This is a genomic window from Micromonospora sp. NPDC047548, assembly GCF_040642975.1.
Classification (GTDB): Bacteria; Actinomycetota; Actinomycetes; order Mycobacteriales; family Micromonosporaceae; genus Micromonospora.
In genome coordinates this window covers 109,999-191,959 of the sequence record NZ_JBEYTI010000010.1, presented here as the reverse complement: position 1 = coordinate 191,959, position 81,961 = coordinate 109,999, and the positions used below count along the sequence as shown (strand labels likewise).

Here is an 81,961-nt window from a genome sequence, read left to right as displayed (position 1 = left end):
AGACGGAGATCACCTGACCGCCCAACAGGATTTCTGCTGTCCGCGAGCAGGGACTCAACTGTCCGCCAACAAGGATTTTCCAGCGTCCGCTAGCAGCAGTTGCCGGAGGAACCTGGCAGGCGGTTTCGCCGCTGGCGATGTCCTTGATCCGCTACCGCCCGGCGATTGCTGCGAAAGGTGAAAGCAGTGACCGGCTCAGGGAGGTCCGTCGCAACGAAGTCACGATGTGCTGCTGCCTGGTCTCTCAGGAGGCTGGGCAGCAGCACATGTCGTCGGTGCTTGGGTCCTCAATGGTGGCGTGCACTTGTCACGGGCGGGGCGGTTCGCCGGCTTCGGCCTGGTGTTGCGGCGCAGCAGCCGCGTGGCTCTTCCGCCAGACGCTGATGAGGATCCGTGCGGCGACGGCGCCGCCGATCACGATCGCGGCTACGAGAAGGTCGGGTACGGATTCGGTTTCTTGCCGTACCCAGTTTTCAAGCCTGGCCTGGTCGGAGGCTGCGAGGACTCCACCCAGCGACGTGGTGCCGTCGGTGGCCAGGAGCAGGATTCCGATCGTGACGGTGAGCGTACCGCTGATGATCCCGGTCCAGGTGTGGCGCCATCGCCCCACGCTGATTCCGCGCGGGCGGACGAGCTGGCGTACGAACGGCAGCCGTCCCCACAACAGGGCTAGGACGAGCAGGGGAAGGGCCATGCCGGCGGCGAAGACGAGCAAGACGATGCCGCCGTAGAAGGCGTTGCCGCCGACGGCGGCGACGGTCAGCACCGCACCCAGCAGGGGGCCAGCGCAGACGCCGGCGAGGCCGTAGATCGTGCCAAGGGCGTAGACGGATGCTGAGGAGGTTCCCTCCATCCCGCCGCGGGAAAGGACCGGAATCGGGATGTTGGCCAGCATGATCAGCCCGAGCACGATCACCACGGTTGCTGCGACGGTGACGAACATGTCGCGGTGCTGGTTGACGAACGCGCCCAATGTGCCGGCAAGCACTCCCAGGGGCACGAGGGTGGTGATCAGCCCCAGGTAGAACACACCGGTGCGGCTGACCAGCGTGGCAGGGTTGGCGAACGCATAGGAGAAGAACGCCGGTAGCAGCATCACGGAGCAGGGGCTGAGCAGGGTCAACACACCCCCGAGCAATGCGCCGAGCACTCCCAGTTCCACGGGCTACCGCGCCTTCGCGATCGCATCGTCCAGGACCTTGCGGAACACCTCGATCGGCTGCGCTCCGGCCAGCGCGCTGTCGCCGACGACGAAGAAGGGGACGCTGGTGACGCCTAACTGTTCGGCCGTGGCGTGGCTGTCCTGCGCCGCTGCGCGAAGGTCGGCGTCGGTCAGGTCCGCGGTGAAGCGTTCGATGTCGGGAACACCAGCCTTCCGCGCGTAGGCGATCAGTCGCTCACGGGGCAGATCAGGGTGTACGCCCGCGGGGACATCCTTGTGCACCGCGCTGATGTAGGCGAAGAACTTGCCCTGGTTGCCGGCGGCCCGCGCGGCGACGGCGCCATCCGTGGACTGTTCTCCGAAATACGCCACGTCATGAACCTCGATACGAACCTTGCCCGTCCGCACATACTCCTGCAGCAGCGTGGGCAGCGTCTCTCGGGTGAACACCGCGCAGTACGGGCACCGCATATCGGTCCACTGGACTAGGACCACCGGCGCGTCCACGTCGCCGACCGCCATCGAGTCGTTCGGATTGCGACGTACTAGCGTGAAATCACTTGCATTCCTCGCGCCGTTCGCGCTCTCCCCCGGTGAGGGAGCGGTGACAGGGCTTCGGCCGGGTGTGAGCTGGGCGGTCACCACCACACCGAGAAAAACGACGAACGCGGCGAGCACGACGGTGAGGCGCCGGGACCGGCGATGCTCCGCGTACCACACCCGCACCGCCTGGCTGAATCTCTTCACCAGCATAGGATACATGTTGCATCCAACAGGGTGGTCTGGGAGTCAGCAGACTTCGGTGGCCGGAACCCCGGCCAGCAACCCACAGGGACAGGGCGAAACTCGCCGCCCCGCGCACCGGACCGCCATAAAGCGGCGCGCCCACCCTCCAAGCCTGCCGCCACTCGGGGTAGCCGAGGTGGACCGTCCGCCTACCCGAACCGATCAAGCAGGCCCGGACCGACGCAATTTGCTGCGGACGGTGGGCCGCGGTCGAGGCCGTCCAACGTTGCCCCTGCCGAAACCTCATCCACGCGGGTGGGGCTTGACCCCTGATCCTCGACACGGGGGTTATGCGGCCGGGGCCAGCGTAGCCGGTGCCTGTGGGGTTTCAGAATTCCGTCACCCTCGTTGACCTGGCCGGACGTGGTGCCAGCCAACGACCGTCGGGCATGATCGAAATTCGTGTTGCTGCGACTGCTCTACCTCATGTTCTGCCGTATCGCTGGCTGGCTGGCCCTCATCGCCCGGACCAACGCGGCCAAAGACCTCGAGATCCTGGTCCTGCGTCACGAGAACGCGGTCCTGCGCCGGCAGCACCCCAGACCACGTCTGGACTGGACCGACCCCGCAGCGCTCGCGGCGCTGATCAGACTCCTGCCTCGGGCGCTGGAACGCCATCGGCTCGTCACCCCGGCCACCGTCCTTGCCTGGCATCGACGACTGGTGGCCCACCACTGGACCTACCCGGACTCCACGTGGACTGCGCGCTCACCCTGAAGCTTGGGCACCTGCGGGCTGAACCCGATACGGTGCAGCAACAACGACACCCCGCGCAGGGTGTACCGCTGCCGGAACAGCCGGACGATCAACTCCGCCACCCGTGACAGCGTCCAACGCTGGTCCTCGACCCAGCCGTGCACGGCGGGGCCCTCCTCAAGCGCGGCCGCGAGGGCATCGAGCTGGGCGTTGGACAGCCGCCAACCATTACCGGACGGACCTTTCGACGCCAACCCGCCCTCCCCGTCAGCCAGCCACCGCCGCCGCCACACGTACACCGCGTTGTGCGATACCCGAAGCCGTCCGGCGATCTCCGGAACCGGCACGTCCTGCGCGAACATCGCCGTCGCCTGCAACCGGACCGCCTCACGTCGAGCCCGGCCCTCGGCCGTCAGCCCACCACCATCGGGATAGCCCACCCCGAACCAGATACGCCGCCCATCGACCACGGTCACGTCAACACGCCGGACCGCCTCGCTCTAACCCTGACGATTCAACCTCTGTAGCGACGGACCCTTGGATCGCTCGGCAGCCGACGGTTCAATTGTCGGGGTCGAAGGCGCCGTCGAATTCGAAGACGGGGTTAGGGACGTCGCGGCCGTGGCTGTCGGTGAGCATGGCCTGGCCGATGAGCTTCGAGGGCCCGCCGCCAACGTAGGTGGCATCTGACTTCACCTGCACCTCAAACTTGCCGTCCTGTGGTTGTCCGTGGTCGTCGGTGAAGTGGATCATGCAGATCCAGTCGGGGCCGGGTCCGACATCGGGGACCTTGGGGCCGCCGCGGTCGCAGGCGGCCGAGGCGTTGATGCTCGTGACGGTCACTCCGGGCTCGCCGAGGATGTCCGCCCGCTGGGCGTAGAGGTTGGCGAAGGCCGGCCCGATGGCCTGTTCGAGGCGGTCCTTGGTGACGTCGGGCTGACCGCAGCCGGTCAGTGTCCCGACGGCCGCGGCAAGGCCGATGGCCAGTGCGATGGTGCGCGTACGGGTCATGGTCAGCCTCCGGTGATGTCGCGGCGACGCAGGTAGAGGTAGGCGAGGGTCAGGCAGACGACGAGCCATGCGGCGCTCACGATCACGCCGGTGATGATCGGAGCGTGGAACGGATGCGCGGTGAGCAGGCCGTGCCAGGTCTCGAACGGGGTGGTGAGCAGAACACGGCGGGCCTTGTTGAGCCCGCCGAGGCTGCCGACAATTTGCATGATCATCCCGAGGACGACGGGTGCGGCGACGCCGATGGTGGGGTTGCGGGTGGTCACCGACAGCAGGATCGCCAGGGCGGTGAAGCCGAGCACCGGCGCCACGGCGGTGGCCCAGCTTGCGATGACCAGCGGTAGGGCGTGGCCGGCGGGGATGAGTTGGCCGCTGAGCCCGGGCAAGCGCTGGGTGCCGACGACGAGCAGGCTGGTGGTGATGGTGCTGGCGGCGAGCAGCGCCAGCACCAGGAGGTTGAAACCGGCGGCGGTGAGGGTCTTGGCCCAGAAGACCTGGGTACGGCTGACCGAGCGGGTGAGGATGGTCTTCCAGGTGCCGTGCTGGTCCTCGTTGGCGAAGATGTCACCGGCGACCAGGGCAGCGAGCAACGGCAGCACCCACTGGTGGGCGAAGGCGAGCACGAACAGTGGCACCGCGTAGCCGCTGGTGTGGATGTTCCGGCCGTAGATGGTGTCCTTCGGCGGCAGTTGCGTGTTGAAGATCAGCACGATCGCGATCGGGACGATCACCGCGCCGATGAGCAGCGCGCGGCTGCGAGCCTGGGCGGCGAGCTTTGCGACCTCCCAGCGCAGCACCGCGGCGGTGCCGGGCCGGCGGCACGCGGTGGGCGTGCCGGCGAGTACGGCGTTCGTGGTCGTCATCGGCGGGCTCCAGTCGAGATGTCGACGCCGGCGGCCGGATCGGCGGGGGCGGATTCGGTGAGCATGAAGAACAGCGCCTCCAGCGGCGTCTCGTCCCGAGTGAGGCCGCGCAACGCGATACCCGCGTCGACGATGTCGGCGACCAGCGCGTCGACATCCTTCTGGGGCCCACGGACCGCCAGCCCGTCATCGACGACAGTGACCTCCAGCCCGCGGGCCCGGGTCAGCTCGGCGGCCCGGTCGTCATCCGTGCTGGTGATCCGGTGCGCCTGCTCAGGCGCCAGCTCCCGGAGGGCGGCGATCGAGCCGTGGTGCACCACCGACCCGGACTTCATGATCGTCACGTTGTCGCAGATCTGCTCCACCTCGCCCATATCGTGGCTGGAGAGCAGGACCGTGAGGCCGGTATCGGCGAGACGCCGGACCAGTGCCCGCATGTCGCGGATGCCGGCGGGATCGAGGCCGTTCGCCGGCTCATCCAGCACCAGCAGCCGCGGGCTGCGCAGCAGTGCGGAGGCCACCCCGAGGCGCTGCCGCATGCCGAACGAGTAGCCGCGGACCTTGTCGTGCTGTCGGTCGGTCAGCCCGACGACGTCCAGCACGTCGTCGATGCAGGCGGCGGCGTCGCCCCCGTCGAGGCCGGCGAGCAGGCGCAGGTTCTTGCGGCCGCTCAGGGCGGGATAGAACTTCGGGCTCTCGATGAACCCCGCGACCCCGGACAGGGAGTTGACGCCGTGGCGCTGCCACGAGCGCCCGAAGACCTCGAGGGTGCCGGTGTCGGGTCGGATCAGCCCGAACAACATCCGCAGGAAGGTCGTCTTGCCGGCCCCGTTGGGGCCGAGAACGCCGTACACCTCGCCTTGGGCGACCTGCACCGCGATGTCATTGACAGCGGTCAGTGACCCGTAGGTCTTGGTGAGATGGACGGCGTTGACCGCCAGCACATCGCTCATGACCCGGACGTTAAAGATCACACATGAAGCCAGCATGAAACCGGCCGCCGCGTCGGCGGCGGTTATCCGGGCCGGGCCAGTCGACGGGCCAGCCGCCATCCGGCGTAGGCGAGCGCGGCGAGGGCCGCGACGGCGACCACGTACCACTGGAAGCGGTGCAGCTCCGCCACGATGGCCCGTCTGTGCTCCCCGGCGAGGTAGCCGGCGGTCGTCCACACGCCGACCCAGGCGGCGGCACCGAGGGCGTTGTAGAGGACGAAGCGCCGCCACGGCATGCCGGTGGCGCCGGCGATGATCCCGTTGAACTGCCGCAGACCCTCCACGAAACGGGCGACCACGACGAGCTTCGGCCCGTGCCGGCTCATCACCGCCTCCAGCCGGGCGAACCGCTGCGGGGTCAGCCGGACGTAGCGGCCGTAACGCAGGATGAGTCGCCGACCGCCGGTGCGGCCGATCAGGTAACCGATGCTGTCCCCGATCACCGCGGCCAGAAACGCCGTCACCGCGACCCCGACGATGGCCAGCTCCCCGTGCGCCGCGAAGCCGGCGCCGAGGATGATCGCCGTCTCACCCGGCGCGGGAACGCCGAAGCTTTCCACCCCGATGAGCAGGGCGAGGCCCAGGTAGCCGTGGCGTGCCACCAGGCTGGTGAGGAAACCCAGTCCGCTCACACCCGCTCCCTCGCCGTCTCAGGGGCCGTCGCCGCGTCGTCCGAACGCAGCAGTGGACGCAGTGGGGTGCGGTCCAGCCAGTCCAGAGCGGCACCGACCGGCCGGCGGGCGATCCGGTAGCCGAGCAGCGTCACCGCACCGCCGACCGCGAAGCCGGCCAGCACGTCCAGCGGGTAGTGCACCCCGATGTAGATCCGGGCAAAACCCATCACCGCGGCGGCGGCCACGGCCAGCAGGCCGAGCCGCCAGCTGACCAGCAGCAGACCGGCCGCGACGGCACCGGCCATCGTGGCGTGGTCCGACGGGAACGACGGGTCCGCGCTCCGATCGGCCAGCACCAGGATGCCCGACAATGCCGTGTACGGGCGCGGCTCGTGCACGAGCGACACGATCGGCTGGTTCCCCGCCACCGCGAGCAGCATGCCGACGGGCGCCCACACCGCCGCCGGAATCCGGTCACCCGCGCGCCGGGCGATCCACCAGCCGGCCAGCAGCAGTACGGCAAAGAGCACCACTCCGTACTTCGCGTAGCCGGCGAGCGGGGCGTGCATCCACGGCGTCGCCCCGGGCCAGCTCGTTGATCTCCAAGAAAAGCCGGGTGTTCATGCTGCCCCTCCGCCGTCCAGATCAAGGTGCCGACGGTAGGCAGCCGGACATGAAGGCCAGATGAAGATCGTCGACGGTGTGCTGCACTGGTGGCGGGCGTGACGGTCGAGGGAGGCGCGGGTGCGGGTCCTGGTGGTGGAGGACGAGCGGCGGCTTGCCGACCTGCTCGCCCAGGGACTACGCGAAGCCGGACACGCCGTCGACATCCGGCACACCGGCTCCGAAGGGCTACTCGCCGCCGCCACCGGCACCTACGACGCGGTGATACTCGACATCATGCTGCCCGGCCTCGACGGCACGCAGGTCTGCCGCACCCTTCGCCAACAGGGCAACCACGTGCCCGTGCTCATGCTCACCGCCCGCAGCGAGGTCCGCGACCGCGTCACCGGCCTCGACGCCGGCGCCGACGACTACCTGACCAAACCGTTCTCCTTCGACGAACTCCTCGCCCGGCTACGCGCCCTGCACCGCCGCTCCACCGGCCCGCCCACCACCGAGGCCCGCGCCGGCGACCTGCTACTCGACCCCGCCCGCCGGCGGGTGTTCCGCGGCGACACCGAGATCGACCTGTCCGCGCGGGAGTTCGACATCCTCGCCCTGCTGCTGACCCGGGCCGGGCAGTGCCTGACCCGCTACCAGATCCTCGACGAAGTCTGGGACGGCGAGACCGACATCCGCTCCAACGTCATCGACGTCCACGTCGCCACCCTCCGCGCCAAGGTCGACAAACCGTTCGACCGACACGCCATCGAAACCCTCCGCGGCGTCGGCTACCGGCTCCGCCCCGACGGCGGCTGACATGCCGCGACGTCGCCGATGGGGTACGCGGTGGGGCCGCCTGCCGCTGCGCGTCCGACTGGTCGCCGGCTTCGCCGCGGCGATGTTGGTGGTGCTCACCGGCGCGGGGGCGTTCGTCTACCTACGGGTGCGCTACGCCCTCGACCTGCGCCTCGACCAGGACTTGACCACCCAGTCGGCGCAACTCACCGACGCCGCCCGCGCCGGCACGCCGCTGCCTACCGCCGCCCGGACCGGTCCGGGAGAGTACTGGCAGCTCCTCGACACCACCAACCACGTCCTCGCCGCCAGCCCCGGCCTTCCCGCTGGCTCCCTGCTCACCCCCGAGCAACTCCACCGTGCCCTGCGCCAGCCGGTACGAGCCGACCGGGGCACCCTGCTACCCATCAGCCCCCGCCCGTTGCGCCTGTACGCCGTCCCCGTCCAGCCCGGTGCCGCGCCGGCTGCGGGACAGCCCGCGGTCACCGTCGCGGCAGTCCGCCGCGACCAACGCGACGAGGCCCTGCGCGAACTCATCGGCCAACTCGCGCTGGCCAACCTCGCCGCCCTCGCCGTCGCCTCCCTGGTCGGCTACCGCCTCGCCCGCGCCACCCTCGCCCCCGTCGAGCGCTACCGCAGCGAGGCCGCCCGCATCGCAGCCGGCGCCACCGGCGTACGCCTCGCCGTCCCCGCCACCGACGACGAAGTCGCCCGCCTCGGCCGCACCCTCAACGACATGCTCACCGCCCAGGATGCCGCGTTAGATCGGGAACGGCAGTTCATCAACGACGCCAGCCACGAACTGCGCACCCCGCTGACCCTGCTCGCCACCGAACTCGAACTAGCGCTCCGCCGACCCCGCACCACCACCGAACTGGAACAGACCGTACGTAACGCCGCCGCCGACACCGCCGACCTCATCGCCCTCGCCGACGCCCTGCTCACCGTCGGTACCCAACCCGACCAGGACGCCACCGCCCCCACCGTCGACCTCACCGCCCTACTCACGGACCTCGTCGAGCGCTACCGGACCAGCACCGGCGCCGACACGCTGGGCTGCCGAGCCGAGCCGAGCCTGACCGTTCGCGGAGACGCCACGCGCCTCGGCCGGGCCGTCACCAACCTGATCGACAACGCCACCCGCTACGGCGCACCCCCGATCACCATCACCGCCGACCAGGTCGACGCACTGGTCCGCATCAGCGTCCACGACACCGGCACCGGGATGGACCCGGCGTTCCTGCCCCACGCCGCCGAACGCTTCCGCCGCGCCGACACCGCCCGCACCTCACCCGGCACCGGCCTCGGCCTGCCCATCGTCGACGCCATCGTCCGCGCCCACCACGGCGAACTGCGCATCTGCTCCGCCAGCGCCCACCACCGCGTCAACCCCAAGTTCGACGTGCCATGCGAACATCCCCCGCACGGCACCACCGTGACCGTGCTGCTGCCCGCCGCCCGCCCGTGAACTCGCAGTCTCCGCCCGCACGGGGCCGGTGCTCAAGCGCCGAGGGCTAGCGTGGAACGCAGACGGAGGACATGCCACGGCACGCAGGAAGGTCCGTTACCCCTGCTCCGATGCGCTCCACGAGACAGAAGTCGCAGCAGTCCGGTCAGACAGTGCCGGGCGTCCTCACCGGTGCGGGGTCATCGCCCTCTTGGTCAGGATGGTTAGAGCACCGGCTGTTCTGTCACATCACGATGAACTGGCGCGGTCAACCGTTGACCAGCCACGAGGTCATCCTGGAGAGCATCGCGTCGCTCTTGTTCTTCGCCGTTGCGGGGAGCCAGGTGGCACCGTCGTCGGCGGACGCCTCCACCTCGACCCCGGCGATGTCCGGGGTGGCGCCGCTCTGGGAGAGAAATGCCAGGTCGAAGTGGTAGGTGTTGCCTGTACCGTTCGAGAACTCGGTTTTGGCTACGCGGCTTGCTCATACTCGTTGATCAACCCGTGCAGCGTCTTCCTGCGCCGCACCCGCACCGCACCCAGATCGGCGACCGGTGCTGGAAGGGCGTCTCGGTCAGGTGGGCGCTGCCCGCAGCCCTGATGCGGCCGATGTTGGTTGCAGTGCGCAAGGTACTCGCGCAGCACGGCGAGCAGATGCCGACTGTTGTAGATCAAGATCCGGTCCAGGCATTCCCGCCGGACCGTGCGCACCCAGCGCTTTGCGAAGGCGTTCGCCCGCGGCGCCTGTGGGGGTGTGCGGAGCACCTCGACACCGTCGGCGCCGAACACGGCATCGAACATGCCGGTGTACTTGGCGTCGCGATCCCGGATCAGGAACCGGAACCGGTTGGCCCGCTCCCCCAACTCCAGCATCAGGTTGCGAGCCTGCTGGCCACCCACTGCCCGGTTGGGTTGGTTGTGGCGCCCAGCAGGTGGACCCGCCGGGTCGCCAACTCCATCACAAACATCACGTAGATGCGGGCCAGGCCGATCGTGTCCACGTGCAGGAAGTCGCAGGCCAGGATGCCCTTTGCCTGCGCGGTGAGGAACTCGGTCCAGGTCGGGCCGGCCCGTCGCAGCGCCGGCCCGACACCGACCTTGGTCAGGATGGACCAGATCGTGCTCGACGCGATCCGGTAGCCCAGGCCGGCCAGCTCACCCTGGATGCGCCGGCACCCCCAGCTCGGGTTGTCCTGGCCCAGCCGCAGCACCAATTCCCGCACCTCGGCCGTGACCGGTGGGCGGCCCGGCCGCCGCCTCGGGTAGGTCCATCGCCGTGCGATCAGGTTGCGGTGCCAGCGCAACAGGGTGGCCGGGGTGAGGAAGAACGCCGACCACCGCGCCCGTGGAAGCAGCCTTGACAACCCGGCCAACACGGCACGGTCTACCGGTTCCAGATCCATCCGGCGTACCTGCCGACGTAGCACCGCGACCTGGTGCCGCAGCACGAGCACCTCGACCGCGTTGGCGCGCCCACCGCGCGCCAACAGGATGATCGGCTGCAGTGCCTGACGAAGAATCAGGTAGCCGAACGACAGGATCATGACCGGCAGCATGCCACCAGTCATCGATCCCACGGCGGACAAAGTCGCACGTCAGCGCCTGCGGCCGAGTTTCCGAACGGTACAGGGTCCAGTGGCCGACTTCGAGCCTTCGCCGCGGAGAAGTCCACGGCCACGCTCGTCGCCGCCGCCGACATCTACGCCTGATCCGAGGTGCTGCGGTGGTCCCGCGGGTCCTGGTACTCCTGGAAGTCGCGGAAGGCGGCCTGGACGCCGGCCTGGAACCGGTTGCGCGCGCCGAGTTCGGTCATCAGGGTGGCGATCCGTCGGCCCAGCGTGCGATAGCCGACCCCGAGCTGCCGGGCGATCACCTCGTCCGTGCTGCCGGACAGGAGCAGTGCCACGAGCTGCTGCTGTGGGCGTTCGACCTCGCTGTGATCCACATCGGACGCATTGGGCGGCTGGCTGGCCGGCGGGGTGCCCTGGCCGGCATCTGCCGGGTCGAGCGGAGGCTGCGGCACCGGCGCGGCGCGCTCCCACAGTGCATCGAAGAGTTTGCCGAGTGCGACGAGAAGCCCGCTCGGGTACACCACCACCGCGCCCTGGGTGTGCTGGGCCTCGCCGGGTTCGGGCTCGACCTGCAACAGCGCCAGCCGGTCGTCAACCAGGCAGAGGCTGACGGGCAGCGCCGGCAGGGTCCGTGCCTGCGCGCCGGCGGCGGCCAGATCGGTCAGCCGGCTCCGCCCGCCGGGAAGTTCGAAGCAGTCGCGCTGGTAGACCGCGCGGCAGATCATCTGGCCGTACGGCGGCGTCGGCTCGAGCACCACGCCAGGGTCCGGATCGGACGGACCACCGAGGTCGGACGGTCGGACCAAAAATCGCAGCTCGTGCCGGGCGGTCCGGTGCAGTGTCGTGAGCCGCTGCACGACGGCTCTGCGGCCGGTCACCCTCTCGACCACCGTGGGGCGGCGGGCGGCGGCGTGCCCGCGGTAGGCCGTGGCGAGTTCGTCGACGTGCCGGCGGGCCTCGCGCATCTGCCGCTCGTGGGCGAGCAGCAGCGCCTCGATCGCGATGTCCGGCGGTACCGCGGTGTACCGGTCCGGCGGGCCGGGCACCCGGCTGGCCAGGTCCCTGGCCTCCAGCGCGGCGAGTACGTCCGCGAGCGGCTCGGGGCGTTGCCAGGCCGTGGTGAGGTCGGCGACGGTGGTGGGGAGCCGGCCCACCAGCAACTCGTAGGCCGCCTCCTCGGCCGGGGCCAGCCCGATCGCTGCCAGCGTGCCGCGTCCGTCGGCGGCTGTTCCCGCTGCCGAGTCCGGGGCTGAGTCCGGTGCCGGTCGAAGGCCGTCAGGGCTGGGCATCGTGACCCTCCCCTCCTGCGGTGAGCCAGCCGCGGGCGACCGCCCGGTAGCCGGCCTGGAACCGGGTTCGGGCGTCGAGTTCGGACATCATGTCGCTCACCCGACGACGCACGGTGCGTTCGGACCAGCCGAGGTGGTCGGCGATTCCCCGGTCGGTGAATCCGGACACCAGCAGGGACAGCAGGTCGCGGTCCACATCGGGCAGCTCACCCGGCCGGCTCACCTCGGCTTTGCCTTCGCGGATGCGCAGCGGCACCGCGCGTTCCCAGCACAGTTCGAAGAGTGCGAACAGCGCCGCCAGCAGCACCGGGTCACGCACGATCAGCACCCGGTCTGACGGCGCGGTGTCGGTGTCGAGCTGGAGCATCCCGAGTGGCCGGTCACTCAGGATCATCTTCAGCGGAGTCTCGGTGACCCGGGCCTGCTCACCGGCCTCGATGGTCTGGGAGATGGCCGCGACTCGGCCGGGCAGGTCGAGCGCGCCGTGGTCGTACAGCACCCGGCAGGACTTCCCGCCGCGCAGCAGTTCCAGCTCGGTCTGGTTGGGGTCCATCTGGTTCGCTGCGGCGTACGGCGGCGCGTCGCACACACACAGTTCGTGTCGGGCGCTGCGCAAAACGTGAGTGAGGTACCGGTCGATCTCGGCGGCGCCGTGGACGACCTCGACCGGTTCGGTCGGACCGCCGTCGGGCGTGGTGCCGTGAACCTGGTGGAACTGCGTGCTCAGCGTGAGCATGCGTTGGTGGACCTGGGTCAGCTCCTGGCTGCGTGCACCGAGGAGGGCTCCCAGTGCGGTCTGTGGCGGGATGACGGCATACCGCGGCGGGTCCGTGCTGGTCAGGGTGACCAGGTTCAGTTGTCGGAGTCGGGCGAGTGCTGGTCCGGTGTGGTCGGTCCAGGCGTGGTCGGCCGCGAGCCGGGTGAGTTCGGCGTGGGTCACCGGTGGGCGGGCAACCAAGGCTTCGTAGAGGCCCTGCTCCACCGGCGACAGACCGAGGATGCGCAGCACCCGTCCATCATCACGGACGGAGGGAGGGTGTGCCGCCGGTTTTCCTGTGACATCGGACGGGAGCACGAGTCTGGGGTGGCGGACGGTGTGTCCGCCACCCCAGAGGGTGAGTGGATGCTAGATCGCGGCTGCTCCCGTGCCGCTACTGGCCCGCGTGGTGTTCTCCGGCCTTCAGGCCGTAGGCGCGGGTGATGGTCTGGGTGACGGTGTTGCCGGCGGAGTCGACACCCTCGGCGCGGACGCTGACCGCGCCGGTGGTCTTGGACAGTGCCGGGTGGTCGAACGTCGCGGTGTACGTGCCGTCGCGGGCCGCCTGGGTGGTGACCTGCTTCCAGTGCTTGCCGTCGTCGAAGCTGAGCCACAGCTTCAGGCTCTTCAGCGTCGGCTCCGGCCCGGTCAGGTACGGGCTGTGGTACCCGGCGACCGTCACCTGGCGCCGGGTGCCGGCGGGCAGGGTGTTGTCCAGGTCCAGGTCGAAGTCGTACCCGAGGTACAGCTCGTCGGTCGCCTGGCACGGGTCGAGGATCGGATCGGCCCAGCCGTCCTCGTCGTCGACCGGGGTGTGCACGAACCAGCCGCTGCAGTGGATGCCCACCCCTGCCGGCGGGACGGTGGTGAACCCATCGTCACGCCGTTGCGAGGTGAACGTCCGCTCGGTCTGGACGTCGCGGGCGTAGACCTGCTCGGCACGCGGGGTCTGGTACCGCTCGGTCATCCGCAGGTTCGTCTGCTCGGCCGGCAGCATGGCGTAGGGGCTGAAGTACCCGAAGAGGAAGTAGAACCAGAGCCCCTCCTGCACCGGGATCTCGGTGCCGTCGTCCTTGTACAGGTGCAGCTCGGTGCTCAGCTTTCCGTCGGGGTCCCGGGCCCAGGCCAGCTGACCTCCGCCAGCGCCGTTGTTGCTCAGCGCGTGCTGGATGCTGAGCATGTTGCCGTTGCGGCAGGACATGCACATCTGCCAGAGGTAGTCGGCCGTGGCCGGGTCGACCCGGATCGAACCAGGCACCATCGGCTGCTCGCCCCAGTCGCGGACGGTCGAACCTGACCGCGCGACGGCATCGATGTAGCCCTGTGACCAGCCTCGGTAGCCGGTCTCGTAGACGAACTCGGCGTTGTCCAGCCAGACCAGGTCCTTCTGCGCCGGCCCTACGTAGGAGGTCAGGGTGCCGGGCGCCGTCACGTCGAGCCGGTTCTGTCGGAGCAGCTTCGGGCCGGCGAGGATCGGCTGGAACGACACCGCGGCAATACCGGGTGCGTCGGCGTGCAGCCGGTTGTCGATTCGGTACAGCTCCCGGTCGGTCACCGCGTGCGCCCCACCCGGCATCCGGTCGTGCCCGACGAACGTCAGCGGGTACACGTAGGGCGTCGACGCGGTGGCGTTGACGTCGAGGCTGACCGGGCCCTTCGCCAGCATGTCGGCGAGCATCCGGCCCTCGCCCGCGGCGAGGTTCATCGTCGGGATCGGATAGAGCGGCCACCACTGCTCGGTCGCGTACCGGCTGGTCGGGTTGAGGAACGGCCGGCCGAGCGGACCGTAGCCGAGCACCCCGGCCGCACCGGCCCGCTGGGCGTTCTCCACCCGGTCCAGGCCATCGGTGTCGCAGGGGAACCACTCCGAGGAGGGCTCTGCCGGGCAGATGTCGGACAGGTCGAGGAGAACCAGCTTGCCACGGGCGTCGAGGCCCTCGAAGTCGGCCGGCAGGCCGGCTCCGGCGGAGACCAACGGCAGGGTACGCCGCCCGTCCAGCTTTGGTATCTCCGCGTCGGCGATCTGGTAGTGCGGTGTCAGCCTGGTGTGGCCGGCGCCGTGGACGGTCATCGTGACCGGGTCGGCGCCCGACAGGAACTGGGTGTAGGAGGTGAAACTGCCCCGGGTGGCCTGGCCGTTCGGCAGTGTCCACAGGCGGGTCTCGCCGTAGGGCTGGTTGTAGTACTGCTCCAGCTCGAACCGGCTGTTCTCGGTGACGTCCCGGTACCCCAGCGCCATTTGGTAGGGCACGGAGGGCTTGGGAGTGTTGACCGTCACCCGCTGCGCCTTGCGCAGGTCGAAGGTGACCGAGACATCCTTGGTGGCGTCGACGGTGGGGTTGGTGACCAACGCGTGGTTGAACTCGCCGTCGGCGTCCCGCCAGGTCACGTCGGTGCCGATGCTGTACATCCCCGCCACCAGCTCGCCGGTGTGGCTCTGCACCGGGTCGGACAGACCCAGGGGGGTGAACTCGGGCTGGTCGTCGAGCCGCAGCGCGAGGAATCCGCCATAGGTGACGTCGGTGGCGCCCGGCGGGTTGATCACGTTGACCGAGAGGTTCACCGTCTTGGGTTCCTTGAACCCGCCGACTGCGGTGGTCACCTGGATGTCACCGCCGGTGGCAGGGGCGGTACCGGTGGCGTGTACCGAGCCCTGGTAGGTCGTCAACTCGCCCTTTGTGGCGTCGAGCGTGACGGTGACCTCGGCGGTGCCGTGGGCCGGGACGGTCACGGTCGACGGGGTGACGGTGAGTGCGCCGGCGGGGGCCGGGCCGGCTTTGGTGACGAGCGTGGTGGACAGGTCGAGGATGACCGGTGCATCGCCGTCGTTGGCGTAACTCAGCGTCCTGCTGGCCGGGCCGGTCTGCGGATAGGTGAGCAGCCCGAAGTCGACGTTGCCGGTCGCGTACACCTGCTGGGCGGTCGCCCGGGCGACGTCGACCCGGCCGGCGCCCTGGGAGTAGGCGCCGTGGCCGAGGTCCTTGCTGGTGCTGGTGATTACCTGCTTGATTTTCTGCCCGGTCCAGTCCGGGTGTTCCTGGGCGAGGATCGCCGCGGCGCCCGAGACGTGTGGGGTGGCCATCGAGGTGCCCGAGATGGTCGTGTACTTGTCGTCGACGATCGGGCCGAGGGCGGTGCCGTCGGCCTTCGCGGCGGTGATGTTCACACCGGGGGCGGCAATGTCGGGCTTGAGGCCGTAGTCGCCGCGCCGGGGGCCGCGGCTGGAGAAGCTCGCCATCTGGTCCTGCTTGTCGACCGCCGCGACGGTCAGCGCCGCGTCGGCGGCGCCGGGTGTGTTGATCTGCTGGAAGCCCCCGTAGTTTCCGGCGGCGATCACGAACAGGGTGCCGTACTGCGCGGACAGTTCGTTGACGGCCTGGGAAACCGGGTCGGTGCCGTCGGTGACCGCGCCACCGATGCTGATGCTGACGATCTTGGCGCCGGACTGGGCGGCCCACTGCATGCCGGCGATGGTCGCCGAGTCGGAGCCGTAGCCGTCGTTGCGGAGAACCTTGCCGACGATAAGCTCCGCGCCTGGGGCGACACCCTTGTACTTCCCGCCGGACGCCGCGCCGGAGCCGACGATCGTCGACGCCACGTGGGTGCCGTGGCCGTGACCGTCCTTGAACGCCTCGCCGTCGATGAAGCTCTTCGAGTCGAGGACCTTGCCGGTCAGGTCGGGGTGGGTGTCGTCGATGCCGGTGTCGAGCACGGCGATCGTGACGCCAGTGCCGTCGTAGCCGGCCTCCCACGCCTCCGGCGCGCCGATCTGCGGCACGCTCTGGTCGAGCAGGGCCTTGGTCTTGTGGTCCAGCCAGATCTTCGACACCCCGGCGTCCAGCATGGACGCCGCCGCCCTGCCGGCAGGGTTCGGGGAGTCGACTGACGCCCAGAACCGGGCGGCCTGCTTCTTGGTGACCTTCACCGCAGCGGAGCTCACCGCTGGCAGGGCCTTCGGTGTGGCGGTCGCCGGGAGTGCGTCGGTCTTGGTGGACAGTACCTTCGCGTCCCGGGTGGACTTCGGGTACTGCACGATCAGCGGGAGTTCTTTCGATGCGTCGTCGGCGTAGCCGTTGTTCACCAGGTACGCCACGTCGAACAGACCGCGTTCCAACCGCCCTGCGCCGATGAGCCCGCGCGCGTCGGACGGGAAGACGTAGAACGCGTCACCCTCGCGCAGGTGTGTGAACGACACCGACCGGCCGCCGGCCCGGGGTGCCGCGGCCACCTCCACCTGCGGCGCACCACCGTTGGCACCGGGCAGGTAGGACACCACGTCACCGGTGACCAGGGTGACCTTGGTCGCACCGGCGAGCGGGGTGCTAGTCGCCGGCAGCGGCGATTCGCCGGTGGACGCCGCCCCGGCCGGGCTCGCTGGCGCGGTCGAGGCTGGCACGGTCAGCGGAGGCGCCGCCGTGCCGGTCGGCCCGGTCGCGGCCACCAGCGCGAGTACTACCGCGCCGGTGACCGCTGCCCGCAGCCGCCAACGTTGAGAACGCATGAATGAAACTCCTCGGCGAACATGGGGTGAATCAGGAGGGGGCCGGCCAGCGACTGACGATGACATTCGGTACCGCTCGGTGGAAGGTCGCGGGCAGGCCGGTTGGCGCCAATGGCAAGAACCGGCCTCGGGAACCGAGCCGGTCCGGAACGTGTCAGGGGATTGAGGCCAGCGGGTAACTGGTCAGGTGCCCGTGTTGACCGAGGCGTGACTATGCGGCGCTGGGCATCCATGGGTTGCCCTCGGTGAGCATGACGAGGGCTTCGAGGGAGTGCTTGCTGTGTTTCGCTGCGGTGGGCAGGTAGCTGCGGATCGCGCAGAACTGTTGGGCGCCGAGCAGGGTGCGTAGGCATCCGGACACTTTCTGCCTCAGCTTGATCATGCGGATGTCGCGTTCGGATCCGTTGTTGTCGGCCGGGATCTGCCAGTTGCGGGTGAAGCGTAGGTAGTCGTCTTGGCGCCTGAGCAGGCGGCGGGCCAGGGCGTTGTGCTTCTTCATCAGCTTGCCCGAACGGGTTGCGGTCTGCTCGATCCCGATCAGTACGGCGGATCGGTACCGAGTGACCTGCTCGGCCAGCGCCTGCTCGTCGAGACGATCGCGGCCGGCCTCGGTGGCGTCGGCGACGAGGCGCTGCATCGCCACGAGGGCGTCGCCGGCTTGGGTGGCCCAGCACCATTGACCGGGCGAGGTGACATCCGCGACGGCCTGCGACTCCCGCTGCGCGTGGGCACAGCACAGCTGGTGCTCAGGGGCGAGGTAGGTGTCGTAGGGTGCCCACGCGTCGTGTACGGCGACCCCACGAAACCGCCCGAAAACACCAAGGTCGTCGATACCCGCTATGCCGCGCTTTCGGTGAAGGTGACCAGGGTGTACTTGTCGGTGCGGGCGCAGTGCACCCAGTGCAGCTTGCCCGCCACCCGCAGCCCGGTCTCGTCGAACCCGACCACCTCGGCCTGCACCAGCCGTCCCCGCACGACAGTGAGGAACTCCTCCAAACCCGCAGCGGCGCGGGCGGTGAGCGTGGCGACGGTGCCGGCCGACAGTGGGACACCGAACAACTCAGCCAACGCCTGCGCGGTGCGCTGTCTGGACAGGAACTGCCCGACATACAGATAGACGACAACCGCAGCGATCCGCGGCCCGTACTGCACTGGAGCGTCTACCCCCGCTGGTGCGTTGCCGCGGGTGCGGTGCCCGCACGCACACTCACGCTCGATGAGCTGATACTCGGTCACCTCAATCTTCACCGGGGGCAGATCGAAGCACTGGCGCCGTTCGACCGCGGTGACCGGCCGCCCTACCAGCGACCGCCCACAGCCACCGCATGGTCCCGGCTCGTGGAGCACCTCGTGGTCGGGCCGATCCACCTGCCGCAGCGTGGTGCCCTCATGTCCCGGCTGCCCACCCGGTTGGCGGCGGGTCTTTCCGCGTAGCGACCGGGTCTTCGGCGCGGCCTTGGCCAACCCATCCAACGACGGCGGCTTGCTGGAGTTGCTGGAATTGGCGGCCAGCCGCGCTTCCAACTCGACGATCCGTGTCCGCGCCTGCTCCAGCTCAGCACGGGTGACGGTCAGCTCCTCACGAAGCGAAACGACCAGCGCGACAAGCACCTCAACCGAGGGCGGCGGCAGATCGCCCGGCACAACCAGACACTACGACGGCAGCAGCACAATCCCTGACACCACACCAAACCCGGAGCGTCAACCACAACCCGGACCTGCACAGACGATCTCAGAGACCTGACCAGTTACCCGGGGGCTTGACCCCGCGCTGACAACATGAAGTCCAGGCACCGCCCTGGCCGGCCGTCGAACCGTCACTACTGAGGTACGCAAGCGGGTACGCCGACGTGTGCCCGCGCTCAGCCGGCTGACCGGATCTGGCGCGTCACAGCGGTTCGACGACCTCCGACTCGTTGGGGATGCCCTGCTCGACCAAGACCGGCGGCCCACCGGGTCGACGCCACACCCGATACTGGCGGAAGGACATGGGGAGGCCACGCGCGGTGAACGGATCCGCAGAATCCATGACCTGGATATGCAGGTGCGGCTGCGTAGAGTTGCCCGAGTTGCCGCAGACGGCCAACTCCCGGCCGGCCGCGACCGACTCGCCCTCACCCACTCGGATCGAACCGGCGCGCAGATGGGCCAGCACGACATACCCGCCACGATCCTCCAGCTCGAGGATCACATGGTTGCCCGCGATGGCGCCCGCGCCCCCGCGGACCCGGGCCGCCTGGGTCAGGGCGTAGGGCACCAGCGCGAGCTGCGACCGCCGCGCCACGTGGTCCGCCTCGCCGTCGTGGACCGACACCACCCTGCCGGCCGCAGGCGCGAGGATGGGCTGACCGAACGCGAAGAACCGCTCCACCGGCTCCGTCGACAACAGCGTGCGCCAGTCCCGCGTGGTCGCCGTGCGCCGACCCCTTACGGCGATGAAGTCCATGGCGTACGTCGTGGCAAACAGGTGGGTACCGTGGCTCGGCACGCGCCGCGCCGGGCTGTTCCGCGCGAGCCACGTGCCGCGAAACGGCAGCGTGAGCACGACGTGGTCGAGTGTGGACATCGCCAGCCCTCCCGTGTCACCTACTCGTGGCCAGCCACGAACTCTACCGGTGCACGCCGTGAGCTGTTCCGGTCGCAGCGTACGACCTGATCCTCACCGGGCAGATCTGACCGCGGTACTCCGGGCCTGCGGTGAGGGTCGGTTCGGTCCGGGGACCGGGAGCCGGCCGTCAGGCATGTTCTGGGACGCCTGTGCGGACATCGCACGGCGTCGGTTGCAGAGTCAAAACGTCAGGACCCGGGACGCAGCGCCGCGAGCTGGATCTGCAGCGCCAGCCGTGTTCGCGGCGACTCGAGATCGATGTGGACGACCTCAGCGAGGCGGCGCATGCGGTGCCGGAGCGTGTTGGGATGCACGTGTAGCTCCCGGGCAGCCTTCTTCGGGTCGCCCTGCTGTTCGAGCCAAGCGGCGACCGTGGCGACATAGTCAGTGCCGTGCTTCCGGTCATGGGCGACGAGGTCGGGCAGCGGTCCGCCGACCAGCAGGTCAACCTGCGGCACCGCGGCGACCACGCGGTGTACGACCACCTCGGCCCAGACGTCCTCGAACCGCAGCACTGAACCTCGCTGTCGAGCTGAGCCGTGCAGCGTGAGCAGCTCCGCTGCCTCGGCGCGTGATCGCGGCAGGTCGGTCAGATCCATGGCGACGCTGCCGGACGCGGCGCACAACCCTGGGTCGTGCGCGGCGATGTCGTGAATCAGCCCCTCCATCCAGAGCCAGGAGCCGGGCACCTCGCCCCCGTCGGCCAGGACGGCGAACAGGACGTCTCCGACGTCCGCGATCAGCGGCTGGCGCCAACCGTGACGGCGGGTGATTGACTCCCACAGGGCCAGGTTGTGCACCATCTCCCCGGTCCCGCCGTGCGCCCCGAGCGCGACAACCCGCCACGGACCCTTGGGGAGGCCCAGTTCCTCCTGGCCTATCCGGCTGGGGGCCCGCAGGGCGGCCCTCAGCCGCTCCGCCGACACCCGGCGCGCGACATCAGCCTGCACACGGAGGCGAAGCAGGTGAAGCGCCAGCCCGGACGCCACGCCCTGGAGATCGCGCAAGCGGTCGTCCGGCACCGGACCCTCTACGACGGCCCAGATCGAGCCGAGCAGCTCACCTCCGGCACGGATCGGGATCACGAGCCGGGGCAACGTCCCGTCCGGGCCCTGCGGCACGAAGATCAGCTCGCTACCCTTCGTCAGCTTGCGGAAAACGCCACGGGAACGGAAGTGCGCGATCACGTCGCCGGGGGCGCGTCGTCCGACAATCGTCGAGACGCGCGCCGGGTCGGTGCGGTCTTGACGCGACGAGTAGGCGAGTACCCGGGACTGGGCATCCTCGATCGTCACCGGTGCGTCGACGATGGCGGCGGTCGCGTCGGCCAGGGCGAACAGTTCGTCGTACACTCCGGGTTCTCCGGTCTCGGCCGAGCCGGGCGCGGCGGCCCTGTCGATCACCCCTCGGAGCAGCCAGACGAGCTGGGCCCACGACCCGTGGCTCTGCAGCTCGACCAGGGTGAGGTTGCGGTCGGCGGCGGACGACATCACGTCGGGGTGCGAGGCAAGCGGAGGCTTGAGGACGAGGCCGGCCGCCGCAGCCTTCGCGCTGCGCTCGATGACGACGACCGCCTGGTCTGGTGTGGCGATGCCCGCACCGAGGACGAGGTCCCCGCTCTGCCCGGCCGATGCTTCGTCGAGTTCGGCGAGGGTCACATCGCGGACCTCCGCCTCGTTGGCGCTGACGACGATCTTGAGCAACGCGGCGCCGACGGCGTCCACCATGCCAGCCACGGTGATCATAACTAGATTATGCCTCGGCATTGTTTGTTTCGGCCAATCGTGGGATTGAACGTTGGCCTGCCAGAACAATGACGTCCCGTCACGGTGGCGACAGGATTGGGCCCAATCTCAGTTGCTTAGAAGGAGACAACGGGTGCCTGCCATCGAGTCCTTGCCCGCCCCCCAGCGCGTCGCCGTCATCGGCGCGGGGATGGTCGGGCTGGCCACCGCCTGGTTCCTGCAGGAGCAGGGGGTACAGGTCACCGTGCTGGACCGCACGGGTGTGGCGGCGGGCGCGTCGTGGGGCAACGCGGGCTGGCTCACCCCCGGCATCACCACTCCCCTGCCGGAGCCGGCGGTGCTCCGCTACGGGCTGCGCGCCGTCCTGAGCCCGTCGTCGCCGGTCTACGTGCCGCCGCGCGCGGACGCTCGGCTTCTGCGGTTCCTGGCGGGCTTCGCGCGGCACAGCACCCCCGCAAAGTGGCGGTCCGCGATGCGCGCCTACATTCCGATGAACCAGCGCGCGTTCGAGGCGTTCGACGCCTTGGGGGCTGGCGGGGTCGAATCGATGACGAACGAGGCGAAGTCGTTCATCGCGGCGTACCGGACCGAGGCCGAACGGTCGGTCCTTCTGGATGAGCTGGGGCACATTCACTCCGCGGGTCAGGAGATCGAGTTCGACGTCCTGACCGGGGCCGAGGCGCGTGAGGTGGAACCCTCGCTGTCGGACAGCATCGGCGCCGCCATCCGCCTGCACGGTCAGCGGTTCATCGACCCTGGGCACTATGTCCACGCGCTCGCTGCCTCCGTTCGCGCGCGCGGCGCATCGCTGGTGACCGGGGCGGACGTCGTGAACGTTCACGACGAGGGGGCAGGGGTCCGAGTGGTGACCGCTGCCGGCGCGGATGAGACCTTTGACGCGGTGGTGCTGGCAACCGGCACGTGGCTCGGTGGGCTGGCCCGACGGTTCGGGGTCCGGACCGTCGTGCAGGCCGGTCGCGGGTACAGCTTCAGCATCGCGATGGAGCACGTCCCGGCCGGTCCGGTGTACTTCCCCGCACAGCGCGTCGCGTGCACGCCCCTGGGGGACCGGCTCCGTGTCGCCGGGATGATGGAGTTCCGCAGCGCCGACGCGCCGCTGGACCGTCGCCGCATCCTGGCTATCGCCGAGGCCGCACGGCCGCTGCTGCGGGGCGCCGACCTGGACACCCGCGTCGACGAGTGGGTCGGGGCGCGCCCCTGCACCCCTGACGGACTGCCGCTGATCGGCCGGACCAGGTCGCCGCGTGTCTTCGCTGCCGGCGGCCACGGCATGTGGGGCATCACCCTCGGCCCGCTCACCGGCAAGCTGCTCGCCGAGCAGATCACCACCGGCCGACAGCCCGCGGAACTCCAGCCCTTCGACCCACTGCGCTGACGCGCCACCTCGTCGTGTCGGCGGTCGCTCGCGGTCGCCGGCGCACCGTCACGCCGATTGTCGCCCCGCCGACCCGGCGGCATCCCGGCCAGCGCCGCCCGCCACCATAACGGCCGGCATTCACACGAACGGCACCAGCGGGCGGAGCGCAACAGCGCTCCGCCCGCTGGCGTATCTGAGCGGGAGGGAAACCCGACGTGTACGTCGTAAGCAGGCAGGACGAGCTGGGTGTGCTGCGGATCGTCCTGGAGGAGCAGTACGAGCGGCACAGCACCCAGCTGGCGCTGCTGGCCCGGCAGACCCGCCAAACGCCCTGTGATGCGACCGACCTTGAGGCCGCTTCCGCATTGACCGCCGCGTCGCGACGAGCCCTCGGCGACATCGCCCGGGCACTGCACTATCTTGAGCAGGGCCGCTACGGAACCTGCGAGGGATGTCACTGCGACATCCCGATCGAACAGCTGGCGCTCCGGCCGTCGGCCCAGTTCTGCCCCACTTGCGAACCCCGCCCTGCAAGGTCACCACGTAACCGTGCGTCTGCCAACCGCTTTGCCTCTGACGCGGCACCGAGAACGTGACCGCCTCGGACACCGGTGGTGCAGGTGATCTCCTCAGCCCGGCCGGAGTGGATCTTCCCGTTCACCGGCCTGGAGCCCGCGCAGTTTCGCCGGCTGCTCCGCCTGGTCGCCGAACGCGGCGGGGACGCCATCACCGATGGCCGACCGGGCCGGAAAGTGGGCCCCTGACCTGTCGGACCGCATGCCGCTGGTGGCCGTGTCGACCTCGACAGGATCATCGTCCTGCCCAGGCATGAACCCGACATGCCCGCCTCGACCAATCGGAAGCCCTGAACCAGGAATCATCAGGTGCGGGGGTCGCTGTCGGACGGCCCTGCCGGGGATCGCCGGGCGAGGTGGGTGCGGTAGATCTCGACGCCGACGACAAGATCCTGCCATGGCATGCCGGTCCCCTTGAACAGCCGCGGTCCGCCGGCGGGCAACTGCACGCGACCGGTCACCACGTCGCGCAGCGGATACAGGCTCTCCTTCCGGATGACGCCGGCGGCCAGCGGAATGACGATGTCACCCGCCTCCCGCAGGGTGCTGGCGAGCGACTCGACGACCACGTGAGAGCGAGCAACGAGGCTGTCGTCGACCTCGCGCATGCGCGGCGAATGCGAGCCGATCACGACGACGACGGCGTCGGCCTTGACCAGGGCACCGTCGAAGAGCGGCGTCGGCGCGCTGGTGCAACAGCAGATGATGTCCGCCCGCCTCACCGCGTCAGTGGACGAGCCGGGATCGACCACCCGTACCGGAACGCCCGTTCGGTCGAACCGCGCGGCGAGCCGGTCGCGCCGCAGGCTGTTCCGTCCCACGAGTGAGACTTCGCGGATCTCATGCAGCGTGAGCATCGCCTCGACGTGGGCACGCGCCTGGGTGCCGGTACCGAACACCGTGAGCCGCATCGGGTCGCCGGCCGTGCGGGGTAGGAGGTGTCGCACCGCGAGTGCGGACACCGCCGGGGTGCGCAGGTTTGTCAGGGCGGTGCCGTCGATGATGGCCGCCGGGCGTTGCCCCGGGCCCTCGAAGAGAACGAAAGTCCCCTGGATGAGCGGTAGGCCTCGGCGGGCGTTGTCGGGGGTGCTGGTGAGCAGCTTGCAGCCCGAGTGACCGCCCCGGGTGGCGGGCATGATCAGCAGCTCGCCGGCCTGCGTGGCCACCCGCGAGCGGGGCGTCTCCCGCTCCGGGTCGAGGCCCTCGCGAAGAGCGGTTTCCAGGGCGTCCACCGCGACCCGGATCGAGGTTTCCGCGACGGCATCCTCGGCGATCAGGTGCATGCCAGCGAAGGACGGAGCCGGGAGAGTCGAATCGGTCACGGTGGCCTCCTGCGACGAACGGATGAAGGGACTCCTGGCGTCCCGGCGGGCGACCGCGTCGGATCGTTCGGAGATGACGTGCCGGATGCCGCGTTGCCGCAACACCCGGCCGGCCGCGTCCGTCGACCGCGAGGTGGATCTTCATGGTCGGCCCACTGCGGGATGGGCCGACAGCCTCACCGTCCTGCCCACGCAGAAGGCCAGCATGGCCGGCCCGAGCCACCAGGCGTCGCCGCACGCGGTGACACCCGGGCCGGCAGCGGTGGTCAGCGGTGGTGGCGGATGCGTTCCCAGGCGCTCGGCGGTTCCATACCGGCACTGGTGCGCAGCGCCGTGCCGACCGGCTTGCCGCCGGCGTTGACGGTGAGCTTGCCGTGTTCGGCACCGGCCGCGATCCGCGACGGCACGGCCGGGATCTGGGCGTCGATCCGCACCTTCCGGCCCGGCCAGCCGACCACCTCGACCTTCTCGGCGGCGTTGATGGTGGTGCCGGCCCCCAGCGGGCCGCGTACGGTGGCAACCTGCTCGCCGGCCTCGACCAGCGTGTGGACGGCGAGCCCGGCCGTCGTCGACCGCAGCAGCGACCGGGTCACCGCGAACACCCGGTCCAGTTGGACCGGGGTGTTGGCGCCGGGCTGGCCCAGTACGGCACCGACGATGGTGAGCTTCCGGCCGCCGACGTTGACCACCGCCGCGAAGACGAGGCAGCCGCCGGCCTCGTCGGTGGATCCGGTCTTGATTCCCACCACGCCGTTGCGGCCGACCAGCTCGTTGTAGTTCTTCACCGTACCGGCCACCGGCAGGGTCGCCTGCTTCTGCTTGACGATCTCCGCGAACGCCGGCAACGCCATCGCCTTGCTCGCCAGGATCACCTGGTCCCGTGCAGTACTCACGGTGTCGGGGTCGAGGCCGGACGGGTCGGTGTAGTGAGTGCCGGACATGCCGAGTCGGTCCGCGGTGGCGTTCATCTTCTCGACGAACGCGGCAACGCTGCCGGCGTCCCAGGCGGCGAGGATGCGCGCCATGTTGTTCGCCGACGGCAGCAGTACCGCCTGCAGCGCCTGCCGTTCGGTGATCACCTCACCGGCCCGCACCTCGACGAGCGACTCGCCGCGCGCCTTCTCCGCCGGGTACGCGGCGGCCTGCTCGGCGCTGACTGTGAGCTCCGGCCCCTGCTCGCCGACGGCGAGGGGGTGCTCGGTCAGGATGACGTAGGCGGTCATCACCTTCGTCACGCTCGCGATCGGCAGCGGCTTCGATCCGCCGGAGGTGCCGAGCGTGCCGAGCCCATCGATCGAGATCATCGCCTGGCCCGAACGCGGCCAGGGCAGTCGCGGCGCCGCACCGGGGATGGTCATCGACGCGGGCAGGGTCAGCTCGACCGTCGGGTTGGGCAGCGGGTGCCGCAGCGGCGTGACGGCGTACAGCGCGCCGCCCAGGAGCAGCAGCGCCAGCAGACCGCTCAGCACCCACGGCACGTGCCGCCGGCCGCGCCGGCCCGGCGGCGCTGGCGGTATCCGGCTGAACTCCACGGTCGGCATTTCCGTCGGACCGTACATCGTATTTCCTCCCCCGTGACACGCTCCTGCATAAGGCGGTGAGCATAGGTAATGCCCACCGCCTTCGCTACGACGATCAGCGGGTACGGGATCGGGCCGCCCACGCTGCCCGCCGCCAACGCCGGTGGTCACCCGCCCGGGTCGCGGCCAGCTCCACGACGAACTCGCCGGTAACGCCCTCGCCGGCGTTGACCAGCCCGAGCAGGGTCGACAGTCCGGAGCCCAGGTCGTCGTCCCAGCGACCGATCAGCGCCCGGTTGCCCGCCGCGCCGTACGTCTGACCCGTCCGGCTGTTGTCCGCCAGGGCGGCCTGCATCGAACCGTCCTGGGTGAGCCCGGCGGCAAACTCCGACCCGAGTTGGTGCATGGCCGCTTCGATCTTGTCCACCTCGGGAGTCTGCCATGCGGCGGCCATGGGGTCACGGGCGCGCGTCGCGTTGTCACGGCTCCCCCCGGCCGACGCTGTCGGACAGGTGATCGACACATCGAGGTATGGAAGATCATGAGATCGTGATCCAGCCCGGAGGCAACGGATGCTGTCCGCCGGCACACCGCCGGCGGAGAAATAGACGAACGTGCAACGGCTTCGACCGAAAGCGTCGACGGCCGGCACGATGCGGGGATCCCCCCAAAGATCATGAGTGTCATGATGTGGACAGGCCCCACCCATCGAATGGTCTACATCTGTCGCATAGACGGCTGATCACGGGAGCTGGCACGGGTACCTTCCGACCTGCGGGATCAACCCGCCGGCCAGTCGTGTCACCGCATCCCGGCACCATGCCAGCGGCCGTGCTCCACCAGGCCGACCTGACCCCACGTCAACCGGCCGTCATCGACGGGTTCGAGCTACTGGACTACGAGCAACTGATGGAACGGGCCGGCGCGTTGGCGGCGCACCTCCGGCCGGTGCTGGCGCATGGGAGGCGGACGCAATGACCGACGTCCTGAGGTCCCGGCAAGCGACGCCCGTCGCGCCGCTTCGGGTCGGTTCCGAAGGCGCTGCCCCTACCGTCGGCCCGGTCGCGGCCTCTCACGCGCAACGCCAGATGTGGTATGTGAGCCGCCTCGACCCCGAGACGGCCACCTACCTGGTGCCTCTGGCGTACCGGATCCACGGGCCGCTGGACGTGGCGGCGTTGTCGGCGGCGCTCGACGGGCTGGTGGCCAGGCACGCTGCCCTGCGCACCACTTTCGCGCCGGCGGCGGACGACACGGCTGGGCCGTCAGGTGCGGACGCCGCCCCGGACGGTGCGGCGCAGCGCCTGGTCCAGGTGGTCCACGACGCGTGTCCGGGGCTGTTGCGGATGCACGACCTCAGCGGGCTGCCCAGGTGGCAACGCGACCAGGAGATGCAGGCCCGGATCCACGCCGAGGCGCGCACCCCGATCGACCTGGAACGCGGACCGGTGCTGCGCGCCACCCTGCTGCGCTGCGCGCTGGAGGAGCATGTGCTCCTGCTGACGATGCACCACGTCGGCGTCGACGAGTGGTCGCTCGGCATCCTCCACGACGAGTGGGAGCGGCTCTACACCGCACACCGCGCGGGGCGGCCGGCGGACCTCGACCCGGTCGGGGCCGACTGCCGCGACCACGCGGCGTGGCAGCACGACTGGCTCGGCGGTGCGGAGGCAGCCGACCAGTGCGCATACTGGCGCGCTCAGCTCGCGGACGCGCCCGCCGTCCTGGAGCTGCCCACCCGCGGGCCTCGGCCCACCGTACCGTCCGACGCGGGATCCACCCTGTCGTTCCCGCTGGAGGTGTCCACGCAGGCGCTGATGGCGCTGTGCCAGCGGATGGGCGTCTCCCCGTACATGGTGATGCTCGCCGCTGTGCAGGTGCTGCTGGCGCGCTGGACGGGGCAGCGCGACATCGTGGTGGGCACGCCCGTGGCCAACCGGCAGCGGGCCGAGACACAGGAACTCGTCGGGCTGCTGCTGAACACCGTCGCCATCCGTGCCCGGCTGGACGACAACCCGTCCTTCGAGACGCTGCTCGGGCGGGTGCGCACGGCCGTCCTCGAGGCCCTGAGCAACGGGGAGCTTCCCTTCGGGACGCTGCTCGAATCGCTGCGCCCGGCCCGCCAGCCCGGTTTCACCCCGCTGTTCCAGGTGATGTTCGTGTACGGCCGCGAGGCAACGCCCCTGCGCCTCGACGGCCTCGATGTCATCCCGCTCGAGGTGTCCGGCAACACCGCCAAGTTCGACCTCACCGTCTCGGTGCGGGAGAACGCCGACGGCATGCGGACCGTGCTGGAGTACCGCACCGACCTGTTCGACGACGACGCGATGGTCCGCCTCGCCGGACACTTCCAGATGCTGCTGCGGTCGCTGGTGGCCGGCCCGGGCGCGCCGGTCGGCTCAGCCGCGATGCTCTCTCCCGGCGAGTACCGGCAGCTCGTCCTGGAGTGGAACCGCACCGCCACCCCCGCCGAGCCGGACGACCTGGTCCACGTGCTGATCGAGCGGCAGGCACGCCGGACCCCCGCCGGCGTGGCGGTGACCGACGGCGACACCGCGCTGAGCTATCACGAGTTGCACACGCGGGCCGAGGCGCTGGCGGAGACGCTGCGCCAGCGGGGCGTCGGCGTGGGCGGGCTGGTGGGTGTGCTCCTGCCGCGCTCGGTCCCGTTCGCCGTGGCGGTCCTCGCCGTGCTGAAGACCGGCGCGGCCTACGTACCCATGGATCCGTCCAACCCGCCCGCCCGACTGCGGTACATGTTCGACGACACGGCCGCCCCGGTCGTCCTCACCTGCGCCGAGCTGGCGCACCTGGTGCCCGACGGCGCAGCGCTGCTGGTGCCGGGCCTGGACACGCCGGTCACGGAGGCCGAACCCGGTCGTGGTGCCGGCAGTTCGGGCGGCGGGCCGAAGCGACGGCCGCGGCGACGGCCGATGCCGTCGGCGGAGGACCTCGCGTACGTCATCTACACCTCCGGGTCCACGGGCCGTCCCAAGGGCGTCATGGTCACCCATCGCGGCGTGTGCAACTACGTGCGCTGGGCGGCCCAGGCCTACCGGCTGCAGCCCGGGGACGCCGTCCCGCTGCACTCGTCGATCGGGTTCGACCTGACCGTCACGAGCCTGCTGGTCCCGTTGTCCAGTGGGGCCACCGTCCTGATGATCGGCGAACACCTCGGCCCTGAGGCGCTGGGCGAGGCGCTGCGCCACCGGCGGACGGCGTTCGGGCTGGTCAAGATCACCCCGTCCCAGCTCGACCTCGTCAACCACCAGCTCAGCCCCGCCGAGATGGCCGACCGCACCCGGTGCTTCGTCATCGGCGGCGAGAACCTGCGCGCCGACCAGGTGGCACCCTGGCGGGCCCACTCCCCCGCCACCGCGCTGGTCAACGAGTACGGGCCGACGGAGACCGTGGTCGGCTGCGCCGCGTACGAGGTCGACCCGGCCACGCCGGCCGACGGCTCCGTCCCCGTCGGCCGGCCGATCGCCAACACCGAGCTGTACGTGCTCGACGCGTGGCTGAACCCGGTCCCGGCGGGCGTGGTCGGCGAGCTGTACGTCGGCGGGGCCGGCGTGGCGCGCGGGTATCTGCACCAGCCGAGCTTGACGGCCGAGCGGTTCGTCCCGCACCCGTTCTCGTCCGTCCCCGGCGCGCGGCTGTACCGCACCGGCGACCTCGTGCGCAGGCGACCCGACGGAAACCTCGAATACCTGGGCCGCACCGACAACCAGGTCAAGCTGCGCGGCTTCCGCGTGGAGTGCGGCGAGATCGAGGCGGCCATCCGACGGTGTCTGCCGGACAGCGACGTGACGGTGCAGCTACGCCGGGACGACCCCGACGACCCGCAGCTCGTCGCCTACGTGGCGGGCGGGGCGGAGATCGACGGTCGCGCCGCGACCCTCCGGACGGCCCTCGCCGCCGAGCTGCCGTCCTACCTGGTTCCCGCTGCGTTCGTCCTCCTCGACGCGCTGCCGCTGACCGGCAACGGGAAGGTGGACGCCGCGGCGCTGCCCGCTCCCGGTCGCGCACCGGACGTGCCACGGCGGCGATCCGCGTCCGAGCAGGATCAGCCCACGGCTCCCGGACAGCCGGTGGCCACGCCCGCCGACCCCAGCCCGGCGCAGTGGGACTCGGCGCAGTGGGACTCGGCGCAGTGGGACTCCGCACGGATTCACCTCGAGCGGCTGGTCGTGGACGTGTGGCGCGACGTGCTCGGCGTCGCCCGGGTCGGGGTGCGGGACAACTTCTTCGACCTCGGCGGCCACTCGATGCGCCTGCTGACCGTCCTCGAGCGGCTGTGCGCGCAGCTCGGCGACGTCGTCACGGCCACCGACCTGTTCCGGAACCCCACGGTCGAATCCCTGGCGGCGTTCCTGACCACCACCACCGGGGCGGCGACCGCTCCGGCCGCCCCGCGCCCCGGCGCCGCGTCGGCCCGCGTCGCACGGCCGTCCGTCGGCGCGAGCGACGACACCGGCCAGCCCGTCGGCGCGAGCGACGACACCGGCCAGCCCGGCGGCATGATCGCCGTCGTCGGCATGGCCTGCCGCTTCCCTGGTGCGCGGTCGCTCGACGAGTACTGGCACAACATCCGCACCGGGGTGGAGTCGGTACGGGAGTTCAGCGTCGAGGAGATGCTGGCCGACGGGGCGGACCCGACCCGTCTCGACGACCCGGCGTACGTCCGGGCCGGCACCTACCTGCCCGGGATCGACCAGTTCGACGCGGCCTTCTTTGGTTTCACGCCCCGTGAGGCGCAGACCCTCGACCCGCAGCACCGGCTCCTGCTCGAGTGTGCCTGGCACGCGCTGGAGCACGCCGGCTACGACCCGTCCGGCCGAACCGGGCGGATCGGCCTGTTCGCCGGGTCGGGTCGTAGCACCTACCTCCTCGACTACCTGAGCAGCCACCCGGAGCTGATGGACGCCATCGGCGAGCACCAGTTGTCGATCAGTAACGACAAGGACTTCCTGCTCAGCCGGGTCGCCTACAAGCTCGATCTCACCGGCCCCGCCGTCACCGTCGCCACGGCCTGTTCGACCTCGCTGGTCGCCGTGCACCTCGGCCGGCAGAGCCTGCTGACCGGCGAGTCCGACCTGGTCCTGGCCGGCGGCGTCAGCGTCTTCCCCGCGCAGCGACGCGGCTACCTCTACCACGACGGTGGGGTGTACTCCCCCGACGGGCACTGCCGCCCGTTCAGCGCGAACGCGCGCGGCAGCATCGCCTCCAGCGGTGTCGGAATCGTCGCGCTCAAGCGGCTGGAGGACGCCGTCGCGGACAACGACGCGATCTACGCCGTGATCCGCGGTTCCGCCGTCAACAACGACGGGGCCCGCCGCACGGGGTACACCGCGCCGGGCGTCGACGGCCAGGTCGAGGTGGTCAGCGGCGCGCTGGCCGCGGCCGGCGTGGACCCCCGTTCGGTGAGCTACGTGGAGGCCCACGGGACGGGCACGAGCCTCGGCGACCCCATCGAGGTGACCGCGCTGACGGAGGCGTTCCGGCGCGGCACCGACGACCGCGGCTTCTGCGCCCTCGGGTCCGTCAAGGCCAACATCGGACACACCGACGCCGCGGCCGGTGTCGCCGGCCTGATCAAGACGATCATGGCGCTGTGGAGCCGGACGCTGCCTCCGACCATCAACATCAGCCGGCCCAACCCGGCGATCGACTTCGAGGGCAGCCCGTTCTACCTCAACGACACCGCCCGCCCGTGGCCCGCCGACGGCCCTCGCCGGGCGGGGGTCAGCTCGTTCGGCATGGGCGGCACGAACGCCCACGTCGTGCTGGAGGAGCCGCCGGCCACGACGGCCGCGCCGCTGGCCACGACGGCTGCGGGGCCGCAGCTGCTGGTCGTATCGGCCCGAACGGTCGAGTCGCTGGAGCGTCAGACGCGCCAGCTCCGCGACCACCTCGACGCGCATCCCGAGATGGACCTCGGGGACGTCGCGGCCAACCTGGGCCGGCGCCAGTCGATGACCCACCGGCGTTTCGTCGTCGCTGCGGACCGTGCCGACGCGCTGGTCGCGCTCGACTCGCCGCAGCGGCAGTTCACCGGCACCGGCCCCGGCGGCCGGCGGGCGCTGGTGTTCGCCTTTCCCGGGCACGGCGCCCAGCACGTGGCGATGGGCGCCGGCCTGTATCGCGCGGAGCCGACCTACCGGGCCGTGGTGGACGAATGCGCCGGGCTGCTCCACGACGACCTGGGGCTCGACCTGCGCGCTCTGCTGTGCCCGGCGCCCGACGGATACGAGCGGGCCAAGCGTCTGCTCGCGCGGCCCCGGCTGGTCCAGCCCGCGCTGTTCGTCACCGAGTACGCGCTCGCCCGGTCGCTGCTCGCCCGGGGCGTGACCCCGGACCTGATGGTGGGACACAGCCTCGGCGAGTACGTCGCCGCGTGCCTCGCCGGCGTCTTCTCCCTGGCCGACGCGTTGCGCCTGGTGTGCGCCCGCGGTGAGCTGGTCGAACGGACCCCGGCCGGGGCGATGCTCGCGGTGAGCCTGCCCGAGACGGCGGTGGCCGGGCTGCTGGACGAGGGTCTGTCACTGGCGGCCGTCAACGCTTCCGAGCTGTGCGTGCTGTCCGGCGCTCCGGAGGCGATCGAGGAGCTTCGGCAGCGGCTGACCGGCGACGGGGTCGACTGCCGGCCGCTGCGGGTCACCCGCGGCTACCACTCGCCCCTGCTCGATCCGGTGCTCGACGAGTTCGCCGGCCACGCCCGCCGGGTCACCTACCGGGAACCGGAGCGCCCCTACCTGACCAACCTGACCGGCGGCCCCGTCACGCCCGGACAGGTCACGGATCCGGGGTACTGGGTGCGGCACATGCGCGAGCCGGTGCGGTTCGCCGAGTCGGCCACGCTGCTCGCCGAGCAGGACGTGGTCCTCGCGGAGCTGGGCCCCGGGCACGCCCTCGGCGGCCTGGTGCGGCTGGCCGGCCTGCGGCCCGGCCAGGTGGTGGCCGCGATGCGACATCCGCGCAACGACGGCGACGACCTCACCACGATGCTCGACGCGGTGGGCCGGATGTGGCTGTCCGGCGTACCGGTCGACTGGAAACGGTTCCACGGTGGCCCGCGCCGCCGCCTGGCGCTGCCCGGCTACCCGTTCGGGCGGCACCGGTACTGGGTGGACGCGGCGCCGCGGACGAGCGCGGCGGACCCCACACCCGCCCCGCCGGCGGCTCTCCCGGCCTCCCCGGACGCGCCTGAGCCCGTCCACGCCGGCAACCGGCCGGCCGTCAGCACGGCATACGTCGCCCCGAGCACGCCCGGGCAGGAGTGCGTGGCGGAGATCTGGACCGAGCTGCTCGGCATCCGGCCGATCGGGGCGCTCGACAACTTCTTCGAGCTCGGCGGGCACTCGCTGCTCGCCACCCAGTTCGTCGTGCGGCTCCGTGCCCGGCTCGGCGTAGCGCTGCCGCTCGAGGCGGTCTTCGCGCAGCCGACCGTCGCCGGGATCGCGGCGACGCTTCCGGCGACCGGCACCGCACCCGCCGCCGCCGCCGAGCAGTCCACCGCCGAGCCGGCCGAGCCGGCCATCCCCCGCGCCGACCTCGACGCCGGCCCGGTGCCGCTGTCCTCCGGGCAGCACCGGCTGTGGTTCCTCGACCAGGCGTACGACCAGAACGCCTACACCGTCAGCACGGCACTGCTGCTGGACGGCGCCCTCGACGTCGACGCGCTGCGCGGGGCGCTGGCCGAGCTGCTCCGGCGGCACGAGTCGCTGCGTACCGTCTTCCCGCTCGGCCCCGACGGCGACCCCGTCCAGAAGGTACTGCCGCCGGGCGCGGTCGACCTGCCGATCAGGTCCGGGCCGGCAGGCGCGGACCGCACGGACGCCCCGGCGCCGGGTCTGCGCAGCATCGTGGAGTCGACGGTCGCCGACGCGATGCCGCAGTGGGCCCACGCAGCCCTGGCCGCCGACGTCCGGCGCCCGTTCGACCTGGCCCGCGGGCCGCTGTTCCGGGCCGTGCTGCTCCGCATCGCCGACGACCGGCACGTGCTGTCGCTGACCATGCACCACAACGTCTCCGACGGCTGGTCCCTCGGCATCATCGCGGGCGAGCTGGGCGCGCTCTACGACGCCGTCCTCGGCAGCCGCCCCTCGCCGCTGCCCGAACTGGCCGTCCAGTACCGCGACTACGCGTGCTGGCAGCGCAGCCGGATGGCGGACCCCCACAGCGACGACATGCGGTACTGGCGCCGGCAGCTCGACGGTGTGGCGAGCGTCCTGGAGGTGCCCACCGACCGGCCACGGCCGCCCGTGCAGACATTCGACGGCGCGGCCAGCACCCGCGTCCTGTCCCCGCAGGCCGCCGACGAACTGCGCCGCTTCAGCCAGGCCCGGAGCGCCACCCTGGCCATGACGGTGCTGGCCGCACTGAAGGCCCTGCTCTGGCGCTACACCGGCCAGCGCGACATCTGCGTCGGCGCGCCGGTCGCCGGACGGGTCCGCGCCGAGCTCGAACCGATGGTCGGCTTCTTCGTCAACATGCTGCCGTTGCGTACCGTGATCGACGGCAACTGGACCTTCGAGGAGTTGCTCAACCAGGTACGGCGCACCGCGCTGGGGGCGTACGACCACCAGGAGGTGCCGTTCGAGCGGCTGGTGGACCTCGTCGACGCACCACGCGACCTCAGCCGAAACCCCCTGTTCCAGGTGATGTTCAACCTGCTGAACGTTCCCGAACAGCGGGACCTGCGGACGGCCGGGCTGCGGATGGTCCCGTTCGCCGTCGAGCCGGGCATCGCCCAGCAGGACCTGGCCTTGTATGCGTACGAGGTGGACGATGGGCTGCGGTTCCGGTTGGAGTACAACACCGACCTGTTCGACGCGGCGACCGCCGAGCGGATGATCGGACACCTGGAGACGCTGCTCGCCGCCGCCGTCGCTGACCCCGGCGTCCGGCTGGCGGACGTGGCCGTCCTCACTCCCGCCGAGCTGGCCAGCGTCGGCGAATGGAACGACACCACCACCTCGCTCGGCTGGGCCAAACACGTCCGGGACGGGGAGACGCCGGCGGTGGACGGCACGTCGGCCCAGCGCGTGCCGACCCTCGTCGAGCTGATCGAACGCCGGGTCGCGACCAACCCCGACTGCCCCGCCGTGACGTTCGGGGCGACCACGCTCACCTACGCCGAGCTCAACGCCCGGGCCAACCGGCTCGCCCACCGGCTCCGCCGGGCCGGCGTCGGCCCGGACGTCACGGTCGCCGTCTGCCTGAACCGCTCGCAGGAACTGCCGGTCACGCTGGTCGGCGTGCTCAAGGCGGGCGGCGCCTACGTCCCGGTGGACCCCGACTACCCGATCGAGCGACAACGGTACGTGCTGGAGCACAGCGGCGCTGCGGTCCTGGTCACCGAGGCGGATCTCGCCGACCGCTTCTCCGGGTACGCCGGCGAGGTGGTGCACAGCGGCGAGGCGTTCCTGGCCACCGAGCCGGACACCGACCCCGAGCCGCTGGCCGGGCCGGACCACCTCGCGTACGTGATCTACACGTCCGGGTCGACGGGACGCCCCAAGGGCGTACGGGTGACGCACGGCGCCGTCGTCAACCTCCTGGCCGCCATGCGCGAACGGCCGGGTCTGACCAGCGACGGCACGATGCTCGCGATGGCCAGCTTCGCGTTCGACATGTCCGTACCGGAGCTCTTCCTGCCCCTCGTGGTCGGCGCCCGGATGCTGCTGGTGGGTCGCGACGTCGCCTACGACGCGACGCGGCTGGCCGACCTGCTCGTCGCGGAAGGGGTCACCCTGGCCCAGGGCACCCCGGCGACCTGGCGGCTGCTGATCGAGTCCGGCTGGACCGGGGTGCCCGGGTTGACGGCCGTGTGCGGCGGCGAGGCGGTGTCCGCGCCGTTGGCCCGGCAGTTGGCCGAGCGGGTCGGCGTGTTGTGGAACCTCTACGGCCCGACCGAGGCCGCCGTCTGGTCCACCATGGAACGCCTTGAGCCCAACTTCACGCACCTCACCATCGGCCGACCGATCGGTAACATGCGCGTCTACGTGCTCGACCCGCAGCTGTCCCCCACCCCCGTGGGCGTACTGGGTGAGCTGTACCTCGGCGGTGCGGGACTGGCGCGCGACTACCTCGGCGACCCGGCCCTCACCGCGCAGCGGTTCGTGCCGGACCCGTTCGGCGGTGGCCGGCTGTACCGCACCGGCGACCTCGGCCGCTACCTGGCTGACGGCCGCATCGAGTTCGTCGGCCGCGGCGACTCGCAGGTGAAGGTGCGCGGATTCCGCATCGAACTCGGCGAGATCGAGGCGGTGCTGCGCCGCCACCCGTCGGTTCGCGACACCGCCGTCGTGGTCCGCGAGGACGAGGCCGAGAAGACGATCGTGGCCTACCTGACGCTGACCGGCGAAGCGGAACCCGGCGGGGACGCGGATGCGGATCAGGGGGCGACGCCGGACGTCACGGCCGACGTCGACGCTGCGCCGTGGCGGGCCTTCGCCCGCACCTACCTCCCGGACTACATGGTGCCGTCCGCCTTCGTCGTGCTCGACGGCATGCCGCTCAACGCCAACCGCAAGGTCGACCGCGCGGCCCTGCCCGCACCCCGCCGCGGCGGCACCAGCATCGGTGCCACCCCTCCGGACACCCCGCTGCGCAAGGCCCTGGCCGAGCGGTGGGCGGCGGTGCTCGGCTACGACAGCGTCGGCATCGACGACGACTTCTTCGACCTCGGCGGCGACTCCTTCAAGGCCATCAAGGCACTGGCCGGGAACGACCCGGCGATCAGCGTCCTCGACCTGTTCCGCTACCCGACGATCCGGTCGTTGACCGAGCACCTGGACGCGACCGGGGGCTCCGTCGGACGGCTGCTGCACGAGCTGACCCCCTCGCGTCCGGCGACGCCGACGCAGCTGACGCTGCTGTGCGTACCGTTCGGCGGCGGCAGCGCGATCACCTTCCAGCCGCTGGCGGACGCCCTCCCATCGGGCGTATCGCTGTACGCCCTGGAGCGGCCCGGTCACGACCTGAACCGCCCGGACGAACCGCTGCTGGGCATGGACGAGCTGGTGGACCGTTGCGTAGCCGAGGTCGTCGAGGGGATCAGCGGCCCGGTGGCCGTGTACGGGCATTGCGTGGGCGGCGCCATCGCGGTGGAGCTGGGACGCCGGCTCGAGGCGGCCGGCGTCGAGCTGACCGGCGTGGTCATCGGCGCCCACTTCCCCGCCCCGAGGCTGCCCGGCCGGCTGTTCGCCTGGCTGCGGCGGTGCTTCCCGCTGGAGCGCTGGACGTCGAAGCGGCGGGCCCTGGAAGGACTGCGCGCGCTGGGCTTCTTCACCGAGGTCTTCGACGAGCACGAGAAGGACTTCGTGATGCGCGTGGTCCTGGCCGACTCCACGATCGGCGAGGACTACTACACCGACGTCTACGCGAACGGCCTGCCCCGGAAGCTGTCGGCTCCCATCGCCTGCGTCGTCGGCAGCGGTGACCGCGCCACGGAGCTGTTCCAGGAGCGGCACCTGGAGTGGAAGTTCTTCTCCGACCGGGTGTCGCTGAAGGTCATCGAAGGCGCCGGCCACTACTTCGCCAAGCACCAGCCCGACGAGCTGGCGAGCATCATCCAGGCGACCTGCGGCCCGACGACCGCGACGGCGGTGTCCGTAGCGCGGCAGCAGCCGACTGACACCGCACATCCGAAGACTGACGCCGCCGCGCCCACGCCACCGCGTGAGCAGCCGGAGAACGGCTCGGCCGTCCCGGCCCCACCGACCGTCCACCGGCCCGCCGTGGGCCGCGCAATGCCCAGCCTGACCGTGTTCTACCTGATCGCGATCGGTCAACTCGTCTCGCTCATCGGCAGCGGACTGACCGGCTTCGGCATGAGCCTGTGGGTCTATCAGCAGACCCGGTCGGTCTCGCTGTTCGCCACCGCCACCGTCCTGGCGCTGCTGCCTGCCGTGGTCCTCTCCCCCATCGCGGGCGCGCTGGCGGACCGGTGGGACCGACGGCTGATCATGATCCTCGCAGACTCCCTGGCCGCCACCGGCACCGTGAGCCTCGCGCTCCTGCTGTGGTTCGACCAGCTCCAACTCTGGCACGTGTTCACCGCCATCACCGTCACCGCGGTGGCGACCGCCTTCCAGCAACCCGCCTACCTGGCGGCCGTCACGCAACTGGTACCGAAGCGGTACTACGGGCGCGCCAACGGCATCGTCTCCCTCGGCACGGCGACGAGCACCGTCCTGGCGCCGCTGGTCGGCGGTGCTCTGGTGATCGCGGTCGGGCTGCGCGGGATCGTCGTCATCGACCTGCTCACCTTCGCCTTCGCGGTCACCGTCACCCTGTCGGTCCGCTTCCCGGACACCCTGTTCGTCAAGCGCGAGGAGCCGTTCCGACGGGAGATCCTGGGCGGCTGGCGGTTCATCACCCGCCGGCACGGCCTGGTCGCGTTGGTCGTGCTGACCGCGTCGCTGAACTACTTCTTCGCTCTGGTGGAGGTCCTGGTCACCCCGCTGACCCTGTCGTTCGGCGATCCGGCGGTACTCGGGAGGGTGCTCGCCGCCAGCGGGGTCGGCATGCTCGTCGGCGCGGTCCTCATGAGCGTGTGGGGCGGCACGGCGCGACGTACCACCGGCATCCTGGCGAGCGTCGTGCTCCTCGGTGCGTCGCTGCTCACCGTCGGCCTGCACCCGAGCCCACTGTTCCCGGCCCTCGGTCTGTTCGGCATGGGCCTGGCCACGGCCCTGGTGAACACGCACTGGCTGGCCATCGTGCAGGCCAAGGTGGGGCTAGAACTGCAGGGACGGGTGCTGTCCATGGGCCAGATGCTGTCCTGGTTGATGGTGCCGGCCGGTTTCCTCACCGCCGGCCCGCTGGCCGAGCACGTCTTCGCCCCGATGGTGTCGTCCGATGGTGTGCTGGCCGCCGTCGTCGGCACCGGACCGGGCCGCGGCATGGCCCTCGCGGCGATCGTGGCCGGACTCTGCGCCCTCGCCCTCGCCGGCGTCGGAATCGCCTACGAACCGATCCGCAACGTCGAGGACGAACTGCCCGACAACGACCCCGGCAGGATCATCGTGGCCGACAAGGACCGGCTGCAGGAGGCGGCCGACCGCCGGCTCGCGCTGCACAGGAGCGGAGATCCACATCCGCCCGCCGCGAACGAGAGGGCCGGGTCGGTCCCGCCGAGCGTGCGCGGTGGAAGCCGGTGAGCGCCCCCACCCGATCCGCCGGCCCCACGCGCCGGGCCACCGGACGGCGCGCGACCGGTGGCACGGTTGTCGTGGACTGCCTGCACCGGATGGTGGCCGCGCAGGCCGCCCGGACCCCGGAGGCGGAGGCGGTACGGCACGCCGACGGCGCGCTGTCCTATCGCGAGCTCGACGAGGCGGCGAACCGGATGGCCCGGGTTCTGCTCCAGCGCGGGGTGACCCGGGAGGAACGCGTCGGCGTCTGCCTGCCGCGCACGCCCGAGCTGGTGGTCGCCCTGCTCGCCGTGCTCAAGGCCGGCGCCTGCTACGTCCCGCTGGACCCGGCGTACCCGGCGGCCCGGGTGGCCTTCATGACCGCCGACTCCGGCGTGCGGCTGGTGCTGACCCGCGCCGACCTCGCCGACCGGTTCCCCGGCACGGCCGTCCCGGTCGACCGGCTCGACCCGGCCGCCGGGGGCCTCACCGACCCGGCGGTGCCGGCCACGCCGGTGGACCTGGCGTACGTCATCTACACCTCCGGCTCCACGGGGCGACCCAAGGGCGTGGCCATTGAACACCGCTCGGCATCGGTGCTCGTGCACTGGGCCCGGCAGACCTTCGACGACGCCGAACTGGGCGGCATGCTCGCCGCCACCTCCGTCTGCTTCGACCTGTCGATCTTCGAGATCTTCGGCCCGCTCTGCTGGGGCGGTCGGGTGCTGCTCGTCGACGACGTGCTGGCTCTCGCCGCCCCCGGGGCGGACCGGCTGCCCGTCACCCTGGTCAACACGGTTCCCTCCGCGATGGGGGAACTGCTCACCGCGGGCGCCGTGCCGGAGAGCGTGCGCACGGTCTGCCTGGCCGGCGAGCCGCTCACCGCCGCGCTGGCCGCCCGGGTGTGGTCCCGTCCGCAGGTACGCCGGCTCTGCAACCTCTACGGCCCGTCCGAGGACACCACCTACTCCACGTGGGCGGAGGTGCCACCGGACAGCGGGGACCCGCCGATCGGCCGCCCGCTGCCGCAGACCCGGGCCTACGTCCTCGATCCCGACGGGCAGCCGGTCTCGCCGGGCGATCCGGGCGAGCTCCACCTCGCCGGGGCGGGCCTGGCCCGGGGCTATCTCGACCGGCCGGCGGAGACCCGGGCCCGGTTCCTGCCCGACCCGTTCCGGCCCGGCGAGCGGATGTACCGCACCGGTGACCGGGTCCGGCTGCGGCCGGACGGGCAACTGGCGTACCTGGGTCGGCTCGACGACCAGGTGAAGCTGCGGGGCTACCGGATCGAGCTGGGTGAGGTCTCCGCCCGCCTCGCCGCCCTGCCCGGGGTCCGCGAAGCGACCGCCGCCGTACGGGAAGGACCAAGCGGTGACCCGCTGCTGGTCGGCTACCTGGTCGGCGAGCGCCGCGACGACGTACGGGCCCGGCTGGCCGGGGTGCTGCCCGCGCCGCTGGTCCCCGCGACCGTGGTCTGGCTGGACCGGCTGCCCGCCCTGCCCAACGGCAAGGTGGACCGGTCGGCCCTGCCCGCCCCCACCCTTGGCGACGACGCCGGGCCCGACGTCGGGCCGCTCGACGGGACGGCCGGCACGGTGGCGGCGGTGTGGCGCGAGGTGCTCGGCGTACCGGTCACCGGCGCCGACAGCGACTTCCTCGCCCTCGGCGGCGATTCCCTGCTCGCGGTCCGCTCCGCCACCCGGCTGGCCGCCGCGACCGGCCGGCCGGTCCGACCGGGCGACCTGTTCGCCCATCCGACCGTCGCCGCGTTGGCCGCCCACCTCGACGGGCTGCCCGCCGGCCCGGCGCCGGTCGGGGAGCCGGCCGGCCCGGCGCCGGTCGGGGAGCCGGCCGGCCCGGCGCCGGTCGGCCCCGCCCCGCTCTGCGCCGCGCAGACCCGGCTCTGGTTCCTGCACCGGCTCGACCCGGCCGACACCTCCTACCTGCTAGCCTTCGCGGTGCGGTTCGCCGCGCCGGTGGACCGCGCCCGGCTGGCCCGGGCCCTACGCCGGGTGGTCGACCGGCATCCGGCCCTGCGCACCGTGTTCCCCTCCGGGCCGGACGGGCCGGTGCAGCGCGTCCGGCCCGCCGCCGATCCGGCGCTGGTCGTCGCGCCACCCGACCCGGGCACGCCACTCGACGAGCGGCTCGCCCGGCTCGCCGCCGAGGCCACCCGGACACCGATGGACCTGGCCACCGGCCCGCTGCTGCGCGCCCACCTGGTGCCGGACGCCACGGGCCGGGCGGTGGCGCTGCTGCTGGTCGTCCACCACATCGTCTGCGACGACTGGTCGTTCGGCGTGATCGTGCGGGACCTGGCCCGAGCGTACGACACCGAGGGGGACGGCACGGCGGACCCGGAATGCCCGGCGGTCGGCCCGGCGGCGCTCGCCCTGACCCAGCGGGACTGGCTGGCCGGGCCGGCGGGCCGGCAGGCGGTGGTCGACGTGCTGGACGAGCTGCGCGGGGCTCCCGACCTGCTCGACCTGCCCTCCGCCCCGCCCCGGCCGGGTCAGCGCCCGCCGCCCGCCGCGCGTCCGGGCCCGGACGCCCCGTCCGGTGGTGCGCTGCGGACCCAAGTGGACGCGGGCACCGGCGCGGCGGTGCGGGCCCTGGCCCGGGCCGAGCGGGTCAGCCTGCACATGGTCGGGCTGGCCGCCTTCGCCACCCTGCTCGGCACCGCCACCGGCCGGCACGACCTGCTGATCGGCGTCGCCTTCGCCGGCCGGACCAGCGTCGCCGCCGAGCAGAGCGTCGGCTGCTACGTCAACACGCTGCCGCTGCGGCTGCGGCCCGCCCCCGACCGCCACTTCGCCGACCTGCTCGACGAGGCCCGCCGGGTCACCCTCTTCGCCGCGGCCCACCAGGACGTCCCCTTCGACCTGCTGGTGGAGCGGCTCCGGCCCACCCGCCGGCCGCACCGGAACCCGTTGGTGCAGGTCGCCTTCGGCGTGCAGAACGCCCCGCCGGCCCGGCACCGCGACGCGGCCGGTGTCGAGTTCACCGGCGTGGAGCTGACCCCGGACACCGCCCGGCTCGACCTGACCCTCTGGCTCGACGAACGGCGGGACGGGCTGGAGGCGCTCTGGACGTACCGCACCGACCTGTTCGACCACGACGGGGTGGTCGCGTGGCACCGTCGGTTCACCGCGCTGCTGCGTACCGCCGCCGCCGACCCCCGGCGCAGTCTGGCCGACTGCGTCGACACCCCTGGAGTGAGAGATGACTGAGCAGCCCCGGGTCGCGCGGACCATCCCCCGTCGCGGCCGCGAACGGAACCTGGTGGACGTCCGCCCCGACTGGCCCGGCGGCCCGCCGCCGGCGCTGGTGCAGGCCAACGTCCCCGACGTCGACCTGGCCGGCTGGCTGGCCGGCCACCGCGACGAGGTCGACGAGCTGGCCCGCCGCGCCGGGGCCGTACTGTTCCGCGGCTTCGCCGTGGCCGGCGCCGCCGACTTCCGCACCGTGATGGCCACCCTCTCCGACGACGTGCTCTCCTACGGCGAACGCTCCTCACCGCGCAGCAAGGTCACCGAGGGGGTGTACACCTCCACCGAGCACCCCGCCGACCAGCCGATCGTGGCGCACAACGAGCAGTCGTACACGGTGAACTGGCCGCTGCGCATCGTGTTCCACTGCGAGGTGGCGCCGGCCGCCGGCGGGCGCACCCCGCTGGCCGACAGCCGCCGGGTGCTCGCCCGGCTCCACCCGGAGACCGTCGCCGAGTTCGAGCGGCGTGGAGTGCTCTACCGGCGCAACTACCTGCCCGGCATCAGCCTCTCCTGGCAGACCGCGTTCCAGACCGAACGGCGCGAGGACGTCGAGGCGTACTGCGCTCGGGCGCTGATCGACGTGGAATGGGTCAGCGACCGGCAGCTGCGGACCCGGCAGGTCCGTCCGGCGGTGCGCCGGCACCCGGTCACCGGGGAGCGGACCTGGTTCAACCACGCGCTGTTCTTCCACGTCACCTCCCTGCCCGACGACGTCAGCGCCGGCCTGCGGGCCGCCCTCGACGAGGAGGACCTGCCCTACCAGACCGCGTACGGGGATGGCACGCCCATCCCCGACGAGGTGCTGGCCGAGTTGCGGGCGGCGTACGCCGCGGAGACCCGCTCCTTCGACTGGCAGCGCGGCGACGTGCTGTTGGTGGAGAACATGCTCGCCGCGCACGCCCGGGAGCCGTTCACCCCGCCCCGACGGATCCTCACCGCGATGTCCGACCCGGTCGCCGCGCCCGAGCTGTCCGAGGCGCTCCGCACCGGCGGGGCGGTCGCGGGAGACCGGCCGTGAGCGGGCCGGCGCCGCGCCGGCGCGGTACCGGCACGGTCACCTCGCCGGTGTCCCGGCGGGTGCTCGTGGACGAGGAGTTCGTGCTGCTCGTCGAGGCAGGCGTCCCCGACCTCGACCTGGCCGGCTGGCTCGCCGGCCGCCGCGAGGAGCTGCGGCGGGACCTGGACCGCCACGGCGCGGTGTTCTTCCGCGGCTTCGAGGTGGGCAGCGCCGACGACTTCAGCCAGGCCGCCCGGGCGGTCAGCCCGGACCTGCTCGGCTACCTGGAGCGGGCCGCCCCGCGCCGCGAGGTCGCCGACCGGGTGTTCACCTCCACCGAGTTCAACGCCGAGCAGTGGATCCCGCTGCACCACGAGATGTCGTACTCGCACAACTGGCCCACCTACCTCTACTTCTGGTGCGCGCAGCCGGCCACCGGCAGCGGCGGGGCCACCCCGCTGGCCAGCGAGCGGGTCATCACCCCGCTGATCCCCGCCGACGTGCGGGAGCGGTTCCTGCGCTCCGGCGTCCGCTACGTGCGCAACTACGGCCCGCACCTGGACCTGCCGTGGCAGGAGGCATTCCAGACCATCGACCGGGCGGAGGTGGAGGCGTACTGCGCCGCCTCGGCGACCGAGTTCACCTGGCTGGGCGGGGACGGGCTGCGTACCCGGGCCCGGCGGCAGGCGGTGGCCACGCACCCGCATACCGGGGAGACGGTCTGGTTCAACCACGCCCACCTGTTCCACGTGTCCAACATGCCGGCGGAGGTGTCCGGCGCGCTGCTACGCGAGTACGGCCCGGAGGGGCTGCCGCGCAACGCGTACTACGGCGACGGCGAGCCGATCCCCGACGAGGTGGTCACCGGGATCTGCGAGCTGTACCGGCAGCATGCCGTCTCGGTGCCCTGGCAGCGCGGCGACGTGCTGGTCGTGGACAACTTCCTGGCCACCCACGGGCGGGAACCCTTCAGCGGCGACCGGCAGATCCTCGTCGCCATGTCCGACCTCTACGTCAACCGGAGTTCGCTGTGAACGGATACCGCCTGTCGCCGATCCAGCGCCTGGCCTGGTCAGGAAAGCAGGACCTGATCCGGGCCCGGGTCCGGCTCGCCCGGCCGCTGGACCGGGCGCGGTTGCAGGCTGCCGTCGACACGGTGGTGGCCCGGCACGAGGCGCTGCGGCTGGCTCTGGTGCACCACCCCGGCCTGCGGGTGCCGTTGCAGGACGTGGACGACAGCCGCGCCGTGGTGGTCGGCGCGCAGGGCGACCTGTCGGTCACCCTCACCGACGACGCCCTCGAGCTGACCGCCACCCCGTTGATCGCCGACCCGGCCAGCCTGCGCCTGGTCCTCGCCGACCTGGCCCGGGCCTACGCCGGCGAGGCGCTGCCGGACGACCCGGAGGCGCTGCAGTTCCTCGACGTCGCCGAGTGGCAGCTCGAGGAGCGGGAGCGGGCCCCGGCCGCCACCCCCACCGCCCCGGCCGCGCGGCTGGTCACCCCACACGGGGACGACCCGAGCGCGGTGGTCACCGTGACCGTGTCCGCCGCCGCCCTGGCCGACGCCGCCCGGCCCACGGGCGTCGAGCCCGCCACCGTGCTCCTCGCCGCCTGGGCCCTCGCGGTTGCCCGCCGGACCGAGGCGCCGGACGGGGCCGACGAGGCGGACCTGGTGCTGGCCCGGTGGAACGACGGCCGCCATGCCGCCGGCACCGCCGAGGTGGTGGGTCCGCTGGGCGGCAACGGCCCGCTCCGGCTGGCCCTGCCGTTGCCGGCCGCCCCCGCCGAGCTGCTGGCCTACGTCCGCGCCGCCGAGGTCGCCGCCGACGACACATTCCACCTGGTCGACCCGGTGGACGAGCAGTCCGGGGCGGTCGCCGGGTTCGCGGTGCCGCCCGCCGTGGACCCGGCCACCGTGGCCGGCCTCGGCGGCTCCGCGGTGGAGGTCGCCGCACCGCCGCCGCCCGCCGGTCCACAGCTCACCGCGCTGACCGATGGCGACCGCGTCACCCTGCGGGTGGTCGGCGGGCAGTGGCTGCTCGACGCGCTGCTGGCGATCTTGCGGACCCTGCCCGCCGCGCTCACCGAGGGCGTCCCGGTGGCCGTGCTCGGCGACGGGGAGGCCCACTGGCTGGCCGACGCGGCCGGGACCACGTCCGAGACGCCGGGGCGTACCCTCGTCGACCTGCTCGACGCGGGCCTCGCCGGCGCCGACCAGGACGCCGCAGCAGTGGTCGCCGCGGACGGCGCGTACACCGTCGGTGAGCTGCGCGAACGGGCCGCGCGGGTGGCCGGAGCGCTGGCCGCGCGGGGCCTGTCCGGCGCCCCGGTCGGGGTGCTGGCCGCCCGGTCCCGGGACACCGTCGTGGCGTTCCTCGGCGTGCTGCGGGCCGCGGCGGTGTTCGTCCCGCTGGACCCGGACGCCCCGGCGCAGCGCCACGCCGCCCAGGTCCGCGCGGTCGGCGCGGAGCTCGTCGTCGGCGTCGGCGGCCCGGCGACCGTGACGGTCGACGAGCTGGTCGCGGCCGGTGGCCAGCCGCCCGTCGCGGTGCCGGCCCCGACCGACCCGGCGTACGTGATCTTCACCTCCGGCTCCACCGGCAGGCCCCGCCCCGTGCAGGTGTCGCACGGCGCCGCCGCGCACCTGGCGGATGCCCTGGAGCGGACCGTGTACACGGGCAGCCGCCCGGGGCTGCGGGTGGCGGTGAACGCCCCGCTCACCTTCGACGCCTCGGTGAAGCAGCTGGTGCAGCTCGGCCACGGCCGCAGCCTCTACCTGGTGCCCGAGGAGGTCCGCCGGGACGGGGTGGCGCTGGCCACCGCGCTGGCCGAGCACGGCGTCGACGTGCTCGACGTGACCCCCTCCCAGCTGCGCATCCTGCTCGCCGGGGCGGGAGACACCCGGCTGCCCGGCCTGCTGCTGCTCGGTGGGGAGGCCATCCCGCCGGACCTGTGGGAGACGGTGGCAGCGCTGCCCGGCGTCCGCGCGGTCAACCTGTACGGCCCGACCGAATGCACGGTGGACACCAGCGCGGCGCAGGTGCGCGCCGGGGACGCCCCGACCATCGGCCGGCCGCTGCCCGGCGTCGCGGTGTGGGTGCTCGACGAACGGCTGCGGCCGGTGCCGCCAGGCGTGGCCGGGGAACTCTGCGTCAGCGGGCCGCAGCTCGCCGACGGGTATCTGGGCGACCCGGAGACCACCGCGCGGCGGTTCGTGCCGGTGGCGCTGCCGTCCGGCCGCACCGAACGGGTGTACCGTACCGGCGACCGGGTCCGCTTCGACGCCGACCGGCGGCTGCGCTACCTGGGCCGCCTGGACGACCAGGTGAAGATCCATGGCTTCCGGGTGGAGCCGGGCGAGGTCGCCGCGGTCCTGCGCGAGCACCCGGAGGTCGCCGACGCCGCCGTGGTGGCCCGCGACGACGACGGGCACGGCGCCCGGCTCGTCGCCTACGTCCGGCCGGGCAGCCCGGCCGTCGCCGTCGATGTCGAGCGGATCGCCGGAATCAACCCGCACGAGACCCGCTACCTGTACGACGAAATCTTCGTTCAGCAGGTCTACCTGCGCGACGGCATCGTGCTGCGGCCCGGGGCGACCGTGCTCGACGTGGGCGCGAACATCGGCATGTTCTCGCTCTTCGTCCACACCGTCTGCCCGGACGCGACGATCCACGCGTTCGAGCCGGTGCCGTCGGTGGCCGACGTGCTGCGGCGCAACGTCGCCGAGTTCGGCGTACCGGCCACGGTGCACGGGTTCGGGCTGTCCCGGACGGCCGGGGAGGTGTCCTTCACCTACTACCCGGGCTACTCGATGATGTCCGGCCACGCCGCGTACGCCGACCCGGACGCCGAGGTGGCGGTGATCAAGCGGTACCTCGCCAACGAGCGGGACGCCGGCGCGGACGAGCGGGACGTCCTGCTCGACCGGGTCGACGAACTGCTCGCGGAACGCTTCGCCGGCCGGGAGTTCACCGTGCCGGTCCGGCCGCTTTCGGCCGTCCTCGACGAGCTCCCCCCGGAGCGGATCGACCTGCTGAAGATCGACGTGCAGCGCGCCGAGGCGGACGTGATCGCCGGGCTGGAGGAACGGCACTGGCCGCTGGTCGCGCAGGTCGCCATGGAGGTGCACGACGCGGCCGGCACCGACACCGAGGGCCGGTTGGACGAGCTGATCGCGTTCTTCACCGACCGCGGCTTCGACGTCGTCACCCGACAGGACGACCTGCTCGTCGGCACCGACCGGCACACCCTGCACGCCGTGCGTCCTGAGTACGCCGCCGATCCGCGCCCGGCGGTGGCCGTCCCGGCCGGGCCGGCCGCCGGCCCGCTGGAGGAGCGCCTGACCGGCTGGCTGGCCGACCTGCTCCCGGCTTACCTGGTCCCGGCCACGGTGGTGCTCCTCGACGAGCTGCCCCTGACCCGCAACGGCAAGCTCGACCGGGCGGCGCTGCCCGCGCCCAGCCTCGACCGGCCGCGCGACGGCGCGGCGGTGGCACCCGCCAACCGGGCCGAGCAGATCCTGGTCGAGGCGTGGCGCGAGATCCTCGGGGTGTCGACCGTCGGCGTGACCGACAGCTTCTTCGCCCTCGGCGGCGACTCCATCCGGAGCATCCAGATGCAGGTCGCGGCGAACAGGCGGGGGCTCTCCTTCCGGCTCAGCGACATCTTCACGTACCAGTCGATCCGGGAGCTCGTCACGCACGGGCAGACCACCCTCACCGAGGCCGAAGCCGAAGCCGAGGCCGGGGCCGCCCCGGCCGCCGCGGCGGAGCAGGCCAGGCGCTTCACGCTGGTCGCCGCCGCCGACCGGGAGCTGCTGCCCGCCGGGCTCGCCGACGCGTACCCGATGACCGCCCTCCAGCAGGGCATGGTCTACCACTGCGAGCTGACCGGCGACCCGGCGATGTACCACAACGTCACCGCACACCGGATCGCCGCGCCGCTGGACGGCGCGGCGCTGCGTCGCGCGCTGGCCGGCCTGGTGGCCGCCCACCCGGTGCTGCGGACCGGGTTCGCGCTGGGCGCGTACGCCGAGCCGTTGCAGCTCGTGCACGCGGACGTGCCGGTCGAGGTGCCGGTGACCGACCTGGCCCACGCCGACCCGCAGACCCGCCGAGCGCGAGTCGACGAACTGGTGGCGGAGGAGCGGGTACGCCGCTTGGACTGGGCCCGCCCGCCGCTGCTGCGGCTGCACGCCGTCCGGGAGGACGCCGACGCGTTCACCCTGATCGTCGCCGAGTACCACGGCATCCTCGACGGCTGGAGCCTGCACCTGTTCCTCACCGACCTGCTCGCCGCGTACGACCGGGGGCGGGCCGGCACGGCCCGCCCGGCCCGCCCCGGCCTGCCGTTCCGGGAGTACGTGGCGGCCGAGCGGCGCGCCCTGGCCGACCCCGTCACCCGCCGGTTCTGGCTGGACGGCCCCGGCGCGGTGCCGCCGCTGCTGCTCGGCGGGCCGGACCCGCGGACCACCACCACCCAGCGGGTGCCACTCGAGGCGGGCACCACCGACGCGGTCACCGAGGCGGCCCGGACCGCCGGGGTGCCGGTCAAGTCCTGGCTACTCGCCATCCACCTGCGGCTGATCGGCGAACTCTCCGGCCGGGACGATGTCGTCAGCGGCCTGGTGGTCGGCGGCCGGCCGGAAGGGGACGGCAGCGACGCCACCCTCGGGCTGTTCCTCAACACCCTGCCGGTGAGCGTGGAGCTGGGCACCCGGTCCCTGGCCGAGCTGGCCGCCGAGGTGTGGCGGGTCGAGCGGGAGCTGATGGGGCACCACCGCTTCCCACTTGCCGAGATCGTCCGCGCCGGTGGGGCCGGCCCCCGATTCGACCACTTCTTCAACTGGACCCATTTCCCGAACGGGCCGGGCGTCGGCGGCAGCCGCATCGTGGACAGTCGGGGCGTCACCGTGGACGTGGCGTTCAGCCTCGCCGTCGATGCCGAACTGGACGCCGACACCGGCCGCCTCGCCCTCACCGTCCAGTACGACCACCGGCACGTCGCCGCGGAGTGGGTGGACACCTTCGCCGACGGCTTCCGCCGGCTGCTGGCGGCGGACCCGACCGCGCCGCTGCCGGCCGTGGCCACCGGCGGGCCGGCGGCCGAAGACGACGCGCGGGCCCGGTGGGTGGCCCGGGTGGCGGCGGCCTGGCAGGAGGTACTCGGGGCCGCGCCGCACGACCCGGCGACCGATTTCCTGGCCGCCGGCGGGGACTCGCTGCGCGCCCTGCGACTGGTCACCGTGCTGCGGCAGCGCCACGGCAGCGACCTCACGCTGCCCGAGTTCGTGGCGCTGGGCAGCTACGGCGCGCTGGTGGACCGGGTGGCCCGCGATGCGTGACAACCCGTGGCTGGCGGTCCGGCCCCGGTCGCCCGGCCGGCCCGTTGGCTGACGCCGGCGCGTACCCGATCCACGAGAGGAGCATTGTGACCGGCTTCAGCACCACCGCTGTGCACGGCGATGACGGCCTGATCCCCGGCGGGGCGGTGGCACCGCCGATCGTGCAGAGCGCGACCTTCAGCGCCGAGTCCGACGAGCGGTTCACCGCGATCGCCACCGAGACCCGGGGCAGCACCTTCTACACCAGATACGGCAACCCCAACCACGCCCAAGTGGCCGCCGTGGTCGCCGAGCTGGAGGGCGCGGAGACAGGTCTGGTCACCGCCTCTGGGATGGGCGCGATCAGCACCGTCGCGCTGGCCCTGCTCTCCGCCGGGGACCACGTGGTGGTGCAGCGCAGCATGTACGGCGGCACCACCTCGCTCGCCACCGGCCTGCTGCCGCGCTTCGGGGTCTCGAGCACCCAGGTCGACCAGACCGATACCGGGGCGTTCGAGCGGGCGTTGCGTCCACGGACCCGCCTGGTGCTGGTGGAGACGCCGAGCAATCCGCTGCTGGAGCTGACCGACCTGACGGCCGTGGTGAAGGTGGCCCATGCGGCGGGCGCGCTGGTGGTGGTCGACAACACCTTCGCCACGCCGGTGAACCAGCGTCCGATGAGCGCCGGGGCGGACCTGGTCTGGCACAGCGGCACCAAGTTCCTCGGCGGCCACTCCGACGTGTCGGCGGGGGTGGTCGTCGGCTCCGCCGAGCTGGTCGAGCGGGTGTGGCAGACGGCGATCGTCACAGGCAGCACCCTCGGCCCGGTGGACGCCTGGCTGTTGCTGCGCGGTATCCGTACGCTGCCGCTGCGGGTGGAGCGGCACAACGCCAACGCCCTCGCCCTGGCCCAGGCCATGGAGGGACACCCGGCGGTGGCCCGGGTCCGCTACCCGGGGCTGCCGTCGCATCCCCAGCAGGCGCTGGCCCGCCGGCAGATGACCGGCTTCGGCGGGGTGCTCAGCGTCGACCTGAAGGCGGGTCGGGCGGGGGTCGCCGCGCTGCTGGCCGGGCTGGGGCTGGCCAAGCGGGCGGCCAGCCTGGGCAGCGTCAGCACGCTGGTGGTGCACCCCCGGTCGATGTGGGCGGGGATCGTGGACGCCGAGCAGCTGGCCGCCACCGGTATCGGGGACGGGCTGGTCCGCGTCTCCACCGGCATCGAGGACACCGCCGACCTGGTGGACGACTTCCTGGCGGCGTTGGACAACGCGGCCGACCTGGGTTAGCCGGGCCTTGGCGCGTGTGGGAACAGCTGGACGCGGCGTCGTCCGCTGGCCCCGCACGGTCGCGACGACCCTCGTAGGGTGATGGCATGGCTGAGCGATCTCTGACCTTGATGGCGGTGCACGCCCACCCCGACGACGAGGCGACGAGCACCGGTGGTGTCCTTGCCCGCTACGCGGCGGAAGGGATCTCGACAGTGCTCGTGACCTGCACCGACGGGCGATGTGGCGACGGCCCCGGCGGGGTCAAGCCCGGCGACCCGGGGCACGACCCGGCCGCCGTGGTGGCGATGCGCCAGGACGAACTGGAGGCCAGCTGCGCGGCGTTGAAGGTCACCCACCTGGAGACGCTCGGCTACGCCGATTCCGGGATGATGGGCTGGCCGACCAACGACCTGCCCGGCACGTTCTGGACCACGCCGGTGGCGGAGGCGGCGGGCCGGCTGGCGGAGCTGATCCGACAGTACCGGCCGGACGTCGTCGTCACCTATGACGAGAACGGCTTCTACGGCCACCCGGACCACATCCAGGCGCACAGAATCACCATGGCCGCTGTCGCGATGACGGACATCCCCGCGAAGGTGTACTGGACCACTGTGCCGCGCTCGGCGTTCGCGGAATTCGGCCGGATCATGCAGGAGCTCGGCGTCGAGTGGGCCGAGCCGGACGCGTCGGCGGCGGAGCCCCAGCTCGGCCTGCCCGACGACGAGATCACCACCTGGGTGGACACGAGCAGCTACGGTGCGCAGAAGTTCGAGGCGCTGGCCACGCATGCCAGTCAGACCGAGAACATCTTCTTCCTGCAACTTGGCAGGGAGCGGTTCACCGAGCTGATGGGCATGGAGACCTTCGTCCGGGTCCGCGACACCACTGGCGCGCCGATACCCGAGGACGACCTGTTCGCCGGACTGCGCTGACCGAGCCGGCGCAGATAGCCCTCTCGTACCCGTGGTCGTACCCGTCACGGCGCTTCACTGGCCGTCCAGGCCGGCCCATGAGGGCCGGCCTGGACGTCAGGATCAGGCGAGGTCGTACCGGTCGAGGTTCATCACCTTGACCCACGCCGCGACGAAGTCGTGCACGTACTTCTTTCGCGCGTCGTCGCTCGCGTAGACCTCCGCGAGCGCGCGCAGCTCGGAGTTCGAACCGAAGACGAGGTCGGCGCGGCTGCCGGTCCACTTGACCTCGCCCGTGGCGGCGTCGCGACCTTCGAAGGTGGTCGCGTCCTCGGACGTCGCCTTCCACGTCGTGCCGAGGTCGAGCAGGTTGACGAAGAAGTCGTTGGTCAGCGACCCGGGGGTCTCGGTGAAGACACCGAGCGACGATTGCTTGACGTTCGCGCCCAGGACGCGGAGACCGCCGACGAGCACGGTCATCTCGGGCGCGCTCAGGGTCAGCAGGTTCGCCCGGTCGACCAGGAGGAACTCGGCCGGCAGCCGGTGGCCCTTCCCGAGGTAGTTGCGGAACCCGTCCGCGGTCGGCTCGAGCGCGGCGAAGGACTCCACGTCGGTCTGCTCCTGCGACGCGTCCGTGCGTCCGGGCGTGAAGGGGACCTCGACAGCGTGGCCGGCGTTCTTGGCGGCCAGTTCGACGGCCGCTGACCCGCCGAGCACGATCAGGTCGGCGAGCGAGACCTGCTTCCCTCCGGTCTGGGATGCGTTGAATGCCTCCTGGATCCCCGCCAGGGTGCCCAGCACCGTGGCCAACTCGTCGGGGTTGTTGACCTCCCAACCGTTCTGCGGCTCGAGACGGATGCGCGCCCCGTTGGCGCCGCCGCGCTTGTCGCTTCCCCGGAACGTCGACGCCGACGCCCACGCGGTGGAGACCAGCTGGGACACCGACAGCCCCGAGGCGAGGACCTGGCCCTTGAGGGTGGCGACGTCCTCGGCGTCGACGAGCTCGTGCGTCACCGCCGGGACGGGGTCCTGCCACAGCAGCGCCTCGGCAGGGAGCTCCGGCCCGAGGTAGCGCGCGACAGGCCCCATGTCGCGGTGCGTCAGCTTGAACCACGCCCGGGCGAAGGCGTCCGCGAACTCCTCCGGGTGCTCGAGGAAGCGCCGCGAGATCTGCTCGTAGACCGGGTCAACCCGGAGCGCGAGGTCCGTCGTCAGCATCGTCGGGGCGTGACTACGCGACAGGTCATGGGCGTCGGGGACGGTACCCGCCCCGGCACCATCCTTCGGCTTCCACTGGATCGCACCGGCGGGGCTCGTCGTCCGCTCCCACTCGTAGCCGAACAGGATCTCGAAGAAGCTGTTGTCCCACGCCACCGGGGTGTTCGTCCACGCACCCTCGAGCCCGCTGGTGATCGTGTCGCCGCCCTTGCCGGTGCCGAAGGTGTTGGTCCAGCCCAGGCCCTGCTCCTCCAGCGAGGCGCCCTCGGGCTCGGGACCGACGTACTTGTTCGGGTCGGCCGCACCGTGGGTCTTGCCGAACGTGTGCCCACCGGCGATCAGCGCGACGGTCTCCTCGTCGTTCATCGCCATGCGGCGGAACGTCTCGCGGATGTCCCTGGCCGCGGCGAGCGGGTCCCCGCTGCCATGCGGGCCTTCCGGGTTGACGTAGATGAGGCCCATTTGGACCGCGGCCAGCGGGCTCTCAAGGTCCCGGACGCCGGTGTGGCGCTCGTCACCGAGCCAGGTGGACTCGGGACCCCAGTAGACGTCCTCGTCGGGCTCCCAGACATCCTCCCGACCGCCGGCGTAGCCGAAGGTCGTGAAGCCCATCGACTCCAGGGCGACGTTACCGGCAAGAATCATGAGGTCGGCCCACGAGAGGTTCTGGCCGTACTTCTTCTTGACCGGCCACAGCAGCCGGCGAGCCTTGTCGAGATTTGCGTTGTCCGGCCAGCTGTTGAGGGGCGCGAAGCGCTGTTGCCCGGCGCCGGCGCCGCCGCGGCCGTCACTGATGCGGTACGTGCCCGCGCTGTGCCACGCCATGCGGATGATGAACGGGCCGTAGTGGCCGTAGTCGGCCGGCCACCAGTCCTGCGACGTCGTCAGGACCTCCGCGACGTCGCGCTTCACGGCGGCAAGGTCGAGGGACCTGAACGCCTCGGCGTAGTTGAACTCCCCACCGAGCGGGTTGGCCACGGCGGGGTTCTTGGCAAGGATCTTCAGGTTGAGCTGGTTCGGCCACCAGCCCCGGTTCCCCCCGCCCTGGGTCGGGTGCGGGGCGCGTGCGGCCGTGACCGGGCAGCGACCTTCGCTCTCCTCCGAGTTCATGTCGCCGACGACTGCATCGTGGTTCTCGTGCACGGGAATCCTTCCTAGGCGGATCAAGGGGCGTTCACGAACTGCATGCGGTGGAACAGCCGGGGCACAGGCCCCAGTAGACGACCTCGGCCTCGTCGATCAAAAAGCCGCGATCGTCGGACGCGGTAAGGCAAGGCGCCTCGCCAGCGGCGCAGTCGACGTCGGCGATCAGACCGCATGACCGGCACACCACGTGGTGGTGGTTGTCCCCGACCCGCGACTCGTAGCGCGCCACGGAGCCGGGCGGTTCGATGCGCCGCACCAGACCCGCGGCCGTCAGCGCACGCAGCACGTCGTACACGGCCTGGCGGGACACCCCAGGGAGATCCCTGCGCACGGCACCGATGATCGAGTCCGTGTCGGCGTGCGAATGCGCGTGCACCGCGCTCAGCACCGCCACCCGAGGACGGGTCACGCGCAACGCTGCCCCGCGCAGCATCTGCTGGAAGTCCAGGGTCGTGGCCACGAGCGCAGTCTGGCCGGTTTTCTGGAATCAGTCAAGAGTAGCCTGGGCGTCGCCCCAGGTCTCCACCTGGCCATGCGCCGCCGCGCTCATGACGGCAACGCCGGCAGCCTCTGCCTCGCCAGCGGAGCGGGCCGCGATCTCGCTGGCCTCCGCAGCCACTGCCGGCGCCAGAGGGCTTGAGACGACCGGCTGCACCAGCCAGGCAGGGAGCAGCGCGGGCTGACCACTTCGGTCTTCACTGGGAGATCAAACACGTCAAACGGTTATATTCTTGCTGCTCACGGCCATGGCCGGCGGCGGGCTGCACGAGCACTTCGGCAAACGATGACCACTTCGTTGACGTGCACCCCACTCTGCTCCCAGTGCAAGTCCCGCCCTGCAGGGCACGCCGCGTCAAGCACCTCTACCCGTTACTTGACGACCGAGCGAACCTCGCCCGTTCAGAGGGGAGATGCGTGCGTCCGTGTCCGCACCTTGAAGGTTTCCTACCACCTCTGCCCGGCACCGGCGTCGAGACTTGAATCGCCTCGATCAGTCTTCGAAGCCGTTTTCAGCCAGGATCTTGTCGATGCGGGCTCGATGCGCCTCCTCCCAGACATCGAGGGATTCGTCGGCCTCCTTGGCCAACTTCTTCTGGGCGTCGAGGAGCACCTGCCTCCGACGGGCCCGGGGAGTGACCACAACGCCCTCTTCATCAGCCACGATGATATCGCCGGCACTCACGTTCACACCGCCGCACCGCACCTGGCCATTGAGTGGCTCTACGACCGCCTTGCTCCCCGGGATAGGGATGACTCCCCTGGCAAAGACGGGAAAGCCCATCTTGCGCACCTCGGCGAGGTCCCGAATCACCCCATCGACCACGAACCCCGCGATCCCCCGACGTTGAGCGACGGCACAAACGTTTCCTCCCGCAACTGCATAGTCCACGTCCCCCGCTTCGACGACGATGATCGACCCAGGCTCCGCCCGATAGATAGCCGCGTGAAGCATGAGGTTGTCGCCCGGAGGGCACCGCACCGTGAACGCCGGGCCGGCAACCCGCCGCTCTAAAGGCCACAGAGGACGAATCCCGATATCCATGACCTGCTCGCGTCCTAAAAGGTCGGCGAGGGTGGTCGGGGGAATGTTCTCGAATCCGGTGATGTCGTTCATATCTTCCTCCATCTCGGGTGTCCCTCTCATGTGGCAGCTGCAGTACGGCATCTGTTGGTCGTGGCGGTGGGTGCCGGCGGACATGGAAGCTGAACCGTCGTCTGAGGAAGGTCAGCTAACGTGGGCAAGCTGCGTTCCGCTGGCGGTCTCCGCGTCCTGGCGGCGCGACTGAGCCCGGCGCAGCCCAAAGTGGATGATGTGCGGGGAGGTCAGGCCCGCGGCCGCGAAGATCGCCGCGAGTCCGATCCAGCCCGGTACTCCCAAGCCGATCACCAGCGCGATCAGCAACGACGGTGCGGCCATGTTTCCGAACTGCCGCCCGGTCTGGTAGGCCGCTTGGTACTGGCCCTGCGCCCAGTCCGGAGCGAGGTCGAAGACGACCGCAAACGTCGCGCTCGCCAGCCACAGCTCGCCGAGCACGTGTACGGTCGCCGCCACCAGCACCAGCACGCTGACCAGCCACGACGGCCGGTCTGCCGTCAGCCCGAACAGGACACACGATGCCGCGACGACGAGGGCGCCGCGCCGCGTCACCGGGATCGCGTCGGCGGCGGTGTGCGTACCTCGCGAAGCCCACACCTGCAGTGTCACGCAGCCGATCGTGTTCACCAGCAGCGCCGCCGAGACGAGGGTGACAGGGGCGTGCGTATACGCGATCAGCCACAGCGGCAGCGCAAGGCTCAGCAGCTCGTTGTAGAGGGCCGCCACCAGCCCGTCGACCAGCGCGAACGCGAGGAACGGCCGGTCCCGCAGAGCCACCATCCGGGGGCCGCTCGCGGGCGCCTTCGCCGGGGCCACCCGGGCCGCACGGCCGACGATCAGCGCCGCGCCGAGGCAGGTCGCCGCGTTGACGAGCAGCACAGCCAGGTAACCGGCGCGGCTGTCCAGAAGCAGCGGAACACCGCCGGCGAGGGTGCCGAGGGCGATGCCGGCGTTGTTCGTCGAGCGAACAAAGGCCCTGGTACGCATCCGCTCCTCCGGCGGCACGGCTCCGGCGATCATCGCGCCGCTCGCCGCCTTCACCGTCGCGTCGCCCACCGCGATCGCGCATGCGAGCACGGCGAATGACCAGAGGCCGCGGACGAGCGTCATCGCGGCGAAGCTCGCCGCCAGTGTGATCAGCGCGGCGATCTGCACGTCGCGCGGTCCGCGGCGGTCCACCACGTAACCCATCGGCGTCGTCAGGACCATGCCCGCAAGGGCAGCGGCGCTCAACCCGATCGCGACCTGGGCCGGGGTCAGCCCGACCGAGCGGGTGAGGAACAGCGCGCTGGTCGTGAGGTAGGCACCGTTGCCGAAGGTGTTCACCAGGGTGGCGAACACAAGGATGCGCGGGGTGCCTGGGGCCGGGAGCAGCTTGCCGATCACGCCGACGATTTAACAGTACGTACGTACGGTATGCAAACCGCGGTCCAGCAGGTTCGGTGCTACTCAGCCCCATCGAGGGCACGCGAGCAGCAAGGTGGGCCGCGATGCCTCCGATGTTCCGTCGGCGCAACCAGTTGATGCCGACGTCGTTGCCCTGAGGTGCTCTTCGACCGGCCAGTACTTGCCAAACTGTTCAGCGAGTGCGGCAAGGGGCGCGGCGAGGTCGACACCCGGGAGCCTGAACGTTGTGCCGCAGCTACTGAGCCGCCGGCCCTGATCGTCAGCCCACAACTCCAGACCCCAGCCAGGCCAGCGAGTGGATCCGCCGCCGACAACCCAATCCAACCTCCCCAGCAGGTCAGCCCGGACCCTCTGCACGCCTGTCCTCGGTCGCGCCTGTCAAGTCCTCGCGGTGAGCCGTACCCAGCAGGTGGCCTTCCGGATCGGTGATGATCGCGTAGGTCAGGTGGTGGGCGCGCAGGTATGACTCGACGTTGGCCAAGGCCAAGTGAGGGCGCAGTGTCGAGGGACCGGACTCCATCAGTTCGTGGGCCGCGGTGCCGGGGTCGGCATCGAGGGCGGCGTTCCGGAGTCGGCCGAGCAGAGTGCGATCGCCGGCGACAACGAGGGCGAACCGGTACGGGGAGGCGTCGACGCGGGCGCGGACGGCAGCGAGCGTATCGGAAGGTCGGGCGGTGGGAGCGTCGTGGCGCAGCCGGCTACCGATGGTAGGTGCGCTGGCCGCGAGGCCCTCGATGGACAGGTTGTGCGCGAGCCAGTCCTCCTTGCCGGCTGCGTAGTCGTAGACGTCGGTGAACCCAAGGGCTTCGAGCCGGCACGCGGCTCGCGGGCTCATGTCTCAAAGGCCGTCCCAGCAGTAGACGACGATCGGACGGGTGCGGTTGAGGCCAGCGGTCGTGTCGGGGCTGAGGACCTCGAGGGGGATGTTGAGCGCACCGGGCAGATGCTGGCCGGAGTACTCGGCGGCGGGCAACACCTCGACGAGCTGGGCGCCCGCGTCGAGCAGCGCACGGAGCTGCGGCAGATCGATCCGGGCGACCATCAGTCGCCCGCCAAGGCGGACTGCCGGCGCCGCAGGGCGGCCAGGATCCACTCATCGGGCGGGGTGCCGCGAACGCCATCCTCGGTGGGGTAGAGCCGGCACTGCAGGCCGTAATCCGTGCGCTGCGCGGCGGTCGGGTCGACGTCCACGCCGTCGATTCGCAGCGTCGGCGATCCGAGGAAACGGTGTGCCTGGGCATCGACGTCGGTCTCCACCGCGCGCTCGTGGATCGGATCGCCCACCGCAGCGGTGTCGAGCAGCGCCCGCAGATGCGACACGAAGCCCTCATGGTTTGGGCAGCCGTCGAAGTACAACACCTCGATCACGCTCATCCGTCCTTCCTCGACGACAGGCCGAACGGCAGCAGGTCGGCGTGCGGGTAGACAGCCTAGCCATGCGGCAGCCGATGGTCCTGGTCGGCCGGCTGCATGTCCACCCCCTCCAGGATAGGTCTTCGAGGAGGCGGCGCTGGCGTTCATCTCGGCCGGGTGACAGGTCGGACGGCGTGGTTGCGTCCCACTACAGGGTGGTCACCCCGTCTGGCCGGCGATGACGGCGGAGTTGCTGCGCTGCCACCGCGCGTCGTGTCGCGGCTGCGCGTTCTGTGCCGCGTCCGCGCGCACGTCATGCGGGCGGTGTCGAGTGCTGGTGCCGGGCAGGGGTCGCCAGGAGGCCCTCGCGGGCGGCTAGGGCGACCACGGCGGCCGCGCGGTCGGCGTCCTCAGGGCCGATCGGGTCTCCGGTGATGAACAGGCGGGCGTAGTACGGGGCGCCCACCAGGCGGATCACCTCGGCGGCATCGGTGTCGGCGGGGACCTCGCCGCGTGCCACGGCGCGCCGCACGATCACAGCGGCGTTGTCAATGCGGGCGGCGAAGAAAGCGGTGAGGGCGGCGCGCGCGGTCGGGTCGTGCACGGCCTCGCGGACCACGATGTCGAAGATGGTCCGGCGCTGGGGGGTCTGCAGTAGTGCGATGCTGCTGCGGGCCAGTTCGCGCAGGTCGCCCTCGAGGGAGCCGGTGTCGGCGATGGGGATCTGGGCGCCGGCGGCCTGCGTGAACATGTCCACGACCAGCTGGCCGACGCTGCCCCATCGGCGGTACACGGTGGTCTTCGCCACCCCTGCGCGCTGGGCTATGCGATCGATCGTCGTTCCGCCGTAGCCCACGTCCAGCAGCTCGGCCTGCAGGGCGACCGCTATCGCCTCGCGCGTGCGGGCCGTGCGGCCTCCGGGTCGTAGCGAGCCGGCACCATCCGATGCCAATCGAAACTCCAGTTGCGTTAAAGGTTGCCGTCTGCCATCCTCAGCTTAACGCAACCATAGTTCACTTAGTGGAGCCCCTCATGTCGTACCTCCTGGGCACGATCCTCTTCGCGGCCCTCATCGGCGTCCTCGACGCCAAGCTGCCCTGGCCGAAGCCGCAAAAGGGAGGCGAGTGATGGTCACCGGGCATTTCGGGCTCGCCGCGGCGGTCAAGTCCGTCGAGCGGCCGGTACCACTCTGGGCGCTCATGCTCGCCACGGTCTGGCTCGACGTCATCTTCGTGCCGCTGTACCTGGCCGGGGTCGAGCGCATTGACAACGTGCCGGGCACGAACGGCGGGTATGGCGACGGGATCATCCACGCCGACTACACCCACTCGCTGCTCGGCGCGCTGGTCATCGCCGCCGCGACCGGACTGCTCTGCACCCGCTGGTGGGGCCGTCGCTGCGGGGCCGTCATCGGCGCGGTCGTCTTCTCGCACTGGCTGCTCGACCTGGTGGTACACCACACCGACATGCCGCTACTGCCCGGCAACCTGGGCGACCTGCCGCGGCTGGGACTCGGGCTGTGGCGGTACCACGCGGTGACCGCCGCCATCGAGGCGCTGCTCGTGCTGGTGGGGGCCGCGCTGTACTGGCGCGCCGCCCAGCAGGCCGGCGGGCCGGCCCGGCGGGTCAACCTGGTCACCGCCCTCATCGTGGGATGCGGCGCGCTGACCCTGGCCCTCGACATCGCGGGGATCTGAGTACCCGGCTCCCAGGCCGACCCCGGATAGCCCGTGGGCACGGACCTCGCGCACCAACGAGATCAGCTGCGCTGGTTCGGCGGCATGGTCGGCAACCACGTGGCCGACCTGGTCGCCCGCTACGGCGACTCCGGGGTGGTGCCAAAGGCGCTCACCGATTACATCAGCGGCCGCGACGGCTACGACTACGCACACCACGGCCGCGCCGGCAATCCGTCCACGGACTTCGTGCCCGATGAGATCGTCGACCGGTTCTGCCTTGTCGGCCCCGAGTCAGCCCATGTCGACCGGCTGCAGGAACTCACGGAGATCGGTGTCCACAACTTCGCCCTCTACCTCATGCATGACGACAAGGAGAAGACCCTCTCCTCGTACGGCAAGGGCGTGATCACGCACGTCTAGTCACAACGCGCGAACGTCGCCGCTCGATCACGTGCGGGTCGGTGTGCCCTGCGGGCAGCGACCCGACTTCCTCGGTCCGACCAGGTCGCTCGTCGTCCGACCAGGGCAGCTGGTGGTCTCGCCACGACTGTCGTCGCGCGCGGTTCCGGGCGTCCATCTGATCAGCGGGTGGGCTTTCGGGCCGTCCGCTGGTTGCCGAAGGATTCCATGGTGGTGGCTTTCCTCGCTGGCGCCCGGGGCGTCGTGGTGGTACGGGCTCGTGCGGGTGCGGCCTTCTTCGCCGGCGCCTTCTTCGCGGGCGCTCTCGTCGCGGGCGCTCTCGTCGCGGGCGCTTTCTTGGCGGCGGTCGCCTTGGCGGTCGGTCTGCGGGTCGGGGCCGCCGTTGCGGCGGTGGCCTTCTTCCGGGCCACACGCGCCGTCGTCGGGGTGGGCTTCTCACCCGCCGCCTTGGCCGCGCTCGCCCCCGTGGCCCGCTTCGTGGCGGTCGCGACCTTCTTCGCCGCCGCCTTCCGATTCATCGGAGCCTTCCGAGCACCGGTAGCCTTCCGAGCACCGGTAGCGGCCCCGGGCGTGCTCTGTCGAGCGCCGGCCATGCTCACTCCTCCTCGAGTTGTGCTGCCAAGGCCCGCACCCGACGGGACGGACCATCCTCAGCCGGGTCGGCCCGACCAGCCCACTCGACACCCGCATCTACTTCCCGCTCCTGGCGCCCACATTCACGCCGCCACCAGCCCCAGCAGGATGGATCACGAAGGTGACCACCCGGCCCAGCAACCACTGGAACGGCTACCTCAAGCCGAGGACCAGCGCGATCGTCTTCTTCCAGGTTGGCGTTGTACGCGGGTCAGGCGCCCCGCGAGGGCGCCTGACGGGCGGACCCCCGGCGCGACAGGGAGCTCGGTGCGTTGACGTCCGCGCTGTCACTCACGCTGATGCCCAGTCGCTCGACCAGTTCGCCCCCGAGCCAACTGGTCATCCCGACCAGGACAATGCCGGCGAAGCTGCAGATCAGGGCGAGGGCGTTCGGATCCCAGTTGTCCGCGGCCGCCCGCAGCAACCAGCTCCCCGCGAACAGCAGCACGACGACAACGTTGCCGATGCCGTGCACCGCTCCGACCCGCTTCGCGCGCGTGCCCCCAGGGATGGACAGCCAGTCGATCAAGCCGAAGACCGCGGCGACGAGGCCGCCGATGATGCCCGCACCGATGGTGTACGCCGCAGAGATCTGGAAGCCCACTCGATCCGTGATCAAGTAGAGGATGTCGAAGATCACTGATGTAGCGAACAGTCCCAGCGGAAATACGATCAGCATCGGGTGGATTCCGTGACCCATCGCCTTGGCGCGACTTTCCATTGCAGCCCTCCGCTCTCCCCCCAGGTGGCGCGGGTTTCCCCTTGACGTCGTCGCTACACCCCCCGCCCGGCTGCGAGGTACGAGCCGAGGGCGTGGACGGGTCGAGCGCGACTGGTTCGGCTACGTGCTGGGATGCGTTCTCGTCACGAGCGGCATGGCCGGGATCTGGCGGGCACCGAGGCCGCTCACGCCACCCGGGAGGGGGTCGCCCAGACGCTGACCAGCGGCCTCTACACGTTGCAGTTCGACATCTACCCGGTGCGGGTCGGCACGCCGAACTCCCTGCACGCCTACGTCTACACACCGCAGGGGCAGGCCCTGCCGGTCGCCGAGTGGACGGTCAGCCTGGCCATGCTGGCGGCCGGCGTCGAACCGGTCCCGGTGCCGGTCGACACGCCGGAACCGCACCACGCCAGCGCCGAGATCACGTTTCCGGTCCGGGGTAAGTGGACGCTGCGGTTCACCGCCCGGACCACCGACATCGATCAGGCCACCGTCACCGCCACCGTGCCCGTCGCATGAGCCACCGGCGGCGGACGGTATATCCGGCACCGGGACGCCCGAACCGTCGGCCGGCCCACCGCGCTGGTGTCCCCGGTCACCGGACCCGGCTCCCGGCCCGCCGAGCCGGCCGGGCAGCCCGGCTCGGGGCGTACAGGCGGCGCCGTACGGACAGGGGTGCGCCGCGCCCGCGTCGGATGCCGGAGGCGCCGGCCTGACCGGCGGCGGCGGATGTCGTACCGGTGGTCCATGATCCTCCTCGGCACGGCGCCGCCGGTGGGATCGGCGTCGGCATCACGATGGGCGACGCCGGTCTCCGGCGGGCGGGAGGTCGGAAGTGGCGGACGCGGACCGGGCCGCGTGGCGGCGACGAAGCGTGCTGCGGGTGGTGCCACCCGCTCGGCCCCGCAAACTGGCCAAGGTGCCCTTCGTCGAGCTGGCTGACGGGCGGCTGCAGGGCGTGGTGTCCAGCGGGTCGGACGTCGAACGGGTCTACGTCGCGTCGGTCACCGCGGGCACCCACGCCCACCACTGCAGCACCAACAACAACCGGCCCTGCGGAGGGCTGCGCGGCGCCCCCTGCAAGCACCTGCACGCGCTGGCCGACGAGGCCGTGCTCCAGTACGGCGTCGACCGGGTCGCCCGCTACCTGCGGGTCGACGTCGGCGAGGGAGTGGACACCGGCGCCGGGCTGCTGGCCCGGATGGACTCCCGGCACGAGCCGACCCCGGCGGCGGTGGTGTTCAGCCGCTTCCTGCGCCACCTGGCCTACCTGGAACTGCCGGCCAGCAGCACGCCAACGCCGGAGCTGCACTGGTTCCCGTCGACCGGGGCCGGCTGCTGATGCTAGGCACGCAGCTCGCGATCCTGCGCGACGGCTCGCCGGTGGGGCTGCCCGACGCGCTCGACGTCGTCGCCGGCTTCGACGACACCCTGACCCACGGCCTCGCCCGGGTCGGCGAACAGGACGCCGCCGCCCTGGCCGCGCTCGCCGGCGCGCTGGCCACGACGCCCTTCGGCGACCGGGTGGCGGAGGCGGTCGGCACGGTGACCACCGGATCGGTCGCACCGGAGGACCTCGCCGCACTCGCCGGGGCGCGCTCGGCGCTGCTCGGCGCGGCCCACGACGCCCTGCTCGGCCAGCTCGACACGGCCCTCGGGCGGGACCGTGCACCGTGGACCGCGTCGGCCGTCCCGCCGGCCGCCGCCGCGCCCGTCCTCGCCGGCGCACGGGCCTGGCTGCACGAGGTGGCCCTGACCGGTTGGCGCGGCGTCGACCACGAACTGCTCTCCGCCGCCGGGACGTCGGTGGAGGCCGCGCTGGCCGTGCCCGGGCTCCGCCGGCTCGCGGTCCTGCTCGACGGCCTCGCCGCCGAACTGCGGGCCAGCGTGCCGGTCGCCGCGATGCCGCAGGTGCCGGCCCGCCGCTGGGCCGACCTGTGGGCCCAGGGCGTACTGCTGGCCCAGGGCGCGCCCGTCGAGCCGGTGCCGCAGGACGTGGCGCGGGTCTCCGGTCGGCTGCTGCCGCTCGGCGTGGACGTCCACGAACACGACACGGCGGTGCAGGTCCAGCTGCACGCGATCCTCGAACCGGACGGCGGCGGGTCACCCCGGCTGGTACGCGCCACGGTGGGCGCCCCGAAGGTCGAGACCATCGTCGGGCCGGCGGTCTGGCGGCTGTTGCGGGCACATCCGGTCCTGCTGGCCGCGCTCGCCGAGCGGCGCGCGATGACGGTCACCGACCTGCCGTCGTACGGCGGCGACCTGCTGTGGCGCGACGACGCGGCCCGGCTCGGCGAGCCGGCCTGCCCGTTCGCCACGGCGCGGGTCCTGCTCTCCCTCGCGACCGCGACGGCCTTACCGCCGCTGGACCGGCACCCGGCCGGCATCGCCGAGCCCGTCCTGCTGGAGGGTTACCGCGTGCAGGACGACGACGGCTGCCTCGTCCTCGACCTCGGCGGCCACCGGCTTGCGGTGGCCACCGACCGGCTGCCGTCCAGCGGCCCGCTCAACACCGAGCTGGTCGCCGCCTCCTCGGCCTGCCTGGGCCTGGTCCGCTGGGACGACGGCCGGTGGCTGGTGCAGCCGCTGGCGGTGCGGGCGACCGGGAAGCGGCGGGTGGTCGAGGCGCACAACGGCGACTGGGCGGCCGGGGTCACCGACCCCAAGGTCGCCAAGAGCGAGGCCAGGGCGGGCGACGCGGTGGCCGTGCTCCGCGAGCGCGCGGGACGGTTGCTGCGCCGATGACCGACTCCGTCACCCCCGGCGGTCTCGCCGACGAGAACCGGCGTCAGGTGCTCTACTGGCGGCTGCTGGCCCGGCTCTTCAGCCCCGACGAGCAGCCCGCGCTGGAATCTGCCAGCATGGCCGTCGTCGACGACTTCGGCCTGCCCGCCGCGTTGCTGGACCCGGCGGTCTCCGTGGACACCGTGGTGCAACGCTTCCCGGCGCTGGCCGCCGAACTGCACGGGCTGCTGACGCCCGCCGACGGCGCCCCCACCGCGGACGCCAGGCCCGACCCCGCCGGGCGGCACCGGCCCGGCCCGGCCGAGGTACGCCGCGCCGCCCTCGTGTCGAAGCTGCTGCTCAACGTGTTCGGGACCGGCTCCGGGCCGGTCAGCGCCAGCCAGCTGTCCCGCTGGCAGTCCGACGCTGGCTGGTTCGAGCAGGCGCTCGCCGCCGAGCCGGGCGAGCTGCGCCGGCAGGGCACCGGGCTGGGCGGCACGCTCGCCGGCCTGGAGGGTGATCTTGTCCGCCGGATGCACCTGCGGGAGGTACTGGCCGACCCGGTGCTGGCCAGCCGTATCACGCCGAGCATGTCGCTGATCGAACAGTTGCTGCGGGACAAGGCCAACCTCTCCGGGATGGCGCTGGCCAACGCCCGGGCGCTGATCCGGCGCTTCGTCGACGAGGTCGCCGAGGTGCTGCGCACCCAGGTCGAGCAGACCAGCGTCGGCACGGTCGACCGGTCGGTGCCGCCGAAGCGGGTGTTCCGCAACCTCGACCTCGACCGCACCATCTGGCAGAACCTGACGAACTGGAGCCCGGAGGACGAGCGGCTCTACGTCGATCGGCTCTACTACCGGCAGACCGCCCGGCGGACCACCCCGTCCCGGCTGATCGTGGTGGTGGACCAGTCCGGCTCGATGGTCGACTCCATGGTGAACTGCACCATCCTCGCCTCGATCTTCGCCGGCCTGCCGAAGGTGGACGTGCACCTGATCGCGTACGACACGCGGGCACTGGACCTGACCCCGTGGGTGCACGACCCGTTCGAGGTGCTGCTGCGGACCAACCTCGGCGGCGGCAACGACGGGCCGGTCGCGATGGCGCTGGCCCGCCCGAAGATCGTCGAGCCGAGGAACACCGTGCTGGTGTGGATCTCGGACTTCTACGAGTTCGACCGCTCCCAGCCGCTCTTCGACGGCATCGAGGCCGTGCACCGCTCCGGGGTGCGGTTCATCCCGGTCGGCTCGGTCAGCAGCTCCGGCCAGCAGAGCGTGAACCCCTGGTTCCGGCAGCGCTTCAAGGACCTGGGCACCCCGGTGATCTCCGGTCACATCCGCAAACTCGTCTTCGAGCTCAAGAGCTTCCTCACCTAGGAGACCCATCCCTCATGTCCGAGATGCTGCGTGCCCCCGTCGAGGTCAAGTACGCCGACGAACTCGACTACCTGGAGTCGGTCGACAGCGGGCCGAAGCCGTTCTCATGGCGGCTCAGCCCGCGCATGGTCCGGCTGTTCGTCCTCGGTTCGGAGCGGGCCGACGGCCTGGCGCGGGAGATCCCGCAGAAGTGGTTCGGCGACCGCAGCTTCGTCGAGCGCAGCATCGTGACCCTGGCGTCGGACCGGGGCCTGCTGCTGATCGGTGACCCGGGCACCGGCAAGAGCTGGCTCGCCGAGCTGCTCGCCGCCGCGATCTGCCGCAACTCCACCCTGGTCGTGCAGGGCACCGCTGGCACCACCGAGGACCACATCAAGTACTCGTGGAACGTGTCCATGGTCATCGCCAAGGGGCAGTCCCGCGAGTCGATGATCCCGTCGCCGATCATGACGGCGATGGAGCAGGGCGTGATCGGCCGGTTCGAGGAACTGACCCGCTCCACCAGCGACGTGCAGGACGCGCTGATCTCGATCCTGTCGGAAAAGTACGTCTCCATCCCCGAGCTGGACCGGGACAACATCGTCTTCGCCAGGCCCGGCTTCTCGATCATCGCCACTGCGAACAGCCGGGACCGGGGCGTCAACGACCTGTCCTCGGCGCTGAAGCGGCGGTTCAACTTCGTCCGGATCCCGGTGGTGACCAACAAGCGCAGCGAAGCGGAGATCGTCCGCTTCCGTACCGAGGAGCTGCTGCGCCGGCACCGGATCGAGCTGGCCGTGCCGCCGACCCTGCTGGACATCCTGTTGCAGAGCTTCGCCGACCTCCGCGTCGCCGCCGTGTCGGCGACGAGCGACGACGACAAGCTGGAGTCGGCGCTGTCCACGGCCGAGCAGATCGGCGTGCTGGAGGACGCCATCCTGCACAGCCAGTTCTTCGGCGACCGGACGCTGCGGGCGGAGACGCTCGCCGGGTCGCTGATCGGATCGCTGGCCCGGCGCAGCCCGGAGGACCTGGCGATCCTCAACAAGTACCTGCACGGGGTCGTGGAACCGCGGGCCAAGCAGGACGGCGGCGGCTGGGAGGGCTTCCTCGACGGCGGCCGGCAGGCGATCGCGTCCCTGTCATGACCGCCCCCACCAGCGGTGGCCCGTTCGGCGCGCTGCGCGAGCAGCTCGCGGAGGCGGCCGCCGCCTTCGCCGGCTCCCCCGACGCCCTGGCCGGCATCCTGGCCGGGATGGTCGACGACGTCGACCGGGCCCTCGGTGAACGGCTGGAGATCTTCCCGGTCTGCCATCATTCGCCGGCCTCCGCCCTGGCCATGGTGCGCCGCCTGCGCGAGAAGCAGCCGCGGGTCATCTACCTGGAACTCTGCGAGGACCTCCAGCCCCTGCTCGGGGAGCTGCGCAACTGCCGCCTCCCGGTGGCTGTGCAGGCCTTCGCCTCGGAGCTGGACGGTTTCCCCGCCGAGTGGGGCCCGCTCAGCGTCGTCGCGCCGGTCACCGAGTCGTCGGCCGAGTACCAGGCCATCGCGTACGCGCTGGAGACCCCCGGTGTGGAGCTGGTGCTGGTGGACCGCTCCACCGACCACGTCTTCCAGTGGTCGCCGCGCGGGTCGACGCCACCGGGCGGCGGCGCAGCGGAGGTCCCCGCCGCGCCCGACGAGGACACGGCGCTGCACGGCGACGCGGTCGGTCTGGAGATCGGCGACCTGCGGCCCCAGTTCGCGGAGCTGGAGGCGCACCTGCTGCACCACGGCAAGGTGCGGCACTGGTCGGAATGGTGGGACCAGTACGTGGAACGGCCGCTCGCCGACGCCGACCACGACACCTACCGTCAGGTGATGGTGCTGATCGGCAGCCTGTTCCGGCGGCTGCGGCCGGCCAGGTCCGATCGGCTGGACCGGGACGAGGACCGCGAGCGCCACATGTGGACCCGGATACGGCAGCACCTGGCGGCCTCCGGCGTCGACCCCGCCGACTGCCTCCACGTCTGCGGCGCCTTCCACGCCGCCAGCAGGGTCGCGCAGTTCGGCCTCGCCTCGGACGCCCCGGACTTCGAGATCAGCCCGCGCACCGGCACCCGCTGGCGGTACGGGCTGATCCCGTCCAGCCACTCCGCCATCGAGACGCAGTTCGGGCTGGCGCCCGGTTCTGTCTCGATCGCCGCGGCGACCTGGACGAAGGCGGTGAGCCGCGCCGGTCTGGTCCCGTTCCGGCTCGACGGTCAACGGGGCGGGCGGACCCGGGGCCGACGGGGGCGCGGCGCGGCCCCGCCCGGCCCGGCCACGCCGATCGCCGCCGACCGGCTCACCGACTTCCTCGCCGGCCCGCCCCCGCTGGACGGCCTCGACGAGGCGGAGCTGCGCGGCTGGTGCGTCGACATCGTCCGGTTGGCCCGCCGCAACGGCTACCTGGCCAGCACCGCCGACGCGATCGCCGTCTTCGAGACCTCGATCCTGCTGGCCGGGCTGCGCAACCGGGCCCGGCCCACCCCGTACGACTTCGCCGACGCCGCCGTCACCTGCATCGAGAAGGACGTCGTGCCGGGTCGCCGGGACGTCCGCCGGCTGTGCGAGATCATGCTCGGCGGGGACCGGGTCGGTCAGGTCGGCTACGAGGCCCTGCCGCCGCTCGCCCGCGACGTCCTCGACCGCCTCCGCCCGCTCGGCCTGGATCCGGAGAAGCGGACCATCCAGCGCGCCCTGCTGGACCTGCACGCGACTCCCGAGCTGGCCGGATGCTCGGACCTGCTCTGGATGCTGCGACAGCTGCTGCCCCCGGATGCGGTTCGCCCGATCATGGGCGAGCGCCGGCTCGGGCACCGCTCGATCCAGGAGAGCTGGGACCTGGCCCTCGGCCGCAACCAGCGCGCCCTCGTCGAGCTGGGCTACGAGGGGGTGACCGTCGAACAGGTGCTGGAGCAGCGCCTGCGACGGACGGCCTGGGCCCCCGACGCGACGGCCGCCGTCGCGCTCGCGGCCGTCGAGGACGCGATCTGCCTGCTCGACAGCCCTCGCCTGGTCCAGGAGCTGGGGGCGCGGGCGGTGGAGCTGCTCGCCGCCGAACGCACCGTCGACGACGCGCCGGAGGTGCTGCGTCGGATCCGCCGGCTGCTGGCCCATCACCGCGGTACCGCGCCGAGGCTGCCGGCCTGGTGCGAGGCGTTCGTGACCGCCGGGTACGCGCACTACTGCACGCTGCTGCCGACCGCGGTCGTGGACGAGGAGACCGGGCTGCGGCAGGTCGGGGCGATGCTGGGCTTCCTGTTCAGCATGGAGAGCCTGGCCCTCGCCCTGGGCTGCGACCGGTCCCAGCTGGAACTCGCCGTCGCGCAGTCCCACCCGGAGGAACCGGGAAAGGTCGCCCTGCTCTGGGCGGCCCGGCACCAGCTCGGCCTGCTGCCGCTGGCCGAGCTGCGCGCCCGCTGCGCCGAGCTGCTGGCGAACCCGCTGGTGGTGCCGGCCTTCCCGCAGTACCTGTCCGGCTTCGTGCACGCGTTGGAGCCGGCGCCCGGGCTGGCGCCGTTCGTGGTGGAGACGATGTCGACCGCGTTCGCCCGGCTGCCCGACCCGGTCCTGCTGCCGTGGCTGCCGACCCTGATCACCACCCTGCGCGACCAGGGGCCGGAACTGGTGCCGCTGCTGGTGCGTGAGGCGGGGCGCACCTTCCCGGGGACGTTGCCCGTGCTGGACGCCTGGGTGCCGTCCTGGGCGGCGGCCGCGCCCGCACCGCCCCCGGCCGGCCGGGCCGCCCCGTCGGGTCGGGTCGGCACCCTGCTCGCCGGTCATCCGGAGGCCGTGGATGCGGTCGCCGCGCTGCTCGGGTGCGACGGCGGGTGGCGGCCGGACGGGGCCCCCGCCACCGGCGGGGACCTGGCCGCCCTGTTGGCCGAGCACCCGGCCACCGCCGATTCCGTCGCTGTGCTGCTGGCGACACCGCCGGCGTAGCAGCGGTGGTCGACCACCGGCCGGGGGTCAAGGCATGACGAGCCCGCCGTCGACGGGCACGGTCACTCCGGTCACGTACGACGAGGCGTCGCTGGCCAGCCAGATCAGCGTGGCGGCGAGCTCCTCGTGCTCGCCGAGCCGCCCGGCCGGGGCCAGCGCCTTGACCATCTCGAAGGTGCCCGGCTCCAGCTGGTCGCTCATCTCCGAGGGGAAGAACCCGGGGGCGATGCAGTTGACCCGGATGCCCTTGCGGCCGGTCCACTGCGCCGCAAGGTCGCGGGTCAGGCCGATCACGGCGGCCTTGCTAGAGGCGTACGCGGCCTGCGGGATGCCGCCGGGGCGCAGGCCGATGACGCTGGAGATGTTGACGATGGCGCCGCCGCCCGTCGCCGCCCGGGCGAACGCCTGTGCCATCCAGTAGCTGCCCATCAGGTTGACGTCGACGACGGAGCGGAACTGCTCCGGCGTCTCCCGGGTGGCGGGCACGGCGGTGCCCACCCCGGCGTTGTTGACCAGCACGTCCACCCGCCCGAAGTGCTCGATCGCGGTGGCGACCAGCGCCTCGCAGTCCTCGGGCCGGCTGACGTCGGTGGCGCGGGCCGCGTACCGGCGGCCGGCCGCCTCGACCAGCGCGCCCGTGGCCGGCAGGCGCTCGACGCGGCGGGCGCCGAGCACGACGTCGGCGCCGGCCTCGGCGAGCGCGCGGGCGAACGACACCCCCAGGCCGGAGGAGGCGCCGGTCACGACGGCAACCTTCCCGTCGAGGCGGAACCGATCCATCACGCTCACTTTGGGACTCCTCACGTTCGCGGTGCTCTGGACGCCATACCGACCAGCCGGTATGTTCGGCGTCCGGCGACGGTAGCGAGCCGCCGACAGTCGCGTCAATGGGAGGCAGCCATGGACTTCGAACCGACCGCACGGGCCACCGAGTACGTGCAGCGGCTGCAGGAGTTCATGGACGAACACGTCCACCCGGCCGAACCGGTCTACGCCGCCCAGCGCGCCGAACTCGCCGCGGCCGGCAGGCGCCACCACCTGCCCGCCGTCGTCGAGGATCTCAAGGCCGAGGCCCGCCGCCGGGGGCTGTGGAACCTCTTCCTGCCCGCCGTCTCCAATCTGACCAACGTGGAGTACGCCCCCCTCGCGGAGCTGATGGGCCGCTCCATCGAACTCGCGCCGGAGGCCACCAACTGCGCCGCCCCGGACACTGGCAACATGGAGATCCTGCACATGTTCGGCACCGCCGAACAGCGGGAACGCTGGCTGCGCCCGCTGCTCGACGGCGAGATCCGGTCGGCCTTCGCGATGACCGAACCGGACGTGGCCTCCAGCGACGCCACCAACATCTGCACCCGCATCGAGCGCGACGGCGACTCCTACGTCATCAACGGCCGCAAGTGGTGGACCACCGGCATCGCCGACCCGCGCTGCGCCGTCACGATCGTGATGGGCAAGACGGACCCGTCGGCCGACACCCACCGGCAGCAGTCGATGATCCTGGTGCCGGTGGACACCCCCGGCGTCGAGGTGGTCCGATCGCTGCCCGTCTTCGGCTACCACGACCAGCACGGCCACGGCGAGGTGGTCTTCTCCGACGTCCGGGTGCCGGCGTCGCACCTGCTCGGCGAGGAGGGCGGCGGGTTCGCCCTCGCCCAGGCCCGGCTCGGCCCCGGCCGCATCCACCACTGCATGCGCGCCATCGGGCTGGCCGAGCGGGCGCTGAGCCTGCTGGTGCGCCGCGCCACCACCCGGGTCGCCTTCGGTCAGGAACTGGCCCGGCAGGGCGTGGTGCAGCAGCAGATCGCCGAGTCGCGGATGGCGATCGAGCAGGCGCGGCTGCTCACCCTCAAGGCGGCCTGGATGATCGACCGGTACGGCGCCAAGGCCGCCCGCACCGAGATCGCCGCGATCAAGGTGGTGGCGCCCCGCGTCGCGCTGGAGGTGCTCGACCGGGCCATCCAGGTCCACGGCGGGGCCGGTGTCTCCGACGACTTCCCGCTCGCGTCGATGTACGCCGGCGCCCGTACCCTGCGCATCGCCGACGGCCCCGACGAGGTGCACGTACGCGACGTGGCCCGCCGAGAGATCCGCCGCCAGCTGGAGTCGCGGTGACCGTGGCGGCCGAGCCGGCCGTCGCAGCCGAACGGCGGCGGGCACCGCGCGGCTCGGCGCGGCAGAGCATCGTCGCGGCCGCCACTGAGCTGTTCGCCCGGCGCGGCTACGAGGCGACGAGCGTCCAGGAGATCGTGGCGGCGGCGGAGGTCACCAAGGGGGCGCTGTACCACTGGTTCGGGTCGAAGTCCGAGCTGCTGACCAGCATCTACCGGGAACTGCTCGCGGAGCAGACCCAGCGGCTGCGGGAGATCGCCGCCGGCGGCGGGCCGGTGCAGGAGCGGCTGCGCGCCGCCGCCCTCGACGTCGTCGAACACACCGCCGCGCACCTCGCCGAGCTGACCGTCTGGGCCCGCTCGGCGCACCTGCTCGACGACGAGCAGGCCGAGGCCACCCGCCGCGAGCGCCGGCGCTACCACGACCTGTTCCGTGACCTCGTCCGCGAGGGGCAGCAGGCCGGGGTGGTCCGCGGCGACGTCTCCGCCACGGTGGTCACCCACACGTTCCTCAGCGCACTGGGCAACATTCACACCTGGTTCCGCCCGGACGGCCCGCTGACCTTCACCGAAGTCGGTCACCAGCTCGTCGCGCTGTTCGTCGGCGGCCTGCACACCCCCGTGGAGTCCGGGCCGGTCCGGGACCGGGCGCCGAGCTGAGGCTGGCCGGTCAGATGTTCGCCGAGTCGGCCGGCACGTCGGCCGGCAGCGACGGCGCTCCCGCCGGCTGGTCGCCGCCCCGGCAGGACAACCCCACGGTGTACGCGGTCATCGACAGCGACCCGTACGCGTACCCGTCCACCAGCACCTCCGGCCGGGACCCGGTCGCACCGGCGATACCGGCCAGATAGAGCAGCGGGATGAAGTGGTCCGGCGTCGGCACGGCCGACCCGAAGTCGCGGTGGGCGTCCAGCCGGGCCGCCTCGGTGGGCTCGTCCCGCATCACCTCGCGGGCCGCGTCGTTGAAGCGCCGCGCCCAGTCGAAACCCTGGTCGACCAGCCGCGGGTCCACCCCACCGAGGTTGTGCACCACGTTGCCGCTGGCCACGATGAGCACCCCGCGCTCGCGCAGCGGCGCAAGCTGGGCGCCGAGCCCCAGGTGGTAGTCCAGCCCCTTGAACGCGTTGATGCTCAGCTGCACCACCGGGATGTCGGCCTCGGGGAAGGCGTGGGTCAGCACCGACCACGTGCCGTGGTCGATGCCCCAGGAGTCCAGGTCGGCGCCCACCCAGGTGGGGTGGACGAGGTCACTGATCTCCTCGGCCAGCTCCGGCAGGCCGGGCGCCGGGTACTCCATGTCGAACAGTCGCGGGGGGAAGCCGTAGAAGTCGTGGATCGTGCGCGGCCGGGGCATCGCGGTGACGGCGGTCGCGCCGATGTACCAGTGCGCCGAGACCACCAGGATCGCCCGGGGCCGCGGTACCGCCCGGCCGAACGCACGCCAGGCCGACGTGTATCGGTTGACCTCCAGGGCGTTCATCGGGTTGCCGTGCCCGAAGAAGGCCGCGGGCATCGTGTCGGGGCTGGTCTGACCGCTCATGCCGTCCCTCCTCCGCCGTGGTCCGAGGGTAGTCCGCCGCAGCCGGCGTCGTCGGGTGTACCGCACATCAGGGCAGCGCGGCCCCGGGACCACACCCCGTCAGGCGACGAGGTAGGCCGGGGGCACCGCGTCGGTCAGCCACACGCCGTTGGCGCTGCGGTAGAAGGCGTGCCCTTCGCGGGCCATCGCCGCCGCGTCGACGGTGAGCACCACCACCGCGCCGCCCCGGCGGGCGCCGACCCGGCGGGCCGTCGCCACGTCCGGCGAGAGGTGTACGTGGTGCCGCCCGCCCCGGTGCAACCCGGTGGCCCGGATCGAGTCGAGCGCGGCGGCGCCGGTGCCGTGGTAGAGGCGCTCCGGGGGCGCGGTGGGCTCCAGTTGGAGGTCGACCGGGATGGAGTGCCCCTGGCTGGCCCGGATCCGCTCGACGCCGTCGGCGCCCCGCTCGACGGCGAAGCGCTGCTTGTCGTTGCCGGCCACGACCGCGTCGAGGTCGGCGCGACCGATCCGCAGCGCGGTCAGCAGGTCGGCCACGGTGACCCAACCGGCGCCGTCCGGGGTGAGACCGAACGCGCCGGGCCGGTGCCGCAGCGCCAGTGACATCCGCTTGCTGAGCCGCACCAGCGCCCGATGATCCATTCCGGCATTGTCGAGCACGGGTGCGGGTGACGGCGACGGGTTATCACCCCGGCCGGGAGAACCGGGTCGCCGCCGCACCGTCGAGCCGTCCGAGCGGGAGCCGGCGTCCACAGAGCACCAGAAGCAGATCCTGGGCGAGGCCCCGCAGCGGTGCTCCCTGGCCATGGCTCCAGCCCAGGTCGTGGACGGTGGTACCGGCGTACACCCGGCCGTCGGCGAGCAGGGCCGCGCCGGTCTCCCCACCCTGACACCGGCCGGCGGAGCGCGCGCCGGCCAATTCCGCCGCGGTGGCCCGTGCGGCCGGCCTGGCCGGTAGGGGGGCGGACGTGAGGGCCGTCATAACGACTGGACGACCGGCCGGGCCGTGCTGCTAGCCTTCTCGGCAGGTCATGAGCGCCAGCGTCAAGCCCCGGCTCGCTGGCCGGCAACCCTCCTCCACGGTGGGGTGCTCCGGGTGAGGACCAGGCACCGGTGTGGCACCGGTGCAAGCGTGGCCTGGTTCCCAGGTCAGCACCGACCCAGGAGAACCATGTCTGCACACTTTTTCGCCCCGCCCGTCGGCGCAGCCGCGCCCGCGGCCCCGCCGGACGTACCGGCGGCCGGCGTCGCGCTGGTCAAGCGGCGACACGTCGACCTGATGCGGGTCTGCAGCGACAGCTGTCGCCGCCCGACCGCGTAGTCGACGACCCCTCTTCCTCGTACCACCCCAGCGGTGTGCCGGTCCGGCGCACCGTCTCCCGGCGTGCCTCCTGCCCGCCGACCGATCGATCCGGAGACACCTGTGCGATTCCTTCCCGCCCTGTCCAAGGTGGCCGCGCTCGGCGCCGCCGCCGTCCTCGCCGCCACCGCGCTGACCGCCTGCGGCGGCTCGTCCGAGGCCGCCGACAACCCGTACGGCCTGCTCCAGCCGGGCGTGCTGCGCGCCGGCACGCTCACCGACGCGCCGCCGAACGTGTACCTGAAGGACGGCAGGTTCACCGGCTTCGACAACGACCTGCTCGTCGCGGCCGCCGCGAAGGTCGGTCTGAAGGTGGAGTTCGTCGGAACCGACTTCTCCGCGCTGCTCTCCCAGGTCAACAACCGCAAGTTCGACATCGGCAGCTCCTCGATCACCATCACCGAGGCACGCAAGAAGACCGTGGACTTCGGCAACGGCTACGACTTCGGCTACTTCGGCCTCGACGTGCCCACCGGTTCCCCGATCACCAGCTTCGACCAGCTCGCCGGCAAGCGGGTCGCCGTCGTGCAGGGCACCGTGCAGGACGACTACGCCACCGGCAGGAACCTCGACCCGGTCCGGGTGCCCGACTACAACGGCGCGATCAACCAGCTCAAGGCCGGCACCGCCGACGCCTGGATCGCCCCCGCCGAGATCGGCGAGAAGTCGGCGGCGGACAGCAACGGCAAGATCACGGTGGCGGCCAAGCAGCTCAGCCCGGCCCCGACCGCGTACGCGTTCGCCAAGGGCAACGACAAGCTGCGCGAGGCGCTGAACAAGGGCCTCGACGAGGTCATCGCCGACGGCACCTGGACCCGGCTGCAGGAGCAGTACTACCCGGGCCGGCCGATCCCGGCCGACTTCACGCCCGGCAGCGGCACCGTCGCGGCGCCGTCGGCGTCGGCGTCGGCGTCGACCTCCTCCTGACGGTACGGATGACGAGCGAGCGGGGCGGACGGGGAAGAGACTGATGGACACGTTGAGCACCCTGTGGGAGACCTTCTTCGACGGGGACTCGATGCGCGAGGCGCTGCCCGAGATGCTGACCGTCGGGTTGCCCAACACGCTGATCCTGGCGATCTCCGCCGCCCTGCTCGGCTCCGTGCTCGGCATGCTGCTGGCCATCGCCGGCATCTCGCGTACCCGATGGTTGCGGTGGCCGGCGCGGATCTACACGGACATCTTCCGCGGCCTGCCGGCCGCGGCGACCATCCTGCTCATCGGCGTCGGCCTGGCGCCGCTCGGCATGGAGGTCTGGGGGCCTAACCCGTACCCGTTGGGCATCCTGGCGCTGTCGCTGATCGCCGGCGCCTACATCGGCGAGATCTTCCGGTCCGGCATCCAGAGCGTCGAGGCGGCGCAACTGGAGGGGGCGCGGGCGCTCGGCTTCTCCTGGGGCGAGGCGATGCGGCTGGTGATCATCCCGCAGGGGGTGCGCCGGGTGCTGCCGGCCTGGGTCAACCAGCTGATCGCGCTGATCAAGGACTCCAGCCTGGTCTACTTCCTCGGCCTGGTAGCCAGCCAGCGGGAGCTGTTCCGGATCGGCCAGGACTACGCGGCCACCACCGGCAACGAGTCGGCGCTGCTGCTGGCCGGCCTGTTCTACCTGGTGCTGACCGTGCCGCTGACCCACGCCGTCAACTGGATCGACCGGCGGCTGCGCCAGGGCCGCGCGGTGACCGTCGACCCCGACGACGACGGCGGCCTGGCCCTGGCCGGTGAGACCGCCCTGCCCCCGCAGACCCCGACCGGAAAGGACCAGCGATGACCGGCACCGCCACCACCACCTCGGTCAGCCTCAACGTCCGGGACGTGCACCTCGCCTTCGGGGCAAACAAGGTGCTGCGCGGCGCCGACCTGGACGTGGCCCGGGGCGGCACCGCCTGCGTGATCGGCCCCTCCGGCTCGGGCAAGTCCACCCTGCTGCGCACCATCAACCGGTTGATCGAACCGGACCGGGGCGACGTGCTGCTCGACGGGCGCAGCGTGCTGCGCGACGACCCGGACGCGCTGCGCCAGCGGGTCGGCATGGTCTTCCAGCAGTTCAACCTCTTCCCGCACATGAGCGTGCTGCGCAACATCACCCTGGCGCTGCGCCGGCTCAAGAAGCTCTCCGAGGACGAGGCCACCCAGATCGCCCGCGCCCAGTTGGAGTTGGTCGGGCTGGCCGCCAAGGCAGACTCCCGCCCGGCGCACCTGTCCGGCGGGCAGCAGCAGCGGGTGGCCATCGCCCGGGCGCTGGCGTTGCAACCGCAGGTGATGCTCTTCGACGAGGCCACCTCGGCGCTCGACCCGGAACTGGTCAAGGGCGTCCTCGCCGTGATGGCCGACCTGTCCGCCGGCGGCATGACGATGGTGGTGGTCACCCACGAGATGGGCTTCGCCCGCGAGGTCGCCGGCACCGTCGCGTTCATGGACCACGGCGTGGTCCTGGAGGCCGGCGAGCCGGCCGCGATCTTCGAGGCGCCGGAGCACCCCCGGCTGCGCCGCTTCCTGTCCCAGGTGCTCTGAGCGGCCGAGCGGTGATCGTCTGACGCTTTCCGCCGGCCAGCCCGGCGTGTCGAGTCGGAAAACGTCAGACGATCATGGCCGAGACGCCGCCCCCGTCGAGCGGAGGCGGCGTCGTCGACGTGCTGGTGGCGCGGACGCCGTCAGGTCATGTCGTCGTAGCGGCGGTCGATCGGAGCGGGCGCGTCGACCGGTGCCGGCGCGTCGACCGGCCCGGAGAAGTCCACCCGCGCTGCCGCCTCGACCGGCTCGTCGTCCAGTTCCAGCGGTGACACCTCGTCGTCGCTGAGGTCGGAGTAGATCTCCTTGCCCCGGCCGCGGCGCTTGTCGTTGAGGAAGGCGACCCCGACCGCGGCGAAGTAGAGCGCGCAGAGGCAGATCGCCAGCGCGGTCATCCCGAACGGGTCGGGGGTCGGCGTGACCACCGCCGAGAAGGCGAAGAACACGAAGACCGCCACCCGCCACCAGCTCAGCAGCTTCTTCGCGCTGGCCAGGCCGACGAAGTTGAGCATCAGCACGATCAACGGGAACTCGAACGCCACCCCGAACAGCAGGATCAGGTTGGTGACGAAGGAGATGTACCGGGTGACCTCGAGCGTGGTGGCGATGTCGTCACCGGAGACGTTGAGCAGGAACTCGAGCCCCTTGGTGGTGACGAAGAACGCCAGCACCGCGCCGGCCGCGAACAGCGGCGCGGCCAGCGCCGTGAAGACGTACGCGTACCGCCGCTCGTTCCGGTGCAGGCCGGGCGCGATGAACGCCCAGAGCTGGTAGAGCCAGACCGGCGCCGCGATGATCAACCCGACCCAGAGGCCGATCTTCAGGTTGAGCAGGAAGACGTCGGCCACACCGAGCTGCACGAAGTTGCACAGCCCGGTATCCGGGTCGATCGACTGCGGCAGATTGCAGTAGGGCTCGGAGAGCAGCTTCCGGACCGGCGTGGCCAGCCAGATGCCGAACCCGAAGCCGACCATGATCGCCAGCGAGGCGCGGAAGAGACGGTTGCGCAGCTCACGGATGTGCTCCATGAGCGTCATGGAGCCGTCGGCGGCCCGTTCGAAGTCGCTCGGGCCGCGCTTGCGAAGCGCGAAGGCCACGGTGGTCGGGCCCCTCGGTCAGTTCTCGCGGACGCGCTGCACCGGGTCGACCGGCTGCTGCGGAGCCTGCTGCGGCTGGGCGTAGGGCTGCCCGCCGTAGGGCTGCTGCTGCGGCGGCTGCTGGCCCGCGTGCGGCGGCAGCGGCTGGTAGCCGGCCTGCGCGTCGGCCTTCTCGGCCAGGTCGCGGTCGTCGTCGTGCAGGCTCTTGGTCTCCGCCTTGATGATCCGCAGCGAGCGGCCCAGCGAGCGGGCCGCGTCGGGGAGCCGCTTCGCGCCGAAGAGCAGGATCAGCACGACCACGAGTACGGCGATGTGCCACGGCTTGAGGGCACCCATGGGAAGCTCCAGTCGCTCTGTGTCGAAGGGTGTGTCGCAGCCCATCGTACGTGGATCGAGAGCCGCTGCCACCCGCCGGGCCGCTGCTGACGCGTCCGGCCGGTGAAGTCTTGACCACCCCCGCGTGTCCCGTCAACCACCTATGGGCCGTTCGTCCATGCGCGAACAGGCCGCCGATCGCGCACGCCACGCGCGGTTCACCGACCGGTGTCGATCACTTACCCCGCTTGGCCTTGATCAGTTCCACTCGCTGGTGGGTCGTCTCGACCTGCCGCTGGAGCGTCTCGGCCCGCTCGGAGAGCGCCTCGGCGGCCTCGCGCAACGCGTCCGCGTCGGCCTGGCGTCGCTGCAGGGCCACCGCCGCCCGGCGCAGCCGGGGCAGCCGCGCCAGCACCGGTCGGACCGCCAGGGCCAGCACGACGAGCGCGAACAGCACCACCGCGACAACGATCCACTTCACCACGGCGGTCAGCCTACTGGGTGACGGCCCGCACCGCCGGGTCGGTCGACGGCGCCGCGCCGTCCACCGGTGTCCCGTACGCCTCCAGCGCGGCGAGCGCCTGGGCGCGCACCTGGTCGGCCAGTTCGGCCGGGGCGACCACGGTGACGTCCGGCCCGAGCCCGAGCACGAACCGGCGGGCCCAACCCAGGTCGGTCACCCGCAGCGAGACCAACCACTGGTCGCCGTCGCCGGCCTCCACCCGCTCGCACGGGTAGTACTCGGTGATCCACCGCTCCCCTCGGCCGACGCGCAGGGTGATCAGCGGCAGGTCCGGCGAGGGGCGGAACACCCCGCCGGTCAGGTCGTGCGGGCGCGCCTGCGGCGGGACCACGGCCGGCTCGTCCAACTCGGTGACCGCGTCGATCCGGTCGGCCCGGAACAGCCGGACCGCCTCGGCCCGGCGGCACCACGCCTCCACGTACGCCTGGCCGCCGACCATCAGCATCCGCAACGGGTCGATGGTCCGCTCGCTGGTCTCGTCCCGCGCCGCCGTGTAGTAGGTGATCCGCAGCGCCCGGCCGCCCTCCACCGCCGACCGCAGCGCCTCCACCCGTTGGGTGTCACCCGGCAGCCGCACCGCCACCGGCGCGCCGACCAGGTCGCCGGCCGCGTTCTCGATCTTCGCCAGGGCCCGCTCCACCGCCTCCCGGTTGGCCACCCCCGGCGTCTCCGCGAGCATCCGCAGCGCCACCACCAGGGCGAGCGCCTCGTCGGGGGTGAGCCGCAGCGGCCGGTCGATACCGGCGTCGTAGGTGATGGTCACCCGGTCACCGTCGAAGGCCATGTCGATCAGGTCACCCGGGCCGTACCCGGGCAGCCCGCAAACCCAGAGCAGCTCCAGGTCCTCGCGCAGCTGCCGCTCGGTGACACCCAGGTCACCAGCCGCCTCGGCGATCTCGATGCCGGGGCGGGCCAGCAGGTAGGGCACCAGGTTGAGCAGCCGGGCCAGCCGGTCGGCCGAGGTGCGGGAGCCGCCCCGGGCGGCCGGCCGGGTCACCGGGAACCCCCGGCCACGGCCAGGTCGTCCTGCCGGACGGCGATCTCCTTGAGCCGCTGGATCACCGCGTCACGCACCTCCGGCGGTTCCAGCACCCGAACGTCCGGGCCGTAGCCGACGAGCTGGCCGGCGAGGGAGTCCGGGTCGGCGTACGGCAGGACCAGCCGGTCGCCGTCGGGACCCGGCAGGGTCCGCACGGCCCAGCGCCGCAGGCCGGCGGCGCGGCCCGGGGCGGCCAGCACGGTGGCCCGGCCGGTGCGCTCGACCGGCCCGGACCAGCGGGCCACGTGGCTGATCAGGTCGACCCCGGCCGGCGGCTCGTAACCGCCCGGCTCGCCGGTCACCCGGACCGCGCCCACCACCCGGGACAGCCGGAAACAGCGGGTGGCGTCCCGGTCCAGGTCGTGGCCGACCACGTACCACCGGCCGCGCCAGCAGACCACGCCCCACGGCTGCAACCGGCGGCGGGTCGGCGCGTCCCGGTCGGGCACCCGGTAGTCGAAGCCGACCTCGCGCCGGTCCCGCGCGGCGGCGGTCAGCGGCGCGAACGCCGGATCGACCGTGACCATCGGCTCCAGGCCCAGGGTGGCCTGCGGGTCCACGTCGACACCGGCCGCGCGCAGCTTCGCCAGCCCGGAGGAGGCGGCGGCGGCCAGCCCGGCGTGCTGCCAGAGCCGCGCGGCGATGCCCACCGCGGCGGCCTCGTCCGGCTCCAGGGGGATCTCCGGCAGCGCGTACTCCCGGTGGGCGATCCGGTAGCCGGGCTCGGCGTCGAAGACGCTGGCCGTACCGGTCTCCAGCGGCACCCCCAGCTCACGCAGCTCGGCCTTGTCCCGCTCGAACTTGCGCTGGAACGCCTCGTGCTCCTTCACGTCGTCCGGATCGTGCTCGTAACCGGGCACGGTCGCGGCGATCTGCGCGGCGGTCAGGAACCGTCGCGTGGACAGGAGACAGATCACCAGGTTGACCAGGCGTTCGGTACGGCTCCGCGACACGGGTGAACGCTAGCAGCCCGCACGCCGCGCTTGCGCACCCGCGCGGGCGCGACGCGCGGCACACCTGCCAGGTAACCGCGCTCGCCGTCCCCCGGCGGCGAGCGTCGCGCAGTTTTAGGGTGACCGCATGACGGAAGCCGAAGTC

At 71.8% G+C, this 81,961-nt stretch carries 64 protein-coding genes, 5 pseudogenes and 1 riboswitch (1 of these 70 cut by a window edge); of the genes and pseudogenes, 30 read left to right on the top strand and 39 right to left on the bottom strand.

Annotated elements, in window-relative coordinates:
- Nucleotides 1-307 precede the first annotated feature (307 nt).
- Nucleotides 308-1,162 (bottom strand): cytochrome c biogenesis protein CcdA, encoded by an 855-nt coding sequence (locus tag ABZ807_RS13950; protein ID WP_357156505.1) that lies wholly within the window; start codon nucleotides 1,160-1,162, stop codon nucleotides 308-310.
- Nucleotides 1,163-1,165: 3 nt separating this feature from the next.
- A complete protein-coding gene (locus ABZ807_RS13945; protein ID WP_357156503.1) occupies nucleotides 1,166-1,909 on the bottom strand; it encodes a thioredoxin domain-containing protein in 744 nt (247 codons plus the stop codon).
- Between the two features lie 441 nt (nucleotides 1,910-2,350).
- Between ABZ807_RS13945 and ABZ807_RS13940 the strand changes: the two are divergent.
- A pseudogene (locus tag ABZ807_RS13940) lies at nucleotides 2,351-2,635 on the top strand (helix-turn-helix domain-containing protein); the annotation flags it as partial.
- Here ABZ807_RS13940 and ABZ807_RS13935 read toward each other — a convergent pair.
- The 6 genes from ABZ807_RS13935 to ABZ807_RS13910 form a co-directional block, all read right to left on the bottom strand.
- Nucleotides 2,629-3,084, bottom strand: a complete 456-nt coding sequence (locus tag ABZ807_RS13935) for a winged helix-turn-helix domain-containing protein (RefSeq protein WP_357156523.1) — start codon at nucleotides 3,082-3,084, stop codon at nucleotides 2,629-2,631. The pseudogene ABZ807_RS13940 and the gene ABZ807_RS13935 sit on opposite strands and share 7 nt — an antisense overlap.
- A gap of 121 nt (nucleotides 3,085-3,205) precedes the next feature.
- Nucleotides 3,206-3,655, bottom strand: coding sequence for a hypothetical protein (locus ABZ807_RS13930; RefSeq protein ID WP_357156501.1), 450 nt, complete (start codon nucleotides 3,653-3,655; stop codon nucleotides 3,206-3,208).
- A gap of 2 nt (nucleotides 3,656-3,657) precedes the next feature.
- A complete protein-coding gene (locus tag ABZ807_RS13925) occupies nucleotides 3,658-4,518 on the bottom strand; it encodes an ABC transporter permease (RefSeq protein WP_357156499.1) in 861 nt (286 codons plus the stop codon).
- Entirely contained in the window at nucleotides 4,515-5,471 is a 957-nt protein-coding gene (locus tag ABZ807_RS13920) for an ATP-binding cassette domain-containing protein (protein WP_357156497.1), read from the bottom strand. The genes ABZ807_RS13925 and ABZ807_RS13920 overlap by 4 nt, the downstream gene beginning before the upstream one ends.
- A 62-nt stretch (nucleotides 5,472-5,533) precedes the next feature.
- Nucleotides 5,534-6,142: a DedA family protein gene (locus tag ABZ807_RS13915; protein ID WP_357156495.1), complete on the bottom strand. Its 609-nt coding sequence runs from the start codon at nucleotides 6,140-6,142 to the stop codon at nucleotides 5,534-5,536.
- The gene (locus ABZ807_RS13910; RefSeq protein ID WP_357156493.1) at nucleotides 6,139-6,693 is read right to left on the bottom strand and encodes a phosphatase PAP2 family protein; all 555 of its coding nucleotides are present in this window, start codon (nucleotides 6,691-6,693) and stop codon (nucleotides 6,139-6,141) included. The genes ABZ807_RS13915 and ABZ807_RS13910 overlap by 4 nt, the downstream gene beginning before the upstream one ends.
- Before the next feature lie 175 nt (nucleotides 6,694-6,868).
- On the opposite strand from ABZ807_RS13910, the gene ABZ807_RS13905 reads away from it, so the two are divergent.
- The 3 genes and pseudogenes from ABZ807_RS13905 to ABZ807_RS13895 form a co-directional block, all read left to right on the top strand.
- Complete coding sequence (locus tag ABZ807_RS13905; protein ID WP_357156491.1) at nucleotides 6,869-7,546, top strand: response regulator transcription factor; 678 nt, start codon at nucleotides 6,869-6,871, stop codon at nucleotides 7,544-7,546.
- A gap of 1 nt (nucleotide 7,547) precedes the next feature.
- The gene (locus ABZ807_RS13900; RefSeq protein WP_357156489.1) at nucleotides 7,548-8,993 is read left to right on the top strand and encodes a HAMP domain-containing sensor histidine kinase; all 1,446 of its coding nucleotides are present in this window, start codon (nucleotides 7,548-7,550) and stop codon (nucleotides 8,991-8,993) included.
- Between the two features lie 203 nt (nucleotides 8,994-9,196).
- Nucleotides 9,197-9,286 (top strand): annotated as a pseudogene (locus ABZ807_RS13895) (hypothetical protein); the annotation flags it as partial.
- 157 nt (nucleotides 9,287-9,443) lie between these two features.
- On the opposite strand, the gene ABZ807_RS13890 reads toward ABZ807_RS13895, so the two are convergent.
- The 8 genes and pseudogenes from ABZ807_RS13890 to ABZ807_RS13855 all read right to left on the bottom strand — a co-directional run bounded on the left by ABZ807_RS13890 (nucleotide 9,444) and on the right by ABZ807_RS13855 (nucleotide 21,443).
- Nucleotides 9,444-9,845, bottom strand: a complete 402-nt coding sequence (locus ABZ807_RS13890) for an integrase core domain-containing protein (RefSeq protein WP_357156486.1) — start codon at nucleotides 9,843-9,845, stop codon at nucleotides 9,444-9,446.
- Entirely contained in the window at nucleotides 9,845-10,540 is a 696-nt protein-coding gene (locus tag ABZ807_RS13885; protein WP_357156484.1) for a helix-turn-helix domain-containing protein, read from the bottom strand. The genes ABZ807_RS13890 and ABZ807_RS13885 overlap by 1 nt, the downstream gene beginning before the upstream one ends.
- Before the next feature lie 131 nt (nucleotides 10,541-10,671).
- The gene (locus ABZ807_RS13880; protein WP_357156482.1) at nucleotides 10,672-11,832 is read right to left on the bottom strand and encodes a helix-turn-helix domain-containing protein; all 1,161 of its coding nucleotides are present in this window, start codon (nucleotides 11,830-11,832) and stop codon (nucleotides 10,672-10,674) included.
- Entirely contained in the window at nucleotides 11,819-12,841 is a 1,023-nt protein-coding gene (locus tag ABZ807_RS13875; RefSeq protein WP_357156480.1) for a LuxR C-terminal-related transcriptional regulator, read from the bottom strand. The genes ABZ807_RS13880 and ABZ807_RS13875 overlap by 14 nt, the downstream gene beginning before the upstream one ends.
- A gap of 142 nt (nucleotides 12,842-12,983) precedes the next feature.
- A complete protein-coding gene (locus tag ABZ807_RS13870; RefSeq protein WP_357156478.1) occupies nucleotides 12,984-17,090 on the bottom strand; it encodes a S8 family serine peptidase in 4,107 nt (1,368 codons plus the stop codon).
- Nucleotides 17,091-17,301: 211 nt separating this feature from the next.
- Nucleotides 17,302-18,701, bottom strand: a pseudogene (locus ABZ807_RS13865) (IS66 family transposase).
- Nucleotides 18,702-18,978: 277 nt separating this feature from the next.
- Complete coding sequence (locus ABZ807_RS13860; protein ID WP_357156476.1) at nucleotides 18,979-19,656, bottom strand: M23 family metallopeptidase; 678 nt, start codon at nucleotides 19,654-19,656, stop codon at nucleotides 18,979-18,981.
- Between the two features lie 230 nt (nucleotides 19,657-19,886).
- On the bottom strand, nucleotides 19,887-21,443 hold the full coding sequence (locus tag ABZ807_RS13855) for a helix-turn-helix domain-containing protein (protein WP_357156474.1): 1,557 nt from the start codon (nucleotides 21,441-21,443) through the stop codon (nucleotides 19,887-19,889).
- A gap of 133 nt (nucleotides 21,444-21,576) precedes the next feature.
- On the opposite strand from ABZ807_RS13855, the gene ABZ807_RS13850 reads away from it, so the two are divergent.
- The 3 genes and pseudogenes from ABZ807_RS13850 to ABZ807_RS13840 all read left to right on the top strand — a co-directional run.
- Complete coding sequence (locus ABZ807_RS13850) at nucleotides 21,577-22,839, top strand: FAD-dependent oxidoreductase (protein ID WP_357156472.1); 1,263 nt, start codon at nucleotides 21,577-21,579, stop codon at nucleotides 22,837-22,839.
- Nucleotides 22,840-23,036: 197 nt separating this feature from the next.
- Complete coding sequence (locus ABZ807_RS13845; RefSeq protein ID WP_357156470.1) at nucleotides 23,037-23,417, top strand: hypothetical protein; 381 nt, start codon at nucleotides 23,037-23,039, stop codon at nucleotides 23,415-23,417.
- 18 nt (nucleotides 23,418-23,435) lie between these two features.
- A pseudogene (locus ABZ807_RS13840) lies at nucleotides 23,436-23,613 on the top strand (IS5/IS1182 family transposase); the annotation flags it as partial.
- 88 nt (nucleotides 23,614-23,701) lie between these two features.
- On the opposite strand, the gene ABZ807_RS13835 reads toward ABZ807_RS13840, so the two are convergent.
- The 4 genes and pseudogenes from ABZ807_RS13835 to ABZ807_RS13820 all read right to left on the bottom strand — a co-directional run bounded on the left by ABZ807_RS13835 (nucleotide 23,702) and on the right by ABZ807_RS13820 (nucleotide 26,665).
- Nucleotides 23,702-24,718, bottom strand: a complete 1,017-nt coding sequence (locus tag ABZ807_RS13835) for an ornithine cyclodeaminase family protein (protein WP_357156469.1) — start codon at nucleotides 24,716-24,718, stop codon at nucleotides 23,702-23,704.
- Nucleotides 24,719-24,824: 106 nt separating this feature from the next.
- A pseudogene (locus ABZ807_RS13830) lies at nucleotides 24,825-24,905 on the bottom strand (IS5/IS1182 family transposase); the annotation flags it as partial.
- Between the two features lie 79 nt (nucleotides 24,906-24,984).
- A complete protein-coding gene (locus tag ABZ807_RS13825) occupies nucleotides 24,985-26,259 on the bottom strand; it encodes a D-alanyl-D-alanine carboxypeptidase (RefSeq protein ID WP_357156467.1) in 1,275 nt (424 codons plus the stop codon).
- 94 nt (nucleotides 26,260-26,353) lie between these two features.
- Nucleotides 26,354-26,665 (bottom strand): hypothetical protein, encoded by a 312-nt coding sequence (locus ABZ807_RS13820; protein ID WP_357156465.1) that lies wholly within the window; start codon nucleotides 26,663-26,665, stop codon nucleotides 26,354-26,356.
- 392 nt (nucleotides 26,666-27,057) lie between these two features.
- On the opposite strand from ABZ807_RS13820, the gene ABZ807_RS13815 reads away from it, so the two are divergent.
- From ABZ807_RS13815 to ABZ807_RS13780, 8 genes are all read left to right on the top strand, one after another.
- Nucleotides 27,058-27,216 (top strand): hypothetical protein, encoded by a 159-nt coding sequence (locus ABZ807_RS13815; RefSeq protein ID WP_357156463.1) that lies wholly within the window; start codon nucleotides 27,058-27,060, stop codon nucleotides 27,214-27,216.
- Entirely contained in the window at nucleotides 27,213-39,407 is a 12,195-nt protein-coding gene (locus ABZ807_RS13810) for an amino acid adenylation domain-containing protein (protein ID WP_357156461.1), read from the top strand. The genes ABZ807_RS13815 and ABZ807_RS13810 overlap by 4 nt, the downstream gene beginning before the upstream one ends.
- Nucleotides 39,404-42,610 (top strand): amino acid adenylation domain-containing protein, encoded by a 3,207-nt coding sequence (locus ABZ807_RS13805; RefSeq protein WP_357156459.1) that lies wholly within the window; start codon nucleotides 39,404-39,406, stop codon nucleotides 42,608-42,610. The genes ABZ807_RS13810 and ABZ807_RS13805 overlap by 4 nt, the downstream gene beginning before the upstream one ends.
- Entirely contained in the window at nucleotides 42,603-43,670 is a 1,068-nt protein-coding gene (locus ABZ807_RS13800) for a TauD/TfdA family dioxygenase (RefSeq protein WP_357156457.1), read from the top strand. Before ABZ807_RS13805 ends, ABZ807_RS13800 begins: the two co-directional genes overlap by 8 nt.
- Nucleotides 43,667-44,683: a TauD/TfdA family dioxygenase gene (locus tag ABZ807_RS13795; protein WP_357156455.1), complete on the top strand. Its 1,017-nt coding sequence runs from the start codon at nucleotides 43,667-43,669 to the stop codon at nucleotides 44,681-44,683. Before ABZ807_RS13800 ends, ABZ807_RS13795 begins: the two co-directional genes overlap by 4 nt.
- On the top strand, nucleotides 44,680-49,992 hold the full coding sequence (locus ABZ807_RS13790; RefSeq protein WP_357156453.1) for an amino acid adenylation domain-containing protein: 5,313 nt from the start codon (nucleotides 44,680-44,682) through the stop codon (nucleotides 49,990-49,992). The genes ABZ807_RS13795 and ABZ807_RS13790 overlap by 4 nt, the downstream gene beginning before the upstream one ends.
- An 86-nt stretch (nucleotides 49,993-50,078) precedes the next feature.
- Complete coding sequence (locus ABZ807_RS13785) at nucleotides 50,079-51,257, top strand: aminotransferase class I/II-fold pyridoxal phosphate-dependent enzyme (protein WP_357156451.1); 1,179 nt, start codon at nucleotides 50,079-50,081, stop codon at nucleotides 51,255-51,257.
- Nucleotides 51,258-51,343: 86 nt separating this feature from the next.
- Nucleotides 51,344-52,171: a PIG-L family deacetylase gene (locus ABZ807_RS13780; RefSeq protein ID WP_357156449.1), complete on the top strand. Its 828-nt coding sequence runs from the start codon at nucleotides 51,344-51,346 to the stop codon at nucleotides 52,169-52,171.
- A 102-nt stretch (nucleotides 52,172-52,273) separates the two neighbouring features.
- Here the strand turns inward: ABZ807_RS13780 and katG are convergent, their stop codons facing one another.
- From katG to ABZ807_RS13740, 8 genes are all read right to left on the bottom strand, one after another.
- A complete protein-coding gene (gene katG, locus ABZ807_RS13775) occupies nucleotides 52,274-54,478 on the bottom strand; it encodes a catalase/peroxidase HPI (protein ID WP_357156521.1) in 2,205 nt (734 codons plus the stop codon).
- A 64-nt stretch (nucleotides 54,479-54,542) separates the two neighbouring features.
- On the bottom strand, nucleotides 54,543-54,947 hold the full coding sequence (locus ABZ807_RS13770; protein ID WP_357156519.1) for a Fur family transcriptional regulator: 405 nt from the start codon (nucleotides 54,945-54,947) through the stop codon (nucleotides 54,543-54,545).
- Between the two features lie 558 nt (nucleotides 54,948-55,505).
- Complete coding sequence (locus tag ABZ807_RS13765; protein WP_357156447.1) at nucleotides 55,506-56,129, bottom strand: RraA family protein; 624 nt, start codon at nucleotides 56,127-56,129, stop codon at nucleotides 55,506-55,508.
- A 111-nt stretch (nucleotides 56,130-56,240) separates the two neighbouring features.
- On the bottom strand, nucleotides 56,241-57,497 hold the full coding sequence (locus ABZ807_RS13760; protein WP_357156445.1) for an MFS transporter: 1,257 nt from the start codon (nucleotides 57,495-57,497) through the stop codon (nucleotides 56,241-56,243).
- 358 nt (nucleotides 57,498-57,855) lie between these two features.
- Nucleotides 57,856-58,353: a hypothetical protein gene (locus tag ABZ807_RS13755; RefSeq protein WP_357156443.1), complete on the bottom strand. Its 498-nt coding sequence runs from the start codon at nucleotides 58,351-58,353 to the stop codon at nucleotides 57,856-57,858.
- Between the two features lie 3 nt (nucleotides 58,354-58,356).
- The gene (locus tag ABZ807_RS13750; RefSeq protein ID WP_357156441.1) at nucleotides 58,357-58,560 is read right to left on the bottom strand and encodes a rhodanese-like domain-containing protein; all 204 of its coding nucleotides are present in this window, start codon (nucleotides 58,558-58,560) and stop codon (nucleotides 58,357-58,359) included.
- The gene (locus tag ABZ807_RS13745) at nucleotides 58,560-58,892 is read right to left on the bottom strand and encodes a hypothetical protein (protein WP_357156439.1); all 333 of its coding nucleotides are present in this window, start codon (nucleotides 58,890-58,892) and stop codon (nucleotides 58,560-58,562) included. The genes ABZ807_RS13750 and ABZ807_RS13745 overlap by 1 nt, the downstream gene beginning before the upstream one ends.
- A 292-nt stretch (nucleotides 58,893-59,184) precedes the next feature.
- Nucleotides 59,185-59,823 (bottom strand): TetR/AcrR family transcriptional regulator, encoded by a 639-nt coding sequence (locus ABZ807_RS13740; RefSeq protein ID WP_357156437.1) that lies wholly within the window; start codon nucleotides 59,821-59,823, stop codon nucleotides 59,185-59,187.
- 175 nt (nucleotides 59,824-59,998) lie between these two features.
- Here ABZ807_RS13740 and ABZ807_RS13735 point away from each other — a divergent pair, with 175 nt between their 5' ends.
- The gene (locus ABZ807_RS13735) at nucleotides 59,999-60,568 is read left to right on the top strand and encodes a permease (protein WP_357156435.1); all 570 of its coding nucleotides are present in this window, start codon (nucleotides 59,999-60,001) and stop codon (nucleotides 60,566-60,568) included.
- A gap of 33 nt (nucleotides 60,569-60,601) precedes the next feature.
- On the top strand, nucleotides 60,602-60,970 hold the full coding sequence (locus ABZ807_RS13730) for an LLM class flavin-dependent oxidoreductase (RefSeq protein ID WP_357156433.1): 369 nt from the start codon (nucleotides 60,602-60,604) through the stop codon (nucleotides 60,968-60,970).
- A gap of 161 nt (nucleotides 60,971-61,131) precedes the next feature.
- Here the strand turns inward: ABZ807_RS13730 and ABZ807_RS13725 are convergent, their stop codons facing one another.
- Nucleotides 61,132-61,488, bottom strand: a complete 357-nt coding sequence (locus ABZ807_RS13725; RefSeq protein WP_357156431.1) for a hypothetical protein — start codon at nucleotides 61,486-61,488, stop codon at nucleotides 61,132-61,134.
- Between the two features lie 326 nt (nucleotides 61,489-61,814).
- Nucleotides 61,815-62,324: a DUF2231 domain-containing protein gene (locus ABZ807_RS13720; protein ID WP_357156429.1), complete on the bottom strand. Its 510-nt coding sequence runs from the start codon at nucleotides 62,322-62,324 to the stop codon at nucleotides 61,815-61,817.
- Nucleotides 62,325-62,456: 132 nt separating this feature from the next.
- On the opposite strand from ABZ807_RS13720, the gene ABZ807_RS13715 reads away from it, so the two are divergent.
- The 6 genes from ABZ807_RS13715 to ABZ807_RS13690 all read left to right on the top strand — a co-directional run bounded on the left by ABZ807_RS13715 (nucleotide 62,457) and on the right by ABZ807_RS13690 (nucleotide 70,373).
- Complete coding sequence (locus ABZ807_RS13715; RefSeq protein ID WP_357156427.1) at nucleotides 62,457-62,846, top strand: hypothetical protein; 390 nt, start codon at nucleotides 62,457-62,459, stop codon at nucleotides 62,844-62,846.
- A gap of 355 nt (nucleotides 62,847-63,201) precedes the next feature.
- Nucleotides 63,202-63,669 carry a hypothetical protein gene (locus tag ABZ807_RS13710; protein ID WP_357156517.1) on the top strand — a complete coding sequence of 156 codons (468 nt, stop codon included), beginning with the start codon at nucleotides 63,202-63,204 and terminating at the stop codon, nucleotides 63,667-63,669.
- The gene (locus tag ABZ807_RS13705; RefSeq protein WP_357156425.1) at nucleotides 63,669-65,072 is read left to right on the top strand and encodes a hypothetical protein; all 1,404 of its coding nucleotides are present in this window, start codon (nucleotides 63,669-63,671) and stop codon (nucleotides 65,070-65,072) included. The genes ABZ807_RS13710 and ABZ807_RS13705 overlap by 1 nt, the downstream gene beginning before the upstream one ends.
- Nucleotides 65,069-66,427: a VWA domain-containing protein gene (locus ABZ807_RS13700; protein ID WP_357156423.1), complete on the top strand. Its 1,359-nt coding sequence runs from the start codon at nucleotides 65,069-65,071 to the stop codon at nucleotides 66,425-66,427. The genes ABZ807_RS13705 and ABZ807_RS13700 overlap by 4 nt, the downstream gene beginning before the upstream one ends.
- 14 nt (nucleotides 66,428-66,441) lie before the next feature.
- Nucleotides 66,442-67,554: an AAA family ATPase gene (locus tag ABZ807_RS13695; protein ID WP_357156421.1), complete on the top strand. Its 1,113-nt coding sequence runs from the start codon at nucleotides 66,442-66,444 to the stop codon at nucleotides 67,552-67,554.
- Nucleotides 67,551-70,373 carry a hypothetical protein gene (locus ABZ807_RS13690; RefSeq protein WP_357156419.1) on the top strand — a complete coding sequence of 941 codons (2,823 nt, stop codon included), beginning with the start codon at nucleotides 67,551-67,553 and terminating at the stop codon, nucleotides 70,371-70,373. Before ABZ807_RS13695 ends, ABZ807_RS13690 begins: the two co-directional genes overlap by 4 nt.
- Nucleotides 70,374-70,400: 27 nt before the next feature.
- Here the strand turns inward: ABZ807_RS13690 and ABZ807_RS13685 are convergent, their stop codons facing one another.
- Complete coding sequence (locus ABZ807_RS13685) at nucleotides 70,401-71,153, bottom strand: glucose 1-dehydrogenase (RefSeq protein WP_357156515.1); 753 nt, start codon at nucleotides 71,151-71,153, stop codon at nucleotides 70,401-70,403.
- A 120-nt stretch (nucleotides 71,154-71,273) separates the two neighbouring features.
- Between ABZ807_RS13685 and ABZ807_RS13680 the strand changes: the two genes are divergently transcribed.
- Nucleotides 71,274-72,488, top strand: a complete 1,215-nt coding sequence (locus ABZ807_RS13680; protein WP_357156417.1) for an acyl-CoA dehydrogenase family protein — start codon at nucleotides 71,274-71,276, stop codon at nucleotides 72,486-72,488.
- Nucleotides 72,485-73,144, top strand: coding sequence for a TetR/AcrR family transcriptional regulator (locus ABZ807_RS13675; RefSeq protein ID WP_357156415.1), 660 nt, complete (start codon nucleotides 72,485-72,487; stop codon nucleotides 73,142-73,144). Before ABZ807_RS13680 ends, ABZ807_RS13675 begins: the two co-directional genes overlap by 4 nt.
- A 10-nt stretch (nucleotides 73,145-73,154) precedes the next feature.
- On the opposite strand, the gene ygiD is transcribed toward ABZ807_RS13675, so the two are convergent.
- The 3 genes from ygiD to ABZ807_RS13660 all read right to left on the bottom strand — a co-directional run bounded on the left by ygiD (nucleotide 73,155) and on the right by ABZ807_RS13660 (nucleotide 74,940).
- Nucleotides 73,155-74,024, bottom strand: coding sequence for a 4,5-DOPA dioxygenase extradiol (ygiD, locus tag ABZ807_RS13670; RefSeq protein WP_357156414.1), 870 nt, complete (start codon nucleotides 74,022-74,024; stop codon nucleotides 73,155-73,157).
- A gap of 99 nt (nucleotides 74,025-74,123) precedes the next feature.
- Nucleotides 74,124-74,663, bottom strand: coding sequence for an RNA 2'-phosphotransferase (locus tag ABZ807_RS13665; protein ID WP_357156412.1), 540 nt, complete (start codon nucleotides 74,661-74,663; stop codon nucleotides 74,124-74,126).
- Nucleotides 74,664-74,706: 43 nt separating this feature from the next.
- Nucleotides 74,707-74,940, bottom strand: coding sequence for a hypothetical protein (locus ABZ807_RS13660; protein ID WP_357156410.1), 234 nt, complete (start codon nucleotides 74,938-74,940; stop codon nucleotides 74,707-74,709).
- Between the two features lie 108 nt (nucleotides 74,941-75,048).
- Nucleotides 75,049-75,160: riboswitch (SAM riboswitch) on the top strand.
- A gap of 32 nt (nucleotides 75,161-75,192) precedes the next feature.
- Here ABZ807_RS13660 and ABZ807_RS13655 point away from each other — a divergent pair.
- The 4 genes from ABZ807_RS13655 to ABZ807_RS13640 all read left to right on the top strand — a co-directional run bounded on the left by ABZ807_RS13655 (nucleotide 75,193) and on the right by ABZ807_RS13640 (nucleotide 77,892).
- Entirely contained in the window at nucleotides 75,193-75,342 is a 150-nt protein-coding gene (locus ABZ807_RS13655) for a hypothetical protein (RefSeq protein WP_357156408.1), read from the top strand.
- A gap of 102 nt (nucleotides 75,343-75,444) precedes the next feature.
- Entirely contained in the window at nucleotides 75,445-76,308 is an 864-nt protein-coding gene (locus tag ABZ807_RS13650) for an ABC transporter substrate-binding protein (protein WP_357156406.1), read from the top strand.
- A 43-nt stretch (nucleotides 76,309-76,351) separates the two neighbouring features.
- On the top strand, nucleotides 76,352-77,149 hold the full coding sequence (locus ABZ807_RS13645) for an amino acid ABC transporter permease (protein ID WP_357156404.1): 798 nt from the start codon (nucleotides 76,352-76,354) through the stop codon (nucleotides 77,147-77,149).
- Nucleotides 77,146-77,892: an amino acid ABC transporter ATP-binding protein gene (locus tag ABZ807_RS13640; RefSeq protein ID WP_357156402.1), complete on the top strand. Its 747-nt coding sequence runs from the start codon at nucleotides 77,146-77,148 to the stop codon at nucleotides 77,890-77,892. Before ABZ807_RS13645 ends, ABZ807_RS13640 begins: the two co-directional genes overlap by 4 nt.
- Nucleotides 77,893-78,032: 140 nt before the next feature.
- Here the strand turns inward: ABZ807_RS13640 and tatC are convergent, their stop codons facing one another.
- The 5 genes from tatC to ABZ807_RS13615 form a co-directional block, all read right to left on the bottom strand.
- Nucleotides 78,033-78,986: a twin-arginine translocase subunit TatC gene (gene tatC / locus ABZ807_RS13635; RefSeq protein ID WP_357156400.1), complete on the bottom strand. Its 954-nt coding sequence runs from the start codon at nucleotides 78,984-78,986 to the stop codon at nucleotides 78,033-78,035.
- A gap of 18 nt (nucleotides 78,987-79,004) precedes the next feature.
- Nucleotides 79,005-79,322 carry a Sec-independent protein translocase subunit TatA gene (gene tatA / locus ABZ807_RS13630; RefSeq protein WP_357156397.1) on the bottom strand — a complete coding sequence of 106 codons (318 nt, stop codon included), beginning with the start codon at nucleotides 79,320-79,322 and terminating at the stop codon, nucleotides 79,005-79,007.
- Nucleotides 79,323-79,536: 214 nt separating this feature from the next.
- Nucleotides 79,537-79,785 (bottom strand): hypothetical protein, encoded by a 249-nt coding sequence (locus tag ABZ807_RS13625; RefSeq protein WP_357156395.1) that lies wholly within the window; start codon nucleotides 79,783-79,785, stop codon nucleotides 79,537-79,539.
- A 10-nt stretch (nucleotides 79,786-79,795) separates the two neighbouring features.
- Nucleotides 79,796-80,821, bottom strand: a complete 1,026-nt coding sequence (locus tag ABZ807_RS13620) for a YafY family protein (protein ID WP_357156393.1) — start codon at nucleotides 80,819-80,821, stop codon at nucleotides 79,796-79,798.
- Entirely contained in the window at nucleotides 80,818-81,816 is a 999-nt protein-coding gene (locus ABZ807_RS13615; protein ID WP_357156391.1) for a WYL domain-containing protein, read from the bottom strand. Before ABZ807_RS13615 ends, ABZ807_RS13620 begins: the two co-directional genes overlap by 4 nt.
- A 127-nt stretch (nucleotides 81,817-81,943) precedes the next feature.
- On the opposite strand from ABZ807_RS13615, the gene ABZ807_RS13610 reads away from it, so the two are divergent.
- Nucleotides 81,944-81,961, top strand: the beginning of a protein-coding gene (locus ABZ807_RS13610; protein ID WP_357156389.1) for a cation diffusion facilitator family transporter. It continues 984 nt past the right edge of the window; only the first 18 of its 1,002 coding nucleotides appear in the window; its start codon is at nucleotides 81,944-81,946; the stop codon falls past the right edge of the window.

Bases quoted from the DNA above. Each gene is read 5' to 3' on its own strand.
- ABZ807_RS13930 (WP_357156501.1), bottom strand. From the start codon at position 3,655: ATGACCCGTACGCGCACCATCGCACTGGCCATCGGCCTTGCCGCGGCC.
- ABZ807_RS13925 (WP_357156499.1), bottom strand. From the start codon at position 4,518: ATGACGACCACGAACGCCGTACTCGCCGGCACGCCCACCGCGTGCCGC.
- ABZ807_RS13920 (WP_357156497.1), bottom strand. From the start codon at position 5,471: ATGAGCGATGTGCTGGCGGTCAACGCCGTCCATCTCACCAAGACCTAC.
- ABZ807_RS13910 (WP_357156493.1), bottom strand. From the start codon at position 6,693: ATGCACGCCCCGCTCGCCGGCTACGCGAAGTACGGAGTGGTGCTCTTT.
- ABZ807_RS13900 (WP_357156489.1), top strand. From the start codon at position 7,548: ATGCCGCGACGTCGCCGATGGGGTACGCGGTGGGGCCGCCTGCCGCTG.
- ABZ807_RS13890 (WP_357156486.1), bottom strand. From the start codon at position 9,845: ATGCTGGAGTTGGGGGAGCGGGCCAACCGGTTCCGGTTCCTGATCCGG.
- ABZ807_RS13885 (WP_357156484.1), bottom strand. From the start codon at position 10,540: ATGACTGGTGGCATGCTGCCGGTCATGATCCTGTCGTTCGGCTACCTG.
- ABZ807_RS13880 (WP_357156482.1), bottom strand. From the start codon at position 11,832: ATGCCCAGCCCTGACGGCCTTCGACCGGCACCGGACTCAGCCCCGGAC.
- ABZ807_RS13870 (WP_357156478.1), bottom strand. From the start codon at position 17,090: ATGCGTTCTCAACGTTGGCGGCTGCGGGCAGCGGTCACCGGCGCGGTA.
- ABZ807_RS13860 (WP_357156476.1), bottom strand. From the start codon at position 19,656: ATGTCCACACTCGACCACGTCGTGCTCACGCTGCCGTTTCGCGGCACG.
- ABZ807_RS13855 (WP_357156474.1), bottom strand. From the start codon at position 21,443: ATGATCACCGTGGCTGGCATGGTGGACGCCGTCGGCGCCGCGTTGCTC.
- ABZ807_RS13825 (WP_357156467.1), bottom strand. From the start codon at position 26,259: ATGCCGACCGTGGAGTTCAGCCGGATACCGCCAGCGCCGCCGGGCCGG.
- ABZ807_RS13815 (WP_357156463.1), top strand. From the start codon at position 27,058: ATGCCAGCGGCCGTGCTCCACCAGGCCGACCTGACCCCACGTCAACCG.
- ABZ807_RS13810 (WP_357156461.1), top strand. From the start codon at position 27,213: ATGACCGACGTCCTGAGGTCCCGGCAAGCGACGCCCGTCGCGCCGCTT.
- ABZ807_RS13800 (WP_357156457.1), top strand. From the start codon at position 42,603: ATGACTGAGCAGCCCCGGGTCGCGCGGACCATCCCCCGTCGCGGCCGC.
- ABZ807_RS13780 (WP_357156449.1), top strand. From the start codon at position 51,344: ATGGCTGAGCGATCTCTGACCTTGATGGCGGTGCACGCCCACCCCGAC.
- katG (WP_357156521.1), bottom strand. From the start codon at position 54,478: ATGAACTCGGAGGAGAGCGAAGGTCGCTGCCCGGTCACGGCCGCACGC.
- ABZ807_RS13770 (WP_357156519.1), bottom strand. From the start codon at position 54,947: ATGCTGCGCGGGGCAGCGTTGCGCGTGACCCGTCCTCGGGTGGCGGTG.
- ABZ807_RS13765 (WP_357156447.1), bottom strand. From the start codon at position 56,129: ATGAACGACATCACCGGATTCGAGAACATTCCCCCGACCACCCTCGCC.
- ABZ807_RS13755 (WP_357156443.1), bottom strand. From the start codon at position 58,353: ATGAGCCCGCGAGCCGCGTGCCGGCTCGAAGCCCTTGGGTTCACCGAC.
- ABZ807_RS13750 (WP_357156441.1), bottom strand. From the start codon at position 58,560: ATGGTCGCCCGGATCGATCTGCCGCAGCTCCGTGCGCTGCTCGACGCG.
- ABZ807_RS13745 (WP_357156439.1), bottom strand. From the start codon at position 58,892: ATGAGCGTGATCGAGGTGTTGTACTTCGACGGCTGCCCAAACCATGAG.
- ABZ807_RS13735 (WP_357156435.1), top strand. From the start codon at position 59,999: ATGGTCACCGGGCATTTCGGGCTCGCCGCGGCGGTCAAGTCCGTCGAG.
- ABZ807_RS13725 (WP_357156431.1), bottom strand. From the start codon at position 61,488: ATGAATCGGAAGGCGGCGGCGAAGAAGGTCGCGACCGCCACGAAGCGG.
- ABZ807_RS13720 (WP_357156429.1), bottom strand. From the start codon at position 62,324: ATGGAAAGTCGCGCCAAGGCGATGGGTCACGGAATCCACCCGATGCTG.
- ABZ807_RS13715 (WP_357156427.1), top strand. From the start codon at position 62,457: ATGCGTTCTCGTCACGAGCGGCATGGCCGGGATCTGGCGGGCACCGAG.
- ABZ807_RS13705 (WP_357156425.1), top strand. From the start codon at position 63,669: ATGCTAGGCACGCAGCTCGCGATCCTGCGCGACGGCTCGCCGGTGGGG.
- ABZ807_RS13700 (WP_357156423.1), top strand. From the start codon at position 65,069: ATGACCGACTCCGTCACCCCCGGCGGTCTCGCCGACGAGAACCGGCGT.
- ABZ807_RS13695 (WP_357156421.1), top strand. From the start codon at position 66,442: ATGTCCGAGATGCTGCGTGCCCCCGTCGAGGTCAAGTACGCCGACGAA.
- ABZ807_RS13690 (WP_357156419.1), top strand. From the start codon at position 67,551: ATGACCGCCCCCACCAGCGGTGGCCCGTTCGGCGCGCTGCGCGAGCAG.
- ABZ807_RS13685 (WP_357156515.1), bottom strand. From the start codon at position 71,153: ATGGATCGGTTCCGCCTCGACGGGAAGGTTGCCGTCGTGACCGGCGCC.
- ABZ807_RS13680 (WP_357156417.1), top strand. From the start codon at position 71,274: ATGGACTTCGAACCGACCGCACGGGCCACCGAGTACGTGCAGCGGCTG.
- ygiD (WP_357156414.1), bottom strand. From the start codon at position 74,024: ATGAGCGGTCAGACCAGCCCCGACACGATGCCCGCGGCCTTCTTCGGG.
- ABZ807_RS13665 (WP_357156412.1), bottom strand. From the start codon at position 74,663: ATGGATCATCGGGCGCTGGTGCGGCTCAGCAAGCGGATGTCACTGGCG.
- ABZ807_RS13655 (WP_357156408.1), top strand. From the start codon at position 75,193: ATGTCTGCACACTTTTTCGCCCCGCCCGTCGGCGCAGCCGCGCCCGCG.
- ABZ807_RS13645 (WP_357156404.1), top strand. From the start codon at position 76,352: ATGGACACGTTGAGCACCCTGTGGGAGACCTTCTTCGACGGGGACTCG.
- ABZ807_RS13640 (WP_357156402.1), top strand. From the start codon at position 77,146: ATGACCGGCACCGCCACCACCACCTCGGTCAGCCTCAACGTCCGGGAC.
- tatA (WP_357156397.1), bottom strand. From the start codon at position 79,322: ATGGGTGCCCTCAAGCCGTGGCACATCGCCGTACTCGTGGTCGTGCTG.